107 protein-coding genes and 1 pseudogene (1 of these 108 cut by a window edge) are annotated in these 111,505 nt (G+C 72.0%); 57 read left to right on the forward strand and 51 right to left on the reverse strand.

Features of this window, described 5'->3' with window-relative positions:
• Positions 1-10: 10 nt before the first annotated feature.
• Positions 11-634: a dihydrofolate reductase family protein gene (locus ACZ69Q_RS16655; protein ID WP_471042076.1), complete on the reverse strand. Its 624-nt coding sequence runs from the start codon at positions 632-634 to the stop codon at positions 11-13.
• A 268-nt stretch (positions 635-902) separates the two neighbouring features.
• Here ACZ69Q_RS16655 and ACZ69Q_RS16660 point away from each other — a divergent pair, with 268 nt between their 5' ends.
• Genes ACZ69Q_RS16660 through ACZ69Q_RS16670 form a run of 3 tightly spaced genes read left to right on the forward strand, consistent with a single transcriptional unit; the run spans position 903 to position 3,903 of the window.
• Positions 903-1,676 (forward strand): methyltransferase domain-containing protein, encoded by a 774-nt coding sequence (locus ACZ69Q_RS16660; protein ID WP_471042077.1) that lies wholly within the window; start codon positions 903-905, stop codon positions 1,674-1,676.
• A gap of 44 nt (positions 1,677-1,720) precedes the next feature.
• Positions 1,721-2,611, forward strand: coding sequence for a menaquinone biosynthetic enzyme MqnA/MqnD family protein (locus ACZ69Q_RS16665; protein ID WP_471042078.1), 891 nt, complete (start codon positions 1,721-1,723; stop codon positions 2,609-2,611).
• Positions 2,608-3,903 carry a cytochrome P450 gene (locus tag ACZ69Q_RS16670; RefSeq protein ID WP_471042079.1) on the forward strand — a complete coding sequence of 432 codons (1,296 nt, stop codon included), beginning with the start codon at positions 2,608-2,610 and terminating at the stop codon, positions 3,901-3,903. Before ACZ69Q_RS16665 ends, ACZ69Q_RS16670 begins: the two co-directional genes overlap by 4 nt.
• Positions 3,904-4,090: 187 nt before the next feature.
• On the opposite strand, the gene ACZ69Q_RS16675 is transcribed toward ACZ69Q_RS16670, so the two are convergent.
• Complete coding sequence (locus ACZ69Q_RS16675; protein ID WP_471042081.1) at positions 4,091-5,350, reverse strand: beta-ketoacyl-[acyl-carrier-protein] synthase family protein; 1,260 nt, start codon at positions 5,348-5,350, stop codon at positions 4,091-4,093.
• Positions 5,351-5,535: 185 nt separating this feature from the next.
• Here ACZ69Q_RS16675 and ACZ69Q_RS16680 point away from each other — a divergent pair, with 185 nt between their 5' ends.
• Complete coding sequence (locus tag ACZ69Q_RS16680) at positions 5,536-6,336, forward strand: helix-turn-helix transcriptional regulator (RefSeq protein ID WP_471042082.1); 801 nt, start codon at positions 5,536-5,538, stop codon at positions 6,334-6,336.
• Positions 6,337-6,574: 238 nt separating this feature from the next.
• A complete protein-coding gene (locus tag ACZ69Q_RS16685; protein ID WP_471042084.1) occupies positions 6,575-7,261 on the forward strand; it encodes a helix-turn-helix transcriptional regulator in 687 nt (228 codons plus the stop codon).
• Between the two features lie 173 nt (positions 7,262-7,434).
• Here ACZ69Q_RS16685 and ACZ69Q_RS16690 read toward each other — a convergent pair whose 3' ends face one another.
• Positions 7,435-8,412, reverse strand: a complete 978-nt coding sequence (locus ACZ69Q_RS16690; RefSeq protein WP_471042086.1) for an aldo/keto reductase — start codon at positions 8,410-8,412, stop codon at positions 7,435-7,437.
• A gap of 238 nt (positions 8,413-8,650) precedes the next feature.
• Between ACZ69Q_RS16690 and ACZ69Q_RS16695 the strand changes: the two genes are divergently transcribed.
• From ACZ69Q_RS16695 to ACZ69Q_RS16740, 10 genes are all read left to right on the forward strand, one after another.
• A complete protein-coding gene (locus ACZ69Q_RS16695) occupies positions 8,651-9,142 on the forward strand; it encodes a hotdog fold thioesterase (RefSeq protein ID WP_471042633.1) in 492 nt (163 codons plus the stop codon).
• A complete protein-coding gene (locus tag ACZ69Q_RS16700) occupies positions 9,139-10,152 on the forward strand; it encodes an AvrD family protein (protein WP_471042087.1) in 1,014 nt (337 codons plus the stop codon). The genes ACZ69Q_RS16695 and ACZ69Q_RS16700 overlap by 4 nt, the downstream gene beginning before the upstream one ends.
• Positions 10,149-11,150, forward strand: coding sequence for a beta-ketoacyl-ACP synthase III (locus ACZ69Q_RS16705; RefSeq protein ID WP_471042088.1), 1,002 nt, complete (start codon positions 10,149-10,151; stop codon positions 11,148-11,150). Before ACZ69Q_RS16700 ends, ACZ69Q_RS16705 begins: the two co-directional genes overlap by 4 nt.
• A 68-nt stretch (positions 11,151-11,218) precedes the next feature.
• Complete coding sequence (locus ACZ69Q_RS16710; RefSeq protein WP_471042089.1) at positions 11,219-11,479, forward strand: phosphopantetheine-binding protein; 261 nt, start codon at positions 11,219-11,221, stop codon at positions 11,477-11,479.
• Positions 11,480-11,482: 3 nt separating this feature from the next.
• Positions 11,483-12,175 carry a histidine phosphatase family protein gene (locus ACZ69Q_RS16715; protein ID WP_471042091.1) on the forward strand — a complete coding sequence of 231 codons (693 nt, stop codon included), beginning with the start codon at positions 11,483-11,485 and terminating at the stop codon, positions 12,173-12,175.
• Positions 12,172-12,465, forward strand: a complete 294-nt coding sequence (locus tag ACZ69Q_RS16720; RefSeq protein ID WP_471042093.1) for a putative quinol monooxygenase — start codon at positions 12,172-12,174, stop codon at positions 12,463-12,465. The genes ACZ69Q_RS16715 and ACZ69Q_RS16720 overlap by 4 nt, the downstream gene beginning before the upstream one ends.
• Positions 12,466-12,480: 15 nt before the next feature.
• Positions 12,481-14,043 (forward strand): FAD-dependent oxidoreductase, encoded by a 1,563-nt coding sequence (locus tag ACZ69Q_RS16725; protein WP_471042095.1) that lies wholly within the window; start codon positions 12,481-12,483, stop codon positions 14,041-14,043.
• Between the two features lie 47 nt (positions 14,044-14,090).
• Positions 14,091-14,645, forward strand: a complete 555-nt coding sequence (locus ACZ69Q_RS16730; protein ID WP_471042097.1) for a carboxymuconolactone decarboxylase family protein — start codon at positions 14,091-14,093, stop codon at positions 14,643-14,645.
• Positions 14,646-14,654: 9 nt separating this feature from the next.
• Positions 14,655-15,635 carry an aldo/keto reductase gene (locus tag ACZ69Q_RS16735; protein WP_471042098.1) on the forward strand — a complete coding sequence of 327 codons (981 nt, stop codon included), beginning with the start codon at positions 14,655-14,657 and terminating at the stop codon, positions 15,633-15,635.
• An 18-nt stretch (positions 15,636-15,653) separates the two neighbouring features.
• Positions 15,654-16,610 carry a 3-oxoacyl-ACP synthase III family protein gene (locus tag ACZ69Q_RS16740; protein ID WP_471042100.1) on the forward strand — a complete coding sequence of 319 codons (957 nt, stop codon included), beginning with the start codon at positions 15,654-15,656 and terminating at the stop codon, positions 16,608-16,610.
• A 60-nt stretch (positions 16,611-16,670) separates the two neighbouring features.
• Here ACZ69Q_RS16740 and ACZ69Q_RS16745 read toward each other — a convergent pair whose 3' ends face one another.
• The 4 genes from ACZ69Q_RS16745 to ACZ69Q_RS16760 all read right to left on the reverse strand — a co-directional run bounded on the left by ACZ69Q_RS16745 (position 16,671) and on the right by ACZ69Q_RS16760 (position 23,256).
• Positions 16,671-17,519, reverse strand: coding sequence for a helix-turn-helix transcriptional regulator (locus ACZ69Q_RS16745; protein WP_471042101.1), 849 nt, complete (start codon positions 17,517-17,519; stop codon positions 16,671-16,673).
• 140 nt (positions 17,520-17,659) lie between these two features.
• Positions 17,660-19,099, reverse strand: coding sequence for an MFS transporter (locus ACZ69Q_RS16750; protein ID WP_471042103.1), 1,440 nt, complete (start codon positions 19,097-19,099; stop codon positions 17,660-17,662).
• A 96-nt stretch (positions 19,100-19,195) separates the two neighbouring features.
• The gene (locus ACZ69Q_RS16755) at positions 19,196-22,273 is read right to left on the reverse strand and encodes an FG-GAP-like repeat-containing protein (RefSeq protein WP_471042104.1); all 3,078 of its coding nucleotides are present in this window, start codon (positions 22,271-22,273) and stop codon (positions 19,196-19,198) included.
• Positions 22,274-22,485: 212 nt separating this feature from the next.
• Positions 22,486-23,256: an SDR family NAD(P)-dependent oxidoreductase gene (locus tag ACZ69Q_RS16760; protein ID WP_471042105.1), complete on the reverse strand. Its 771-nt coding sequence runs from the start codon at positions 23,254-23,256 to the stop codon at positions 22,486-22,488.
• A 118-nt stretch (positions 23,257-23,374) separates the two neighbouring features.
• On the opposite strand from ACZ69Q_RS16760, the gene ACZ69Q_RS16765 reads away from it, so the two are divergent.
• Positions 23,375-23,986 (forward strand): TetR/AcrR family transcriptional regulator, encoded by a 612-nt coding sequence (locus ACZ69Q_RS16765; RefSeq protein WP_471042634.1) that lies wholly within the window; start codon positions 23,375-23,377, stop codon positions 23,984-23,986.
• Positions 23,987-24,012: 26 nt separating this feature from the next.
• On the opposite strand, the gene ACZ69Q_RS16770 is transcribed toward ACZ69Q_RS16765, so the two are convergent.
• The 3 genes from ACZ69Q_RS16770 to ACZ69Q_RS16780 are packed head-to-tail and all read right to left on the reverse strand — an operon-like array spanning position 24,013 to position 25,866.
• Positions 24,013-24,567 (reverse strand): CGNR zinc finger domain-containing protein, encoded by a 555-nt coding sequence (locus ACZ69Q_RS16770; protein WP_471042106.1) that lies wholly within the window; start codon positions 24,565-24,567, stop codon positions 24,013-24,015.
• Between the two features lie 46 nt (positions 24,568-24,613).
• Positions 24,614-24,808: a hypothetical protein gene (locus ACZ69Q_RS16775; RefSeq protein ID WP_471042108.1), complete on the reverse strand. Its 195-nt coding sequence runs from the start codon at positions 24,806-24,808 to the stop codon at positions 24,614-24,616.
• A gap of 26 nt (positions 24,809-24,834) precedes the next feature.
• Complete coding sequence (locus ACZ69Q_RS16780) at positions 24,835-25,866, reverse strand: alpha/beta fold hydrolase (protein WP_471042110.1); 1,032 nt, start codon at positions 25,864-25,866, stop codon at positions 24,835-24,837.
• A 253-nt stretch (positions 25,867-26,119) separates the two neighbouring features.
• Here ACZ69Q_RS16780 and ACZ69Q_RS16785 point away from each other — a divergent pair, with 253 nt between their 5' ends.
• From ACZ69Q_RS16785 to ACZ69Q_RS16800, 4 genes are all read left to right on the forward strand, one after another.
• Entirely contained in the window at positions 26,120-26,545 is a 426-nt protein-coding gene (locus ACZ69Q_RS16785; RefSeq protein ID WP_471042111.1) for an organic hydroperoxide resistance protein, read from the forward strand.
• 103 nt (positions 26,546-26,648) lie between these two features.
• On the forward strand, positions 26,649-26,969 hold the full coding sequence (locus tag ACZ69Q_RS16790) for a GYD domain-containing protein (RefSeq protein ID WP_471042113.1): 321 nt from the start codon (positions 26,649-26,651) through the stop codon (positions 26,967-26,969).
• 180 nt (positions 26,970-27,149) lie between these two features.
• On the forward strand, positions 27,150-27,668 hold the full coding sequence (locus ACZ69Q_RS16795) for a signal peptide protein (RefSeq protein ID WP_471042114.1): 519 nt from the start codon (positions 27,150-27,152) through the stop codon (positions 27,666-27,668).
• A gap of 110 nt (positions 27,669-27,778) precedes the next feature.
• Positions 27,779-28,348 (forward strand): tellurite resistance TerB family protein, encoded by a 570-nt coding sequence (locus ACZ69Q_RS16800; RefSeq protein WP_471042636.1) that lies wholly within the window; start codon positions 27,779-27,781, stop codon positions 28,346-28,348.
• A 194-nt stretch (positions 28,349-28,542) separates the two neighbouring features.
• Here the strand turns inward: ACZ69Q_RS16800 and ACZ69Q_RS16805 are convergent, their stop codons facing one another.
• Positions 28,543-28,875, reverse strand: a complete 333-nt coding sequence (locus tag ACZ69Q_RS16805) for a hypothetical protein (protein ID WP_471042116.1) — start codon at positions 28,873-28,875, stop codon at positions 28,543-28,545.
• Positions 28,876-29,249: 374 nt separating this feature from the next.
• Here ACZ69Q_RS16805 and ACZ69Q_RS16810 point away from each other — a divergent pair, with 374 nt between their 5' ends.
• Both ACZ69Q_RS16810 and ACZ69Q_RS16815 read left to right on the forward strand, forming a co-directional pair.
• Positions 29,250-29,909 carry an RNA polymerase sigma factor gene (locus ACZ69Q_RS16810; RefSeq protein WP_471042118.1) on the forward strand — a complete coding sequence of 220 codons (660 nt, stop codon included), beginning with the start codon at positions 29,250-29,252 and terminating at the stop codon, positions 29,907-29,909.
• Positions 29,906-31,006 (forward strand): CU044_5270 family protein, encoded by a 1,101-nt coding sequence (locus ACZ69Q_RS16815; RefSeq protein ID WP_471042120.1) that lies wholly within the window; start codon positions 29,906-29,908, stop codon positions 31,004-31,006. The genes ACZ69Q_RS16810 and ACZ69Q_RS16815 overlap by 4 nt, the downstream gene beginning before the upstream one ends.
• 42 nt (positions 31,007-31,048) lie before the next feature.
• Here the strand turns inward: ACZ69Q_RS16815 and ACZ69Q_RS16820 are convergent, their stop codons facing one another.
• The 4 genes from ACZ69Q_RS16820 to ACZ69Q_RS16835 form a co-directional block, all read right to left on the reverse strand.
• Positions 31,049-31,540: a universal stress protein gene (locus tag ACZ69Q_RS16820; RefSeq protein WP_471042121.1), complete on the reverse strand. Its 492-nt coding sequence runs from the start codon at positions 31,538-31,540 to the stop codon at positions 31,049-31,051.
• Positions 31,541-31,544: 4 nt separating this feature from the next.
• Positions 31,545-32,804, reverse strand: coding sequence for an SLC13 family permease (locus ACZ69Q_RS16825; RefSeq protein WP_471042639.1), 1,260 nt, complete (start codon positions 32,802-32,804; stop codon positions 31,545-31,547).
• A 665-nt stretch (positions 32,805-33,469) separates the two neighbouring features.
• Positions 33,470-34,141, reverse strand: coding sequence for an LmeA family phospholipid-binding protein (locus tag ACZ69Q_RS16830; RefSeq protein WP_471042122.1), 672 nt, complete (start codon positions 34,139-34,141; stop codon positions 33,470-33,472).
• Complete coding sequence (locus tag ACZ69Q_RS16835; RefSeq protein ID WP_471042124.1) at positions 34,138-35,148, reverse strand: TetR/AcrR family transcriptional regulator; 1,011 nt, start codon at positions 35,146-35,148, stop codon at positions 34,138-34,140. The genes ACZ69Q_RS16830 and ACZ69Q_RS16835 overlap by 4 nt, the downstream gene beginning before the upstream one ends.
• 120 nt (positions 35,149-35,268) lie before the next feature.
• Here ACZ69Q_RS16835 and ACZ69Q_RS16840 point away from each other — a divergent pair, with 120 nt between their 5' ends.
• Positions 35,269-36,960 carry an MFS transporter gene (locus ACZ69Q_RS16840; protein WP_471042125.1) on the forward strand — a complete coding sequence of 564 codons (1,692 nt, stop codon included), beginning with the start codon at positions 35,269-35,271 and terminating at the stop codon, positions 36,958-36,960.
• Positions 36,961-37,339: 379 nt separating this feature from the next.
• Here ACZ69Q_RS16840 and ACZ69Q_RS16845 read toward each other — a convergent pair whose 3' ends face one another.
• The 10 genes from ACZ69Q_RS16845 to ACZ69Q_RS16890 all read right to left on the reverse strand — a co-directional run bounded on the left by ACZ69Q_RS16845 (position 37,340) and on the right by ACZ69Q_RS16890 (position 48,297).
• A complete protein-coding gene (locus tag ACZ69Q_RS16845) occupies positions 37,340-37,993 on the reverse strand; it encodes a TetR/AcrR family transcriptional regulator (RefSeq protein ID WP_471042126.1) in 654 nt (217 codons plus the stop codon).
• A 65-nt stretch (positions 37,994-38,058) separates the two neighbouring features.
• Entirely contained in the window at positions 38,059-39,306 is a 1,248-nt protein-coding gene (locus tag ACZ69Q_RS16850; protein WP_471042128.1) for a sensor histidine kinase, read from the reverse strand.
• A 112-nt stretch (positions 39,307-39,418) separates the two neighbouring features.
• Positions 39,419-41,623 carry an MMPL family transporter gene (locus tag ACZ69Q_RS16855; protein ID WP_471042129.1) on the reverse strand — a complete coding sequence of 735 codons (2,205 nt, stop codon included), beginning with the start codon at positions 41,621-41,623 and terminating at the stop codon, positions 39,419-39,421.
• Between the two features lie 161 nt (positions 41,624-41,784).
• Positions 41,785-43,254 (reverse strand): vWA domain-containing protein, encoded by a 1,470-nt coding sequence (locus ACZ69Q_RS16860; protein ID WP_471042130.1) that lies wholly within the window; start codon positions 43,252-43,254, stop codon positions 41,785-41,787.
• Complete coding sequence (locus tag ACZ69Q_RS16865) at positions 43,251-44,504, reverse strand: AAA family ATPase (protein ID WP_471042131.1); 1,254 nt, start codon at positions 44,502-44,504, stop codon at positions 43,251-43,253. The genes ACZ69Q_RS16860 and ACZ69Q_RS16865 overlap by 4 nt, the downstream gene beginning before the upstream one ends.
• Before the next feature lie 55 nt (positions 44,505-44,559).
• Complete coding sequence (locus tag ACZ69Q_RS16870; RefSeq protein WP_471042133.1) at positions 44,560-46,005, reverse strand: hypothetical protein; 1,446 nt, start codon at positions 46,003-46,005, stop codon at positions 44,560-44,562.
• A gap of 109 nt (positions 46,006-46,114) precedes the next feature.
• The gene (locus tag ACZ69Q_RS16875) at positions 46,115-46,639 is read right to left on the reverse strand and encodes a hypothetical protein (protein WP_471042134.1); all 525 of its coding nucleotides are present in this window, start codon (positions 46,637-46,639) and stop codon (positions 46,115-46,117) included.
• On the reverse strand, positions 46,623-47,114 hold the full coding sequence (locus ACZ69Q_RS16880) for an RNA polymerase sigma factor (protein WP_471042135.1): 492 nt from the start codon (positions 47,112-47,114) through the stop codon (positions 46,623-46,625). The genes ACZ69Q_RS16875 and ACZ69Q_RS16880 overlap by 17 nt, the downstream gene beginning before the upstream one ends.
• Positions 47,115-47,245: 131 nt before the next feature.
• Entirely contained in the window at positions 47,246-47,887 is a 642-nt protein-coding gene (locus ACZ69Q_RS16885; protein WP_471042137.1) for a class F sortase, read from the reverse strand.
• Positions 47,884-48,297 carry a sortase-dependent protein gene (locus ACZ69Q_RS16890; RefSeq protein WP_471042138.1) on the reverse strand — a complete coding sequence of 138 codons (414 nt, stop codon included), beginning with the start codon at positions 48,295-48,297 and terminating at the stop codon, positions 47,884-47,886. The genes ACZ69Q_RS16885 and ACZ69Q_RS16890 overlap by 4 nt, the downstream gene beginning before the upstream one ends.
• Positions 48,298-48,475: 178 nt before the next feature.
• Between ACZ69Q_RS16890 and ACZ69Q_RS16895 the strand changes: the two genes are divergently transcribed.
• Positions 48,476-48,898 (forward strand): DUF6153 family protein, encoded by a 423-nt coding sequence (locus tag ACZ69Q_RS16895; protein ID WP_471042139.1) that lies wholly within the window; start codon positions 48,476-48,478, stop codon positions 48,896-48,898.
• A 111-nt stretch (positions 48,899-49,009) separates the two neighbouring features.
• A complete protein-coding gene (locus ACZ69Q_RS16900; protein ID WP_471042140.1) occupies positions 49,010-49,648 on the forward strand; it encodes a DUF305 domain-containing protein in 639 nt (212 codons plus the stop codon).
• 57 nt (positions 49,649-49,705) lie between these two features.
• Here ACZ69Q_RS16900 and ACZ69Q_RS16905 read toward each other — a convergent pair whose 3' ends face one another.
• Positions 49,706-51,667, reverse strand: coding sequence for a right-handed parallel beta-helix repeat-containing protein (locus ACZ69Q_RS16905; RefSeq protein ID WP_471042141.1), 1,962 nt, complete (start codon positions 51,665-51,667; stop codon positions 49,706-49,708).
• A 151-nt stretch (positions 51,668-51,818) separates the two neighbouring features.
• Between ACZ69Q_RS16905 and ACZ69Q_RS16910 the strand changes: the two genes are divergently transcribed.
• From ACZ69Q_RS16910 to ACZ69Q_RS16925, 4 genes are all read left to right on the forward strand, one after another.
• Positions 51,819-52,622, forward strand: coding sequence for a class I SAM-dependent methyltransferase (locus ACZ69Q_RS16910; protein WP_471042142.1), 804 nt, complete (start codon positions 51,819-51,821; stop codon positions 52,620-52,622).
• Between the two features lie 87 nt (positions 52,623-52,709).
• Entirely contained in the window at positions 52,710-53,150 is a 441-nt protein-coding gene (locus ACZ69Q_RS16915; protein ID WP_471042144.1) for a VOC family protein, read from the forward strand.
• A 69-nt stretch (positions 53,151-53,219) separates the two neighbouring features.
• A complete protein-coding gene (locus ACZ69Q_RS16920; RefSeq protein ID WP_471042145.1) occupies positions 53,220-53,588 on the forward strand; it encodes a DUF6479 family protein in 369 nt (122 codons plus the stop codon).
• 79 nt (positions 53,589-53,667) lie between these two features.
• Complete coding sequence (locus ACZ69Q_RS16925; RefSeq protein WP_471042146.1) at positions 53,668-53,856, forward strand: hypothetical protein; 189 nt, start codon at positions 53,668-53,670, stop codon at positions 53,854-53,856.
• Here ACZ69Q_RS16925 and ACZ69Q_RS16930 read toward each other — a convergent pair.
• Positions 53,816-54,367 carry a DUF7144 family membrane protein gene (locus ACZ69Q_RS16930; protein ID WP_471042147.1) on the reverse strand — a complete coding sequence of 184 codons (552 nt, stop codon included), beginning with the start codon at positions 54,365-54,367 and terminating at the stop codon, positions 53,816-53,818. The two genes, ACZ69Q_RS16925 and ACZ69Q_RS16930, sit on opposite strands and share 41 nt — an antisense overlap.
• A gap of 176 nt (positions 54,368-54,543) precedes the next feature.
• Between ACZ69Q_RS16930 and ACZ69Q_RS16935 the strand changes: the two genes are divergently transcribed.
• Complete coding sequence (locus tag ACZ69Q_RS16935; protein ID WP_471042149.1) at positions 54,544-55,002, forward strand: FxLYD domain-containing protein; 459 nt, start codon at positions 54,544-54,546, stop codon at positions 55,000-55,002.
• Between the two features lie 88 nt (positions 55,003-55,090).
• Here ACZ69Q_RS16935 and ACZ69Q_RS16940 read toward each other — a convergent pair whose 3' ends face one another.
• The 8 genes from ACZ69Q_RS16940 to ACZ69Q_RS16975 all read right to left on the reverse strand — a co-directional run bounded on the left by ACZ69Q_RS16940 (position 55,091) and on the right by ACZ69Q_RS16975 (position 61,751).
• On the reverse strand, positions 55,091-55,837 hold the full coding sequence (locus ACZ69Q_RS16940) for a class I SAM-dependent methyltransferase (protein ID WP_471042151.1): 747 nt from the start codon (positions 55,835-55,837) through the stop codon (positions 55,091-55,093).
• Between the two features lie 170 nt (positions 55,838-56,007).
• Positions 56,008-56,790 carry an ABC transporter permease gene (locus ACZ69Q_RS16945; protein WP_471042152.1) on the reverse strand — a complete coding sequence of 261 codons (783 nt, stop codon included), beginning with the start codon at positions 56,788-56,790 and terminating at the stop codon, positions 56,008-56,010.
• Positions 56,787-57,779, reverse strand: a complete 993-nt coding sequence (locus ACZ69Q_RS16950; RefSeq protein ID WP_471042641.1) for an ATP-binding cassette domain-containing protein — start codon at positions 57,777-57,779, stop codon at positions 56,787-56,789. Before ACZ69Q_RS16950 ends, ACZ69Q_RS16945 begins: the two co-directional genes overlap by 4 nt.
• Positions 57,780-58,034: 255 nt before the next feature.
• On the reverse strand, positions 58,035-58,874 hold the full coding sequence (locus ACZ69Q_RS16955) for a DUF4097 family beta strand repeat-containing protein (RefSeq protein WP_471042153.1): 840 nt from the start codon (positions 58,872-58,874) through the stop codon (positions 58,035-58,037).
• A gap of 92 nt (positions 58,875-58,966) precedes the next feature.
• Positions 58,967-59,485, reverse strand: coding sequence for a hypothetical protein (locus ACZ69Q_RS16960; protein ID WP_471042154.1), 519 nt, complete (start codon positions 59,483-59,485; stop codon positions 58,967-58,969).
• 217 nt (positions 59,486-59,702) lie between these two features.
• Entirely contained in the window at positions 59,703-60,548 is an 846-nt protein-coding gene (locus ACZ69Q_RS16965) for a carboxypeptidase regulatory-like domain-containing protein (RefSeq protein WP_471042155.1), read from the reverse strand.
• A gap of 140 nt (positions 60,549-60,688) precedes the next feature.
• Entirely contained in the window at positions 60,689-60,973 is a 285-nt protein-coding gene (locus ACZ69Q_RS16970) for a hypothetical protein (protein ID WP_471042157.1), read from the reverse strand.
• A 79-nt stretch (positions 60,974-61,052) separates the two neighbouring features.
• Complete coding sequence (locus tag ACZ69Q_RS16975; protein WP_471042159.1) at positions 61,053-61,751, reverse strand: TetR/AcrR family transcriptional regulator; 699 nt, start codon at positions 61,749-61,751, stop codon at positions 61,053-61,055.
• A gap of 154 nt (positions 61,752-61,905) precedes the next feature.
• On the opposite strand from ACZ69Q_RS16975, the gene ACZ69Q_RS16980 reads away from it, so the two are divergent.
• The 3 genes from ACZ69Q_RS16980 to ACZ69Q_RS16990 all read left to right on the forward strand — a co-directional run bounded on the left by ACZ69Q_RS16980 (position 61,906) and on the right by ACZ69Q_RS16990 (position 64,530).
• Complete coding sequence (locus ACZ69Q_RS16980) at positions 61,906-62,841, forward strand: ATP-binding cassette domain-containing protein (RefSeq protein ID WP_471042160.1); 936 nt, start codon at positions 61,906-61,908, stop codon at positions 62,839-62,841.
• Between the two features lie 57 nt (positions 62,842-62,898).
• Complete coding sequence (locus ACZ69Q_RS16985) at positions 62,899-63,702, forward strand: ABC transporter permease (protein ID WP_471042162.1); 804 nt, start codon at positions 62,899-62,901, stop codon at positions 63,700-63,702.
• Positions 63,703-63,879: 177 nt separating this feature from the next.
• The gene (locus ACZ69Q_RS16990) at positions 63,880-64,530 is read left to right on the forward strand and encodes a DUF4142 domain-containing protein (RefSeq protein ID WP_471042643.1); all 651 of its coding nucleotides are present in this window, start codon (positions 63,880-63,882) and stop codon (positions 64,528-64,530) included.
• Between the two features lie 18 nt (positions 64,531-64,548).
• On the opposite strand, the gene ACZ69Q_RS16995 is transcribed toward ACZ69Q_RS16990, so the two are convergent.
• Positions 64,549-66,216: a glycoside hydrolase family 13 protein gene (locus ACZ69Q_RS16995; RefSeq protein ID WP_471042164.1), complete on the reverse strand. Its 1,668-nt coding sequence runs from the start codon at positions 66,214-66,216 to the stop codon at positions 64,549-64,551.
• Positions 66,217-66,489: 273 nt separating this feature from the next.
• On the opposite strand from ACZ69Q_RS16995, the gene ACZ69Q_RS17000 reads away from it, so the two are divergent.
• The gene (locus ACZ69Q_RS17000) at positions 66,490-67,422 is read left to right on the forward strand and encodes an LAETG motif-containing sortase-dependent surface protein (protein WP_471042165.1); all 933 of its coding nucleotides are present in this window, start codon (positions 66,490-66,492) and stop codon (positions 67,420-67,422) included.
• A gap of 42 nt (positions 67,423-67,464) precedes the next feature.
• Here ACZ69Q_RS17000 and ACZ69Q_RS17005 read toward each other — a convergent pair whose 3' ends face one another.
• The gene (locus ACZ69Q_RS17005) at positions 67,465-68,436 is read right to left on the reverse strand and encodes a nucleoside hydrolase (RefSeq protein ID WP_471042167.1); all 972 of its coding nucleotides are present in this window, start codon (positions 68,434-68,436) and stop codon (positions 67,465-67,467) included.
• Positions 68,437-68,561: 125 nt separating this feature from the next.
• Positions 68,562-69,812 carry a threonine--tRNA ligase gene (gene thrS, locus ACZ69Q_RS17010; protein ID WP_471042168.1) on the reverse strand — a complete coding sequence of 417 codons (1,251 nt, stop codon included), beginning with the start codon at positions 69,810-69,812 and terminating at the stop codon, positions 68,562-68,564.
• Positions 69,813-70,069: 257 nt separating this feature from the next.
• Between thrS and ACZ69Q_RS17015 the strand changes: the two genes are divergently transcribed.
• Together ACZ69Q_RS17015 and ACZ69Q_RS17020 are read left to right on the forward strand one after the other, a co-directional pair.
• Positions 70,070-70,918, forward strand: a complete 849-nt coding sequence (locus ACZ69Q_RS17015) for a helix-turn-helix domain-containing protein (protein ID WP_471042169.1) — start codon at positions 70,070-70,072, stop codon at positions 70,916-70,918.
• Positions 70,878-71,075: pseudogene (locus ACZ69Q_RS17020) on the forward strand (DUF397 domain-containing protein); the annotation flags it as partial. The gene ACZ69Q_RS17015 and the pseudogene ACZ69Q_RS17020, both read left to right, overlap by 41 nt.
• Here ACZ69Q_RS17020 and ACZ69Q_RS17025 read toward each other — a convergent pair.
• A complete protein-coding gene (locus tag ACZ69Q_RS17025; RefSeq protein ID WP_471042170.1) occupies positions 71,040-71,255 on the reverse strand; it encodes a hypothetical protein in 216 nt (71 codons plus the stop codon). The pseudogene ACZ69Q_RS17020 and the gene ACZ69Q_RS17025 overlap by 36 nt on opposite strands.
• Positions 71,256-71,353: 98 nt before the next feature.
• Between ACZ69Q_RS17025 and ACZ69Q_RS17030 the strand changes: the two genes are divergently transcribed.
• The 5 genes from ACZ69Q_RS17030 (at position 71,354) to ACZ69Q_RS17050 (ending at position 76,072) form a co-directional block, all read left to right on the forward strand.
• Positions 71,354-72,703: a helix-turn-helix domain-containing protein gene (locus ACZ69Q_RS17030; RefSeq protein ID WP_471042172.1), complete on the forward strand. Its 1,350-nt coding sequence runs from the start codon at positions 71,354-71,356 to the stop codon at positions 72,701-72,703.
• A 118-nt stretch (positions 72,704-72,821) separates the two neighbouring features.
• Entirely contained in the window at positions 72,822-73,841 is a 1,020-nt protein-coding gene (locus ACZ69Q_RS17035) for a permease (RefSeq protein ID WP_471042174.1), read from the forward strand.
• Positions 73,838-74,644: a TIGR03943 family putative permease subunit gene (locus tag ACZ69Q_RS17040; RefSeq protein ID WP_471042175.1), complete on the forward strand. Its 807-nt coding sequence runs from the start codon at positions 73,838-73,840 to the stop codon at positions 74,642-74,644. The genes ACZ69Q_RS17035 and ACZ69Q_RS17040 overlap by 4 nt, the downstream gene beginning before the upstream one ends.
• Before the next feature lie 274 nt (positions 74,645-74,918).
• On the forward strand, positions 74,919-75,671 hold the full coding sequence (locus tag ACZ69Q_RS17045; RefSeq protein WP_471042177.1) for a GAF and ANTAR domain-containing protein: 753 nt from the start codon (positions 74,919-74,921) through the stop codon (positions 75,669-75,671).
• A gap of 122 nt (positions 75,672-75,793) precedes the next feature.
• A complete protein-coding gene (locus tag ACZ69Q_RS17050; RefSeq protein WP_471042178.1) occupies positions 75,794-76,072 on the forward strand; it encodes a ribosomal protein L7/L12 in 279 nt (92 codons plus the stop codon).
• On the opposite strand, the gene ACZ69Q_RS17055 is transcribed toward ACZ69Q_RS17050, so the two are convergent.
• On the reverse strand, positions 76,069-76,842 hold the full coding sequence (locus ACZ69Q_RS17055) for a hypothetical protein (RefSeq protein ID WP_471042179.1): 774 nt from the start codon (positions 76,840-76,842) through the stop codon (positions 76,069-76,071). The two genes, ACZ69Q_RS17050 and ACZ69Q_RS17055, sit on opposite strands and share 4 nt — an antisense overlap.
• A 287-nt stretch (positions 76,843-77,129) precedes the next feature.
• Here ACZ69Q_RS17055 and ACZ69Q_RS17060 point away from each other — a divergent pair, with 287 nt between their 5' ends.
• Complete coding sequence (locus ACZ69Q_RS17060) at positions 77,130-79,127, forward strand: Ig-like domain repeat protein (RefSeq protein WP_471042181.1); 1,998 nt, start codon at positions 77,130-77,132, stop codon at positions 79,125-79,127.
• Between the two features lie 4 nt (positions 79,128-79,131).
• Here the strand turns inward: ACZ69Q_RS17060 and ACZ69Q_RS17065 are convergent, their stop codons facing one another.
• Complete coding sequence (locus tag ACZ69Q_RS17065) at positions 79,132-80,535, reverse strand: hypothetical protein (RefSeq protein WP_471042183.1); 1,404 nt, start codon at positions 80,533-80,535, stop codon at positions 79,132-79,134.
• A gap of 70 nt (positions 80,536-80,605) precedes the next feature.
• A complete protein-coding gene (locus tag ACZ69Q_RS17070; RefSeq protein WP_471042184.1) occupies positions 80,606-81,808 on the reverse strand; it encodes a PP2C family protein-serine/threonine phosphatase in 1,203 nt (400 codons plus the stop codon).
• A 144-nt stretch (positions 81,809-81,952) separates the two neighbouring features.
• Between ACZ69Q_RS17070 and ACZ69Q_RS17075 the strand changes: the two genes are divergently transcribed.
• The gene (locus ACZ69Q_RS17075) at positions 81,953-82,399 is read left to right on the forward strand and encodes a hypothetical protein (protein ID WP_471042185.1); all 447 of its coding nucleotides are present in this window, start codon (positions 81,953-81,955) and stop codon (positions 82,397-82,399) included.
• A 209-nt stretch (positions 82,400-82,608) separates the two neighbouring features.
• On the forward strand, positions 82,609-83,526 hold the full coding sequence (locus ACZ69Q_RS17080; RefSeq protein ID WP_471042186.1) for a hypothetical protein: 918 nt from the start codon (positions 82,609-82,611) through the stop codon (positions 83,524-83,526).
• Here the strand turns inward: ACZ69Q_RS17080 and ACZ69Q_RS17085 are convergent.
• On the reverse strand, positions 83,441-84,760 hold the full coding sequence (locus ACZ69Q_RS17085) for an aminotransferase-like domain-containing protein (protein WP_471042187.1): 1,320 nt from the start codon (positions 84,758-84,760) through the stop codon (positions 83,441-83,443). The two genes, ACZ69Q_RS17080 and ACZ69Q_RS17085, sit on opposite strands and share 86 nt — an antisense overlap.
• A 77-nt stretch (positions 84,761-84,837) precedes the next feature.
• On the opposite strand from ACZ69Q_RS17085, the gene ACZ69Q_RS17090 reads away from it, so the two are divergent.
• The 3 genes from ACZ69Q_RS17090 to ACZ69Q_RS17100 are packed head-to-tail and all read left to right on the forward strand — an operon-like array spanning position 84,838 to position 88,667.
• Complete coding sequence (locus ACZ69Q_RS17090) at positions 84,838-85,650, forward strand: alpha/beta fold hydrolase (RefSeq protein ID WP_471042188.1); 813 nt, start codon at positions 84,838-84,840, stop codon at positions 85,648-85,650.
• A 42-nt stretch (positions 85,651-85,692) separates the two neighbouring features.
• The gene (locus ACZ69Q_RS17095) at positions 85,693-86,694 is read left to right on the forward strand and encodes an endonuclease/exonuclease/phosphatase family protein (RefSeq protein ID WP_471042189.1); all 1,002 of its coding nucleotides are present in this window, start codon (positions 85,693-85,695) and stop codon (positions 86,692-86,694) included.
• Between the two features lie 29 nt (positions 86,695-86,723).
• On the forward strand, positions 86,724-88,667 hold the full coding sequence (locus ACZ69Q_RS17100) for an FUSC family protein (RefSeq protein WP_471042190.1): 1,944 nt from the start codon (positions 86,724-86,726) through the stop codon (positions 88,665-88,667).
• A gap of 167 nt (positions 88,668-88,834) precedes the next feature.
• Here ACZ69Q_RS17100 and snpA read toward each other — a convergent pair whose 3' ends face one another.
• Positions 88,835-89,488 (reverse strand): snapalysin, encoded by a 654-nt coding sequence (gene snpA / locus ACZ69Q_RS17105; RefSeq protein ID WP_471042645.1) that lies wholly within the window; start codon positions 89,486-89,488, stop codon positions 88,835-88,837.
• 178 nt (positions 89,489-89,666) lie between these two features.
• Here snpA and ACZ69Q_RS17110 point away from each other — a divergent pair, with 178 nt between their 5' ends.
• Complete coding sequence (locus ACZ69Q_RS17110; RefSeq protein ID WP_471042191.1) at positions 89,667-90,611, forward strand: LysR family transcriptional regulator; 945 nt, start codon at positions 89,667-89,669, stop codon at positions 90,609-90,611.
• A gap of 18 nt (positions 90,612-90,629) precedes the next feature.
• Here the strand turns inward: ACZ69Q_RS17110 and ACZ69Q_RS17115 are convergent, their stop codons facing one another.
• Entirely contained in the window at positions 90,630-92,711 is a 2,082-nt protein-coding gene (locus ACZ69Q_RS17115) for a PhoX family protein (RefSeq protein ID WP_471042192.1), read from the reverse strand.
• 276 nt (positions 92,712-92,987) lie between these two features.
• Here ACZ69Q_RS17115 and ACZ69Q_RS17120 point away from each other — a divergent pair, with 276 nt between their 5' ends.
• From ACZ69Q_RS17120 to ACZ69Q_RS17145, 6 genes are all read left to right on the forward strand, one after another.
• Positions 92,988-94,820: a VWA domain-containing protein gene (locus ACZ69Q_RS17120; RefSeq protein ID WP_471042193.1), complete on the forward strand. Its 1,833-nt coding sequence runs from the start codon at positions 92,988-92,990 to the stop codon at positions 94,818-94,820.
• Between the two features lie 130 nt (positions 94,821-94,950).
• Positions 94,951-96,669 carry a methionine--tRNA ligase gene (gene metG, locus ACZ69Q_RS17125; protein WP_471042195.1) on the forward strand — a complete coding sequence of 573 codons (1,719 nt, stop codon included), beginning with the start codon at positions 94,951-94,953 and terminating at the stop codon, positions 96,667-96,669.
• Positions 96,670-96,710: 41 nt separating this feature from the next.
• Positions 96,711-98,285 carry a methionine--tRNA ligase gene (metG, locus tag ACZ69Q_RS17130; RefSeq protein WP_471042196.1) on the forward strand — a complete coding sequence of 525 codons (1,575 nt, stop codon included), beginning with the start codon at positions 96,711-96,713 and terminating at the stop codon, positions 98,283-98,285.
• Between the two features lie 144 nt (positions 98,286-98,429).
• On the forward strand, positions 98,430-98,906 hold the full coding sequence (locus ACZ69Q_RS17135) for a hypothetical protein (RefSeq protein ID WP_471042198.1): 477 nt from the start codon (positions 98,430-98,432) through the stop codon (positions 98,904-98,906).
• Between the two features lie 85 nt (positions 98,907-98,991).
• Positions 98,992-99,357, forward strand: a complete 366-nt coding sequence (locus tag ACZ69Q_RS17140; protein WP_471042199.1) for a PH domain-containing protein — start codon at positions 98,992-98,994, stop codon at positions 99,355-99,357.
• A 61-nt stretch (positions 99,358-99,418) separates the two neighbouring features.
• Complete coding sequence (locus ACZ69Q_RS17145; RefSeq protein ID WP_471042200.1) at positions 99,419-100,111, forward strand: nucleotidyl transferase AbiEii/AbiGii toxin family protein; 693 nt, start codon at positions 99,419-99,421, stop codon at positions 100,109-100,111.
• 37 nt (positions 100,112-100,148) lie between these two features.
• On the opposite strand, the gene ACZ69Q_RS17150 is transcribed toward ACZ69Q_RS17145, so the two are convergent.
• Together ACZ69Q_RS17150 and aspS are read right to left on the reverse strand one after the other, a co-directional pair.
• On the reverse strand, positions 100,149-101,114 hold the full coding sequence (locus tag ACZ69Q_RS17150) for an intradiol ring-cleavage dioxygenase (RefSeq protein ID WP_471042202.1): 966 nt from the start codon (positions 101,112-101,114) through the stop codon (positions 100,149-100,151).
• A 129-nt stretch (positions 101,115-101,243) separates the two neighbouring features.
• A complete protein-coding gene (gene aspS / locus ACZ69Q_RS17155) occupies positions 101,244-103,007 on the reverse strand; it encodes an aspartate--tRNA ligase (RefSeq protein ID WP_471042203.1) in 1,764 nt (587 codons plus the stop codon).
• 199 nt (positions 103,008-103,206) lie between these two features.
• Between aspS and ACZ69Q_RS17160 the strand changes: the two genes are divergently transcribed.
• The gene (locus ACZ69Q_RS17160) at positions 103,207-105,408 is read left to right on the forward strand and encodes a SpoIIE family protein phosphatase (RefSeq protein WP_471042204.1); all 2,202 of its coding nucleotides are present in this window, start codon (positions 103,207-103,209) and stop codon (positions 105,406-105,408) included.
• On the opposite strand, the gene ACZ69Q_RS17165 is transcribed toward ACZ69Q_RS17160, so the two are convergent.
• From ACZ69Q_RS17165 to ACZ69Q_RS17175, 3 genes are all read right to left on the reverse strand, one after another.
• Complete coding sequence (locus tag ACZ69Q_RS17165) at positions 105,324-106,436, reverse strand: AI-2E family transporter (RefSeq protein ID WP_471042206.1); 1,113 nt, start codon at positions 106,434-106,436, stop codon at positions 105,324-105,326. The genes ACZ69Q_RS17160 and ACZ69Q_RS17165 overlap by 85 nt on opposite strands.
• Positions 106,437-106,561: 125 nt before the next feature.
• On the reverse strand, positions 106,562-107,542 hold the full coding sequence (locus ACZ69Q_RS17170) for a pirin family protein (protein ID WP_471042207.1): 981 nt from the start codon (positions 107,540-107,542) through the stop codon (positions 106,562-106,564).
• A gap of 190 nt (positions 107,543-107,732) precedes the next feature.
• The gene (locus ACZ69Q_RS17175) at positions 107,733-109,232 is read right to left on the reverse strand and encodes an MFS transporter (protein ID WP_471042209.1); all 1,500 of its coding nucleotides are present in this window, start codon (positions 109,230-109,232) and stop codon (positions 107,733-107,735) included.
• A gap of 132 nt (positions 109,233-109,364) precedes the next feature.
• Between ACZ69Q_RS17175 and ACZ69Q_RS17180 the strand changes: the two genes are divergently transcribed.
• Positions 109,365-110,111 (forward strand): TetR/AcrR family transcriptional regulator C-terminal domain-containing protein, encoded by a 747-nt coding sequence (locus tag ACZ69Q_RS17180; protein ID WP_471042210.1) that lies wholly within the window; start codon positions 109,365-109,367, stop codon positions 110,109-110,111.
• Positions 110,112-110,222: 111 nt separating this feature from the next.
• Here the strand turns inward: ACZ69Q_RS17180 and ACZ69Q_RS17185 are convergent, their stop codons facing one another.
• Complete coding sequence (locus ACZ69Q_RS17185) at positions 110,223-110,693, reverse strand: SseB family protein (RefSeq protein WP_471042211.1); 471 nt, start codon at positions 110,691-110,693, stop codon at positions 110,223-110,225.
• A 179-nt stretch (positions 110,694-110,872) separates the two neighbouring features.
• On the opposite strand from ACZ69Q_RS17185, the gene ACZ69Q_RS17190 reads away from it, so the two are divergent.
• Positions 110,873-111,505, forward strand: partial view of an intradiol ring-cleavage dioxygenase gene (locus tag ACZ69Q_RS17190; protein ID WP_471042212.1) — the 5' portion only. The gene runs 201 nt beyond the window's last position; the window shows 633 of its 834 coding nt (coding positions 1-633); its start codon is at positions 110,873-110,875; the stop codon falls past the right edge of the window.

Consider the following 111,505-nt stretch of genomic DNA (forward strand, 5'->3'; position numbering starts at 1 on the left):
GAGATCGGCTTCAGGGGCGCACGAAGCGGTACTTGAGGTGGGTGGCCAGGGGTGTCGCCACCATCCTGAGCGGCTCCAGGTCGCGCCGCCCGGGCCCGAGTCCCTCGAAGAGCCGCAGTCCCGCTCCGAGCAGCGCGGGCACGACGTGAAGCTGGAGCTCGTCGACGAGGTCCGCCGCGAGGTACTGCCGCACCGTGCCCGCGCCGCCCGCGATGTCGACGTTCCGGTCCCCGGCCGCGGCCTTCGCCCGGTCGAGGGCGTCGTGGATGCCGTCGGTGACGAAGGTGAAGGTGGTGCCGCCCTCCTTCACGAGGGTGGGGCGGGGGCGATGGGTGAGCACGAAGACCGGGGTGCGGAAGGGCGGGTTGTCGCCCCAGAACTCCTCGCCGGTGTCGTACATGGTCCGCCCCATCACCACCGCCCCGGTGGCGTCGAACCACTCACGCATCAACTCGGAGTCGGTGTTCTCCTCCCCGCCGGTCATGCCCTGGCGCTCACGCCAGCTCGCCAGGTTGTGGATCCACTCGAAGAGCGGCTCGGCGCCGTCGCCTCCCGGGTTGTCGACGGTGACGCCGGTGCCGGCGACGAAGCCGTCGAGGGAGATGGCCAGATCCGCGGTCACGGTGACGGTCACGATGGGTGCTCCTGAGTTCTTGTGGGCCCGTGAGCCCGTGAGCCCCTGTGCGCTCTGTGGGGCCGTGGGTTCTGTGGGTCCTGGGAGGTCCTGCCTTCACCCTCACGTCGATCGGGGTCCGCCACCTTCGACACTCCCGCCGACATTCGTCCCGGCCCGGCGACGTGGCAGCAACCTGTCAGTCCGGCCGCAGCACGGGGTACACCCGCTGGTCGCGTGTTTGGCTTCCCCGAGTTCCGAGGAATCCGACGCTCTCCGGAGGGCCCAGATGGAGAAGTACGGCGAGACGCTTTTCGCTCTCGACCAGGACGAGGAGATACGCCTCGGTCTGCTCGCCGAGGTGTTCGACCCGCTGTGCACCCGCACCCTCGACGCGCTCGGCGTGGCCCGTGACGCCCGCTGTCTGGAGGTGGGCGCGGGTTCCGGGTCCGTCGCACAGTGGCTGTGCGGGCAGGTCCCGGACGGCGAGGTGATCGCCACCGACCTGGATCTGCGGCTGCTCGACCGCGTACCGGAGCCGCGGCTGCGCAAACTGGTGCACGACGTCACCACCGACCCCTTCCCGGACGGCTCCTTCGACGTCATCCACGCCCGGCTGGTGCTCAGCCATCTCCCGCAGCGCGACGACGTCATGCGGCGGATGCTGAGCTGGTTGCGGCCGGGCGGGTTCGTGCTGATCGAGTCGTTCTGCTGGTTCCCCATCGACAGCGCGCCGCATCCGACGTACCGCAAGGTGATGCAGCGCTGGAGCAGCCTCATCTGCGGGACGCTGGGCACGGATAGCTGGTGGGCCCGCAGCCAGCCCGGGTCGTTCGTCGACTACGGCTACCGCGACGTCGGCGCGCACACCATCACCCAGAACCTGCGCGGCGGCTCCCGGCTCGCCGACTTCTGGCGGCTGACCGTGGACATGTCGCGCGAGCAGCTCATCGCGGGCGGCTATGTGACGCCGTACGAACTGGACGAGTTCAACGGCCTGTTGCGCGACGACTCGTTCTGGGACCTGGCACCCGCCCTGGTGCAGTCCTGGGGCCACAAATAGGGGTGCCGTCCATGCCGCAAACAGGGGTGCCGCCCATGCCACCCATGGCGTCCACCAAGGCCACCGCCACCCGCGCGGGCACCCTCGCCGAACGGCCGCCCCGCGTCGGTCTGCTGTCCTTCCTCGACTGCCGTCCGATCCTGTGGGGCCTGCGCAGGCAGGGCCTGCTGCCCGGCCTGGATCTGCGGTCGCTGTCCGCCGAAGCGGCCGGTGACCACCTGGTCGCGGGCGACCTCGACCTGGGCCCGATCAGCCTCGCCGAGTACCTGCGGCACACCGACGAACTGCTGCTGCTTCCAGGACCGGCCATCGCGGCCGACGGTCCCGTCATGTCGTGCCACATCGTCAGCCGGGCTCCGCTGCACGACTCCCCCGCCCCGCGCGTGGGCCTGACGTCCACCAGCCGGACGACGGTGCTGCTGGCCCGGATCCTGCTGGAGGAGCGTCTGGGACTGACGCCGCGTTACTTCACCGGACCGCCCGACCCGGTGGCCCTGCTGCGCCGGGCGGACGCGGCGGTCGTCATCGGTGACCCGGCCCTGCGGGTGCACTTCGACGGCGTGCCCGGCTTCGGCACCGCGCTCGTGCACGACACCGGGCAGTTGTGGACCGAGTGGACCGGGCTGCCGATGGTGTTCGCCGTGTGGGCGGTCCGGCGGGAGTACGCCGAGCGCCGGCCGGGGACGGTCGCGCGGGTGCACCGGGCGCTGCTGGCCGCCCGCGACCACGGGCTTGAGCATCTGCCGCAGGTCGCCGCCGAGGCGTCCGCCGGGTCGGGCTTCACCGAGGCGCAGTTGCTGTCGTACTACGAGACCCTGCGCTACGACCTCACGGCGGACGGCGAGCGCGCCGTGCGCCGCTTCGCCGGCCTCGCCGCCGACCGCGGGCTGGTCCCCGGGGACTGGGCCCTGCACCGCTTCGAGGGGGCACGGTGAGCGACGAGTCCGCAACTCCCGTGCGGCACGCGGCGGCGCTGCTGCCGCGGATCCTCGAACCCGCGTCGCGGCCCGATCCGTATCCCCTGTACGAGGAGATCCTCGCGGCGGAACCCGTGTGGGTGCCGGGTCGCCCGGTGGTGGTCTTCGCCTCCCACGAGGCGTGCGACGCCGTGCTGCGCGACCCCCGCGCCAGCAACGACCGGCGTCATGCCCTGATTCACGGGGCGACCGACCCGACCGACGAGGGGGCGCCGCGTCCGGCGGAGCTGCCGTCCTTCCTGTTCATGGACCCGCCGCGGCACGGCGTGCTGCGGCGCCTCGCCGCCCCCCGCTTCACCCCCCGGGCCGTGCGGGCGCTGGAGCCGATGATCAGGGAGCTGATCGACGACCTGCTGGACGAGGCGGCGGCCCGGGGACACCTGGACGGCGTCACGGACCTCGCGTCCCCGCTGCCGGTGACCGTCATCTGCCGGGTGCTGGGCATCGACACCGGTGAGCGGGAGTGGTACCGCACGCGCTCCTCCCTGCTCGGCCAGGCGGTCGACCCCTACCTGGCGTTCCTCGGAATCCCGGCGCCGGGCCTGGACCGGCGCCGGGAGGCGGAGGCCGAACTCACCGCGCTCTTCGGCCGGTTGGCCGCCGAGCGGCGGGCCGAGCCTCGCGACGACTTCGTCTCGGACCTGCTGGCGGCCGACATCGACGGCGAACCGCTCGCGCACGAGGAGATCGTCACGACCTGCCGGCTGCTGCTGAACGCCGGGCACGAGACGACGGTCAGCCTCATCGCCAACGGACTTCTGGCCCTGCTCGACCAGCCGGAGACGCTGGCCGCGCTGCGCGACGATCCGGCGGCCACGGCGCCCGTCGTGGTCGAGGAGCTGCTGCGGCTCCAGCCCCCGCTCCAGCTCGTCCACCGGCACGCCCGCGAGGACATGGACGTACGCGGCACCCGCGTGCCACGCGGCGCCACCATGGTGCTGCTGCTGGCGGGCGCGAACCGCGACGCCTCGGCCTTCGCCTGCCCCCACCGCTTCGACACCGCGCGCTCCGACAGCGCCCGGCACCTGTCCTTCGGCCTCGGCACGCACTACTGCCTCGGCGCCCCGCTGGGCAGGCTGGAGGCCGAACTGGCCTTCATCCGCTTCGCCCAACGCGTCGTCGCACCGCAACTCGCCGAGGGCGCCCCGCACTACCGCCCGCATGTCGTCCTGCGCGGCCCGGCGTCCCTCCCCCTGCACACCCGCACGATCCTCGACCGCACCACACCCTGGGACGCCGGCACACCATGAGCGACCGGACCGGCAGGGGACGGGGACGGACCGACAGGGCACGGGGCCGGGCGGACCGGGCACGGGGAAGGGCCGGCCGGCACGGTGACCGCACTGGCGCTGACCGCGACGCTGGAGCGGCGCGGGATGCAGGTGGCCCGGGATCCAGGCGGCCCCGGACGCAGGTGGCGCGAGCCGCGAGGCGGCTTCACCGGCGCCGCAATGCCAGGACCGCGTTGTGGCCGCCGAAACCGAAGGAGTTGCTCAGGGCCAGGTCGCCGCGGCCGGGCAGGGTGCGGGCGAAGTTGGTGACCACGTCGAGCGGGATCGCGTCGTCGAGGTCGTCGCAGCCCAGGGTCGGCGGGATGATCCCGCGGTGCAGGGTCAGCGCCGTGGCCACCGCCTCCACACCGCCCGCGCCGCCCTGAAGGTGCCCGAGGCTCCCCTTGAGGGCGGTGACCGGCACGGGGACGGTGCCGTCCGCGTCGCCGAAGACGGTGCTCAGGGCGGCCGCCTCCGCGAGATCGCCCTCGACGGTCGCCGTGGCGTGCGCGTTGATGTGCATCACGTCGCCGGTGCCGGCCCCGGCGTCGGCGAGCGCGCGGCGCAGTGCGGCCGCTATCCCCTTGCCCGTGGGGTCGGGGGCGGCCATGTGGTGCGCGTCGGCCGACAGACCCCAGCCGGCGGCCTCGCAGTAGATGCGGGCGCCGCGGGCCAGCGCGTGCTCCTCCGACTCCAGCACCAGCAGCCCGGCCCCCTCGCTGTTCACGAAGCCCTGCCTGTCCTTGGCGAAAGGCCGGGACGCGGCCTCGGGGTCGTCGTTGCGGGCGGACAGCGCGCGCATCGCGGAGAACGCGGCCATGACCTCGGGCGTCACGGCGGCCTCCGCCCCGCCGGCGAGCACGACGTCGACATGGCCGTACCGGATGCGGTCGATGGCCTGGCCAATGGCTTCGGTACCCGAGGCACAGGCGCTGACCACGGTGCGGGCCTCCCCGGTGATGCACAGGTCGAGCGATATCTGGGACGCCGCCTGGGAGGGCACGGTCATGGGCGCGGTGAGCGGCGGCACCGCCCGGGCGCCCCGGGCGCGCAGCTTGCGGTAGCCCTCCACGAGGACGCCGGCGCCGCCGATGATCGTGCCGACGCACACGCCGACCCGCTCCGGGTCCAGGCCGCTGTCCCGGGTGCCGCTCGCCGCGAATCCGGCGTCCCGCCACGCTTCCCGGGCCGCCGTGACGGCTAACAGGGCCGCCCGGTTCATGCGCCGCGCCTGCGGCTTGGGCAGCAGCCCGGCGGGGTCGACGGGGACGGTCCCGGCTATGCGTACCGGAAGGTCCGCGAACTCGGGCCCCGTAAGCGGCCGGATGCCCGAGCGGCCGGCGAGCAGCCCTTCCCACAGGGAGGAGTTGCCGACGCCGAGCGGGGTGATCGCGCCGAGTCCGGTGACCACGACTCGCCTCGACATGTACCTGACATTGCCCATGGTAAACGCTTTCCCTTCATTCTCCTGCGACTACTGCCAGTTCTTCCGATGGACTGACAAACCGTCCACGCGGCGGACGCGACTTGAGGCATGCTCACGTCTGAAGGGGTCGATGGCGCCTCCGGCTAGTGTTTGATCGTTCGAGGACCTGAACGAACGGGGGAGACATGACGGAGTCGCGCGATTCAGACATACCCGAACCACCGGAATTCCAGCTCGAATTCGCCGACCTTCCGCATCTGCTGCGCGCCTGGCGCTCCGAAGCGGGACTGAAGCTCGGGCGCGGCAAGGCGCTGCCGCAGAAGGAGGTCGCCCAGCGGATGGGAGTCAGCGAGCGCTGGTACCGGGCGCTGGAGAGCGGCGCTCAGGTCCCGCTCACGCTGGACACCTTGACGCTGCTCGCGGAGGCACTGGTCCTCGGCCCGGACGAACGTACGGCTTTGTACTGGTACCGGCTGACCGAGGTGTCGGACGAGAAGCAGTCGGCGGAGGACGGCGGCAGGTTCGGCCGGCTCAGGGAACTGGTCGACGCGCAGACAACGTTTCCCGCCTACCTCATCGACCACGCATGGAACGTCATCGCCTACAACGCGCTCATGGCCCGGTGGTTTCCCTGGGTCCGTGAGCCGGAAGCCAATCTGATGCGCTGGGTTCTGCAGAATCCGGAATCGCGTGAACAGATAGTGGAATGGCGTAAACAGGCCGCCCTGTATCTTGCGCAGTTGAGGTTCGCGCTTTTCCGTAGTCCGGACGATCCGACGCTCAACGGTTTACTGACGAGCGTGCAACACGAACCCGTGTGCCGAGAACTCTGGAACGCCGGGCCACGCATCATCGCGTTCCGGCAGGGCGGGAAATTCCGCCTGGCACTCCCCCATATTGCAAAGACCGAGTTGGTTGTCACCGCCCAGGTCCTCCTCCCCGCTTACCGTCCAGGCGCCCGCTTCGTGGCTCTGATGCCGGCGTAGCGGCGCCCGCCCCGCGGTCAACTCTACACAGAAAGAGACGGCTGCGAACCGGCAAGTTTTTGCCGCTTGACAAGCCTTGACGCCCCTTGCAACCTCGATCAGGCGCAACCTGTGATCCGTCCGGCTTTTTCTGCCGGGCGGGCAGTCGGGGTGTTTTACCTCTCACTGGGGATTGCGTCTGTGGCGCACGGGGGGTCCGTGCCAGGTCCGAGTATCTTTTTTGCTGCGGAATGGTGACATGGAAAGTCAGACGCTCGTCAGATCCGACACCACCCGGACGACGCTTCAACCACTGACCGGCTCCGAGTCCGTTGCGGCTCTGCTGGACGCCCTGCGGCTGCGTACGGTGCGGGAGTTGCGGCTCGCGCTCCCCCGTCGCCCCTACGACCGCCGGGTTCGGGAGCGGGCGGCACTGCTCAGCTCCGAACTCGTGCGCCGCGGGGCGCAGGTGCGCGTCCTGCATCTGGCGGATGTCGCCCGCGATCCCGCCCAGGCCGAGGACCTGCGGCGGATCGCCGCGTCCGGCGCGCAGGTGCGGGCGCTGCCGCACCTGCCGATCTGGATGGCCGTGGCCGACCGGGACCTGGCGATCGTGCCGTCGGACCCGGGGCGCGGCGACTCCCCGGCCACGCTGCTGCGCGGACGGTCCCTGGTGGCGGGCCACCAGGCCCTCTTCGACCAGGTGTGGGCGAGCGGCGCGCCGGCGGAAAGCCGTGCCGGTGCGGCCGAGGCCATCGGGCTGGACGAGCGGGAGCGGGAGGCGCTGGCGCTGCTCGCCCAGGGGCTGACCGACGAGGGCATCTCCCGACGAACCGGCCTGTCCGTCCGCACGGTCCGCCGGACCATAGCGGGCATGATGTCCAGAATGGGCGCCCAGAGCCGCTTCCAGGCGGGCGCGGAAGCGGCTCGACGTCAGTGGATCTGACGGGACTTCGGTCGGGCGGAGGCTCGGCCGGGTGGCCGGCGGGCCGATCCGGGGCGGTTGGGCGACGGCGGCAGGCGGGCGCCTGAAGCCGGCGTCACGGGCTCGAAGCCTGCGTCGGCTCCGGTCGACGCGGGCGCCGGACCCGAATCGGCGCCCGCCCCACCGCACCCGTCCTACAACCCCGTACGGGCCAGATCCTGCTCGGCGTAGCGTTCGCCCGCCGGCGGGGTGAGGGCGTCCAGGCGGGCCAGTTCCGCAGGCGGGAGAGGGACTTCGGCCGCTGCGGCGTTCTCCTCGACGCGGGTCACGCGCCGGGTGCCGGGGATGGGGACGATGTCGTCGCCCTGGGCCAGCAGCCAGGCCAGCGCGACCTGCGCGGGAGTGGCCCCGACGGCCTCGGCGACCGACTCCACCTCGTCGACGATCCGCAGGTTCCGCTCGAAGTTGCCCTCGGCGAACCGGGGTGTGGTCAGCCGGAAGTCGTCCGGGGCGAACTGCCCGGTCGAGCGGATCGCGCCGGTGAGGAACCCCCGGCCGAGCGGCGAGTAGGCGACGAGCCCGATCCCCAGGTCGCGCAGGAGCGGCAGCAGCGTCTCGGCGGGCTCGCGGGACCACAGGGAGTACTCCACCTGCAGCGCCGTGACCGGGTGCACGGCGTGCGCGCGCCGGATGGTCTCGGGGCCGGCCTCCGACAGCCCGACGTGGCGGACCTTGCCCTCGCGCACGAGCTCGGCCAGCGCGCCCATGGTGTCCTCGATCGGCGTGTCCGGGTCGACGCGGTGCTGGTAGTAGAGGTCGATGTGGTCGGTCCCCAGCCGCCTGAGCGAGCCCTCGACCGCCTTGCGCACATTGGCCGGTGAGCTGTCGATCACGTTGGGGCCGGCGCCGTCGTGCGAGACCAGTCCGAACTTGGTGGCGATCACCACCTCGTCGCGTCGTCCGGCGACCGCCCGCCCGACCAGTTCCTCGTTGACGAACGGGCCGTAGATCTCGGCGGTGTCGATGAGGTCGACACCGAGATCAAGCGCCCGGCGGATCGTGCGGACGGCTTCCTCCTCGTCGCTGCCCGCTCCCGTGTAGTAGTCGGACATCGACATGGCGCCCAGGCCGATGCCTGATACATCGAGGCCGCCGAGCGAAACGCGCTGCACTGAGACCGCGCTCCTTTCCTGTTTCACAACTCCGTGGTCACCCAAGCACAGTTGGGCGAGCGCACCGAAGCATTCCGAGATTTCCGTCGGGTTACTTGGCGAGAACAAGACTTCCCGGATTCGGTAAAAGCGCCAGCGACTTGGCAGCAAGAGGCCATGAGGCTGTTGTCGGCGGCACCGCGATGTTTGACTCGAATCGGCCCGCCGGTGCGGGCCCCGGAAACAGACGGAGACCGTGATGCCGAACATGATGCTGGGCCCGATGCGGGTCGACGGCGCATACGAAGGCGAACAACTCACCCGACGCATGGGCATTGAAATCATCACCTGTGAACCGGGACTTGTGGTGGGCACCATGCCCGTCTCCGGCAATCGCCAGCCGGTGGGAATTCTGCACGGCGGCGCGAACGCCGTGTTCGCCGAGACGCTGGGTTCCCTCGCCGCGTTCCTGCACGCCGGCCCCGGTGGCAACGCGGTGGGCGTCGACCTGTCCTGCACCCATCACCGCTGGGTCTCCTCGGGAACCGTGACCGGGGTGTGCCGGCCCCTGGGCGAACGGCAGGCCATGGCCAGCTACGAGATCGTCATCACCGATGACTCCGGCAACCGGACCTGCACGGCACGGCTGACCTGCGCCATCCGGCGCGGCGGCGGTCGCCGACCGGGCGCTCGCCCGGCGTCCGCCGCGAGGCCGGCAGGGGACCAACCCTCACGAACGGAGCACCGATGACCCCGACTTCAGAACGGACCGTGGTGGCGTCCGTCGACGATCACCTCGGCCCGGCGGAGCAGCGCTTCTTCGGCCGCGGCTTCCGCCGGGTCGGCTACGACATCGGCGAACTGCGCCTCACCCGCGCCGCCGACGGGACCGTGCGGGCCGCCTCCTCGGTGGGTGTCAGCTATCCGGCCGACTGGTCGAAGAAGGCCGCCGGCACCGATCTGCGGCCCCACTTCAGCACCGTCGACGGTCTGGTCGTCGCCGCCCAGCTCGCCGAGGCGTGCCTCACCGGAGCGGTCGCGGACCTGCGCGACGCCTGGCTGCGCAAGGTGCGGATGACGGCCGGCAGCAGCCCGCAGGAGGACCTCGAACAACTGCCGGCCCAGGCCACGTTGCGCCGCACCGACCCCCTCGCCGGGGAACCCGGGCGCGCCGTGTCCCTGGTCGACTGCTCGGTCGGCAGCATGCGGATGCGCTGCGAGGTCGTCCACGCCGTACCGACGGGGACGGCGCGGGTCGATCGCACCTACTCCGGCCTCGACGCCCTCCTCGGCCCGGCGGCGGACCGCTATTTCGGCACCGGCTTCACCACCCGTCGCCAGTTGGTCCGCGAGGTGGCGGTGGACCGGCGGGCCCTGCGTGCGGACGCCGCGCTGAGCGTCGTCCACGAGGACGGCGCGACGGTACCCGCCGCCGGTCTGGAAGGGGCGCACCAGCCGTCCGTGTCGATGATCGACGCCTTCGTCACGGCCCTCCAGCTCGCCCAGATCATGCTCTACGACCTCGACGGCATGCGCCGCCAGGACAGCAACACCCTGTGGATGCGGCAGACCACGCTGACCGCCTCCCGCCCCGACCGCCCCACGACGGCGATTCCGGTGACGACCAGGCTGGAGGAGCCCGGACTGCTGCACATGGGCGGCGGCACCTGGCGCACGCTCGACGTGGTGGCCGAACTCGCCGGGCTCCAGGTGCGCTCGGCGGTCGCCCACCGGCTCCCGGAAGGGAACGTGGCGGCATGACCCGAGCGGCCGTGCTCGCCGGCGTCGGCGGCTTCGTGCCCCCGCGCGTGGTGACCAACGACGAGTTGTCCCGGCGGCTGGACACCTCCGACGACTGGATCCGCACCCGGACCGGGATCTCCCGGCGCCATGTCGTCGACCCGGGCACCAGCACCGGTGACCTGGCCGTCGAGGCCGGACGGCGGGCGCTGAAGAACGCCGGAGCGGACGGCGCCGACCTGGTGATCGTCGCCACCACCACCCCGGACCGCCCGTGCCCGGCGACGGCTCCGGCCGTGGCCGCCCGACTAGGGCTGACCGACGTACCGGCGTACGACGTGGCGGCCGTGTGTTCCGGTTTCCTCTACGGCCTCCAGTCCGGCGCCGCCGCCGTGACCGCCGGGTTCGCCGAGTCGGTGCTGGTCATCGGCGCCGAGTCGTTCAGCACCATCCTGGACCCGCAGGACCGCACCACGTCCGTGATCTTCGGTGACGGAGCGGGTGCGGTGCTGCTGCGGGCCGGGGAGCGCGCCGAGCCGGGTGCCGTGCTCGACGTCCACCTGGGCAGCGACGGCTCGATGGCGGACCTGATCACGGTGCGCGGCGGCGGGTCCGAGGAACGGTCCCGCGGCGGGGCTGCGCGCCCGGAGGACCGGTACTTCCGCATGGACGGCAAGTCCGTGTTCTTCGCCGCCGTGCGCCGGATGGCGGAGTCCTCGCGCACCGTGCTGGCCCGCACCGACTGGGAGGTCGCCGACGTCGACCGGCTCGTCGGCCACCAGGCCAACACCCGCATCATCCACGCCGTCGCCGAACAGCTCGGGCTGCCGCCGGAGCGCGCGCTGCTCAACATCGAGCGCGTCGGCAACACCTCCGCCGCCTCCATCCCGCTCGCCCTCGCCGACGGCCTGGCCGACGGCACCCTCAGCGCGGGCGACCGGGTGCTGCTGACCGCCTTCGGCGGCGGCGCCACCTGGGGCTCGGCCACCCTCGTCTGGCCCGACCTCCCGATCGGCTGAACCCGGCGGGCCGCAGCGTCGCGGCCTGTCCGGCTCCCCTTGCACCGACCACGTTTTCGAGGTGACCCATGACCGGTTCCGTGTCCACGATGATCATCGAGATCCTCACCGGCAAGTTCGACATACCGCAGGAGGACGTCGCCCAGAGCACCGTCTTCGAGGACCTGGCGGTCGACTCCCTGGCCCTGCTGGAGATGTCGCTGCTGCTGGAGAAGCGGCTCGGCGTCTCCATCGCCGAGGGTGTGCTGACCGCCGAGCAGTCCGTCGACGAGGCCGCTCGCGCCGTGGAGGCCCTGCGCGCCCCGGCGCCCGCCGGCAGCGGCGTCTGACCCGTGCGCGTCGTCCTGCTCCGGCACGGAGAGACCGACCGCAACGCGGCCGACCGCTTCCAGGGCCAGGCCGACATCCCGCTCAACGACGACGGGGTGCGGCAGGCCCAGCGGGCCGCGCGCTCGCTGCCGGCCGGCGGCTGGTCGGCGGTCTACTCCTCGCCGCTGGCCCGCGCGGCCCAGACGGCCGCGTATGCCGCGGGCCGGCTCGACGTGCCCCACCACCGCGTCGAGGCCCTGCGCGAACGCCATCTCGGCGGCCTCGACGGGCTGCCGCGCGCCGAGTTCGCCCGCAGCGATCCACAGACCATGCGCAGGCTGCTGACCGACCCCGGATACGCCCCGCCGGGCGGCGAGAGCGGCCACGGCGCGCGGGCCCGCTTCTGTACGGCGCTGCACGGCGTGCTCGCCGCGGAGCGGACCGCTGAACGGGTCCTCGTGGTGGCGCACGGCGGAGTGCTGAACCTGCTGGCCACGGCGCTCGTCACCGCCCGCGACGACGAGCCCCGGCCGATGGTCGGCACCTGCCGCGCGCTCTGCCTGGACGCCGAGTGGAACGCGCAGGGGCGCGCCCGGATCGCGCTGCGCCGGTGGAACGCCGATCCGCGGGAGTGCGCCGGCACCGACCGGCCCTCCGCACCCGTGACCTTCGTCGACCTCGACGACCTCACCGCCAAGGAAGTGACCCGCACATGAGCATCGAGATCACCGTTCTCTTCGACGTCGTACCGGACCGCATGGACTCGGTCACAGCCGCGTTCCGTGACCTGTGCGAGGCGACCCGGCAGGAGGAGGGCGCGCTGCGCTTCGACGCCTTCCGGTCCGCGGAGCACGCGGACGTCGTCGTGCTGGTGGAGGACTGGGCCGACCAGGACGCCATCGACCTGCACATGAAGGAGCCGTACGTCGCCGAGTTCCTGGCCCGTACCGAGGGCGCGTTCGTCCGCCCGCCGTACGTCCACCGCCTGCGCGCGCTCGACGCCTGAGCCGTGATGAGCGACATGCAGCGACCGCGCGTCCTCGTCGTCGGGGCCGGTCCCGTGGGGATGGTGCTCGCCGCCGAGCTGCTGCGCCACGGGGTGCGGGCCGACGTCATCTCCAAGCTCCGCAGGCAGAGCCCGCACTCGCGGGCCACCATCCTGTGGCCGCGCATCCTGGAACTGCTGGACCGGGTGGGCGTGGGCCGGAAACTGGTCGAAGGCGGTCACTACTTCGACCAGATGAACTACTACTCGAACAAGAAAATGATCGGCCTGGTCCGCTTCGACAGGCTGCGCGGCGTCGGCTATCCCTTCGCCATCACCATCCCGCAGTGGCGCACCGAGGCGATCCTCGAAGAGCACCTGACGGCGCTCGGCGGGGGCATCGACTACGACACCACGTTCCTCGCCGGCACCCGGCACCCGCACGCGGTCAACTGCCGGCTCCGCCTGCCCGACGGCACCGAGGAGACCCGGGCCTACGACTACGTGGTGGGCGCCGACGGCTACAACAGCGTCGTGCGCGAGGCGTTCGGCTTCCGGTTCGCCGGCCGCACCCTGAAGACCCGGCTGGCCATCACCGACGCCGAGATCCTCGGCGAGACGACCAGCAGCGAGGCGGCGTACTACCTGACCCGCACCGGCAACATGGTGCTGGCGCCGCTCGGCGACGGGGTCTTCCGGGTCGGCGCGAGCGTGCCCGACGACTACACCGGCGACACCCCCGACCGGGCCTTCTTCGAGCGGCTGCTCGCCGAACGCGTCCCCGGCGCGCGGCGGCTCGGCGAGATGCGGTTCAGCGGCGTCTTCACCGCGCACGTGCGCTCCGCGAGCACCTACGGCGCCGACCGGGTCTTCCTCGTCGGCGACTCCGCGCACGCCATGAGCCCGTCCGGCGCGCAGGGCCTGAACACCGGCATCCAGGACGCGGTCAACCTGGGCTGGAAGCTGGCCGGCGTGGTGCGCGGCGACTACCGCCCCGAACTGCTGGACAGCTACGACACCGAGCGCCGGCCGGCCGTCGACGAGGTGGCCGCGCTGTCCACCCGGCTCGCCCGGATCGGGCTGTACTCCACCCGGCACCAAACCCTGGCCCGCGACGCCGTCTACCGGCTGGGCACCGCGACCCAGACCCTGGAGAGGGTTCTCGCGCCCCGGCTCGCCCAGATCGACACCCACTACGGGCCCCGGCCGAGGCGGCGCGCCCTGGTGCCGGGGGAGCGGCTGCCGCTGGGCTGGCGCGAGTCCAGCACCGAGCCCGTGCTCGCCGTGGACCGCTTCACGGTCCTGCTGTGGCCGGGGCTCCAGTACCGCCACGAGCACTGGATGGAGGTCGTCGACGCGCTGCGCGCCAAGGTGTCCGGCGCCGCGCTCGCCGATCTCGGCGGGCGGCCGCCCGGCCCGCTGCTCGGCAAACTCCCGCGCGAGGCCCATGCGTTGGTCGTCCGTCCGGACGGCCACCTGGACGTCCTCGTCCCGCTGGACGCCCGCTCCCCAGAAGCCTGCGCGCACACGGTCACCCGGGCCCTCGCCCGCCATGTGCGCGACACGGCACCGGCGGCCCTCACCGCCGTACCCGCATGACCCTTCGCCCCACCCGTCCCAACCCCTTCCGTCACAAGGAGCTCCCCATGTCCCCCCGCGTCACCCTCACCGAAGTCGCCGACATGACGCCCGAACAGCGCGCGGTCTACGAGAAGTTCGAGTCGAACCTGACCCGTGCGCTGCTGCTGACCAAGAACTCCGCCGCCGCCCACCTCGCGCTCGGCGCCACCTTCACGGTCGGCCTGCTGAGCCTGCTGGACCGCGAGGTGATCGTGCTGCGGGTGGCCAAGCTGCGCGACAGCGAGTTCGAGCGCCTGCTGCACTACCCGCTGGCGCGCAAGGCCGGTCTGGACGACACCGAGATCAAGGCGATCGAGGACGCCCTGTACGACGAACTGCCCGCCGGCCGTGCCGCGCTGGTCCGCTATGTCACCGACTGCATGGTCGACCACAAGGCGAGCGAGGAGGCGTACTCGGAGCTGCGCAAGCACTACTCGCAGAACGAGATCGCCGAGGTCACGCACCTCGCCGGCCACAGCGCCATGACCGCCATGTACCTGGCCAGCCTGGACATCCCGCTCGACGAGGGCATCGCCTCATGGGGCCGGCTGACCGAGGTCCAGGACGAGGTCAAGGGCTGAGGCAGCGACGTGCAGTATGTGCGACTGGGCTCGTCCGGCCTGAAGGTGTCCCGCCTCGCGCTGGGTTGTATGAGCTACGGCGAGCCGGGCCTGGGCACCCACCCCTGGTCGCTGCCCGAGGACGAGAGCCTGCCGTTCCTCGCGCAGGCCCTCGACCTCGGCATCAACTTCTTCGACACCGCGAACATCTACTCCCTCGGCACCAGCGAGGAGTTCCTCGGCCGGGCGCTGCGGAAGCTGACCCGCCGTGAGGACGTCGTCGTCGCGACCAAGGTGTACGAGAAGCTCGACGCGAACCCGCTGTCGGGCGGCTTGTCCCGCTCGGCGATCATGCGCGAACTCGACGCCAGCCTGCGCCGGCTGGACACCGACTACATCGACCTCTACATCGTCCACCGGTGGGACCACGAGACACCGGTCGAGGAGACGATGCAGGCGCTGCACGACGTGGTGCGCGCCGGGAAGGTCCGCTACATCGGCGCCTCGTCCATGCACACCTGGCAGTTCGTCAAGGCGCAGTACGTCGCCGACCTGCACGGGTGGACACGGTTCGTGAGCATGCAGAACCACTACAACCTCATCAACCGCGAGGAAGAGCGGGAGATGCTGCCGTACTGCCTCGCCGAGGGCGTCGGCGTCACCCCGTGGAGCCCGCTGGCCCGCGGCCTGCTGGCCCGCCCCTGGGACACGGAGTCGGCGCGCACGGCGGGCGACCCGATCCAGGAGCGGTTCTACGGGCCCACCGAGCGGGCCGACCGCGCGGTCGCCGCGGTGGTCGCCGAGATCGCCGCCGAGCGGGGCGTGCCCATGGCACGGATCGCGCTGGCCTGGCTGCTGCGGCAGCCGGCCGTCACCGCGCCCGTCGTCGGCGCGACGAGGCCGCATCACCTCCAGGACGCGGTGGCCGCGCTGGAACTGGAGCTGGACGACACCGAAGTGGCCCGGCTTCAGGCGCCCTATGTGCCGCACGCCGTCGTGGAATACGTCTGACAGGCAGGTGGAGAAACCATGGGAATAGCCGACTACGCCCTGGCGATGCCCAGCGGCAAACGCAGCGTCGACGAGGTGAGCCGGGAGTCGGGCCACGGCCCGCAGAAGCTCGCTCAGGTCCTGCCGTCGGGGAAGTTCTCGGTCCTGGCCGAGGGCGAGACCGCCTGGGGCCTGGGCCGGGACGCCGCGGCCCGGCTGCTGCAGCGCAGCCCGGTGCCGCTGGACGAGATCGGACTCGTCCTCTACGCGGGCTCCAGTGAATGGGGTACGCCGTTCTGGTCGCCCGCGGCGAAGATCGCCGGCGAGCTGGGGATCACGCAGGCCCACTGCTACGAGGTCTCGAACTTCTGCAACGCCGGCATGGTGGCCGTGCAGTTGGCCGATGACCAGGTGCGGGCGGGTACGCACAGGTACGCCCTGGTGGTCATCGCGGACCGGCTCAGCGAGCTCGTCGAGTACGGCACGGGCTACATCGAGCTGTTCAACTTCGCGGACGGTGCGGCGGCCGTGCTGCTGACCGCGCAGGCCGCGACCACCCGGTACGAGGTGCTGGGCGGGGCGCACCACACCGACCCGCAGTGGGTGGACTCCTACTACGGCGAGATCAAGAACGGCGAGGTCAAGGTCGAGCGGGGCGAGAAGCTGGACGGCCTCGGCGAGGCCTTCCTGGACAACTTCACCACCCTGACGCACAAGGTCCTCGCCGGAATCGGCGCCGAGGTGGCCGATGTGGCGTACTTCCTCGTCACCCACGGCAACCAGGACACCCACCGCAAGTACCTGGCCGCGCTCGGTGTGGACGCCTCCCGCAGCGTCTTCCAGTACGAGCGCGACGGCCACCTGGGCGGTGCCGATCCGTTCCAGGCGCTGGAGGAGCTGGAGCAGGAGGACCGCGTCGGGCCCGGCGACCTGGTGATCGTCGCGACGGCCGGATCGGGCTTCACCTGGGGGGTCACGGCGCTGCGCCGGACGTGACGTCCCCTCAGCCGACGGCACCCCGGTCCGAAAGGGCCGGGGTGCCGTCGTATCCGCAGGTCAGCGGGGGTGTACCGAGTTCAGGTCCACCGTCAGGAGCTGGAGCGCCGCCTCGTGCGGGGAGTCCGGTTCCGCGTGGTAGAACTTCAGGATGTTGCCGTCCTGAAGATCCGCGGACTGGTACATCAACTCCAGCTCGCCGACGACCGGATGGTCGAAGAGCTTGGTGCCCTCGATGCAGTTGGACACCCGCTGGCGGCACCACAGCGCGGCGAACTCCTCGCTCTGGATGGTCAGTTCACCGATCAGCTCGGCCAGCAGCGGGTCGTGCCGGTGGCTTCCGGAGATGAACCGCAGATACGTCACGTTCGACTCCGACTCGGTCGCCCAGTCCGCGTACAGCGAGCGGACGTCGTCGTCGAGGAAGTTCATCTTGATGATGTTCGGCCGCTGCTCGGCCTGTTCGGGGGCCTCGAAGTCGAGGTGCGGCGCGAACAGCCGGTGGTAGAGGTCGTTCCAGCTCAGGATGTCGCAGCGGTAGTTGAGCACGGCCGCCGCCACGTTCCCGAGCGATTCCACCAGCATCCGTGTGTACGGGCTCACCTGGTCGCCGCGCGGCGCCGGCTCGTGCGGGTTCTGTACCGGCGTACCGATCTTGAGCAGGTAGTCCCGCTCGTCGGGGCCCAGTTGCAGGGCGCGGGCGATGGAGAGCAGGACCTGCGGCGAGGCGTGCGCGGTCTGCGACTGCTCCAGCCGCGTGTAGTAGGTCTGGCTGACCCCCGCGAGCGCGGCCACCTCCTCGCGCCGCAGCCCCGGAACCCGCCGCGAGCCGCTGGAGCGCAGCCCCATCTGCTCGGGCCGGACACGTTCGCGCATCTGTCGCAGGTAGCTGCCGAGATCCGTGTTCACGATGTGCTCCACCCTTTCGATTATGAAGTGCGCTACGGGATCGGCAATGCCGCCCGGAACGGCGTGACCGATGCCACTGCGGCCGGGAAGACGGGACGGGGGAGGAACCGTCTTCCCGGCCGCGGGCCACTGCCCGGGCCTCAGCCCGACAGGGCCGTCCTGCGGCGCAGCGCCACCCACAGCAGCAGGCCGATCACGACCTGGCAGCCGCCGGCGACGCCGATCGCGGTGTGGATGCCGTTCAGTTCCTCGGCGGCGGTCACCGTGCCGTTCCCGATGACGCCCGCGAACACCGCGCTGATCAGCGGGATGCCGATGGCGATGCCGATCTGCTGGCTCTGGGTGGCCATGCCGGTCGCCATGCCCTGCATGTCGGAGTCGACGGAGGAGGTGGCGATGACCATGAAGGACAGTGCCGCCGTCATGGAGAAGAAGGCGTTGACGAACTGGGTGGCGATCAGCGGGATCAGCCAGCGGGAGTCGGAGGTCGCCCACAGCGCGGGCAGCATGAACGCGCCCTGCAGGAACAGGGAGACGCCGAGCAGGGTGCGCGGCTGGACGCGCTGGAGGATGCGCGGGCCGACGGTGCCGGCGATGATCTGGCCCACGCCGATGCCGAGCAGCACCAGACCGGCGACGAGGGACGACAGGCCGAGCACGTCCTGGACGTACAGGCCGGTGAAGAAGATGAGCGCGGTCTCGCCGCCGAAGATGAACAGGGCGGCCAGGTTGCCGAACGCGATGTCGGGCTTCTTCAGCACCCGCACCGGCACCAGGGCGTCGGCGGTGCGGCTCTCCACCGCCCAGAACACGCCCAGCAGGACGGCGGAGGCGATCAGGCAGCCACCGGCGACGAGGTCGAGGCCCTCCTCGCCGACGCGGGTGACGCCGTAGATCCCGGAGAACAGGCCGAGGGTGATGAGCAGGGCGCCGGGCAGGTCGATCCGGGTGCGCTGCGCGGCGCGGCTCTCGTCGACGACCAGCGGCACGACGAGGATCGCCGCGATGGCCACGGGGATGTTGATGAAGAACGCCCAGCGCCAGGAGAACACGTCCGTGAGGAAGCCGCCGAGGATGGCGCCGACGCTGAAGCCGGAGCTCATCATCACGCTGTTCAGGCCGAGTGCGCGGGTACGCAGGGCCGGCTCGGTGAAGGCGGTGGTGAGCAGGGCCAGCGCGGCCGGGGTGACGGCGGCCGTGGCCAGGCCCTGGAGGGTGCGGGCGATCAGCAGCATCGTGGGCGAGTCCGCGATACCGCCGACGAGGGAGGAGACCGCGAGGACGGCCATGCCGACGGTGAAGATGCGCCGGCGCCCCACGTAGTCGCCGACACGTCCGAGGACCAGGGTGCAGCCGGCGGCGCACAGGGCGAACGTCGTGGTGATCCACTGGAGGCTGCCGGTGGAGAACCCGAGGGCGGTGCCCACCTCGGGCAGCGCGACGTTCAGCACGGAGAAGTCGGCGGCCATCATGAACTGCGAGGCCAGGAGCACCACCAGGGCGGCGACCTGGCGTCCGGTCATCCGGACGGGGGTTGACTGCGCGGGGGGCGCGCTCGTGGTGGTATCTGCTGTGGTCATGCCCCCAGCCTCGGGGGCGCGGCCCGGGCCAGCCAGATCCTCCTTGACGGCAGCACTGCCAGGACTGTCACTGGCAGTGCCACCTTCGCGGTCCGCTCAGAACAGGCCCTTGTAGCCCTGCCAGCCGGTGGTGATTCTCGTACGGGCGCCGAAGGAGCCCTTGCCGTCGCCGTTGTTGCGCCACATCGCGCCGGAGGTGTCGCGGGAGACGAGGTCGGCCTTGCCGTCGCCGGTGAGGTCGCCGGCGCCCAGGACGGTGTCGTACGTCGAGCCCCAGTCGTCGAAGACCTTCACCCGGCTCTTGAACGTGCCGGTCCCGGTGCCGTCGTAGCGCCAGAGCTCGTTCGACCGGTCCTGCGCGAGCAGGTCGCCGTGGCCGTCGCCGTTGAGGTCGCCGGCGCCCACGATCTTCTTGTAGCCCGTCCACGCGGACGCGATCTTCACCCGGGCCGCGAGCTTGCCCGTGCTCGTCGCCTTGAGGAGGTAGACGTCCCCGGTCGACGACTTGCGGGCGATCAGGTCGGCCCGGCCGTCGCCGCTGATGTCCCCGGGCGAGGTCAGTACGTCGTACTGGTCGAAGCCCGTGCCCAGCGAGGTGTACCCGGTCGACGGGGTGAGCGCCGCGCCGCAGGCGGGCCGGTAGGCGCGCAGCGTGCCGTTGGAGAAGCGGACGAGCACGTCGTTGCAGCGGTCGCCGCTCAGGTCGCCGAAGGGCACCGCCTTCACCGTCGTCGCCCAGCCGGAGCCCGTGCGCTTGCCGGTGAAGGTGCCGGTGCCGGTGCCGTACTGGTATGTGAGCTGGCCCGAGCCGTTCAGCGTCAGCACCTCGCCGAAGCCGTCCGCGGTGACGAAGTCCCGCCGCACCGGGGTGGCGCCGGTGAGGCCGAGGGTGCCGGTCCTCGTCAGTGCCGTGCCCTGTCCGTCGGCCGGCGCGGCGGTCAGCGTCCAGGTGTACGCGCCGTTGGCGACGAGCTTTGCGGCCGTGTCCTTGCCGTTCCACGAGGTCGCGATCACGCCGCGGGCCGTGCCGCCGGTGAGGGTGCGCACGGTCGCGCCGGTGGCCTTGCGCTTGATCACGAGCTTCCAGGAGGCGGCCGGCTTGGACAGCCACCACCTGGGGTTCCACGACGTGGCGCCGCCCTTGACGTCCGCCGTGGCGGCGACGGACGAGTCGAGCTGGGTCATCGCCGGGACGGGGACGCCACTGGACACCAGGTGGGTGTTGTTCCTGGCGTCGACGTAGGCGATCAGACCGGTGTACGGGTCCACGTCCCACGCCTGCCAGGAGCGCTCGGCCGGCACGGTGTGCGTGACGGGCGTGCCGGTGCGTACGTCGGTCACCTTCAGGCCGCCGTCGCCGGCGGTGACGACGAATCCGTCGCCGAGCCTGGCGGTGTCCCAGGCGCCCTCGGTGAGCGTCAACGTGGTCCGCTTGACGGTGTCGTAGACGCCCTGCGCCTCCTTCGAGCCCACGCACGACCACAGCAGCCGGCGCCCGACGGCCTGGAGGTCCTCCAGCAGACACCCGGCGCCGAACCACACCGGCTCGCCCCGCTCGCCGGTGCGGACATCGACCGGCACGGCGCTGTCGTTGCCGTCGCGCACCCACAGGGTGGTGCCCCACAGCGCGCTGCCGTGCTGGGGCGAGTTGAGCACGGTGCGGCCGGTGTCGAGGTCGACCACCCTCGTCTGGGAGCCGGCCTCGTCGGTGTACTCGGTGGCCATCGCGACGTGGCGGCCCTTGGCGTCCCACACGCGGACGTAGTTGTGCTGGGCGTCGACGGGAGTGCCGGGCACCTGTCCGGTCGGCTGCACGACCCGCGGCACGGGGTCGCCGCCCGAACTCCACGTGTTCCAGAGCACCGTGCGGCCGTCGCCGCTGTTCACGAGCGACGGGTCGGTGCCGGCGGGGTTGGTCGTGATGCCGTGGTTCGTGCGTGCGCCGACGGTGACGGTGGATCCGCTCACGTCGACCGGCCGGCTGTTCAGATACGTACGGCCCTGCTCCAGGTCCCGTTGCAGCACGGTCAGCCGGCCGCCCCGCAGGGTGAGCGTCGGCACCGGATCGGCCACGGGCGGCACCTCGGCGGCGGCGACCCGCCGGGCCACCGGCTTGCCGTCGGCGCCCGCCCGGATGAGCTGCACTCCCCATTCGGCGACGTCGGCGCCGCTGCCGGGCACGAGCAGCCCGCCGTCGGGCGTCGGCACGGCCAGGGACAGACTCTCCGAACGGGCCAGCACCGTCCCCTTGGTCGAGCCGTCGGTGGCGAGCGCGTCGACCCGCCACACCGGCAGACCGCCGTCCTTCTCACCGAGTTGGGCGTCGTAACGGGAGACCAGGAGGGTGTCGCCGACCATGCCCAGCAGGTGGGTCGCGTAGTCGTTCTCCAGCGGCACGGTGCGCACCGGGGTGGTCAGGTCGTCCCGGGAGTAGACGGAGACGGTGCCGGTGCCGTCCCAGGACACCAGGTGGGTGGCGGTGAGAACGACACGTCCGGTGGTGGTGACGGTCGGGTTGTACGGCAGCTCGGTCATCCGGCCGGCCTCGGCGTCGAGCCAGGCGCTCCTGCGCGTACTGCCGAACCAGTGCTGGACCACCATGCCGTGCGCGTCGCCCACGGGTGAGTCGCCGTCGCTGACCGAGCTGATGCCCTCCGGTACGCCCGTCACCGTGCGGTCGCGCACCGTGCCGTCGTCCTGGAGGTCGAGCAGATGCCAGCTCCACCCGCCCGACGACGAGGTGGTCACCACGGTCCGGCCGAGCGTCCCGCGATAGGTGTGGCCGTCGGGCACGGCGATCGTCGTGACCGCCCCCGCGTCCGCCATGTCCCGCAGCGTCACGGTCCGGCTGCCGCTGTCGTACCGGGCGACGACGTCCGAACCGGCGCCGAACTCGGGCATGCCCCAGACCTCGCCGGCCGAGGAGTCCACCACGGTGTCCGTGCCCGCGTAGGTGGTCCACAGATGGCCGCGTCCGGGTTCGTAACGCAGGAACCCCGACGGGCCCGCGCTGAACAGCGCGGTGCGCGGCAGCCGGGACGTCTCGGCGGGGATGACCACCTCCGACGCGGCGGTGTCCGCGTGGGCCTGGAGGGCCAGCGGTCCGAGGCCCATGGCCAGCGTCAGAGATGTGGCGGCGGCGACACCGCGACGTATGAGGGCAGGTCTGCCCACTCGGTTCCTCCACAGGATCCAAGGAGGACGGCACGCGACCGTGACGGAGACCCGACCGACGGATGGCCACGGAGACCGGCCGACACGTCGTCACCGCACGTCAGTGCCATCGGAGATGGCCGGATCGTAGCAGTGGTCCGACGCAGTCATGACACATGATTCCCGCGTCTCGTCCACATCGCCGGCACACCGGCCACGCCACGGTCCTCGCGCTACGCCGCGATGACGGCGACCCCGGTCCTGCCCCCGTCCACATCCACCACGGTCCCGTGCACGAAGGCCGACTCGTCGCCGGCCAGCCAGACCGCGGCGTGCGCGACGGCGGCCGGGGTGCCGACGCCGCCGGCCGGGGTGCCCTTCATCATGACCTCGCCCGGGTGGGGGTCGCTGCCCTCGGGGGCCGGGGGCAGGATCACGCCCGGCGAGATGGCGTTCACGCGCACGCCGAGCGGGCCGAACTCCGCGGCCCAGGCCCGGGTGAGCGTCTCCATGGCCCCCTTGGTCGAGCTGTACAGCGCACCCAGCGGCACGCCCAGACGCGCGATCCACGAGCCGAGGTTGATGATCACCCCGCCGCCCGCCTCCGTCATGGCCGGGACGACGGCGGCGGTGAGGAAGAAGGGCGCCTTGACGTTCACGCCGTAGACCCGGTCGAAGGTGTCCTCGTCGGTGGCGGTGGTGCCCGGGGCCGGGTAGACGCCCGCGTTGTTGACCAGGACGTCGATGCGTCCGCCCAGGACCGCGCGGGCCCGCTCGGCCAGCTCCCGGGAGGCCGCCGCGCTGCCGTCGAGGTCCGCCGCGACGAAGTCGGCCCGGCCGCCGGAGGCCCGGATCCCCTCGACGACCCGCGCGCCCCGCAGCTCGTTGCGGCCGGACACGACGACATGGGCGCCCTCGGCGGCGAACGCCTCGGCGATCGCCTGCCCGATGTTGCTGGTCGACCCCGTGACCAGGGCCGTCTTGTTCCGCAGTCGTTCACTCATGGCGAGCTCTCCCTTGCCTGGCGGTGTACGTGCGGACCAACAGTGCGTCGTGGAAAATGGACCGGCAAGTCCAGAAAGAGGAGGTGGCCGGATGACGGACGTGACCGAGGAGGGCCGGATGACGGACGCGCTGACCGCGAAGGGCCGGGCCACACGCGCCCGTCTCGTCGAGGGGGCGGCCGAGGTGCTGCGCGAGCAGGGGGTCGCCTTCACCACGCTCGACGACATCCGCGACCGCACCGGCACGAGCAAGAGCCAGCTCTTCCACTACTTCCCCGACGGCAAGGACCAACTGCTGCTGGCCGTCGCCCGGTTCGAGGCGGACCGCGTCCTTCACGACCAGCAGCCGCACCTCGGACAGCTCGACTCGTGGGAGTCCTGGCAGCGATGGCGGGACGTGGTCGTGGAGCGCTACGAACTCCAGGGCGACCACTGCCCGTTGGGCTCGCTCTTCCTCCAGGTCGGACGCTCCCGCCCGGGTGCGCGGGCGATCGTGACGGAGCTGATGCGGCAGTGGCAGCGGCAGCTCGCGGACGGCATCCGCGCGCTGCGGGCGAAGGGCCTGGTGTCACCGGCCCTCGACGTGGACCGCACGGCCGGGGCGTTGCTCGCGGGCATCCAGGGAGGCGTGACGATCATGATGTCCACCGGCGACTCGACCCACCTCAAGGCGGCGCTGGACAACGCCATCGCACAGTTGAGGGCGAGTGCGGCGACGGGGTGCCAGTAGGCGACCGGGAGTCGCCCGGCCTCGGGTCAGGGTGCCGTCACGGTCTTCTTGCGGGCGCGGTACGCCGCCGCCTTGATCTTGTTGCCGCAGGACTCCATCCCGCACCACTGCCGGCGCATGCCGCGCGAGCGGTCGATGTAGGTGCGGGTGCACTCCGGGTTGCCGCACTCCTTGAGCAGGGGCACGTCCGGGCCGCTCAGGAGCTCGACGGCGTGCCGCGCCACCATCGACAGGGCCTCCTCCGGCGTCGCCTGCGTCCATCGCCCGGAAGGGGTGAGCTGGGGAACCGCGGGCGGCGTGCGGGCCGCGTTGTTCACGACGGTCAGCGCGGCACCGTCGTACTCCTCACCCAGCCGGCGGGCGGTGATCAGCCGGTAGACGGCTTCCCGTACGGTCGTCGCCTGCTCCACATCGGCCTCCCGGCCCGGGGAGACCGCGTCGACGAGGCCCGACTCCACGTACCATGCGTTCAGCCTTTCCGGCGTCACGAACATCTCGAAACGCACCGTACGGCGCGCTCTGAGCGTCGCGGCGAAGTCGAGTGCCGGGTTGCCGCATACGAAGACATGGTCGAGGTTCACATCACCATTCTGACCGGTGACCATCCTCTCGGGCAACCACTGCCGCTCACAGGCCCAGATCGACGGCGAGGCAGGAGTAGAACCTCCAGGACCCTTCCGGGTCGTGCGTGTACCGCGCCGGGTCGTCCGGCGTGGCCTCCTTCTCCTCGACCATGTCCTCGTAGCGGATCCGCTCGGGCAGCGCGCCGAACCGCGCCCGGCGTGCCGCCGATGCGTTGTCCGTGCCGTTCGGGTTCTCCATGATCTGACTCCCTCCCTGTTCCGGAATCACTTGCCCAGCAGGTGATCCGCGTCGATGACGGCTTGAGCGAAGGCGGCGGGCGCCTCCTGGGGCACGTTGTGGCCGATGCCCGCGAGGGTGCGGTGCTCGTACGCGCCGGTGAACCGGTCCCGGTACGAGGCTCCGTCGCCCGGGGCGGTGAAGGGGTCGCGCTCGGCGTCGAGGGTGATCGTGGGCACCCCGATGACCGGCCGGGCGGCGAGCCGCTTCTCCAGTGCGTCGTAGCGGCGCTCGCCGTCGGCGAGGCTCAGCCGCCAGCGGTAGTTGTGGATGACGATCGCCGCGTAGTCGGGGTTGTCGAAGGCCGCGGCGGTGCGCTCGAAGGTGGCGTCGTCGAAGTCCCACGTCGGGGAGACGGTGTCCCAGACGAGCCGGGTCAGGTCGCGGCGCAGGTCCTTGTCCTGCATGGCGAGCCGGCCGCGCTCGGTGGCGAAGTAGTACTGGTACCACCAGGCGTACTCGGCCTTCGGCGCCAGCGGCTTCAGGTTCGCCTCCCGGTTGGTGACGAGGTACCCGCTCACCGACACCAGCGCCTTGCAGCGTTCGGGCCACAGCGCGGCCACGATGTCGGCGGTGCGCGAGCCCCAGTCGAAGCCGGCCAGTACGGCCTTCTCGATCTTCAGGGCGTCCATCAGGGCGATGACGTCGAGGGCGATGGCCGACTGCTGGGCGTTGCGGAACGTCCGGCCGGAGCGGAACCGCGTCGTGCCGTGGCCGCGCAGATACGGGACGATCACCCGATACCCCCGGTCGGCCAGCAGCGGGGCCACGTCCACATAGCTGTGGATGTCGTACGGCCACCCGTGCAGACAGATGACGGCGGGACCGTGGGCGGGGCCCGACTCGGCATAGCCGACGTCCAGCAGACCGGCGCGGATCTGCTTCAGCCGGGGGAAGCCGGTGTGCCCGCCGGGAGCGCCGTCGGAGGCGGCCCGCGCACTTCCCAGCCCGGTCAGCGAAACGGCGACCGCGCCGGAACCGAACCCGAGTGCCTTGCTGAAGACACGCCTGCTGATCATGCGGATCCCTCCATGGGGTGCGTGTACCGGCTGGTGCGATGACTGACTTTCACACGCGGACTCGTCACCAGTCAAGCAGGTGACGAGACTTGGAGATCTCGTCAGCCGTGCACCAGGGCAGCGCTATTCAGCCTCAGAGCTCCCCCTATCATCACCGTCTTGACTAGTAACGAAGAGACTGCCAACATCCAGTCACCACCTGAACCGGTGACGCACGAAACCGACTCACAGCATCACGAGAGGGAGATCAGTCATGGCCGTCAGCTACACAGCCGTGGTGAACGTCGACGGAGAGGGCCGCAACGGGGGCCGTGTCCGTTCCGAGGACGGGATTCTCGAGACCACGCTGGCCATACCGAAGGAGTTCGGCGGCGCCGGCAACGCCACCAATCCGGAGCAGCTCTTCGCGGCGGGCTGGGCGGCCTGTTTCCTGGGCGCCGTGCGCCGCGCCGCCGCCGAGCGCAAGGTGCGGCTGTCGAGCACCGCCATCACCGCCGAGGTCACCCTTCACCACGGCGACGACGGCGAGTTCGGCCTGGCCGCCGTACTGAACGTCGAACTCGGCGGCGTGGACCGGGAGACCGCCACGCAACTGGGCGCGGCGGCCCACCAGATCTGCCCCTACTCCAAGGCCACGCGCGGGAACATCCCGGTCACGATCAACGCCACGGCTGTCTGACCGGCTGCCAACGGGTGAACCTGCCGTGCGGCGGGTGGCGGCCGGGCCGGCAGCGGGAAGGCCCTTGCGCATACCGGACCAGCGACGGGCAGGGAGCGTCCCGATGCCGAAGTTCCTCATCCAGGCGAGCTACACGTCCGAGGGCACCAAGGGGCTGCTCAAGGAGGGCGCGAGCGGCCGCCGCGCTGCCGTCGACCAGGTCGTCAGCAGCCTCGGCGGCAAGGTCGAAGCCATGTACTTCGCGTTCGGGCAGGACGACCTCGTCATCATCGTCGACTTCCCCGACCCGGTCTCCATGGCCGCCGTCAGCCTCACCGTCAAGGCCAGCGGCGCCCTCCACACCCGGGCCACGCCCCTGCTCACCGTCGACGAGATCGACGAGGCGTCCCGCCGGCAGGTCGCCTTCCGCGCGCCGGGATCGTAGACCCGCCCCCTGGAGAGGGCGGCCGTCCGGCAGCCGCCTTCGCGTTCGCACTCGAACAGGTTTCCTTCGACGGGCGGCGCCCGGCGCCCAAGGTTCCCTGCGTAACCTTGAAGAGGCTCGCGGTCGACAGCCTTGCCGGCCGGGCTGGTTCACCCGAGCGAATGCGAAGGATCCGCGAACGTGTCGTTGCACAACAGTCGTCTCAGGCTCGCTGCCGTCGCCCTCGTGGTGACGCTGTCCGCCCTGGCCATGGCGGGCCCGGCCATGGCGACCCCGGCCGTCGCGACCCCGGCCGTCGCGGCCCCGCGGGAGCAGGCCCGCACGGCCGCCCCGGCGCCCACCGGCTTCGTCGACCTGCCCACCGGTCCCCTCCGGGCCGATGGCCGGCGGCACGAGGTCACCCTCACCCACCGCAACGACGCAAAGGCGGACCGGACCGTCGCCCCGCAGCTCCTGGTGCTGTCGCCGGACGCGGGCCCCTTCCTCGACCCGGCGGACATCAGGGTGGAACGACGCACCGCACACGGCGGCTGGGTGCCCGTGCCGGTCCGCTCCCAGGCCGGCACGCTCTTCACCGACCTGCCGGCCGCCCGGCGCACCCTGCACCCGGGCGAGACCCTCACGCAGGTCTACCGGCTCACCGTCGTCGACCCACGGGCGAAGGGCACGGTGGCCCCGAGGGTGGCCCTCTACGGCTGAACCGCCTCGGGAAGCCGTGGAACTCCTGGGGCGGGGCGGACGTTGGCTGGATGGCACACGAAGCGCACGAGGACTACCGGAACGACCGGGCTGAAGCCGAGGTGGCACGGATGGCGATGTGGGATCGGATCAAGGACCAGGCCAAGGGGTTGCAGCAGCAGGCCCAGGGCGCGCGGGGGGCCGGTGGACACGGGCAACCCGGGGCGGGGTCCGGTGGCCGCGGGCGATCGGGCGGGGGATCCAAGGCGCAGCTCGTCGGCGCGCTGAAGTCCCAGCTCACCTCGCTCAAGACGGAGCTGAAGAGCGGTGCCTACCGGGACGCCAGCATGGCGATGTGCGCTCTGGTCGCCGCCGCGGACGGGAATGTCGACCCCGCCGAGCGCCAGCACGTGGAGTCGCTGATCCTCAACAACGACGTCCTTCAGAACTTCCCGTCCGAGCAGCTCCGCCAGCGGTTCAACAAGCACGTCGACCAGATGTCGTTCAACTTCCAGCAGGGCAAGGCCGAGGCCCTTCAGGAGATCGCCAAGGCCGCGAAGAAGCCCACGGAGGCCCGGGCGGTCGTGCAGACCGGTTTCGTGGTTGCGGGTGCGGACGGATACATCGCACCGGCCGAGGAGCAGGTCCTGCGCGAGGCATGCCAGGCACTGGGGCTGCCCGCCCAGGAGTTCGGCCTCTGACGGACTGCGGTGGGGCCGCGTCAGCCGACGTCCGCGATGAAGCAGACGAGCGGGGCCGGTCCCCTCACGGGCTGGCCCGAGGGGCGGCGGCCGTACTCCTGAGAGCGTCCGGACTCCTGTCAGCACCGGACTCCTGAGAGCACCGGACTCCTGAGAGCATCCGGCCGCCGCCCCTTCCCCCGTTCGACCGGGTGTTACGCGATGGTCCAGCCGACGCTGCCGACACCCGTGCTGTACCAGGCACAGGTGGCGGAGGACTGGCCGTACTGGCCCGGGTTCAGGGTCACCCAGTCGCCGGAGACGTCGGGGGCCCGGCCGCAGACGACCTCGGCGCGGAACCGGATGGTGCGGTCGCTGTTGTTCGTGCAGCTAGCGATGCCCCGGTCCGTGTCGACACCGTGGACCGCGCCACGGCAGTCGACCGAGCCCGCGGCCGACGCCGGGGCGGCCATGGCGCCGACGGACAGGGCCACCGCCGAGACGGTGGTGGCCAGACCTGCGGCGAACATCTTCCTACTGCGGATCATTCGTGCCCCTGAGAGGTTGCGGTTTGCATGTGCTGACCTCAGTGAAGGGCGCGGGGACGACCCCGGGTACCTGACATCTGTCAGGGTGCCCGGCCGTTCCTGTGGATCCCGCGTATCCCCAGGCCCGACCTGACCAGGATGGGGCCCTGGGGCGGGAGTCAGCGGCGCCGGGCACTGACGCAAGTGGCGTGGACGCGGCCCGTATTGACGGCGCCGTCGGAAGGACCGGCTTGGTCTGACGGCGCTGTGCGCCGGGTCCGAGACCCCGGCCCCGGAACTCCGGATCGATCGGCCGGGATAGATTCCCGGCATGTGGCGCAGCTCACGGGAAGCAAGTACGCCGTGCCGGACAGCTCATTGAAGTGAGCACTCATATGCGAACCCGGGTACGGGCCGGGGAATCGAGCGCGTTCGCGGAGCTCTTCGACAGCTACGCCCGCGCGGTCTACAACCACGCCTTCCGGCTGACCGCCGACTGGTCCGTGGCCGAGGACGTGATGGCCGCGACCTTCCTGGAGGCCTGGCGGCTGCGCGGCAAGGTGGACCCCGAAGGCGGCTCGCTGCGGCCGTGGCTGCTGGGCATCGCCACCAACACGGCCCGCAACCAGTACCGCAGCAACCGCCGTTACCGGGCCGCCGCCAACGCCGCCGCCGCTGCCGAGCTGTCGGTGCCCGACCACGCCGACGAGGTCGCCGACCGGGTCGACGACCGGCACCGGCTGACGCTGGCCCTGTCCGCGCTCGCCAAGCTGCGCAGAGCCGAACGCGAGGTCGTCACGCTCTGCCTGGGCGAGGGCCTGGACTACGAGGCCGCCGCGCAGGCGTTGGGAATCCCGGCCGGCACGGTGGCCTCCCGGCTGTCCCGGGCCCGCAAGAAGCTGCGCGCGAGCGCCGAGGACGCCTCGGCCGCCCGCCCCTCGGTCAGGACGCCGTACGAAAAAGTTCGCGGAAATCGGGAAGCCGGCCGGCCCGCCCGACAGACAAGAGGTGATCACACGAGCGTGATCCGGCCCGCACAGGAGGGAAACCGATGAACGCGAACACGCCCCGGCCACACCCGGCCGACTGGGACCAGAGCACCTCCGAGCTGCTCTCGGAAACGGCGCGTGACCTGCCGTCGGGCCGCCACGAGTTCCACAAGGAGCGTCTGATGGCCCAGATCCACGACATGCGGCGCGACGAGCGCACCGAGACGCCGGCGCCCGAGCACAAGCGCCGCCTGCGCCTCCCGCGACCGGCGATCACGCTGCCCCTGACGGCGGTCGCCGTGGCGGCCGCGGTCGTCGCCGGGGTGTGGCAGACCGGCGGTGGCGGGGTCCGCGAGAGCGGCGTCGCCACCGGACCGGCGCTGACCACGCGGATCGGCGAGGCGACCACCAAGGGCATGCCCCAGCTCCTCGACCGGATCTCGCTGGCGGCGGCCGACACGTCCCACCCGGACGTCAAGCCGGGGCAGTTCATCTACGTCGAGTCCAAGACCGCCGACAGCTTCGTGAAGACCGTCGGCGACAAGTCCAGCCTCGCCAGTCACGCGCTGCACACCCGTCAGGTGTGGGAGTCGCCCGACGGCACCGAGGGCTGGCTGATCGACCCCTCGGTCAACGACGGCCCCGAGGGCGAGACCCTGAGCCTGCCCGACGAGCAGGGCAACACCCCGAAGGCGACGCTCAACGCACCCTCGTACGACTACCTCGCCCGGCTCACCACCGACCCGGACCAACTGCTCGCCAAGATCTACAAGGAGACCGAGGGGATGGGCAACACCCCCGACCAGCAGGCGTTCACCACCATCGGCGACCTGCTCGGCGAGAGCTACCCGCCGGCGGAGCTTTACCCGGCGCTGTTCAAGGCCGCCGCGAAGATCCCCGGTGTCGTCGTGGTCGACGACGCGGTGGACGCCGCCGGACGGCACGGGATCGCGGTGGCCCGGCTCGACGAGACCAGCGGGCAGCGCGAGGAGTGGATCTTCGACCGGAAGACGAACGTCTTCCTCGGCGAGCGCACCGTCCAGGTCCGCAAGGGCACCGGCACGGACGCCCTGATCACACCCGGCACGGTCACCTACACCAGCGCGATCATGCAGCGGGCCGTCGTCGACGAGATGAAGCAGACCCCGTCGCAGTCGGGCTGACACGCAACGCCCGCACTCCTGCCGCCTCTTCCTCGCGCATCCTCACCGGTGATGCGGCGGCGGGGGCGGCATGGTCGTCAGGTCGGGAGCGGGCTCGGGCCAGACCAGCAGCAGCGGGCAGGGGGCGTGGTCGACGACGAACCGGCTCGCCGGGCCGAGGCTGTGCGGGCCGAGGCGGGCGCGGTCGCCGTCGCGGGCCAGGACCAGCAGATCGGCGCCGTCCGTCGCGGCGACGACCTCGCGCTCGACACGGCCGGTGCGCTCGGTGCGGGTGCAGGGCCGGCCGAGGCGCTCGGCGGCCGCTTGCAGGAGGCTCTCGGCGGAGGCCGCGGCGAGGCTTTCGACGCGCGTGCCGGGGTCGCGCTCCGGGTGGCCGCGGCCGAGCAGCCCGGCGAACGCGCCGTGCGCGGCGTCCGCGACATCGTGCCCGGTGACGTGCAGCAGGACGATCTCGGCATCCTCGGGGGCGTGCGCACGCGCGGCGTCCACGCAGGCGGGCCAGGTGCCCTCGACGATCCAGACGAACACGGCCATGGGATCAGCCTCCTCCGATCACGGTCAACGAGGCCCACAGTGCGAGCACCGCGGCGCACAGGCTCGCGGGTACCGCGTACAGGCCGAGCCGCGTGAACTCCCGCAGCTCCACCTCCGCGTCATGGGCGTGGACGATACGCCGCCACAGCAGGGTCGCCAGCGATCCGGCGTAGGTCAGGTTGGGGCCGATGTTCACGCCGAGCAGCACGGCGAGGACGGCGCCGGGGCCGGAGCCGGAGGCCAGCGGCAGCAGCACCAGGACGGCCGGCAGGTTGTTGATGACGTTGGCCAGTACGGCGGCCAGCGCGGCGATCCCGAACAGCGCCGCGAGCCCGGTGCCGTCGGGGATCAGCCGCCCGAGGGCCGTGTCGAGCCCGTTGTCCACGACCGCGCGGACCACGATTCCGAGCGCCAGCACGAAGGCCAGGAACGGCACGGACGCGGAACTCACCAGCGCCTTCGGCGTCGTACGGCGGCGTAGCAGCGCCCGCACGGCGAGCACCGTCGCGCCGGCCAGGGCCGCCCAGGCCGGGTCGACGCCGAGGGCCGAGGTCAGCACGAACCCGGCCAGCGTGCCCGCCACCGTGAGCAGGGCGAACAGCGGCAGTTCGGGGGCGTCGCCGGTCGACGGGGCCTGCGCGCCGGCGTCCAGGTCGGTGGCGAAGAAGCGCCGGAAGACCACGTACTCGACGGCGATGGCGGCCACCCACGGCAGCGCCATCAGCGCGGCGAACCGGGTGAAGCTCAGCCCGCTGGCGGCGAACGCCAGCAGATTCGTCAGATTGGACACCGGCAGGAGCAGGGAGGCCGTGTTCGACAGATGGGTGCAGGCGTAGACGTGCGGTTTGGGGCGGGCCCCGATCCGGGCCGCGGTGGCGAACACGACCGGGGTGAGCAGCACGACCGTGGCGTCCAGGCTCAGTACGGCCGTGATCGCCGACGCGGCCAGGAACACCTGCGCCAGCAGCCGTCGCGGCCGGCCCGCCGCCGTCCGCGCCATCCAGGCCCCGCACGCCTGGAACAGTCCCTCGTCGTCACAGAGTTGGGCGAGGACGAGTACGGCGGCGAGGAAGCCGATCACCGGCCCGAGCCGTTCGGCCTCGTCCAGCGCGTCGCCCACCGAGATCGCCCCGGTGGCCACCACGAGCGCGGCGGCCGGTACGGCGACCACTGCCTCGGGCCAGTTGAAGGGCCGGACGACGGCGCAGACCAGCACGAGCACGAGCATGGCCACGGACAGGGTCTCCGCGAGCGGGGTGTTCAGCGTCGGGTCCTTCCGGGCATTGCGGGCCTTGCGAGCGGAGGCGGACGCCCCGCCGACGGCTCTCGCCGCAGGGTACTCCGAGGAGGTAAGCGCCCCCACGCCACGCGCGGCGCCCCCCGGTCGGCGGCCACCCCAGCGCCCGTACCCCGTGGGGGTCAACGGGCACTCGACGCACGGTGCCCACCCCAGCGCCCGTACCCCGTGGACGCGAGCGCGCCCTCGACCCGCGCGGCGCCCCACCCCCGGCCGACGGCTACCCCAGCGCCCGTACCCCGTGGACACGAGCGCGCCCTCGCCCCGCGCGGCGCCCCACCCCCGGCCGACGGCTACCCCAGCGCCCGTACCCCGTGGACACGAGCGCGCCCTCGACCCGCGCGGCGCCCCACCCCCGGCCGGCGGCTACCCCAGCGCCCGGGCCCCGTGGACGCGAGCGCGCCCTCGACCCGCGCGGCGCCCCACCCCCGGCCGACGGCTACCCCAGCGCCCGGGCCCCGGCGAGGTTGTCGTCGAGGGTGCGGCGGCAGTAGGCGAGATGGTCGGGGCCGTAGCCGCGCGGGCCGCACTCCACGACGAGGAGCAGGCCCAGGTACAGGTGGTACAGGGCCAGTCGGTGCCTGAGGGCGGGGGTGAAGTCGACTGAGTGGAACGCCGAGCGGTCGGGCCGCTCACGTCTCCTGGGGCCGGAAGGTGACCGAGCGGCCGGTGAATTCGGCGTCGAGGCCGTCGGGTGTGGTGGTGACCGAGCGCAGGTGCAGGCCGTCGGGGATGTTCCGCAACCGGATCGGCCGCTCGAAGATCTTGTCGAGGATCGCGCTCCCGGCGGCGGGCAGCGAACCGGCCGTGACCGCGAAGTCCTTGAAGGCGATGCGGTTTCCGGAGAGGGCCGAGACGGTCGTGGTCACTGTGGCCTCCTGCCCCAGCGGCAGGAGGACGACCGCGCTCACCCGACCCGGGCGGTCGCCCTGCGAGATCTCCAGGCCGAGTGCGTCGGACAGGGCCGGGTACGACAGGAAGGCGCTCGCCCGCGCGCTGCGGGCCCGGGCCTCGCTGTCGTCGTCGGACTTCGTCAACCCGTCGAGCCGGAGGGAGAGTTCGGACACCGGCAGCGGGCCGGTGCTGCCGCGAGCCGGTATGTCGTGGGCGGTGACGTCGACATGGCGCAGGGTGCCGGAGGCGGCCTGCGTCACGACCGGGAAGCCGCGCACCTCGACCTCCGGCGGCTCGGGCGTGCCCATGCCCTGCTGGAACGCCTTCGCCGTACGGGACTCGATGCGCGCGGCGACGGCACGGTCGACAGCGACGGGGACGAGGGCCAGCGCGATGAGGGCGGCGGTCACCAGGGCGAGTGATCGTCGCCGGCGACCGGGGCGGGGCCCGGGGACGTACGGCTCGGCGGGCTCTTCGCGCGCGGAATCGTACTCGTACTCGTACCCGTACTCGTATCCGCGTTCCTGGGCGTGAGCGTGGTCATGGTCGTATGCGTAGTCGTCGTGTCCGTGCTGGATGCGGCGCATGGGGTGCCCTCCTCGGTGGGTCGGTCCTCTGGTCGTGGTGTCGGTGGGGCCGTGGTCAGTGGTGTCGGTGGGGCCGTGGTCAGTGGTGTCGGTGGGGCCGTGGTCAGTGGTGTCGGTGGGGCCGTGGTCAGTGGTGTCGGCGGGGACGTGGTCAGTGGTGTCAGTGAGGCCGTGTGGGCGCCGGGAGGCGGCCGGGGTCGTGCAGGCGGCGCACCGTTGCGGCGGCGGCGGAGCTGTCGAGCCCGGCGGCGATCAGCGCGGAGGTGGCGGCGCCCGAACCGTCGTCGGTCCCAGATCCCGGCGTTGACGGTGCCGAGGAGCGCGAGCAGATGGGCCTCGATGGCGACGCTGAGGGGGCCGGGCGGGACGACGGTGTGGAAGACGCCCCGGCGCTGACCCTCGGCGAGGATGCCGGCGACGGTCTCGCGGGCCGGGGCGAGGAGTTCGCTCACCTGGCCGGGGCCCAGGTCCTGGCGGGCGAGGCCGATCAGCGTGCGATAGGCCTCACCGACCGGCCAGAGGGTTAGGACGAAGCGGGCCAGGGCACTCGCGGGGCCTGAGCCGGTGCCGGGGCCGAGTGCGCCCGCGTCGGCCACCGCCTGCCGTACCGCCCGCACCGCCTCCTCGGCGAGGCCCTTCACCAGTGCCGCGCGCCCCGCGAAGTGGGTGTACAGGGTGCGCCGCGCGACGCCGGCGGCCGCGGCGATGTCGCCGAGGCTGCTGTCGGGGTTGCGGCCCAGTTCCCGCAGGGCCGCGTCCAGGATGCGGGCGCGCGTGGCACGCGTCCTGCGGCGCTGTAGTGCGGGTGGCCGGTCGGTCGGGCTGCTCACGGCGACACCTCGGTGCGAAGGGGGGTTCAAGGGGGCTGGCCGAGATATTTGCACATTGACGAGCAAGAAACTAGTCTGCTCATCGATGTGCAATTAACTCGCAGCCCCCTGGGAGTCCCCGTGCCCTTCCTTGCCAACACACCCGTCGAGAAGATGACCGGGCCGTACACCCGGCGCTGGTGGGCGCTGCTCGTGCTGTGCCTGAGCCTGCTGATCGTCGTCATGGCGAACACGTCGCTGATCGTGGCCGCGCCCGACATGACCCGCGATCTGGACCTGAGCAGCAGCGACCTCCAGTGGGTCATCGACGGCTACACCGTCCCCTACGCCGCGCTGATGCTCGTCCTGGGCGCGATCGGCGACAAGTACAGCCGCCGCGGCGCGCTCGTCACCGGCCTGCTGGTCTTCGCGGGCGGTGCTGTGATGGGCAGCCTCGTCGACGAGACCGCCCTGGTCATCACCGCCCGCGCGGTCATGGGCGTCGGCGCCGCCGTCGTCATGCCGGCCACCCTGTCCCTGCTGGTCGCGACGTTCCCGCGGGCCGAGCGCGCCAAGGCCATCACCGCCTGGAGCGCCACGTCCGGCCTCGCCATCGCGGTCGGCCCGCTGGTCGCCGGCTGGCTGCTGGAGGACCACGCCTGGGGCTCGACCTTCCTGATCAACGTGCCGATCGCGATCGTCGCCGTCGTCGGCGCGCTGGTCCTGGTCCCGCCGTCGAGGGCTGAGGGCATGGGCCGGATCGACTACGTCGGCGGCCTGCTGTCGATCGTCTCGATCGGCTCCCTGGTCTACGCGACCATCGAGGGCCCGCACTTCGGCTGGGGCACCGGCGCGATCGCCGCGGCCGTCGTCGCCGGGGTCGGTCTCGTCGCCTTCGTGGCCTGGGAGCTGCGGCACCCGAACCCGATGCTGGACGTGCGCAAGTTCCTGCTGCGCCCCTTCACCGGCTCGATGATCGCGGTGCTGTTCTTCTTCTTCGGCACCTTCGGCGCGATCTACTACTCCACCCAGTACCTCCAGTTCATCCTGGGCTACGACGCGCTGGAGACCGGCGTACGGCTGCTGCCGCTGGCGGGCGCGGTGTTCCTCGGCGCCGCCGTCACCGGCAGGCTGACCCCGAAGCTCGGCGTGAAGGCGATGGTGGTGACCGGCATGGCCGTCGGCACCGCCGGTGTCCTGCTGCTGACGCAGATCGACAAGGGCTCGGTGTACACGGACTTCCTGGCCCCGATGATGATGCTGGGGTTCGCGATCGGCCTGAGCGTCTCCCCCGCCACCGACACCGTCATGGGCTCCTTCCCCGAGTCCGAACTGGGCGTCGGCGGCGGCGCCAACGACACCTCCATGGAGCTGGGCGGCTCCCTCGGCATCGCGCTGCTGGGCTCCCTGCTCGGCACGGCCTACCGGGACGAGCTGACCGACCTGGTCGGCGGGCACCTGCCGGCGGCGGCGCTGGACACGGCCAAGGACTCGGTGGGCGCCGGACTGGCGGTGGCCCAGGAGGTCGCGAAGAACCCGGCCGGCGGGGCCCAGCAGGCCCAGGCCCTGGTCGACGCCGTCCACGAGGCCTTCGCCCACAGCGTCGCCCAGACCAGCCTGATCGGCGGGATCATCATGGCCGCCGGCACGCTGATCGTCCTCGCGGTCCTGCCGGGCCGCCGGGCGGCACAGTCGCAGGAGACCGGGTCCGGTACGACCGATGAGTCCGGGTCCGGCACGACCGATGAGTCCGGGGAGTTGCGGGAGTCAGAGCAAGTGGCGGAGCCGACCGAGCCGACCGAGCCGCAGGAGGCACGCTCGGGCACCGCCTGAGCGGCAGCCGCCCCGGAACGGGCCGTGCCTTGAGCGGCGCACGGCCCCGGACGGTGCCGGGAGGGGACGCCCGGCACCGTCCTTCCTCCGTCCGGCCCGGTCCGCCCCCGCACCCCAATCAGCCCTCGGCGACCAGCGCTGCCCCCGTTCACCTCTGCGCCCCACTCAGCCCTCGGCGACCAGCGCCACCCCGGTCCGCCCCCGCACCCCAATCAGCCCTCGGCGACCAGCGCTGCCCCGGTTCACCTCTGCGCCCCACTCAGCCCCCGGCGACCCGCACCACCCCGGTCCGCCCCCGCACCCCAATCAGCCCTCGGCGACCAGCGCCACCCCGGTCCGCCCCGGCACCCCGCTCACTCGTCGGCGGCCTGCGCCCCGCTCAGCCCTCGGCGCCGTGCGCCGCCTCCGCGGGCGGTGTGACCGCCTCGACCACGGACTTCGCCCGCTCCTCCGGCACGCCGGTCGCGATCAGCGTGGCGACGGCGGCCCGTGTCCCGTCGTCCTCCAGCAGCCCGGCGTTGACCGACTCCAGCAGCGCGACCGTCATCGCCTCGAGGCCCGCGCTCATCGCCTCGGCCGGCAGATGCGTGTGGAAGACGCCGTCACGCTGCCCGCGCTCCAGGATCGCCGTGGCCGTCGCGCGGGCCGGGGCCAGCACCTCGGCCACCCGCTGCACGCCCAGGTCCCGCTTGGCCAGCGACAGCAGCAGGCGGTAGCGATCGCCGACCGGCCACAGCGAGAGCACGAACCCGGCGAACGCCCGCTCGGCCGGTTCGGTCTCCGCGAACGCCGCACCCTCCGTCAGCGCGCTGCGCAACGCCTCGGACGCCTCCTCCGCGAGGGCTTCGAGCAGCGCCTCACGGCCCGGGAAGTGGCCGAACAGGGTGCGTCGTACGACACCCGCGGCCCGCGCCAGCTCCTCCAGCGTGACGTCCGGGTTCCGGCCGAGCTCCCGGCGGGCCGTGGCCAGGATGCGCTCCCGGTTGGCCCGCGAATTGCGCCGCAACGGCTCGCGGGCGACGGGCTTGGTCACGGGAACCTCGATGGATCGGATGCGGATGGGCGTACGCGGATTCTCGCACGCGGGTCCCGCACCCCTCATGCGGTCGACTCCTCCTGCCCGGCGCCGTGCGGCTGCAACGGCAGGGCGGTCATGACCTCGAAGCCTCCCTCGGGGCGGGGGCCCGCGTGGAGCTCGCCGCCGATGGACTGGGCGCGCTCACGCATGCCCATGACGCCGAAGCCGTGACCGTCCGCCGTCGCGGAGAGGACGGCCCGGGTGGTGGCGGGGCCGTCGTCGGTGACGGTGATCTGGAGGCGGGAGCCGGAGTAGGCGAGCCGTACGCAGGCGGCTTCCGTGGTGGCGTGCTTGGTGACGTTGGTCAGGGCCTCCTGCACGATGCGGAACGCGGTCAGGTCCACGCCGGGGGACAGCGGCTGCGGCTCCCCTTCCGTGGCGACGGTGACGATGACGCCCGCGGACGCGCAGGCCGACACCAGCTCGGGCAGCCGGGCCAGTCCGGGCGACGGTTCCAGCGGCGCGGAGTCGGGGTCGCCGTTCTGCCGCAGCAGACCCAGCGTCGCCTTCAGCTCGCGCAGCGCCGAGGAGGTGGTGCCGGTGAGGTCGGTGAGAATCATCTGCGTCTGCTCCGGGTTGGTCAGCGCCAGGTGGGCGGCCGTGCCGGCCTGGGCGTTGGCCAGGGCCATGTGGTGGGCGACGACGTCGTGCAGCTCACGGGCGATGCGCATGCGCTCCTCGGTGACCCGCAGCCTGGCCTCCTCCTCGCGGGTGCGTTCGGCGTGCTCGGCACGGGCCTGCACCGCCGCCAGGTAGGCACGCCGCAGCCGGGTCATGTTGCCGGCGGCCAGGGGCAGCAGCAGCCAGAACAGCGGACCGATCGTCCTGAGCAGCAGCGACACATGCTCCATGGAGTCGGAGATCGCCGCCGCGACGATCACCGCGACCAAGGTGGCGATGCCGTAGGCGCGGGTGGTCCTGCGGTCCGTGAGGACGGCCAGCCAGTACAGCGCCGCCATGACGGGGGCCAGCAGGAGCGGGGTGAGCAGGTAGCCGAACGCGACCACGACCGCCGCGCAGAGCGCGGACACGACGACCGCGAAGCGTGGGTGTGTGCGGTGCTTCAACAGCGCGAGGCAGGCCACACCGAGGAGGACGGTGGCGGTCCGGTCCTGACCCGGCGGCGCGGCGCCGGGCAGGGTGAGCATGCTGCCGAGGGTCGCGCAGCCCATCAGGGCCATGACCAGCACCGCGTCGACGACGAGGGAGTGGCGGTCCGCGAAGTCCTCGACGCGGTGGGCGTAGCGCCGCTCCGGGCTGGTGCTCATGGTGCTCTCCGGTCGGTGGGCTGGGTCCATGGTGTCCGCGCCGGCCGGGAACGACCGGCGGGACCGCCCGTGTCCTTCGTCACGGACGGTCCCTGTGGGGTGGACGAGCCGGTCAGGTACGCGCCACTTCCAGGTCGGCCGGTGCGGGATCCGGTGCTTCGGACCGGCGGCTGAGCGCCTCGCCCTCCACGTCGACGCGCGGCACGATCCGGTCCAGCCACTTCGGCAGCCACCAGGCCTTGTCGCCGAGCAGGGCGAGCACGGCGGGCACGATCGCCATCCGTACGACGAACGCGTCCAGCAGCACGGCGGTGGCGAGCCCGAACCCGATCATCTTGATCATCGAGTCGCTCTCCCCGATGAACCCGGCGAACACCGCGATCATGATCAGCGCGGCGGCCACGACCACGCGGGCACTGTGCCGGAAGCCGGACGTCACCGCCTGAGCGGCCGGTTCACCGTGGACGTACGCCTCCCGCATCCGCGAGACGAGGAAGACCTCGTAGTCCATGGCGAGCCCGAAGACGATGCCCACCAGGAAGATCGGCATCAGGCTCATGATCGGCCCGGTCTGCTCCACGCCCAGCAGTTCGGCGCCGTGCCCCTGCTGGAAGACCACGACGACCGCTCCGAGGGAGGCAAGCACCGACAGCAGGAATCCGGCGGCCGCCTTCAGCGGGACGAGCAGCGAACGGAAGACCACCAGCAGCAGCACGACCGCGAGGCCCACCACGACGCTCAGATACGGCACCAGCGCGGCCTGCACCTTGTCGGCGATGTCGATGTTCATTGCGGTGGTGCCGGTGACCTCGAAGGTCGCCCCGGTCTGGGCCTCCGTCGCAGGGCGCTCGTCCCGGATGGTGGTGACCAGGTCCTTGGTCTTCTCGTCGGTCGGCGCGGTGGAGGGCACGACGGAGAAGACGGCGGTGTCGCCGGCCTCGTTGAAGCGGGCGGGGGAGACGGACACGACCCCCTCGGTGCCGGCGATCTTCTCGGAGACCGTGGTGACGGCGCCCTTGGCGTCGCTGTCGCCCTTGGCGTCCACGACGACGGTCAGCGGCCCGTTGAAGCCCGGCCCGAACGCCTCGGCGAGCGCGTCGTAGGCCCGCCGCTCGGTGGTGGACGTCGACTTGGCCTCGTCACCGGGCATGCCTAGCTGGAGCTGGGTCATCGGCACGGCGAGCGCGCCTAGGCCCACGACGCCGAGGAGCAGCACCGGTATGGGCCGGCGCAGCACGAACCGCGCCCACCGGGTGCCGCCGTTGCTCTCGGCGCCCTCCTCGATACGGCCGCTCTTGCGGGCCCGCCTCGGCAGTACGGCGTTGGGCCAGAAGCCGAGGACCGCGGGGACCAGCGTCAGCGCGATGAGCACCGCGACGACGACCGCGCCCGCCGCGGCCAGGCCCATCTTGGTGAGCATCGGGATGCCGACGACCGACAGGCCGGCGAGCGCGATGACGACGGTGAGCCCCGCGAAGACGACCGCGGAACCGGCCGTACCGGCGGCGAGTCCGGCCGCCTCCTGGGGGGTGCGGCCCTTGGCGCGTTCCTCGCGGTAGCGCGAGACGACGAACAGGGCGTAGTCGATGCCGACCGCGAGGCCCAGCATCATCGCGAGGGTGCCGGTCGTGGTGGACAGGCCGAGCGCCTCGGACAGGACGAGGATGGTGGCCATGCTGACGCCGACGCCGACGACGGCGGTCAGCAGCGGCAGCCCGGCGGCGGCCAGCGAACCGAACGTGACGAGCAGGACGACGGCGGCGATCGCCATGCCGATCACCTCGGCGGCCCCGCCCGCGCCGCCGCCGTCGTCCATCGCGCTCCCGCCGGCCTCGACGGTCAGTCCGCTGTCGCGGGCGTCGTCGAGCGCCTTCTCCAGATGGCTGCGGCTGGCGTCGGTGAGGTCGTTGGAGGCGACCTTGTAGGTGACGGTCGCGTACGCGGTCGTGCCGTCCTTGCTGACGGCCTTCGCCCGGAACGGATCGACGGCGGCGGCCACTTGCGAGCCGTCGCCCAGCTCGGCCACGGCCTCCTCGACGGCCTTCTTGTTGGCGGCGGCGGTGACCTTCTCGCCGCCCGGCGCGACGAAGACGACCCGCGCGGTCGCGCTGTCGGCCGTCGCCCCCGGGAAGCGCTCCTCCATCAGGTCGAACGCCTTCTGGGACTCGATCCCCGGCATGGAGAAGCCCTCGTCGGCGGCTCCCGGGGCCTTCAGCGCGCCCAGGCCGACGGCGGCCAGGACGGCCGCCCAGACCAGGGCGACGTACCAGCGCCGCCGGAAGGCCAGACGGCCCAGTCGATACAGGAAAGTTGCCACGGCAGGGGGTCTCCACATCTGGGACTCGAACGTGTGCCCAGGCTCTCGGGGAGGGGGGTGCCGTGTCGTCGTGCGGCTGCCGACAATCGCCGGTACTGAGAATGCAGTACGCGCGGGGCGCGGGTCCGCCGGGAGTACGACGGCCCGATGGGCCCCTGGTCTCACCTGCCCGTGGCACCCGCCCCGATCTCGACCACCCGCGCCCAGGCCGGCGGGCCGTCCGGCACGTAGTCGGAGCCGTCGCCGCCCCTTGAGCCGCCGCGCGAGCGCGGGAAGCGGGGGAAGAGCCCCACCACCGTCCGGCACGGCGGCCGGCTGCTCGGCCACGGGGTCTGACCGTCCGTCAGGGCGACGACGACATCGGGCCGGGGCCGGGACCGCAGCGCCGTCGCGAAGCCCTCCCGCAGATCCGTGCCGCCGCCCCCGACCAGCGGAATTCCCTCGGCGCGGCACACCCGGTGCACACCCCCGGCCGCCGCGTCGCACGACACCACGCTGACCAGGTCGGGGCGCCCGCCCACGGCACGGGAGATCGCGGCGACCTCCAGCAGCGCGCTGCCCAGTTCGGCGTCGCTGACCGAGCCGGAGGTGTCGATGACGACACACACGTGCGGCGGCCGGCGTCGCAGGCTCGGCAGCACGGCGCCGGGTACCGAGGCCGAACGGCGCGAGAGACGGCCGTAGGTGTAGTCCTCGCCCGCGCCGGGGCCGGAGGCGGCCGACCGTACCGCCGCGCCGAGCAGCTCCCGCCATGGCTGCGGCGGGTGGAAGACCTCCTCCGCCCAGCGCTGCCAGCCGTCGGGGGCGTTCCCGGGGCGGCCGGTGATGCCCTGCGCCACCCGGAACCGGACGGCGTCCCGTTCCTGGGAGCTCAGCCCGTGCGCGCCGTCCGGCCCCAGATCCCACGCCCGCTCCAGGCCGTCGGCGCCGCTGCCGCAGTCCAGCCAGGCCAGGTCCTGCGTCCGCGGGCCCAGCCGGAACTGGCGCAGATAGTCCTCCATCAGCTCGCCGTCGCGCAGCATCAACGTCGCCGGGTCGACGGCGCCCTCGGGCCGGGCCAGCCCGTCGCCGTACACGTCGTCGTTGATCTCGCAGTCCGCGGCGATGTTCATCCGCAGCCGCTCCCCCGGCCCGGTCAGCCCGCGCTCACGCGCCACCCGGTCGCTGCGCGCGTGATGGTCGCGCAGCAGATGCGACACCTCGTGCACCCACACCCCGGCCAGCTCCTCCACCGGCGTCCGCTCCACGAACACCGGCGACACATAACACCGCCAGTGCCGGTCGACGGCCATCGTCGGCACCCACCGCGACTCGACGACATGCAGGGCGAACAGAGCGGTCGCCAGATAGGGCCGCACCCGGGCGGCGTGCAGCCGCGCGGAGAAGAGTTTGTCCCGGTCGAGGGGCGACGGCGTGTCGCGGCCCGGGTGCCTCGCTCCGTCACGGTCCGGACGCCCCGCTCCCTCACCGGCGAGGCCAGGGAGCTCGTCACCGGTGGGGGGCGAGCCCCCGCCTCGGTCCGGGCCGGACGATCTGTCGGAATCGAGGCGCCGGGCTCCACCTCGGCCTCCGGGCACCGCCTTGGCCCGGTCCTGCGGCGAGGCTTCCTCGCTGCGTCGGTCGTCGCTCATCGGCGGCCCGCCCTCGTCTTCTCCTCGATCGCGGCCGTTCTGGCCGCCGCCCGGTCCGCTCGTCGGGACAGGGTCACGACGCCGGAGAGCCGATCGATCGACGGCGGGATGTCCCAGTCCTCCTGGCGCAGTGAGGCGAGGGTGCTCGCGGGGACGACGACCAGGTCCGGGGCGCCGGTCTCCAGGGCCCTCACCAGCAGGGCCCAGGCCGCGTCCCAGCGGGACCTGTCGGGGCGGGACCGTACCGCCTCCACGACCGCGTCCAGCGCGGCCTGCCGCAGATCCCCCCGCTCGGGCAGCTCGGCACGCGCGGGGTCGGCGAGCAGCAGCTCCGGGTCGGGCAGGTCCATCCGGTCCACGCAGGCCAGCAGTTCCAGCCCCGGCCCGTCCCCCACGGTGCCCCGCACCAGCATCGACAGCACCTCCCGCGAGGACCCGGCGGCGGTGGCGAAGGCGACCAGGCACTGGGTCATCTCCCAGCTTCGCGGCGACGGCCAGGCACCGCCCCGCCGCGCCTCCCCGCTCGGCAGCCGGTGCACGAGCGCCGGCCGCCCGGACAGCAGCCCGCACACCGCGCGCCGCGCGAAGTCCACGGCCTCGGCCAGCTTTTCGGGGTCGAGCCGGGGCAGGGTCGCCCGGGGCCAGGTCCCGCCGAGTCCGCGTACGACGACCTCGTGGTCGTGGGCCCATTGCAGATGCACGAACCGGTTGGCCAGCGGCGCACTCAGCTCCCAGCCGTCGGCGGCCGAGGAGCGCGGGTTGGCCGCGGCCACGATCCGCACCCCGGGCGGCAGCCGCAGCGCCCCGACCCTGCGCTCCAGCACCAGCCGCAGCAGCGCGGCCTGCACGGCGGGCGGCGCGGTCGACAACTCGTCCAGGAACAGCAGCCCCCGCCCGGCCTTCACCAGCCGTACGGCCCAGTCCGGCGGCGCCATCGGCACGCCCTGCTCGGCGGGGTCGTCGCCGACGACGGGCAGCCCGGAGAAGTCGGACGGTTCATGGACGCTGGCGATCACCGTGGTCAGCGGCAGGTCGAGTTCGACGGCGAGCTGGGTGAGCGCGGCGGTCTTGCCGATCCCCGGCTCGCCCCAGAGCAGCACGGGCAGATCGGCGGCCACGGCCAGCGTGAGGGCTTCGAGCTGGGGGTCGGGGCGAGGTTCGGTCGTGGTGTCCCGCAGCAGCGTCAACAGGTCGGCTGCGACGTCGAGTTGGGAGGCGGAGGAAGCGGAGGGCAGGGTGCATGTGGGCATGTGTCATCACCGTGGGTCTCGTGAGGGGTCTGAGGAAGGAGGTGGGTGGCGCGGCTCAGGAGAAGGCCGCGTGCCGCGGGCGCGTGCGACGGCCACCGGGACGGCGGGGGACGCGTTCGTCGAAGCGGACCGGTCCCGGCCGGGGTTCGGCGAGCCCGGACCGGAAGAGTCCGTAGGCGACCCGCCGTCGCGCGATGGCCTCCAGCTCGTCACGCAACGCACCGTCACGCAGCACCGCGCCCGGGCCCAACAGCCCCTCGACGACGGCCAACGCGCCGGCGATGTCGCCGTGCCAGAGGCGTTCACGGACGTCGGGCAGGCACTCGGGGCGGCGGTGCGCGTCGTCGACGGCCTGGAGACAGGGCAGCGGAGTGCCGGTCAGCGCGGCGAGGAGTTCCTCGCGCCGGATCTCCTCGGGTGCGTGGTCGAGGGGAGCCAGCACCCCGTCGACCAGGCCGATCCGATGCCTCTCGCCCCGGCACCGCACGAACCGCACCGGCCCAAAACGCTCCGCGGGCCGGGCACCTGCCGCACCGGAACGTTCCGGTACGAGCGCGGAGGCGACCAGCGGATGCAGCCGACCGGCGTCGATCGCACCGGCCCGCAGCAACTCCAGGTCGGGCAGGATCCAGGTCGCGGCGTCGGGCAGCACGCAGAGGTCGGGCGACGCGGAGGCACGGCGTCCGGCGGACTCCGCGATCCGCAGCCCGCCCGCTCCACCGCGACCGTCACCGCTCATGTCCGCGGACACCTCCAGCAGGAGCCGCTGCCGGTCCCCCAACCGCACGACGACGGCACCGGAGGACCGCCCCTCGGCACGCAGCAGCAGCGACGCCTCGTCGGCCCATCGGTCGACGGCGCACAGGGACCCGTACGCAACACCGCTGCCCGGCAGCTCCGCCCCCGCTCCGGACAGACCGCCGGCCCCGGCACCGCGCCCCGCCCGACCGCGCAGCTCGCCGGCCCGGCGGGCGTCCCAGAGATGCCGGTGCAGATCGAGCCGGAACCGCCGACTCGGCCGGGGATGGGGATGGGAAGGTGGGTCCGGCTGGGCACCGGCCCCGCCCTGCCCCCGTGCCCCGTCCCACAACGCCAGGCTGATCCGCTGGCCGGCGTCCGCCCACGCGGGCGGTGTCCGCACCACGAGGTGCAGCGGCCGCCGGCGCCCGCGTCCCGTGCCGCCGTACCGAGCGAGCGCGAGGGTCAACCCCGGGCGCAGCAGCCCGTCGGGAGCGATCCGGGGCATGTGCCAGCGCAGCAGATCGGGAGCCAGAGCGCGCAGATCGTCACGGACTTCGGCGGCGACTTCCCGCCCGTGAGCCCGTGCGAGGGAGCGCAGATTGAGATCGACGTCGATTCCCGCGGCGGCACATGCCCCCGCCCAGTCCCCGGCGAGCCGGCGGGCGGTCGCGGTCTCGATCATGGAGGCCGGCACGGCGAACTCGCGCACGCGCGGCCAGAAAGAAACCCGGGATTCCCCGTTCGCGTTCGAAGTGCCCATCAGCACTCACCTTGCGCGGACGGGACCCCCGATCTGTCATCAGAGTGAGTCATCATCGCGGCGAGGGTAACGCCCCGCGCCCAGGCGCCGCGAGGGGTTTTTCCGCGCGCTAGGGAGCCGTCGGCGAGGCGGTGGCACCCTGCGTCGGCTCCGCCGGCGGTCGGGCCGTGGGGGTCGTCCTCGCGTCCGGCGTTGCGGAATCCGCGGCCTGTGGATCGCGGGTGGGCACCGGCGTCGGCGCCTCGGACGGCACGGTCGGCGTCTGTGACGCCGACCGGCCCGGGGACGAGGCGCCGTCCGGGGACTTCGAGGGAGCCGGGGTGGACGGCGAAGGGGTGGGCGGTGTCGTGCGGTCGCTCGCGGGCGGGGGTGCGAGCGGAGGCGCGGGGGAGGTCGGCGCGTCCGAGCCGCGCGTGGCGAACGGCAACGCGACCAGCAGCGCCACCGCGCAGGTCACGCCCACCCCGGTCGCCGTACGCACCAGGCGCCGGCGGGACGCCTTGCGGCGGAGTCTCTCGTAGTGGCCGGGGGGTGGGGCGAGGTGGTCCGTGGGCGTGCGGAGGATGACCGCCAGAGGGTCGTCGGGAGCGAACTGCGGGCCGTCCACGTCGTCCTCGTCAAAGCGTGTGGTCAAGGCTTCTCCTCAGGTGGACGCGGAGCAGTTCGCGGGCCGCGTGCAGGTCGGCCTTGACGGTCCCTTCCTTGCGTCCGGTCAGCACGGACACCTCCCGGATCGGCATGTCAGCGTAGTAGTGGAGGAGGATCGGGGTGCGCAGTCGTTCCGGGAGGGACTGGACCAGCAGGCGCACCGACGGGTCCGCCTGTTCCGTGTGCGCGTTGACGGCCGCTTCCGTCGTGACCCTGCGCATCGCCTTGCGCTCGCGCTCCAGTTTGCGCCAGTGGTCGCGGACGAGGTTCGCGGCGGTCACGTAGAGGAAGCCGCGCGGTTCCTCCACGCGGTGCCAGCGGGCCCACAGCCTGGTGAAGGCCTCGGAGGCGATCTCGTGGGCCGTCTCGTCGTCGTCGACGAGACGGCGGCACCAGCCGGCCAGGCGCGGGTACAGGGCAGCGAACAGCTCGGACGCTGCCTTGTCTCGGGACCGTTTCAACGCTCTCCATGGTCGGGACGGCGGAACGACCTGCCTGGGGCCGGGCTCCTGTGGGCTCACAGGGGAGGATGCCGGGCCGTCGGCTCGCGTTCCCCGGCCGCCCGGCCCGGATCCGGATCCCCCTTGTCCGCTCAAGGAGCCGCCGAGCTCAGTGACGCGAACACGATCACGTTGTCGCGGTACTCGTCACCCTCGCGCGGGCCCCCGCAGGTGATCAGACGCAGCTCCGGGCGGTCCACGTCCCCGTAGACCTGCTCCGCCGGGAAGTCCGCCTTGGCCACCGTCCGTACGGCACTGACCGTGAACTCCGCCGAGGAGCCGTCCTGTCTGCGCGCCACGATCCGGTCGCCGCGCCGCAGTTCCCCGAGGCGGCGGAAGACCCCGTCGCCATAGGCGCCGACCGTGACGTGGCCGAGGATCACGGACGGGCCGACCTGGCCCGGCGTCGGCGAGTGCCGGTACCAGCCCGCCCGGTCGTCGGCGGTGATCGGCGGCACCTGCACGCTGCCGTCCCGCGCCAGGCCGAGCCGGATGAGGGGGGTGTCGACGCCGATCGCCGGGATCCGCAGCCGGACCGGGGCCGAACGGCCCAGTGCGCGCGTGGAGTTCGCCGATGCCGAGGAGCCGGAGGACGGACCGTCGTCCGCCCCCTCCCGCCCCCTGGTCCTTCTGGCACTCGCGCTCGCGTCCTGCTCCGTGGCCTGCCCGGCGCAGCCCACCAGCAGCGACGCCACAGCCGCCGTGGTGAACGCGCGCCTGGAGAGCCCCGTCATGCCCCGTGCGCCCTCCGACGCCGTACGACGAACGTCGTCGCACCGCCGGCGAGGAGCAGCGCGGCCGCGCCGGCGCCGATCAGCCCGCCCTTGTCGCTGCCGGTGTCCGAGGTCGGCGTCACGCCGGTGTCGGGCGCCCCGGACGGCCGGACGGAGACCTGGCCGCCGCCCGGCGCCCGGGTCGGCTCGGCCGACGGTGCCGTGGGGACGGGGGACGGGGCGCTGGTCGGATCCTCGGAGGGGACCGGCGAGGCCGTGGCCGAGGGGACCTTGGTCGGGCTGGGGACCGGCGAGGCCGAGGTCTCGCTGGGGACCTGGCTCGGGGCGGCCGAGTCGGCGAACGCGGGCGTGCCGGCGGCCAGGAGGGCGGTGCAGGTGAGGGCCAGGGCGCTGAACGTGGTGCGGCGCATGGACTCGCTCTCTTTCGTCGGTCCGCCGGTACTGCCGTACGCGGCGGGCTGGGTGACGGTCGAGCGGAGAGACGAGGCAGCGGCGGGGCGGGTTGTAAAGAGATGGCAAAGTCATCCGGCGGCCGAACGGTCGGCGGCCCGATGAGTCGCTCGCGCGCGGCATACGTACGATGAGGGCGTGACAGCCCGTGCACAGCATCACCGTGCGCCGCGGCTCCCGATCCCGGGACCGTGGCGCCTGCTTGTGCTGCTCGGGCTGCTCTCCGGGCTGTTCGCGATGCACGGCCTCGGGCCCGGCGGCACGGTCGCCTCGCACTCCGCACCGGGGCACGGGCACACCCGCCCCATGAGCGCCCATACGACGGCCATGACCGACGAGGCCGTCTGCCACGGCGGCGGCACGACCGGCGGACACGCCCAGCACGCCGACCCGACCTGCGCCTCCGGCGCCGTCGGCACCGGCCCCGCACTCCCGGCCCTGATGCCCGACCCGGCCGGGACCGGCGTCACAGGCGGCCTCGACCGCCGCTCCCCGGCCGCGGTGCCGGACGGCGAACGCGCGCCTCCCTCACTGGCCGAACTGCAGATCCTGCGGACCTAGGACAAGGCCGAGCCGTCCCCCCTCACCACCGGGGCGTACGGCACCCAGCCATGTCCGTGCCACGCCCCCGCCCGGGGCTCGGCAGCTCACGCACACGCAGGAGTTCACAGCATGAACAGCACGCGTACCCTCGTCCGCCGAACCGCCCTGGCCGCGACGGCCGTCGCCGCCGCCCTCGTCCTCGCCGCGTGCGGCGGCGACGGCGGCAGCTCGGACGCCGCAGCCGACGCGCCCACCTCGTCCGCCGCCGGCGCCGACGCCGCCGCGCACAACGCCCAGGACGTCACCTTCGCGCAGGGCATGATCCCGCACCACCAGCAGGCGCTGCAGATGGCCGAGATGGCCGCCGACCGCGCCTCGTCCGCCGAGGTGAAAGACCTCGCCGAGCGCATCCGCAAGGCCCAGGACCCCGAGATCCGGACCATGTCCGGCTGGCTGAAGTCCTGGGGTGAGGACGTGCCGTCGGCCGCGCCCGGCATGGACCACTCCGCTCACTCCGGTGGCTCCAAGATGGCCGGGATGATGGACGCGAAGGACATGGACAAGCTGATGAAGGCGTCCGGCAAGGCCTTCGACACCCTGTTCCTCACCCTCATGGTCGAACACCACGAGGGCGCCGTGGAGATGGCCGGGACCGAGAAGGCCGAGGGCCGCTACGGCCCGGCGACCAAGCTGGCCGACGCCGTCGTGACCGCCCAGACGGCCGAGATCGAGGAGATGAACAAGCTTCTCGGCAAGAGCGGTAGCTGACGCTCCGGCGGGCGGCGGCCCTCACCCCCGGTCACGGGGCCGCCGCCCGCCGCCCCCTCACCGCAGCCCCAACCCCCGCCGGTACGACTCCCCGGGCCCCGCCCGGTCCACGATCGCCGCGCACGCCGGACGCGCCGCGCAGTCCGCGCCGGGGCCGGCCGGGGTCAGCACGGTGTTGCCCCTGAACTCCAGGTCCTTGGGGTCACCGCAGTCCGGTGCGGGCGGCCAGCCGCCGGGGTAGTCGCGGCGGGGCAGCCAGTCGGGCACGGCGTCGTCCCAGAAGTTGCCGTGGAAGCGGACGTTGCGGACCGGCCGGTCGCCCCAGTCCTCGCTGCATCCGCCGATCGAGGCCCGGTAGCCGTGCACGGCGTTGTCGCGCACGCTGATCCACCTGCTGCTGTCGTCGGTGTAGATGCCGACGTTCCAGGCGCCGTAGGCGCTGTCCGAGACCGCGTTGCCGCTGACGAGCGCGCCGTCCGCGTACGACGTGCCCTGTTCGCCGCGCAGATAGATGCCGCCGCCGTCGGCCAGCAGCCGGTTGGTCGCGAAGACCCGGTTGCCGAGGATGCGGTTGCCGCTCATCAGGCCGCGCACGTCCTCGGCGGGGCCGGAGAGGACGCCGGTGTAGGGCAGGTGGTCGAGCTGGTTGTGCGCGATGGTCGTCTGCCGGCTGCCGCCGTCCCAGATGCCGGAGGAGGCGCTGTAGTCGGCGCCGGTGCGGTGGATCCAGTTGTTGCTGACCCGGTTGCCGCGGCTCGCGCCCCTCGTCTCCGGCGGCAGGACGCCGAGGGCGATACCGCCGTCGGCGATGTCGGTGAAGACGTTGCCGTCCACCGTGTTGTGCGAGCTGTTCCCGGAGAACCTGAGCCCTTGGGCGCCGAGATGGACGAACCGGTTGCCCTGGAAGGTGATCCGTTCGGCGCTGTGGAAGGAGACGTTCCCCGGCACGGTGAGCAGCCTGAACTCATCGCCCTTGCCGGGCCGCAGGTACATGCTCCACGCGGCGGCGAATCCGGCGGGCTCGCTGGGTGCCGTCCAGCCGGCGTGCGCGAACGTCAGCCCCTTGAAGGCGATGTCGTGCACCGGCCCACCCGCGCTGCCGCTCCCGCCGACCAGCGTCTGGAGGACGGGCGCCGTCACGGCCGCACGCCGCATGTCCTCGCCCGGCCTCGGCCGGTACAGCAGCCTGTGGTGTCCGGGGCGGGAGCGGTCGAGGTACCAGCTCCCGGGCCGGTCCAGGAAGTCGAGGGAGTTCTCGACGTCGGACGGCAGGGCGAGCAGCTCGGGCCCGTACAGGTCGCGGGCCATCCGCCAGCACGGCTGGTCCATGGTGATCGTCGACCCGCCGCCGGGGCCGCGCGAGATGTCCGCGATGCCGCAGCGGCCCTCCAGGTACTCGAAGCGGAATCGCAGCTCCATGTCGCGGGGCGTCCGCCAGGTGCGGGGGACGGCGCTGGTCGTGGTCAGGCCGGTGTCGGTCACCTTCAGCCTGCCGGGGATCCCGTCGCCGAGCCTCGCCCGGTCGGCCCGCCTGCCGGCAACGTACAACTGCCGGGTGTCGAGGGCGCCGACGTCCGCCCGCCACACGCCCCGTCGCAGCGGATCGGGCCGCCAGCCCCCGATCTCCCGGCCGCCGCTGAGGGTCACCCGCTCCTGCCGCGCCGTGCCGTGGCCGTACGCCTGGTAGACCACCCGGTGACCGCCACGGCCGGAGTCGCCGGCCACCTCCGACATCCGCAGCGGAGCCGTCAGCCGGTACGTCCCGCCCCTCAGGTTCACCACGATGTCCGAGGTCATCCCGGCCGTGCGGGCCCGCACCGCCTGCTGGGCACGCCCCGGCGTCGCGAACGGACGCTCGTACGTGCCCGGCCATCCGTCGTTCCCCCAGGGCGCCACGTACATCTGCGCCGCGGCCGCCCGCCCGTTCTCCGCCGGCACCGCGGGCGAGGCCGCCCAGGTCCCACCGGACAGCGTCACCACCATCGCCGACACGACCGCCCCGACCCGCAGGTCCGCCATGTTCCCGCTCCTCCCGTCCGCTGGACGTGTCCATGGTCGGGCGGGGGCGATGGCGCGCGCGTCGGCCGATCGTCGCTCGTGGTGCCTCTTTGGTCGCTGCCGCGGCCTACGGAGGTTTCGGTCGCCGGCGGCACGGAGGATCGTTACGGACATGGCAGAGCAGCATTTCGACGTGTGGTCGTCGGGAGCCGCCTACGAGCGGTACATGGGCCGGTGGAGCCGGGCCGTCGCACGCGAGTTCCTGACCTGGCTCGACCGCCCGGACAGCCTGCGCTGGCTGGACGTCGGGTGCGGCACGGGTGCGCTGTCGGCACTGGTGACAAAGGCGCACGACCCACGCCGGGTGCTGGGCTGCGACCGCTCCGAGGGGTTCGTGACGGCGGCCGCCGGTACGCCGGTCCGCGCGGCCGGCTTCGTCGTGGGGGACGCCATGGCGCTGCCCGTCCGCGACGGCGTGTTCGACGTGGCGGTCAGCGGCCTGACGCTCAACTTCCTGCCCGAACAAGCCGTCGCGGTAAGGGAGTTGGCGCGAGCCGTCCGCCCCGGCGGCCTGGTCGCGGCGTACGTCTGGGACTACGGCGAAGGCATGGGTTTCCTGCATGCCTTCTGGACGGCGGCCGCGGCGACCGACCCGGCCGCAGCAGAGCTGGACGAGGCCCGCCGTTTCTCCGACTGCGGCCCGGAACATCTCCACAGCCTGTGGACCGACGCGGGACTCGTCGAGGTCGCGACGACGTCGGTCGAGGTGCCCACGGTCTTCGCGGACTTCACCGACCTGTGGGACCCCTTCCTCGCCGGCCAGGGCCCCGCCCCGGGCTATGCCGCCACCCTCGCCCCGGCCGCCCGCGACCGACTGCGCGACGCCCTGCACGCACTGGTGCCCGTCGCACCGGACGGCTCCGTCCCGCTCACGGCACGGGCCTGGGCGGTACGGGGTGTACGGCCCCGGCCCTGAGGCCGGCCGGCGGGAATCACCCGCCTCGGTGCCCGGGTTGACCGAACACGACCGTCGAAGAGTCGAAACACCGCAGAGGAGCCGCTCATGTCCGAGTCCGTAAGCCCGGCCGAACACCCCGCCCGCGTCCACGAGCTCCGCCTGGTGGTCACGGCGGCCGACTACGACGAGGCGCTGCGCTTCTACCGGGACGAGCTCGGCCTCCCGGAGCGCGCCGCGTTCTCCTCCCCCGACGGCCGGGTCACCATCCTGGAGGCGGGTCGGGCCACCCTGGAGCTGACCGACCCCAACCACGCCGGCTTCATCGACGAGGTGGAGGTCGGCCGCCGGGTGGCCGGCCACATCAGGGTCGCCTTCCAGGTGGACGACTCCACGGCCACCACCGCGAGGCTGGCGGCGGCCGGAGCCGAGGTCCTGGCGGAGCCGACCCGTACGCCGTGGAACTCCCTCAATTCACGCCTCGAAGCGCCCGGCGCCCTTCAGCTCACGCTGTTCACGGAGCTGGGGGAGCCGGAGGAACGCGCGTAGACCCGCTGGGGCGGCGGAACGGTTCACTCCCGGAGGAGCTTATTCGTCCGTTTCGGTGATAATTGGGGCATGAGTACGGCGACGTTTGAACTAGCGGCCACGTCGAGCGAAGTACTCAACGTGATCGCCGCCTTCGTGGGGGGAATGATCATCGCCGGCGCACTGGTCTGGGCGGTGCAGTTCGGCATGCGGGTCCGTGACCGAGAGCTGCCACGGCCCACTCCGGATGAACAGACGCACCTGCCCGACACCGGCGCGGTCCATGAGCTCCGGGAGATGCGCGAACCCGACGAGGTCCCGCACGCGGAAGGCAGAGAACGCCTGCTGCCGCACGACTTGCACCATGCGGGCAGCAAACGCAGCGAGGACCAGCACCGCAAACGCTGGCTGCCCGGCAAGAGCGGGTCCTTCGGCGGGGGCGGAATAGGGCACGCCTGAAAAAATTCGGGGCGCCCGGGCCACGTCGCGATGCCACCCTGTCCGCACAGGACAGGGTGGCATCGGGCTGGGGGTTCGGTTGAGCAGGCGACGTTACGTGGCCAGGGGTGTGCCCGGCGGCTATCGCATCTGGGACAACCACGGCCGCCGTTTCTGGGGCGACCTCTACGAACTCTGCCCCGACGACCTGCTGACCGAGCTGAACGGCCGCAAGGACCCGGCCAGGATCAGCGAGCTGCTGAGGCGTTACCGCGCCTTGAAGCGCTAGCCGTGTCCGAGGGGGCGGAGGCGTCCGGGGCCAGGGCGAGCGCGAGGATCACGAAGAAGTCGATGCCCACCATGATCACCGACCAGACCGGCGTGTACGGCAGGAACAGGAAGTGGGCGACCATGCTCAGGGAAGCCAGGAAGATACCGGTGATCCGCGCCCACCAGGCTCCCTGGAGGATGCCGTAGCCGACCGCGAGGGCGACGACGCCGAGGCCGAGCAGGATCCAGCCCCATGCGGTGAGGTTGGCCTTGAAGACGTAGTCGCCGATACGGGCGTACACGTCGTCCTCGGCGATGGCGGAGATGCCCTGGAGGATGGCCAGCAGCCCGTTCACCAGCATCAGCACACCGGCGAAGACGAGTCCGCCGGTGACCCAGCCGGAGCCGGGGGCACTGCCGGGGCCGGGCGCGCTGCCGGGGTCGGCGCCGGTTCCGGCGGAGGGCCAGGTCGCCTGGGTTCCCGGACGGCTATGGGCGGCATCGCTCGCATGCGACTGCTGCTGGCTCATGGCTGCCGTACCCCACTTCTCGCGTGTTCCGCGGTCAGGTTCTGCGGTCGGTACGACGATCGGCCCGCCAGGGGGTGCCCACCACGGGGGAGGCGCCGATCGGGTGACGTCCGGAGTGCGAACGGGGCGGTGCGGACCTTCACTGAAGGGACCGGAACGCACGCTTGGAGCCCCGCATGCCCGCTCACCGCCCCCGCCGTCGAACGGCCACGGCCCTCCTGGCGACCGCCGCCCTCGCCGTCACCGTCCTGACCTCCTGCTCGGACGACGACACGCCCTCCTCGGTGGCCAGCAAGGCGGCGTCGGCCTACACCTCGGCGACAGCGGAGGCGGGCCGCCAGCTCGACAACATCAAGGGCGGCATCGACGCCAAGAGCTCGGTGACGCTGGACGACCCCACGACCGACTCCGGCGGCCGCGCGTCGGTGGAGGTCACGGCCGAGAACACGACCGACTCGACGAAGTCCTTCGCCGTCCAGGTCAACTTCAAGGACGAGAACGGCAATCTGCTCGACGCGTCCGTGGTGACGGTGTCGGACGTCGCCGCCGACAAGTCCGGCAAGGGCACCGCCCACAGCACCCGCGACCTGAGCGGGGATGTGCGGGCGGAGGTGGAGCGGGCGGTGCGCTACTAGCAGTTGACCGGCAGTCGCGGATCGACCGGACCGGCTGCCGGTCCACGTCGGGTGCGTCCGCGCTCCCGGAGCGCCGCCGGCCCCGGCGTCAGGCTCGGCAGCGCAGCATCTCCAGGGGCGGGTTGGCGATGACGTCCGCCCAGAAGTCCGCGCCGAACTCGCGCAGGCCGGCCTCGGACACCTGAAGCGGTACCCAGGTCAGGTCGCCGAATCCGGCTGCCCGCAGGCACGTTTCGTAGACCTCGCGGCGCGGGCAGGTGGTGACGAACGAGATCGGCCGCGGGTCGAGCAGGGCCGTGAGCCGCACGCGCGGCCCGGTCTCGGCCTCCTCGCCGGTCAGCTCGGTGCGGAAGCCGTACCGGTCCAGGGGCGGTGCGTCGAAGCGGTAGTCGGGTGTCTGGTTGAGCAGGAAGAACTCGGCGCCGGGCGTCAGGCTGCGGTGCACGGCGCGGCACATCCGCTCCGTGGCGGCGATGTCCTCGGCGTAGTTGAGGAGCTGGACCGCCGTGGCGATGTCGTAGCGCCGCTCCAGGGGGCGCAGTTCCGACACGTCGCCCACCTCGTAGCGCACGCCCAGCGGATCGCGCTCCTCCAGCTTCTGTGCCGCGGCGACCATTTCACCGGAGATGTCGATGCCGAGCACCTCCGCCGCACCCCGCCGCGCGAACTCCCTGCTGTAGAAGCCGGTGCCGGAGGCCAGGTCGAGGACCGCCTTGCCGCGCACGTCCCCGACCATCGCCAGGAACGCGGGCACCTCCGCGTACCGCGCCAGCGGCAGGGACTTGAAGCCCTCGAACGCCTCACCGATCTCGTCGTACTGCTGTCGCACGCTCATCGTGGTGTCCTCCCCGTTGCTCCGTCAGGTCCTCGGCCACGGCGCACCGCGGCCCTGGCGGGCAGTCTTCCGGCGCCCCGGCGCGAGGCCGTACTGGCAGAAGCCACGAAGATCCGGGCACAGGTCCGGCTCCGGGTACGAACCCGGAGCCGGACCTGTGGGTACGTCGCTCAGCGCTTGGTGGTGCTGCCGAACAGCGAGCGCGACCAGACGTAGCCGACGAGGGCGATGCCGGCGCACCAGGCGAGCGAGATCCAGCCGCTGTCGCCGATCTCAGAGCCGGAGAGCAGACCACGCAGCGTCTCGGTCATCGGCGTGAACGGCTGGTTCTCGGCGAACCAGCGCAGGCCCGGGGCCATCGAGCCGGCCGGCACGAAGGCGGAGCCGAGGAACGGCAGGAACTGGATGAGCAGCGGCTTGTTGCTCGCGGACTCGACGGTCTTGGAGATCAGGCCCAGCGCCGCCGACAGCCAGGCCACCGCGAACGCGATGGCGGTGACCAGGCCCGCCGCGGCGAGCCACTCGACGGGGTTCGCGTCCGGGCGGAAGCCGAGCGCGAGCGCCACGCCCACCACCAGGACCAGGCTCACCACCGTCGTCAGGACGCTGCCGACGACATGGCCCGTCATGAACGAGGAGCGCGTGATGTTCATGGTGCGGAAGCGGTTGATGATGCCTTCGGTCATGTCCTGGCAGACCGCGATCGAGGTCGACATGGCGCCGGCCGCGACGCCCATGATGATGATGCCCGGCGTCAGATACTCCAGATACGCGTCCCGGCCGCCGCCCATACCGGCGCCGATCGAGTCCCCGAAGGCGTACACGAACAGCAGCAGCATCAGCAGGGGCATCATGACCGGGCCCAGGGACACGGCGGGATAGCGCAGCGCGTGCTTGAGGTTGCGCCGCAGCATCGTCCTGGAGTCGTGCACGGCGTGGGCGAGGGTGCTCATCGCAGGGTCTCCTTCATGTGGAGCGGGGTGCCGGAGGTGCCGTCGCCGGTCAGGGCGAGGAACACGTCGTCCAGGTCGGGGGTGTGCACGGAGAAGTCGGCGGCCCGGATGCCGGCGGCGTCCAGCCGGTCGAGCAGGGCGCGCAGCGCGTCGAGGCCGCCGTCGCCTGCCACGCGCAGGGCGAGGTTCTCGTCGTCGCGGGCCGCGCCGGGGAAGGCGGCGCCCGCGCGCTCGTACTCGTCGGGCTCGGTGAACCGCAGCCGTACGTGGCTGCCGGGGATCTGCGCCTTGAGTTCGTCGGCGGTGCCCTCGGCGACGATCCGGCCGCCGTCGAGGACGGCGATCCGGTCGGCCAACTGGTCGGCCTCCTCCAGGTACTGCGTGGTGAGGAAGACCGTGACACCGCCCGCGACCAGCGAGCGCACCGTGTCCCACATGGTGCGGCGGCTGCGCGGGTCGAGCCCGGTCGTCGGCTCGTCCAGGAAGATCACCTTCGGATCGCCGACCAGCGTCATGGCGAGGTCGAGGCGGCGCCGCATGCCGCCGGAGAAGGTCGCGGCGCGGCTCTTCGCGACGTCCGCGATCTCGAACCGCTCCAGCAACTCCTGTGTACGGGCCCTGCCTTCACGCTTGCCGAGGCGCAGCAGGTCGGCCATGAGGAGGAGGTTCTCCTCGGCGGTGAGCAGGTCGTCGAGCGCGGCGAACTGCCCGGTGACACCGATCGCGGCCCGTACGCCGTCCGGTGACGTGGCGACGTCGTGCCCGGCCACCTGGGCCTGGCCGCCGTCGGCCGCGATGAGCGTGGACAGGATCTGCACGGTGGTGGTCTTGCCGGCGCCGTTGGGGCCGAGCAGCGCGAACACGGAACCGGCCGGGATGCGCAGGTCGATGCCGTCGAGGACGGTCTTGTCGCCGTACGACTTGCGCAGGCCGATGGTGGAGACGGCGACGGGCGGCGGCGGACCGTCACCTCGGCGCGGACCGGGCATGGACATGGGCATGACAGAAGAAGGCATGGCGGCCTCCGTTCGAAGGCTTGAGTGGATGGGGGCGTTCGAGGTGGAGCCGATGACAGATGGGGCGCTCAGGCCCTGGTGGAACCGGGAGATCGGGCGCTCAGGCCCTGGTGGAGCCGACGGATCGGGCGCTCAGGCCCTGGTGGAGCCGACGGATCGGGCGCTCAGGCCCTGGTGGAGCCGACGGATCGGGCGCTCAGGCCTTGGTGGAGCCGACGGATCGGGCGCTCAGGCCTTGGCGCGGAGGATGTCGATGTTGCCCCAGTTGGTCCGCGCGCGGACCTTGACGGTGCCCTCGGTCTGCTCCGGGGCCTCGGCCGCGGCCAGCGTGTTGCGCACCTGTCCACGGGTGGAGTGGACGTCGAGCCAGGCGGCGGTGCCCTTGCGGATGCCGATCTCGATCGGACCGTTGGCGGTCTCCAACTGGACCTCGCCACTGCCGACTTCGCCGACCCGGAGGGAGCCGTTGGTCGTGGTTCCGGTGACCGAGGCATCGGCGCGCGCGATGTCGATGGCACCGTTGGCGCCGCTCACCCGCAGTTCGCCGGTCACGGCGCCGACGGTGATGGTGCCGTGCGAGTTCTTCAGGACGGCGGGGCCGTCGACGGTGCCGACGCGCACATTGCCCGTGCTGCTGGTGATCTCGGCAGCGCCCTGGACCCGGTCCACGGTAACCGTGCCGTGCGACGCGGTCAGCGTCAACGGGCCGGTGCTGTCGAGGCGGATGTCGCCGACCGAGGCCTTCACGCGGACCTCGCCGAGCCGGCCCTCGCTGAGTACGGCCCAGGAGTCGGTCACCTCGACGCGTGAGCCGGTGGGCAGTTCGACCGTCACGTCGACGACGCCGCTGGGTCCGATCAGGCGGCGCTCCTTGGTCCTGACGGTCAGGACGCCGCTCGCCCAGGTGACCTCGGTCTGCTCGGCGGCCCGCACGTCTTTGTCCCGCTTCGGGTCACGGGGCCGTACGTCCACGACGGTGTCGACGCGGTCGCCCGCGGTGAATCGGATGGAGCCGGCCGCCACGTGCGCGGTGACCGAAATCGGTTCGGGAGAGTCGAAAGAAGGCATGGCTGTACCGTCCTCATGGGTCCTTGGGGCGTCCCCGCAGGTGGGACGTGGTGTGGGTGAAGTGGCTGTTATTGGCGGCAGGCGGGCGCGGCTCAGCGCACCCAGCCCGTGAAGCTCTGTCCGACGGTGCGGGTCCGCTGCGCGGCAGGGGGCTGTGCGCCGCCGTCGACCGCCGCCGACACGGCCCGCACCAGCCAGGCGTTGACCGACAGGCCCTCGCGGCCGGCGGCCTCCTCGGCGCGTGCCTTGAGGTTGGCCGGCAGACGCAGATTGACGCGGGCGGTGCCGCCCTCGTCGCCGTCGGCCGGGGCCGGGTGGGCGAGGGCTTCGGCGGGCGCGGTCGGCTCCACGGGGGCGGCGCTGTCGGTGGGCGGCAGCGTCACCACGAAGTCGGGGTCGAGCCCGCGCAGCCGTACGTCGACCGAGCCTGGGGCGAGCTCGCGGGTGATCTCGTCCATAGCGGCGGAGAGCACGTTGAGCATGGTCAGCCGGGTCGCCGACTCCAGGGGAGCGGTGAGCCGCTCGGCCAGCTCTCGGGCGTCGTCCCCGCCGGCCTCGGCGGCCACCGCGAGTTCACGGCGGAGGGTGTCGACATACGGGGTGAGGTCCATGACGCCATCATGGCACCACAATGGCGCCATCCGCAAGCCTGCCTGGCACCAACACCGGGCCACTCCCTCTCCACGAGCCTCTGACCTGCGGAAAGACGGGGAAATTAGTCGGCACCATCACGGCACCACGCGCACCCCAACGCCACGGAACGCTCTACGTGACACCGCAATGGCACCAGATGGCACCACCTGACGCCACATCGGCGCCACATCGGCATCACTCGACGCCACCCGGCGCCACAAGGCCGCCCTGGAACCGCCCGCCCCCACTGTCCGACACCGTGTCGTGCTGTTCCTGCGCCGACCCGGCCACCGTGATGTCGATCTGCTCGCTCATGGCGCTGACCCCGTTCAAAGTGGCCGTCGCCTGGAGGCGGCCCGTGCCGGCCGGGAGGGCGAGGCCGGGTACGCAGGACCAGGTGCCGTCCGGTGCCGCCGTCGTCGCGCAGACCTCTTTCTCCAGCGCGTCGCGGACCGTGACCTGGGCGCCCGGGTAGGCAATGCCCGCCGCCTCCGGCAACGCGCTCAGCGGTACGCCCGACGCCGGGCGGGACAGGGTCGGGGCGGGCAGTCCGACGGTCACGGAGCAGGTGCCGCGCTGCCGCACGGTGCCCTTGGGGTCTCTCAGGGCGAGGGTGCAGTCGGGGAGGCGGGTGCCGGGTTCGGCGTCCGGGGGGAGGGACAGGACGAAGGGGAACGGGTGCCCCTTCCACGTCGACACCGCCGCCCCCACGAAGGTGTACGTCCCGCTGTTCCCGCCGAGTGCCACCGCGCCCCGGTACCCGAGCCCGGCGAACGGCACACCCGTCACCCGCGCGCCCGCCGGCGCCGTCAGCGTCAGCACCGATCCCTCGCCAAGCGGCTCCCCGTCATAGCCTCCGACCTCGAGGACGCCCTCCCGCCCGGGCTCGATGGTCGCGGAGGCCCACAGACCCTCACCGCCCGGTCCAACCGGTCCGGCCGGCCCGTCACCGCCGTACGCCGTGCCCGGCACCACCATCGCGCCCGCCAGCGCGAGCGACCCGAGCACCGTCGTCTTCCAAGACCTGCGGGACCAGCTCATCGCGGCGGAGCTCCTCACACACCTCGGCGGCACCCCACCCTCACCAGGGATTCTCCCGGCCGCGCTCATGGATGACACGCGCTGTCCGGCAGGAGGAGCCGACGGAGCGACACGCACCACCCGTCCGGGCGCGGACGGGGTCACCCGCCCGCCGCGGCATCCGGATGCCGGGCCGCCGCCTTCACGTCCGCTTCGATCTGGCTGCGGGCGGCGCCCTGTTCCGCCGCGTGTTCGGTGATGGCCGACTGGACGGCTCGGGCGAGGTCGCGCCAGGCCTGCCAGGCGCTTTCGTACGCCTCGGTCCAGGGCGGGGACCACGGAGTGCGGGTGGGAGGGCCGTACTCGTCCCGCAGTTCCTCCACCCGGCCGTGGGCCTGGTCCGCCGCCCGCTGCATCGCGACCAGTTCGTCGAAGGTGCGTGCCACGCGTCCGGATCCTCGGGCAGCGGGACGACGCCGTCCGGTTTGCCACGCCCGCAGTCCGTGCCGCGCGGCCGGATCTCACTCAGACGGCGTCGGACCGCGCCGCCAGCCGGGCCGCCAGCCCGTCGAGGATCGTCTCGACGCCGAACGCGAAGACCTCGTCGACCTGCTCCGCGAAGCCCTGCCCCCGCTGTGCCTGCGCCTCCATGCTGGCGCTCAGCCGCGGGTACTTCGCCGCGAGGGCGTTGATCTGCGCGAAGGCCTCGGCCTCCTTCTCCGGCTGCGCGGCCGATTCCTGCTCCGCCCGCTCCTTGATCCCGGCGACCTCGCTTCCGCTCATGAACGCCAGCCCCGTCACGAACATGAACGGGGTGCTCACCGCCCAGTCGAGGTCCGCGTCCCGGAAGCCGGCGGCGTCGAAGGTCTCGTAGGCGCACTCCTGGAAGCGGGCCATGCCCTCGCCGGCGGCGTAGTACGTGGTGATCACCCGCACGAGCCAGCGGTGCCCGTCGCACAGCCCGCGCACGGCGTACATCAGCTCGCGCGCCGCCGTCCGCCACCCCACCGCCGGGACGTCCGGCAGCGTGATCTCGCTCCACACCTCGTCGGCCGCGAGGATCAGCAGGTTCTCCTTGTTGCCGACGTGCCAGTACATCGCCGTCGCCGCCGAGCCCAGCTTCTGGCCCAGCTTGCGCATGCTCAGGCCGTCGATGCCCTCTTCGTCCAGCAGCTCGATCGCCGCCCGGACGATCTGTTCTCGGTTCAAGGTCTCTCGCGCCATGGGACCAGCCTAACCGCCACTTGCACACCGTAAAAGTTCTTCGGCGAAAGGACTTGCACACCGTGCAAGTCTGGTTTTACGGTGTTCAAGTCTTCGAGTTGCACACCGTTCAAGTCACCGATCCGCACCACCACTCACGTCACCGGGGAGAGTCATGACCGCCATCCACGCAGAGGGCCTGCGCAAGTCGTACGGGGAGAAGCTGGTGCTCGACGGCATCGATCTGCGGATCCCCGAGGCGTCGGTCTTCGCCCTGCTCGGCCCCAACGGCGCCGGCAAGACCACCACCGTCCAGATCCTGTCCACGCTGATCGGCGCCGACGGCGGCGAGGCCCGCGTCGCCGGGCACGACCTCACCCGGCAGGCCGACGACGTACGCCGGTCGATCGGCGTCACCGGCCAGTTCGCCGCGGTCGACGGGCTGCTGACCGCCGAGGAGAACCTCCTGCTGATGGCGGACCTGCACCACCTCGGCCGCGCCGAGGGCCGCCGCCGGGCCGCGGACCTGCTGGAGCGGTTCGACCTGGCGGCGGAGGCGAAGAAGACCGCCGCCACCTTCTCCGGCGGTATGCGCCGCAAGCTCGACCTCGCGATGACGCTGGTCGGCGACCCGCGCGTCATCTTCCTCGACGAGCCGACGACCGGCCTGGACCCGCGCAGCCGCCGCATGCTGTGGGAGCTGATCCGGGGCCTGGTCGAGGACCGGGGCATCACGATCTTCCTCACCACGCAGTACCTGGAGGAGGCCGATCAGCTCGCCGACCGTATCGCCGTGCTCAACGGCGGCCGGATCGTGGCCGAGGGCACCGCCGAGGAGCTCAAGCGCCGCATCCCCGGCAGCCACATCCGCCTCCGCTTCGCCGCCGAGCGTCAACTGGACGCCGCAGCCGCCGTGTTCGACGTCGCCCAGAGCGACCCCGAGAACCTCGCCCTGAACATCCCGGGTGACGGCGCCCCCGCCACCGTGCGGGCCGTCCTGGACCTGCTGGAGTCGGCGGGCGTCGAGGCCGAGTCGCTCACCGTGCACACGCCCGACCTGGACGACGTGTTCCTCGCCCTGACCGAGACCCACCGGACCGCCGCCGTCTGACCCCGCCCCGCCACACGCCACCCGACCTGCCCCGCCCTGCCCCGAGAGGACCCCTCGATGGCCACCACCGCTACCGCCCCCGCCCGCTCCTACGCCTTCCGCGACTCCATGACGATGCTGCGGCGCAGCCTCAAGCACATGCAGCGCTACCCGTCCCTGACGGTCCAGATCGTCACGCTGCCCGTGCTGATGCTGCTGCTGTTCGTGTACGTCTTCGGCGGCGCGATCGGCGAGGGAATCGGCGTCGGTGACCGCGACGCCTACATCAACTACCTGGTCCCCGGCATCATCGTGATGGCGGTGACCTCCGGCACGATCACCACCGCCATCTCCGTGTGCACCGACATGACCGAGGGCATCATCAACCGCTTCCGCACCATGGCGATCTCGCGCAGTTCGGTCCTCACCGGGCATGTGCTGGGCAACATGGTCCAGGTCGTGGCCATCCTCGCCCTGGTCACCGGGGTGGCGTACGCCATCGGCTTCCGCCCCGACGCGACGGCCGTCGAGTGGGCCGCCGCCCTCGGCCTGATGATGCTCCTGGCCTTCGGCCTGAGCTGGCTGTCGGCCGCGATGGGCCTGAACTCCAAGACCGTCGAGGCCGCGAGCAACGCCCCGATGCCGCTGATCTACCTGCCGTTCCTCAGCAGCGCCTTCGTCACCCCCGACTCGATGCCCACCGGACTGCGCTGGTTCGCCGAGTACCAGCCCTTCTCCCCCATCAACGAGACCCTGCGCGGCCTGCTCCTCGGCACCGAAATCGGCAACGACGCCTGGATCGCCCTCGCGTGGTGCACGGGCCTCGCCCTGATCGGCTACCTGTGGGCCCGGGCGACCTTCCGCAAGGGCGCCGAGCGCTGAGCCGCCCGGCATGGCTTTACGGAGCCGATGCCAAGCCAAAAGGTTTCCCAGGACACGGACATCCGTACCCCGGTACGACGAACCCGGCCCGCCCCCGCATCAGGGGGCGGGCCCTCGGCCTATCGGGCAGGAGGCAGCACCGTGCGTATCTCGCGGCGCGTGATCGGATCTCTCTTCGTGGGCGGCGCCCTGAGCCTCACGCTCGCCGCGCTCGCCTATCCCTCGATGCTCGGCTTCAGCACCGTCTCCAGTTCCGCGGACCATGTCATCGCCCAGACCGCGACGGGGCCGTTGACGGAGGCCGACCGGGACTTCGTGGTGAAGGTGCGGGCGGCCGGGCTGTGGGAGTACCCGGTGGGGAAGCTGGCCCTGCAGAAAGGGACGACCCAGGCGGTGCGCACGGCCGGGCAGCATCTGGTCGACGGACACGCCGCGCTGGACGCCACCGACCGCCAGATCGCCGCGCGGCTGAACATCACCGTGCCCAACCAGGCCAGCCCCCAGCAGCAGGGGTTCGTCGCGACGCTCGAAGGGGACACCGGCAAGCAGTTCGACAGCGACATGGCGAACATCCTGCGCACCACGCACGGCCAGATCTTCACCACGGTCGCGAAGATCCGGGCCACGACCAGGAACACCCTGGTCCGCCGGCTCGCCGACCAGGCCAACGACACCGTGCTCGACCACATCGCGGTCATGGAGAAGACGGGGCTGGTCGACTTCGACCAGGTCCTGTTCCAGGAGACGACCCCGCCCAGGCTCCCGGCCGACCAGGTGACCCCGCCCCCTCCGGCGGCGGGCGAACCGCAGGTGACGCTGACGCCCTGAGGGCCCGCGGCTCGGGGTCTACGTCAGCCAGACCGTCGTGTCCGGGCCCAGCAGCCCGCCTTCGAGCGGCCCGCTGGCGAGCAGCACCTCCCCCGGCGGCAACTCCACCGCCGTACCGGAGAGGTTGGCCACGCAGCGCCAGCCGTCCGAGCGTGCGAAGTGCAGAACGCCGGGCGGCCCGTCCTGCGCCCACGTCAGCTCCTCGCCCGCCAGCAGCTTGCGGCGCAGCCGCAGGGCCCGGCGGTAGAGCTCCAGCGTGGAGCCCTCCACACCGTCCTGGGCCTGGACCGCGTACGCCGCGAAGCCCGCCGGCTGCGGCAGCCAGGAACCGCTCGCGCCGAAGCCGTACGACGGTCCGGTCGTCGTCCACGGCAGCGGCACCCGGCAGCCGTCGCGGCCCTTGCGCACCCGCCCGGTCTGTTCCCAGATCGGGTCCTGGAGGACCGCGAAAGGCAGGTCGGCGACCTCGGGCAGGCCGAGTTCCTCGCCCTGGTAGACGTACGACGAACCGGGCAACGCCAGCATGAGGAGGGTCGCGGCGCGGGCGCGGCGCAGTCCTGCGGCCTCGTCGACGGCCGGTGCGTGGCCGCCGGACAGCAGCCAGGCGTTGTCGTCGGTGCCGGGCGGGAGCATCAGGCGTGAGGTGTGGCGTACGACGTCGTGGTTGGACAGGACCCAGGTGGCGGAGGCGCCCGCCGCCCGGGCCGTGGCGAGCGAGTCGGTGATGATCTGCTTGAGTTCGTCGGCGTCCCAGCCCGCTTGCAGGTACTCGAAGTTGAATGCCTGGCCCAGTTCGTCGGGGCGGGCGTACAGCGCGCGGCGGGAGCTCGGGTTCACCCAGGCCTCGGCGACGGCCATGCGGGGCGGGCGGTAGGAGTCGAGGATCTTGCGCCAGTCGCGGTAGATCTCGTGGACCTCGTCGCGGTCGTAGAAGGGGTGGGTGCCGGGCGGGAGGTCCGGGAGGGCGTCCTCGCGGCTCAGGCCGGGCGTGCCCAGGTCGCGCAGCGGTTCGCTCAGGTCCTTGGCGAGGGCGTGGGCCACGTCGACGCGGAAGCCGTCGACGCCCCGGTCGGACCAGAAGCGCAGGGTGGTGCGGAAGTCGGCGCGCACCTCCTCGTGCGCCCAGTTGAGGTCGGGCTGCTGCGGGGTGAACAGGTGGAGGTACCACTGGCCGTCGGGGACGCGGCGCCAGGCGCTGCCGCCGAAGACCGACTGCCAGTCGGTGGGCGGGAGTTCGCCGTGCGGGCCGCGGCCGTCACGGAAGACGTAGCGCTCGCGGGCGGCGGAGCCGGGGGCGGACCTCAGCGCCTCCTGGAACCAGACGTGCTGGTGGGAGGTGTGGTTGGGGACCAGGTCGACGATCACCTTCAGGCCGAGGTGGTGGGCCTCGGCGACCAGGGCGTCGAAGTCCTCGAGGGTGCCCAGGCGCGGGTCGACGTCGCGGTAGTCGGCGACGTCGTAGCCGCCGTCGGCCAGCTCGGAGGGGTAGAAGGGGCTGAGCCACAGCGCGTCCACGCCGAGGGCGGCCAGGTGGTGCAGCCGCTGGGCGACGCCCTTCAGGTCGCCGAGGCCGTCGCCGTCGCCGTCGGCGAAACTGCGGGGGTAGACCTGGTAGATGACGGCCTGGCGCCACCAGTTGGGGTCGTTGGACGAGAGGTCGGGCGTCGTGGTGGTGCGGACGGTCACGCGGTCTCCTCGTGGCGGTGTACGGGCGACATCGAGAACTCTGTCCACTTGGCCGGAAAAGCGAACACAGCGTAGAGCGGATCGGATCATTCCCGACGTGACGAAATTGTGATTGCCGCTTGAACTACCCTTGTGTTCCCGCAGGTTGACAGGGGTGTCCCGTCACCCGACGATGTCCTCACGCTGTGGCGCATGCGACCAATGAGCCCAGTGTTTCTTCGACCGTGGGGTGTCCTCTCCCCCCACCCATGCACACGCCAAGATGGGAAACGCATGTCCATAGCGAGACGTGTCATCGCGCGACGCCTGCTGGGGACGGGCGCCGCGTCGCTCGCCCTGTGCGCGGCCACCGTCGCCTCCGCCTCCGGCGCCTGGGCCCACGGAACGCCCGGCGGTGACGGCTGGAAGTCCGGCGGCACCTACCAGCCCGGCACCGGTGCGGGGACGGAAACGGCCACCGACCGTTGCCAGTTCTCGCTGGACGGCACGAACTTCTACGACTCGGTCAAGGTCGACGACCAGAACCTGAAGGTCACCGACGACGGCAAGGCGCACATCAAGGTGCGTGCCGCCGCCGACGCGACGACCTGCACGGCCTCGCTCGCCTCCTACCTCGCCCACGGGGCGACCTTCGCGACCTCCGGCGAGCAGGTCTTCGTCGACTTCGACACGGTCACGGTCAAGCCGGGCGGGACCGACTCGCTGGACATCGCCGTCCCGGACGCGGGCTGCTTCGGGCAGATCGACCTGTACCGCGGTGCGGTGAAGTTCGACGGCAAGCTCGACGCGAACGACGGCTTCGAGCACGGTGACCTGCCCAAGGGCCCGGACCGCCCGGTCATCAAGGACAAGCTGATCGCGGCCTGGAACGGCGGCTCGAAGGACTGCACGTCCGAGCCTCCGGCGACCGAGGAGCCCCCGACGACGCCGCCGGCCGAGCCGTCGGAGCCGGCGACCGACGAGCCGTCGACCCCGGCCGAGGAGACGACGCCGCCGGCCTCGCAGACCCCCTCGACCGAGACCCCGACCCCGGAGCCCTCCGAGTCGACGTCCGCCCCCGCCCCGTCCCCCAGCGGCGACGACGACCTCGCCCAGACGGGCGGCAGCAGCGCGACCGGCCCGATCGCCATCGGCGCGGTCGTCCTGGTCGCGGGCGGCGCGGCCTTCGTGGTGGCTTCGAAGCGACGCCGCACGGCCCGTTCCTGACCCGCTGTCATCTGACGGCCCGGGGTGAGCGACCCCGGGCCGTCAGGTGCGTTCGACCGTCGACAGATACAGCTTGGCGAAGCGTTCGACGTCCACGTCCAGAGCTACGTCCACCAGGGCCTGTTCGCGGGTTCCGGTGTGGAGTTCGGATTCGCCGGGGCGGGGGCGGCGGTCGACGATGGTCTGGCCTCGGGTGGGGCCGGGGGCGAGGGAGACCTCGACGGGCAGGAGGCGGGTGGTGATGCCCGCCGGGTCCACGACCGCGCAGACCGCGCCCGCGTCGCCGATGCCGCCCGCCTCGGGGTCGGCGGTGACGTCCGGCGCGGACGGGCGGTGGGCCAGCAGTTCGCCGGCGAGCCTGGTGCCTGGCTCGACGTTCTCCCGCAGGCGCCGTACGTCCGCCCCCGGGACCACGACCCGCTGGAAGACGTCCAGGCCGTACATGGTGATCGGCACCCCGGCGGTGAGCAGGATCGAGGCCGCCTCCGGGTCGTGCCACACGTTGAACTCCGCGACCGGCGTGGCGTTTCCGCAGGCCACCGCGCCGCCCATGAAGACGATCCGCTCGATGTTGCGGGTGACCTCGGGGTGGGTGCGCAGCAGCAGGGCGATGTTGGTCAGGGGCGCGGTGGGGATCAGCGTGACCGGGCGCGGGGACGCGAGGATCTCGCGGCGCAGCAGCGTCACCGCGTCCACGTCGGCCGCGCGGCGCCGCGGGACGGGCAGGCCGAGGTCGCCCATGCCGTCCTCGCCGTGCACGTGCCGCGCCGAGCGCGAGGGCTCGATCAGCGGGCGGTCGGCGCCCCTGGCCACGGGGATCTCGGGGGCACCGGCCTGCTCCAGCACGGTCAGGGTGTTGTACACGACGCCGTCCACGTCCGTGTTGCCCGCCACGCAGGTGACCGCGCGCAGGTCCAGCCCCGGATGGCGTACCGCGAACAACAGCGCCAGGGCGTCGTCCACGCCCGTGTCACAGTCGATGATCACCGGAATCGGCCGGCCGTCTTCGGTCACGGATGGCTCCCCTCGTCACGGGTGCGGTGGCGACGCTACGGCAGCGACCTTACGGTGTCGTACAGGTGGAGTGCGTCGTCGTATGGCGCCGCCGCACGGGCATGTGCGCGCGGCGCCATACGGCGTCATCCATCGCCCTGCGGCACCTCCCACAGCTCGGCGCCGCGTGCCGCCACCCGGGCGGCGATCCGGGCGATCAGTTCCCCGGCCGGTACGGCCCCCGGCCTGCGCCCGTCCCGCAGCCGTACGGCGGCCACGAGGTCGCCGTCCGCCGCCGCCCGCGCCTCCCGCTCACCGATGACCGCCTGGTACGGCACGAGGCGTGCCGCGCGCACGCGGGCGCCCAGGGTGCCCTGCTCGGGCCCGGCGAGTTCCGCGCGCAGACCCTTTTGGCGGGCCCGGTCCAGAATTTCTCGCGCCTGCCCGGTCTGCTCCTGCGCCACCGGCAGGACCAGGAGCTGCACGGGCGCGAGCCAGGCCGGGAACGCGCCGCCGTGCTGTTCCACCAAGTGGGCCACGGCCCGCTCGACGCTCCCGATGATGCTGCGGTGGACCATGACCGGACGGTGCTTGGCGCCGTCGGGGCCGATGTAGTGCAGGTCGAAGCGCTCGGGCTGGTGGAAGTCGATCTGAACGGTCGACAGGGTCGCCTCGCGGCCCGCCGGATCGGCGATCTGGACGTCGATCTTGGGGCCGTAGAACGCGGCCTCGCCCTCGACGGCCTCGTAGGGGATCCCGGAGCCGTCGAGAACCTCCCTGAGCAGGGCGGTGGCCCGCCGCCACAGCTCGGGGTCGGCGACGTACTTGCCACCCTCGCCCGGCAGGGACAGACGGTGACGGACGGCTCTGATCCCCAGATCGGCGTAAGCGCGGGCGATGAGTTTCAGGGCGGCCCCGGCCTCCTGCGCCGCCTGGTCCAGGGTGCAGAAGACATGGGCGTCGTTGAGCTGGATCGCGCGTACGCGGGTGAGGCCGCCGAGGACTCCGGACAGCTCCGAGCGGTACATGCCGCCCAACTCGGCCATTCGGAGGGGCAGTTCACGGTAACTGTGGGACCGGGACCGGTAGATCAGGGCGTGGTGCGGGCACAGGCTGGGACGCAGGACGACCTGTTCGGCGCCGCCCAGGTCCATCGGCGGGAACATGTCGTCGCTGTAGTGGTCCCAGTGCCCGGAGATCTCGTACAGCTCGCGTTTGCCGAGCACCGGCGAGTACACGTGCCGGTAGCCGGCCTCGCGCTCCACCTCCCGGATGTACTCCTCCAGCTCGTGGCGGAGGGTGGCCCCGTCGGGCAGCCAGTAGGGCAGGCCTGCGCCCATCAGGGGGTCGGTGTCGAAGAGGCCGAGCTCTCGGCCGAGACGGCGGTGGTCGTGCATGACTGCTCCTCCGGATGAAGGGACGAGCACCCACGACAAAGCCCCGGGGCACTCGCCCCGGGGCTTGGATCTTCGCTCAGGTGTCAGCGCGCCGGGACGGGGTCCGGCGTCGTCGTGAGAGACAGATGGGCACGCTGCATGCGGCGACCGTAACAGCGGGCGGGTGCGGGTGTCGCGGCGATTTTCACGATTCACATCACCACTGCGAAGTTGCCCGGTTACGCTCAGCAACAGACCGGACTTGGGGGTGGTACGCCTTGGTTCACATCCGTCAACTCGATCCCACGGCTTCTCCGTTGGACTACTTCGGCTACGAGCTGCGCCGGAAACGGGAGGAGGCGGGGCTGACACTGAAGCAGTTGGGCTCGGTGCTGTTCTGCTCCGGCTCGCTGATCGGCCAGATCGAGACGACGCTGAAGGTGCCGACGAGGGAGTTCGCCGAGCGGGTGGACGCGGCGCTGGTGACGGACGGGATGTTCTCGCGGCTGGTGGGGCTGGTGCTGCGCAGCCAGTTGCCGACGTGGTTCCAGCCGTACGCCGACATGGAGGCGAAGGCGACTTACATCTCCACCTATCAATGCCAGTTGGTGTACGGGCTGCTTCAGACGAAGGCGTACGCCCGCGCGGTGCTGGCCACGGGTCAGCCGGACAAGCTCGACAAGCTGCTCGCCGCCCGCATGGAACGACAGCGCATCCTCCAGCGGGAACAGCCACCCCTGACGCTGGTGGTGCTCGACGAGGCGGTGCTGCACCGTCCGATCGGCGGCCCGGAGGTCATGCGCGGCCAACTCCAGCACCTGTTGAGCCTCCAGGACGAGCGCTGGGTCCGCCTCCAGGTGCTGCCCTTCGAGGTTGGTGAACACGTCAGCCTGGCCGGGTCGTTCACCAAGCTTCGCTTTGACGACGACCCCGACCTCGTCTACACGGAGGACTTGATCTCCGGCCACATGACGGCCAATCCGGAGACCATCCGCGAAGCCGCCCTTCGTTACGCTGGCTTGCAGGGAGCCGCCCTGTCCGTGGAGGATTCGGCGGAACTGATCAAGGGCGTACTGGAGGAGCGTTATGGACAGCACAGCGGAACTGGCCAACGTCCTGTGGCGTAAGTCCAGTTACAGCGGAAGCACCGGCGGTGATTGTGTCGAGTGCGCCGTGCTCGGCTCGGCTACCTGGCGCAAGTCCTCGTACAGCGGCAACACCGGCGGCGAATGCGTGGAGGTCGCCGACCTAACCCCCTGCATAGCCGTCCGTGACTCCAAGAACCCCGAGGTCGGCAACCTCACCCTCACTCCGGAGGCATACGCCTCCTTCGTGGCGTTCGTCGCCGAAGGCTGACGCTCGGGCCGGGCCCGCGTTGGCCGCCAGGATCAGGGTTGCCACGGCGACCAGCGCGGCCGCCACGCCCCGGGTGTAGCGCTCGGTGGTGCTGGTGCGTTCCTGCACGGCGACCTCGCAACAGCTTTGGGTTAACCACGTTTAATACGCGGTTTAACCTATGGTCGTCAGACTCGAACGGCAAGGGGTGCAGGGAGAGTTGAGCCATGTCGGACCGTGACGACCCGGGGACCATCGGGCGAAGAGTGCAGCAGTTGCGGGCCGACCGCGGGCTGACGCAGAAGCAACTGGCGGAGCCGGCGTACACCCCCGCGTACATCTCCACCCTGGAGGCCGGCCGGGTGCGCGCCTCCGACGATGCGCTGCGGCACATCGCCGAGCGGCTCGGCGTCGCCTTCGAGGAGCTGGCCACCGGCCGTGCCGCGCATCTCGTGACGGACCTGCGCCTGAGGCTGACCGAGGCGCAGCGGATACTCGCCACGGGTGACACCGAGGCCGCGGCCGAGCAGTACACCGCGCTGCTCGCGGAGGCGGAGGGCAACGGCTTCACCGAGGAGCGGGCGGCGGCGCTGCTCGGGCTCGGCGAGTGCGGTATCGACGCCGGTGAACTCACCTCCGCACGGCATCACTTCGAGCAGGCCGAGCAGGTGCTCGCGGAGGCCGCCGCACCCCTGCCGGCCCGTGTCCCGGCGCTTCGCGGACGGGCCGTGTCGCACTACCTCACCGGTGAACTGCGCTACGCGGTCTACCTGTTGGAGTCCACCCTCGACGAGCTGAACCGCGGCGGACTGCACGACCCCGACGCCCTGCTCCTGCTCTACGCCAGCGTCATCGGCCCGTACATGGACATGGGCGCCCACGCGAGAGCCGCCCAGGCCGCCGAGTACGCCCTCGCGCTCGCCCCGCAGGCCGGCGACCCGGCACTGGTCGCGCGAATGCACCGGTCCGTCGCCCGCACCCTGCTCGCCGAGGGGCGCGTCGCCGAGGCCGACGCCTCGCTGGCCAAGGCCGCCGAGCTGTACCGGCAGCTCCAGATCCGTACCGAGCTCGCCAACTGCCACTGGATGCGCGGCTACGTCTACGCCCAGAACGGCGACCTGGAGCGCGCCGAGGCAGAGCTGCGCGAGGCACAGACGATGCTCACCGCCAAGCGGGCCGCGCTGTACACCAGCCAGGTCGCCGTCGAGCTCGCCGACGTACTGCACCGGCGCGGCAAGTCGGAGGAGGCCGCCGCCCACCTGCACGAGGTGCTCAGCGACCTCAGCCCCGAGCGCGGCGCCCTGCACGCGGCCGCCGCCCACCGCCTGCTCGGCATCATCGCCGAGGACTCCCGGGACACCGAGACCGCCGAGGAGCACTACGTCCGTGCCCTGAGCCTGCTGGAGCGCGCGGGCGCGGCCGGTGACCTGGCCGACCTGTGCAGGCTGCTCGGCGACCTGCTGCGCCGCACCGGCCGGGTGGAGGCGGCGCTGGACGCGTACCGCACGGGGCTGGGCCACCGAACGGCCCCCGGCACCACCACCCTCGGCCCGGCCCCCGCCCAGCCCCCGCTCTAGACACGGCCCGCCGCGGGGGAACCCCTGCCTTTCCACGCGCCCCACAGCCCCCTCCGCGGAGAACCCCAGCCTGCCCACAGCTCCCACCGGTTAGCCTTCGCTGAGCTATTTCGAACAGGTGGGGACGGGCACGGTGGAGAACCAGCGGACCGCGGTCGACGGGCTGCGGCTCGTCGTACGCGCGCTCGTGTACGCCGTGCTCGGCGGCGCCGCGCTCATCGTCATCGCCACGGTCGCCTCGGTCCTCGGGCCGCTGCTCGCCCTCGACCTGTACACCCCGCCCGTCGCCGCCTGGTGGACCGTCTTCACGGCCATCGCGGTGCAGGGCGTGCCGTTCCTGCTGCTCGGCACGGTCGTCTCGGCGGCGATCGGGGCCTTCGTGCCGGAAAAGGTGTTCAGCAGGCTGCTGCCGCGCAACCAGGCCCTCGCCGTGCCCGTCGCCGGAGCCGCCGGTGTCGTGCTGCCGGGGTGCGAGTGCGCGTCCGTGCCGGTGGCCGGGAGCCTCATGCGACGCGGGGTGGCCCCGGCCGCCGCCCTCGCGTTCCTCCTCTCCGCCCCCGCCATCAACCCGGTCGTGCTCGTCGCCACGTCCGTCGCCTTTCCCGGGCAGCCGGAGATGGTGCTCGGGCGACTGGTCGCCTCGCTGGCCACGGCGGTGGTGATGGGCTGGCTGTGGGCCCGGTTCGGCCGCGAGGAGTGGCTGCGGCTGCCGAAGGGGCACTCCGACCCGGCCGCCACCGGCCTGCGCGCGTTCACCGCCGGGCTCCAGCACGACTTCCTGCACGCGGGCGGCTTCCTCGTCCTCGGCGCGGCGGCCGCGGCGACGTTCAACATCGCGGTGCCGCGTTCCGTTCTGGACCTCTTCACCGAGTCGGTGTGGGCGTCGGTGCTGCTCCTCGCGCTGCTCGCGGTCGTGCTGTGCGTGTGCAGCGAGGCGGACGCGTTCGTCGCCGCGTCGCTGAGCGGCTTCTCGCCGACCGCGCGGCTGGCGTTCATGGTGGTCGGCCCGATGGTGGACCTGAAGCTGATCGCCCTCCAGGCGGGCACCTTCGGACGGTCCTTCGCGCTGCGGTTCTCGTCCGCGACCTGGGTGGTGGCCGTGGTGACCAGCGCGCTGGTGGGGTGGTGGCTGCTGTGAGGCGCTACGGACCGGCGGTGCTGCTGCTTCTGACGGGGGCGGCGATCCTGCGGATATCGCTGTTCAGCGAGCTGTATCTGCGGTACGTGCAGGCGGGACTACGGCCATACCTTGTCGTGTCCGGGTTTCTGCTGGTGCTGCTGGCGGCGGCCGCGGCGGTCGGCGGGCGACCGGAACAGGAACCGCACGCCGAGCAGGGCCAGCACACAGAGCACGGCGAACACGCCGGCCGCGATCAGCAACGCGAGCACGGCGAGCACGACGAATACGGCGACGATTCCCACGCCCACGATCAGCACGGCGGCCACCATAGCCCCCGCGTCGCGTGGCTCCTCACCCTCCCCGCCCTCGCCCTCCTCCTCTTCCCGCCCCCGGCCCTCGGTTCCTACATCGCCGAGCGCGAGGCGGCGGGGCGTGCGGCCCAGGGGGTCGGGCACTTCCCGGCGCTGCCGGCCGGGAACCCGGTGGAGCTGACGGTCGCCGAGTTCAGTTCCCGGGCGATCTACGACAGCGGGCACTCGCTCGCGGGCCGCACGGTCCGGCTGACCGGCTTCGTCACCCGTGACGACGACGGCACCTGGTACGTCACGCGGCTTCTGGTGGCCTGCTGTGCCGCCGACGCGACCACCAGCAAGGTCGAGGTCCGGGGCGGGGAGGCTCCGCCGGTCGACGCGTGGGTGACGGTCACCGGGACGTGGCATCCCGAGGGGCGGCTCGGCACGGACGCGGCGTGGCCGCCTGTGGTGGATGCCGGGTCGGTGCGGCGGGTCGGGGAGCCGGCGGATCCTTACGAGAAGCGGTGAGTGCCGGGATGGGTCGTCGGTCGTCCGCGGGGCGGTGGGGGGTGTTCGCGCAGTTCCCCGCGCCCCTTCAGGGCGTGGCCGGCGGGCGGTACTGGAAGCTGTGAGTGCGGGGATGGGTCGTTGGTCGTCCGCGGGGCGGTGGGGGTTGATCGCGCAGTTCCCCGCGCCCCTTCAGGGCTGGCCGGCGGGCGGGTTTCGTGGGGGGCGGGGCGGGTAGTCGGGCGAGGTCGGAAGGCGAGACCAGCAGGCCGCGCTCGGGAACGAGGAGGCAGCCGTGCGGCCCAGAGACGAACATCGTGGACGGCGTGAGCGAGGCCGGGAAGGCGTGGGCGCCGCGGACGCGATAGCCGAGGGCGTACGCGGCGCGGGGCCGGGCGACATACCGGGGCGGCTGTGCGACGTGGCCGTGGAACTGCTGCCCGTGAGCGGCGCGAGCGTGTCGCTGCACAGCGAGGGCCTGCCCGTACAGCTCGGCGCGAGCAGCGCGCAGGCGGCGTATGTGACCGAGATCCAGGCCACGTTGGGCGACGGTCCCTGCCAGTCGGCCGCCCGGAGCGGCGCTCCCGTGCTGGCCCGCGACCTGACGGCCGGGCAGGACGTGCAGCGCTGGCCGGTCTTCGCCCAGCAGGCCACGGCCGCCGGGGTCCGGGCGGTGTACTCGATGCCGCTCGGCAACGACACGGTGTGCGTGGGCACGCTCGACCTCTACCGCGAGTCCCCCGGCGACCTCACCGAGCGGGAGTTGCGCACGGCACGCACGGTGGCCGGGATGATGACCGTGGCGCTGGCGGCGCTGCCGCACGCGGAGGACGCCGGCGAGCCGGGCAACGAGCGGTGGCTGAGCGGCCTTACCACCGACCACGACCAGGTCTACCAGGCCACCGGCATGATCATGGCCCAGCTTCACGTCGGCACGGAGGAGGCGCTGGCCCGGCTGCGGGCGCACGCCTTCTCGCACGGGCGTACGGCGCTGGACACGGCACGGGACGTGGTGGACCACCGGCTGCAGTTCGACGACGAGGGCTAGGCCGAGGCGAGGACCAGGCCGACGCGAGGACCAGGCCGACGCGAGGACCAGGCCGACGCGAGGACCAGGCCGACGCGAGGACGGCCCTGGCGGCCCTGACGGCCCGCCTAGGATCGTCGACCATGGAAATAGCAGGTCTCTTCTTCGTACTGATCGGTGTCCTGGCCGTCATGGGTGTGCAGAGCCGGATCTCCCAGGCCGACAAGCGAGTTGCCCGGGTCGAGCGCAAACTCGACCTGATCATGGACCACTTGGGGCTGCGCGAGGCCGTCGACCCGCGCATGGCCGAGGTCGTCGCGCTGCTGCGGGACGACAAGAAGATCCAGGCGATCAAGGTCTACCGGGAGATCACCGGGACCGGCCTGAAGGAGGCCAAGGACGCGGTCGAGCGCATGGCCTAGACGTTCTGCCGGCCCTTTTTCCTGACCTCCTCCAGACGGTGGGCGCCGAGTTCGACGGCCGCCCAGGTCGCGTCGGCCGGTACGTCGGCGAGGCCGCCGTTGGTGACGGTGATCGCGTCGTCGCCGACCCTGACGGCGGCGAGGTGCAGAGTGAGCGTGGGCGCGTCGCCGGAGTCGGAGACGCCGCGCAGGACGATCCGCAGACCCTGGCGGGCGTCCCCGACCTGCGGCATCTCGGCCTCACCGACCTCCACCTCCAGTTCCCCGCCGCGCGCGGTCGCCGTGAACTGTCCGCACTCCTCCGGAAGGCTGCCGAGCCACGCCAGCGTCGCGTCGACGTCCTCGGGCCGGTGGGCCACGATCTGATAGCGGAGCTGGGCACCGTCCCACGGGTCGTCCAGCCCGGTCGAGGCGCGCGTGCGGGCGTCCGGCCCGAAGAGGTCCTCCGCGTACAGGACGTCGAGCAGCCGCCGGCACTCGGCCGAGTCGGTGGTCGCCTTCAGCATGGTGTCCCGCCAGGTGGCGAACCCCTCGGTGGGCCCCCACGGTTCGCCGAGATCGGCCTCGGTGATCAGTGCCGACCTCGCCTGCGCCTCGGTGAGCGTCTGGGCGGCCACCGGGGTCCGCGTCCCGCCGCTCGGTGCCGCGGGGGAGGCGGGCCCGGCCGAGGCGGCCCTGTCCGGCCATGAGACGGAGCACGCGGACGCGGTCAGCAACGCGCCTGCAAAGAGCGCCGAGGCGATGACGGCACGGACCGGGGGACGGGGCATCGCGGGCCTCCTGGCTGGTGTCGAGGACGCGCCCAAGATCGGCACGTCTTCATAAGGCATCACCCCGGGAGTACGACCACCAGCGCGCCGGGCCGTCCGGGTGACGCCCCGGCGATCTCCCCCCGTCCCCGCCGGGGGCTTTCGGCCGTTCTCACCGGCCTCTTACGGCTCCCTTGACCCGACTGTCGGTGCCATGACCTAGCCTTCGATCACTCAGGCGCACGCGTGCCGTCTTCCCGCCGCGTCCGCCCTCCCTTTCTTTTTCGTTCCGGGGGGTTCGAAAAACCGTGCGCAGACGCACTCTCCCTGCCGCGACGGCACTCGCGGTCCTGTTCAGCTCGGTCGCGCTGGTCGCGACCGGTGCCGGGTCGGCCGCGGCCGACTCCGCCGTCTCCCTGCCCCTGAAGTCGACCGGCGACATCGTCGTCGACGGGGCCCACCAGCGGGTCTTCATCAGCGACCCGACCGCCGGCCAGGTCGTCGTCACGAACTACGCCGGCAGCGTCGTCGGCACCGTCGGCTCGCTGCCCGGCGTCCGCGGCCTGGAGCTGTCGCCCGACTCGGGCACCGTGTACGCGGCCGTCGGCGACGCCGACGCGATCGTCGCCATCGACACCGCGACCGCGACGGAGGCCCACCGCTGGTCCACCGGCACGGCCGCACCCAAGTACGTGGCCCTCACCGGCGGCAAGGTCTGGTTCAGCTACGGCTCCGGCGGCGACGGCAACATCGGCTCGCTCGACCTGAGCGGCACCGACCCGGTCCTCGCCCTCGGCCAGGACACCGGCCGCACCTTCTACGACGCCCCGATCCTGGACGCCTCCGCGGGCGCCCCCGGCACGCTGGTCGCGGGCGCGCCGAGCCAGAGCCCGGTCGTCCTCGCCGTGTACGACGTCTCGTCGGGCACCGCGAGCCGCAGCGCGTACGCCTTCGACCCGGGCAACACCGGCGGCGGCAACCTCGCCGACCTCGCGGTCACGCCCGACGGCAAGGACGTGATCACCGCCAGCGGCGCCCCGTACTACCAGGCGGTCTACAAGCTGTCCGACCTGTCGGCGGACGGCAAGTACGTCACCAACACCTACCCGAACGCGGTGGACGTCGCCCCGAACGGCGATGTCGCGGCGGGCACCTTCTCCTGGTACGACCCGGACGTGCACGTCTTCAAGCAGGGTGTGTCGACGCCGCTGAAGCAGTACGACCTCCCCAACACCGGCACCAGCAGCGGCTCCGACACCCTCGCCGCGCGCGGCCTGGCCTGGGCGCCGGACGAGAGCAAGCTGTTCGCGGTGTCGACGAACGACAGCGACGCGTACTCGCTGCGGATCTTCGACGCCCCGACCAAGACGCCGACCACCCTCACGGCGAACGCCCCCGCGACCGCGCCGCGCGCCCAGGCCCTCACCGTCACCGGCTCGCTGACCTCGTCCTCGGCGTTCCCGGCCGGCACCGAGGTCTCGGTCACCCGCACCGACGACGAGTCCCCCGCCGGCAAGTCACTGGGCACGGCGACGGTCGCGGCCGACGGCTCGTACTCCTTCGCGGACACCCCGCAGGCCGGCGGCAAGGTGACGTACACCGTCTCCTACGCGGGGGACGCGGACCACGCCGGCGCCACCGCCACCCGCTCGGTGACGGTCGCCAAGTCGACGGCCACCGTGACGCTGAACAACAACCTCAAGGTGTACGGCTACAACAGCAGCGTCACCTTCACGGCCCACCTCGGCACCACGTACAAGAACCGCACGGTGGAGATCTGGGCCGACCCCTACGGCTCCGACAAGCCCAACGCCCTGGTGAAGAAGGGCACGGTCGACGCCAACGGCAACCTCACGGCGACGGTCCGTCTGACCCGGGACGCCAAGGTGAGCGCGAAGTTCACGGGTGACACGCGGTACGCGGCGAAGACGACGACCAACACCGTCTACACCAAGGTGAGCGTCTCGTCGTCGCTGAGCGGCGCCTACAAGACGGCCACCGCCTGGAACGCGACGTACGCCTACTTCCACCAGTCCAAGGACCCCGTGTACAACACGGCGATGACGATGTACCCGGGCCGCAAGTACCAGTTCCAGATCGAGCAGTTCTACAGCGGCGCCTGGCACACGACGGCCACGGAGTACTTCGGCCTCGACAGCTACGGCAAGGACTCGGTCCTGCTGGACGACAACCCGCCCACGGGCGTCCGCTTCCGGATCCGCTCGTCCTACATCGACACGAAGTCGGGCGACAACGTCAACGCGACGACGTACGGCGCCTGGAAGTACTTCACCTTCACCCGCTGAACCGTCATCCGCTGACCTGAAGCTCCTTCAGCCGCCGATGGACGTTCTCCAGGGCGCCCCTGCGGCGCCCTGGCACCCTGCTCCGCAACTCGGCGAGGGCGGACCCCAGTTCGCGCGCGAGCATCGCGTCGCGGATCTGGCCCCACTGGTGGTGGGCCCGGTCCACCGCGGCCTCCACCGCGGGCGTGTCCGGGGTCTGCCCCGCGCCGAGCCGGGCCGAGGCGACCGTCAGCCAGGTACGGCAGCTACGCGCCGGGTCCCCCGCCAGCATCGCCAGGTCGGCCCGCACCTCACTCCAGTGCAGGGCCTCCTGGGAGGCGGGCCCGTGCGCGCGCATCGCCCCGTGCTCCTCCAGCGCGGCCAACGCATCCGCGTCACCGTGCTGCCCGGACTGCACGGCGGCGGTGATCGCGGCGTGCGGGTCGACGGGGGCGGGACTGTACGCGGGGCGGGGCGGCGCACTCGGCACGGGGGTCAACACGAGCGTCGGCGGGGCACTCGGCACGGGGGCCGGTAGTGCGGGGCTCGGCGCAGAAGCCAGCGCGGGGACCGATGCAGGGGCCGGGGCGGGGACCGACGCAGAGGCCGGGGCGGAGACCGGCGCGGAGGCCGGTGTGGGGCTCGGCGCGGAGGCCGGTACGGCGCCCGGCGCGGAGGCCGGTGCGGGGCTCGGCGCGGAGGCCGGTACGGCGCCCGGCGCGGAGGCCGGTGCGGGGCTCGGCGCAGAGGCCGGTGCGGGGCCTGGGATGTAGGGCGGTCTGGGCGCCTGCGCGGGGCCCTGGGCCGTCAGCACGATGTCCGTGCCCGCGCCGCCCTCCGAAGAGATGCGGGCGAGGGCCTGCTGGTGCAGTTGGTCCAGGGGCGGGCGGTGTCCGCTGCGCAGGAGTGTCGCGACCGCCTTCATGTACGCCGGACCCGCCACCGTTCGGCGGCTCTTCGGCGGGGCGATACGGCCGTACACGGCGCTGGTGCGCCCCGAGTCGAGGGGGTTGGCCAGCAGCCACTCCCAGGTCTCCGCGTCGGCGTGCAGGTCGACCACGAGTGAGGTCGAACCCGGTGCGCGCAGGCGCAGTTCCTCACGGAACCAGTGCCAGGGGAACCCGGTGTAGCGGACGCTCGCCGGGGTCGAGCGGGCCAACGCCAGGTGCGGCAGGTGCTGGCGCCGGTCGAGCTGGAGCTGCCCGGCGACGAAGACGGTGAGCGGCCCGGGCGCGGTCGCGGCGGCACGCAGCCGGGTGAGGACGGCCTGCGGCTCCAGCGGGTCGGCGAGCTCGACGACGTTCGCGGTGTCGGTGCCCGCCAGCACCGGGGGCGGCACCGCGGCGAGGACGGGAAGCACGGAGGCGGCGTCCACCAGACAGCCCTTGCCAGCCGGTGAGGCGGCGAGCAGCAGCACGGTTCCGGGCATCGGTCCCTCCCCATCCCCCGTCGATCACGTACGGCAGCACCGTAACCGCTGCGGGTGCAAAGAAGGGATCTCAGCCCTGCAAACGTCCATTTCCGTCCCCATTCCCCCCAACCTTCCCGGTGCCCGCACTGCGTCGGACCGCGAACACCGTGGTGTCGTCGGCGAGATGCCCGCCGCAGTGCCGCAGCGTGCGCTCACGCACGAAGGCGACCAGCTTCCGGGGCCGCGCGATGCCCGGGTCCGCGGCGACGGCCTCGGTGACGTCGGCGGTGAGCGTGTAGAAGACGCCGTCACGGTCCCGGGCCTCGGTCACACCGTCCGTGGTCAGCAGCAGGGTCTCGCCGGGGCGCAGCAGCACGTGGAGCACGGGCGGCGCCTCGCCGCGGGGGTCGAGTTCGGCCATGCCGAGGGGGAGGCCGTGGCCGGGCGGCAGGTGCCGTACGCCGTCGGGGCCGACGACGAGCGGGCAGTCGTGGCCGAGAACGACCGCGTCCACGGCCTCCGGCTCGTGGTCGGGGAAGCCGATCAGCACGGCGGTGGCGAACCGGTCGCCGTCCTCCCGGCCGGTCGCCTCCCGCATGAGGATGTGCCGCTGGAGCCGCTCCTCCAGGCGCGCGGCGACCGTGGCCAGGTCCGGCTCGTGGAACCCGGCCTCCCGGAACGTGCCGAGCAGCGCGGCCGCCGCCTCCACCGCGCCCAGGCCCTTGCCCTGGACGTCGCCGAGGATCACGCGGGTGCCGTGCAGGCCGATCTGGATGTCGTAGAAGTCGCCGCCGACCCTGGCCTCGCTGTCGGCGGCGAGATAGACGGCCGCGTGCTCCAGGCCGCCCCAGCCCGGCGGCAACGGGCGCAGCACGGTGCGGCGGATGGTGGCGGCGACGTCCTGTATGTGCACCATGCGCCGCTCGCCGCGCACCCGGACCACACAGGCCGCCGTGGCGAGGACACCGCCCATGCCGGCGAGGACGAGGTCGGGCAGCCCGGCCTGGTACTCGTGCGGCAGGACGGCGTCCGCGGCGAGGTATGTGGCGGGCGCGAGGACCGCGAAGGCGGCCGTCCCCCCGACCCCGCAGATCGCGGCGGCGATACCGGGCACGAGCACGATCCAGGACAGGATCCGGAACTGGCTGCTGGTGTGGAAGTCGACCACCACGATGCCGATGAGCAGCAGCAGCGGCGGCACCCAGGCGACGCTGCGGCCCCGCACGCGCAGCAGACCCTGCCGGCGCGCGTCGCCCTTGAGGCCGGATGCACCGTCGCTGACGGCCCTCATGCGCCTCAGACAAGCACGACGTTCGGCGCGCCGCATCCGGGTACCCGGACCTGCGCAACCGAGGCCGGCACGCACGCCGACTTGCCGTCCGACCGCTCCCGGGTGTGCCCTTGATGGCGGGGGCGAGGAGAGAGGAGTGCTCTCATGGCTCACGCGGCACCCGCGCCCGGCGCACGGACCCCGGCGGCGATCACCCCGCTGCCCGACGTCTTCAGCACACGGACACACCGCATCGCGGGCATCGTGACACCGGTGGTCCTCGGGCTCATCTACGGCTACTGGGCCGCGGCGAACCGGCGCTCCGGCGGCGAGATCACCGGCTGGAACCTGCTCTTCGGCTTCGTCACCGCGGCCGCGTTCATGATCCTCTACGTCGGCGTGCGCGCCCTCGCCCCGCACATGCGGCGCGAGCTGCACGCCGTCGTGTGGGCGTCCTTCGTGGGCGTCGCCTTCGGGTTCCTGTACAGCCAGACCGGCGCGGCCATCATCAGGTCCTGCGGGATGGGGGCGGTGATCGGCGCGGTCACGTTCGTCGTGATGTTCTACCGCTACTACACGCACGAGGACGCCGCCGGCCACCGCATCCGCTGAGGAGCGCACGGGTCGGCCCCGGCCGCTCACCGACGGCGCGGCCGGGGCCGGGGCCGACCCGTTTCCCCTTCATCCACCCACGAACCCGGTCCTCTCCCCTGCTCCATGAGACACCCGTTCGGGTGAACCCTCCACCGGAGAGCGGTGCCGTGCGGCCGTATGCAGGCACCGAACTGGCGCGCCCGGCCCTGTGACCCTTGCCTGAAGGGGTGCCCACCCGTGTGCGGAACGCCCTGTCGGCAGCGCTGATCGCCCTGTCGTGCCTGCTCGTGCCGTTCGGCGCACTGGCGGCCTGGGTGACGTACGGGCTGGCCGACACCGGCCGGTACGTCACGGCGATGGCGCCGCTCGCCGCGGACCCGGCCGTGCAGGGCGCGGTCGCGGACACCGTCGAGGCCGGGATCATGGACGAGGTCGACGACCGGCTGGAGGCGTCACCGGCGCCGCGCGAGCCCGGCGGCGTGCGGCCCTTCGTGGACGACGCGGTGCGCTCGTTCACCCGGACCGCGGCCTTCCACACGGCGTGGGACGCGGGCAACAGAGCGGTCCACGACGCCGTGCTGAAGGCCCTTCGGGGCGATGGCGAGCAGGCGGTCACCGTCGACCTGGCCCCGATCACCGCCCAGGTCAAGCGCCGTCTCACCGACGATCACATCCCTTTCGCCCATCGCATCCCGGTCGAGCACACCGAGGTCGCCGTGCTCCCGGCGGACGACCTCGCCCGGCTCAGGAAGGGGTACGACGTGCTCGAAGTCGCCGGATTCTGGCTGCCCGTCTCGGCCGCCGTCCTCGCCGCGGCCGGTATCGCCGTCGCCGCGTGCCGCCGCCGCGCGGTCACCGCGACCGCCCTGGGCACGGCGCTGGGCGGCGCGTTCCTCGCCCTCGCGGTGGCCATCGGCCGCCGGCTCACCCTGGCCGACGTCGCCGAGGCGGCACACCGCCCGGCCGCGGGCGCGGTCTACGACGCCCTGACGCAGACCCTGCGCACGGTGTCCTGGCTGCTGGTGGTCCTCGGTCTGACGGTGGCCCTGGTGTGCCGGCTCACGGGGTACCTCGCGCGACGCCGGCGAGCGTCCGCAGCGCCCGCCGCAGATCCGGCTCAGGAGCCGACGCGAGCCCGAGTCTGACGGCGTCCGGGGTGCGATGCGGGTCGACGGCGAACGCGGGGCCCGGCGTCACCGCGATGCCGTGCGCGGCCGCGGCGGCCGTGAAGGTGTCCGCCCGCCACGGCGCGGGCAGCTCCCACCAGGCGAAATAGGCGCGCGGATCGGACCGTACGGTGAAGTCCCGCAGCTCCTGGGCCACCACCCGCTGTCTGCGCGCCGCGTCCGCCCGCTTCGCCGCGACCAGCCGCCGCACGGTGCCCTCCTCGATCCACCGCACGGCGGCCTCCAGCGCGAACCGGCCCGCGCTCCAGCCCCCGGACCGCACGGCCGCCGCCACCGCCTCGACGCGCCCGAGCGGTACGGCGACGAAGCCGACGGTGAGCCCGGGGGCGACGCGCTTGGAGAGGCCGTCGACGACATGCGTGAGGCCGGGCGCGTCGCCGGCGAGGGGGTCGTCGTCCGCGAGGAAGGACCAGATCCGGTCCTCGACGACGGGGATGCCCAGGTCGGTCACGGTGCGGGCGAGCAGGCGCCGGCGCTCGGGGCCGGTCGTCAGCGAGGTCGGGTTGTGCAGGGTGGGCTGGAGGTAGAGCGCGGCCAGGGGAGCGGAGCGGTGGGCGGCGGCGACGGACTCGGGGCGCGGGCCCTGCTCGTCCGTGGCCAACGGCACCAGCGTGATGCCGAGCCGGGCGGCGATGTCCTTGACCACGGGGTACGTCAGCGCCTCGACGCCGACCCGGCCGCCGGGCCGGACCAAGGAGGCGAGGGTGGCGGCGACGGCCTGGCGGGCGTTGCCGGTGAACAGGAGCTGCTCGGGGGCGGGGTTCCAGTCGGGGGTGGCGAGCAGCGCGGCCGCCGCCCTGCGGGCCGCGGGGGTGCCGGTGGCGGGGGACGGGCGCAGTGCCTCGGTAAGGACGTCGGGGCGCTGCAGCGGTGCGAGGGCCGGGGCGAGCAGCTCCGACTGGCCGGGCGCGGAGGGGTAGTTGAGCTCCAGGTTGACCGGCGCCCCGGTCGCGGCCTCGACGAGGGCCCTGCCGGTGGCCGCGGGGGCGGCCCGTACGAAGGTGCCGCGGCCGACCTCGCCGACGACCAGTCCGCGCCGCACGAGTTCGGCGTACACCCGCCCCGCCGTCGACGCGGCGATCCCGCGCCGGCGCGCGAACGCCCGCTGCGGGGGCAGTTGTTCGCCGGGCGCGAGCCGTCCGGCGGTGATGTCGTCGGCCATGCGGTCGGCGATGCGCCGGTAGTCGCTCACGCGCCCTCCTCCTGACATTGCACCGAGAGCAAAGATCTTATTGCACCGAGGAGTTGAGGCGATCTAGGGTCGTTCACATGACCCCTTTCCTCGCATACGAGGACAAAGGCGCCGATAGTTCTTCGGTTCCCCTTGTCCTCGTCCACGGCCACCCCTTCGACCGCACGATGTGGGCCCCGCAGATCGAGACGTTCTCCGCCGCCCGCCGGGTCGTCGCCCCCGACCTGCGCGGCTACGGCGCCTCCCCCGTCGTCCCCGGCATCACCGCGCTGTCCGCGTTCGCCGCGGACATCGAGGCCCTGCTGGACGACCTGAAGGTGGAGACCTTCGTGCTCGGGGGCCTGTCGATGGGCGGCCAGATCGTCATGGAGTGCTACGCCCGCTTCCCCGAACGCATCCGGGGACTGGTCCTCGCCGACACCTTCCCGGCGGCCGAGACCGAGGAGGGCAAACGGGGCCGCGGCGCCATGGCGGACCGACTGCTGCGCGAGGGCATGCGCGGATACGCCGACGAGGTGCTGGAGAAGATGGTCGCGCCGTACGCGTCCGCCGAGGTGAAGGCCCACGTCCACGGCATGATGACGGCGACACCGCCCGAGGGCGCCGCGGCGGCCCTGCGCGGCCGCGCCGAACGCCCCGACTACCGCGAGCTGCTGACCCGCGTCACCGTCCCCGCCCTGGTCGTCGTGGGCGCCGACGACACCTACACCCCGGTGCCGGACGCCGAGGCCATGAACGCGGCACTCCCGCACTCGACACTGAGGGTGATCGAGGGAGCGGCACACATGCCGAACCTGGAACGGCCACAAGAGTTCGACGAGGCGCTGGCGGAGTTCCTGCAGCACGTCGACGGCTCATCGCAACCTTCGCCCCACGAGCCCCGTCTTTGAGGGAGGATTCGGGCATCGCACCCGCGAGCGGAAGGCCGGGACTTGGACACTGCGGCTGCCGAGTGGACGGCACGACCCGACCGCACGCCCGCGCGGCGGGGCGGGCGGCGGTTCGGCGCCTGGGTGGCCGGCCTGCTGTTCCTGGCCGTCAGCGTGGTCGTCGGCTGCCGGATCGCCGACACCGACGGCGTCACGCCCGTACCGCAGTTCCTCGCGTTCCTGCCGTGGCTGCTCGTGCCGGCTGGCTTCGGGCTGCTGCTCGCCGTGCTGGCGCGCTGGTGGTTCGGCGTCGTGTGGGCCCTCGCGCTGCTCGGCGCGCTGGCCTGGTTCATCGAGCCGTACGGCAAGACGTCCCAGGCGGGCGGGCCCCCGCTCGCCTCCTTCCGGGTGCTGACCTCGAACGTCGAGTTCGGGCAGGCGACCGATGCCCTCGTCGCCGCCGTCCGCCGCGAGAAACCCGACGTCGTGTTCGTCCAGGAATGCGAGTTCACCTGCGACGACACCCTCAAGAAGGAGCTGGGCACCGACTATCCGCACCGGGCCGCACAGGTGGCCGGCGGTTCCGAGGGCTCCGTCGTCCTCAGCCGCTTCCCGCTGAACCCCGCCGACGGCGTCGGCGGCACCATGGCCATGCCCGGCGCCGTCGCCGACGTACGCGGGCACGCCGTACGGCTCCAGCTCGCGCACCCCATGCCGCCGCTGCCCGGGCGGACCGACCTGTGGCGGCGGGAGCTCGGCGAGCTGCGGGACTTCGCCGCCGAGGACCAGCGCACGCCCCTCGTCGTCGCCGGGGACTTCAACGCCTCCCAGGACCACGCCGCCTTCCGCCGCATCCTGGACGCCGGCCTGCACGACGCCGCCCGGCTCGACGGCCACGACCGCACGCCGAGCTGGCCGGCCCGCACGACGCCCGCGTTCGGCGTGCAGATCGACCATGTGCTGCTCTCCGGCGACTTCTCCGTGCGCGCCGCCCACTTCCTCGACCTGGCCGACACCGACCATCGCGCACTTGTCGCCGACCTCACGCTTCACCAGCGACGATGAGCTGAACAACGGTGCCCATAATGGGCCGCATGCCCCGCGAGCTCCCCATCGGCCTCACACCCCCCGACTGGCTCGTGCGGAACCTGCGGGCCCAGCCGGCCCCCGTCAACCGGGCGGCCGTCGTCCGGGCGGCCGTCGCGATCACCCTGCCCCTGGCCATCGGCCTCGCCGTCGACCGCCCCTTCTACGGAGCCCTCGCCTCCATGGGCGCCCTCAACGGCGTCATCAGCGACACCGCGGCCGCCTACCGCGTCCGCATCCCCACCATCGCCATCCCGCAGCTCTTCGGCGCCGTCGGCATCACCCTGGGCGCCCTGGTGTACGGCCGCGGCTGGATCGCCGTCGCCGCCGTCACCGGCGTCGCGCTGGTCTCCGGGATGATCTCGACGATCGGCGCGGTCGCCTCCGCCTCGGGCCTGGTACTGCTGCTGACCTGCGTGATCGGCGCGGGGCTGCCGATGCCGGGCGAGTGGTGGCTGGCGCCGCTGCTGATGTCCGGCGGCGGACTGCTCGTCCTGGCCCTCGCCCTGCTCGCCTGGCCGCTCAGATCGGGGGTGCCGGAACGGGGCGCGGTCGCGGACACCTACCGCAAGGTCGCCGAACTGCTGACGGCCGTCGGCGGCGGCACCGAACGTTACGACGACGCCCGGCACGCCGTCACCCAGTCGCTGAACCAGTCGTACGACATCGTCCTCGCCCATCGCGCCCGCCACCACGGCCGCAGCCCCGAACTCGTCCGGTTGCTGGCCCAGTTGAACGCCATCACCCCGGTCGTCGAGGCCGCCCCGGCCGCACATCTCAGCGGCACCCCGCTGCCGCCCGGGATCCCGCAGGCGGTACGGCATCTCGCATCCGCCGTCGAGACCGGGTACACGGGACCGACAGGGCTGAAGCTCCCCATCCCCACCACCGAGACCGCCCGGGCCGTCGACCACGCGCTGCGCCACGCCGCCGAGGTCGTCGCCACCCCGGACGTCGACCCCCGCGGCATCGACGACCGCCTGGGCCGGCCGGCCGCGCTGAGCATCCGGACCGCGCGTGCCGCCCGCAACGTCGCGCTGTCCGCCGCCTCCTGGCGCTACGGCCTGCGCCTGGCCCTGTGCATCGGCATCGCCCAGGTGCTGGTGTCGATCATCGCCGTCCCCCGCTCCTACTGGGTCGCGCTGACGATCACCTTCGTCCTCAAGCCCGACTTCGGCTCCGTCTTCTCCCGGGCGCTGCTGCGGGCCCTGGGCACGGTCGCCGGGCTGGTGATCGCGGCGGCGGTGCTGGCGGAGGTGCCCCGCGGGTGGTGGGACGTACCGGTGCTGCTGCTTCTCGCGCCGCTGATCCCGGCGCTCACCCCGCGCGGCTACGGCTATCAGACGGCCGCCATCACGCCGGTGATCCTGCTGCTGTCGGACGTCCTGAACCGCCAGGGCACCGGGCTGCTGCTGCCGCGCCTGGTCGACTCCCTGATGGGGTGCGCGATCGCCCTGGTCGCCGGGTATCTGCTGTGGCCGGAGAGCTGGCACACCCGCGTCGGCGACCGGCTCGCCGGCGCGGTGGAGGACACGGCTCGCTATGTGGAGGCCGCCTTCGGGCCGGGCGCCGTCGACCCGCCGGCCCGCGCCCGCATGCGCCGCCGCCTCTACCGCGACCTCTCCGCCGTCCGCACGGAGTTCCAGCGCGCCCTGACCGAACCGCCGCCCACCGGACGCCGGGCCGCCGCGTGGTGGCCGCTGGTCGTGGCCGTGGAGCGGATCGTGGACGCGACGACGGCGGCACGGGTACGGGTGCGCCACGGGGCCGCCCCGCCGTCCACCGCCGAGGTGACCCAGGTGGCCCGCCAGCTACGGGAGCTGGCGCAGGGAGTGCGGGAGGCCGAGACCCTGTACGAGGTCCGCACAGACCTCACGGGCCCGGCCGGCAGCGTCCTTGAGCCCCTACGCCAAGAGGTGGCAGCGGCACGCGCGATCACATCCCCCCGCTGAACCCGACCCGTCCTGGGGGCGCGGGGAACTGCGCGACCAGCCACAAGAAACCCGCACCCGCCGGCAAATAGAAAACCCCCCGGGCTATTGGGCGAACCAAAAGACCGGCGCGGCCGCCCCGTGCAGGAGGGCGACCGCGCCATTTGTGGGGGGTGGGTCAGGCGTTACTAGCGGTTGGCCTTGTGCAGGGCCTTGTCCATCGCGGCAGCGAACCCGTTGGCCCAGAGCTGATCGACCTTGGCCCGCTCGGCCGAGTCGGGCTGGGAGTTCGTGCAGGACGGGCCGGGGCCGCCGCCCGACATCAGCTCACTGCACGGACCCTCGTAGTGGTCCGGCAGACCGAGGACGTGCCCCGTCTCGTGCGCCGTGACGCGGGTGGAGTCGTATTCCTGGTTCTGCTGGTAGTCCAGGAAGATGTAGCCCTTGCCGTGACCGTCGGTCGAGGCGTACGAGCCGCGCGGGTCGTTGCCCTCGCGGTAGGTGAAGTCGGCGTTGGAGCCTTCCTGGAGCTTCACGTTCGACACCGAGCCGTTCCATATCTCGGTGCTGCGGGCTATCTGCGCGCTGAACTGGGGCGCTGCGGAGGCGTCGTAGGTGACGGTGACGGCCGCGGCGCTCGGGTTCTCGGCACGCTTCTCGGCGACCGACTTCAGGACGGCCTGGAAGAAGGCCCGACTGGCGTCGGAATCCGAGGACTTGGCGACGTAGCCGGCGGTGTCGGGGGCCGGAGCAGCCGTCGCCGGAGCGATGGTGCCGAAGCCGAGGGCCGCGACACCGAGACCGACTGCCACCGCCGAACGGGCGGACAGGGAAAAGGACATGCGCATCGATGACTCCTAGGTGGGGGGTGAGTCGTCAAGGCGAGTGTCTGCTTCTGTGTGGCCGCTGTGATGATGGCAATCGGTGATAGCGCTGCCCTATCGGGGCCCCGATTAGCAAGGATCGGAGGGGGTTTGTGCGGCTGGTGAAAGCTTTGATTCCGTTTTAATGTCCCAGGGCATGGAGCTCGAGGTGAGACACCTCCGCGCGCTGTGCGCCATAGCCGACACCGGCAGTCTGCACCGGGCCGCCCGCCAGCTCGGCGTCGCCCAGCCGTCGCTCAGCACACAACTGCGCCGGATCGAGCAGGAGCTGGGCGGGACCCTGTTCCTGCGCGCGAGGACCGGCTGCCGCCCCACGCCGCTCGGCCGGCTGGTGCTCAGCCGCGCCCGGCCGCTGGTGGCCGATATGCGCGCCCTGGTCGCCGAGGCACGGGCGGCCGCGGTGGGCGGTCCGGAGCTGCGGGTCGGCTCCACCGCGAGCAAGGCCTTGGCGGGCTGGCTGCGCCGGCTACGCGGCCAGGGCCAGGACCCCACGCTGCACATGAACGTCTCCCCGAACGCCCTGCTGCGCATGGTCGCCGAGGGCCAGCTCGACGTCGCCTTCGTGCACGAGGTGGAGGGCTCCCCGCTGCGCATGCCGCCCGAGCTGCGGCTGCGCGTGCTGATGGAGCGTGAGCCGCAGTTCGTCTCGCTGCCGACCGACCACCCGGCCACCGCGAAGTCCGAGGTCAGCCTGCGTGACCTGGCCGACGACCGGTGGATGGTCGACCCGACGGTCGACGGGGAGTGGGACGCCGTGCAGCGGATGTTCCGCGCGGCCGGCGTCAACCCGCACGTCCTGCACGGCGACTACTACACGGCCGACGCCCTGGTCGCCACCGGCGAGGTCGTCGCCATCTGCCAGCCCACCCACGCCGACAGCCCCACGATGGCGGTACGCCGCCTGCGCGGGGACCCGCTCGGCGTACGCCTGCTGCTCGCGGCCCGTACGGAGACGGACCTCGACGGGGTCTATCCGGCGCTGGAGGAGGCGTACTGGGAGGCGGCGCGGCAGGCGCCGGCGTACCGGGAGTGGCTGGAACACGACGGCGAACGGCAGCCGCCGGTCCCAGCACTCCCGTAGAGCGGTGTCCGCCCGGGGTCAGACGCCGATGTCGCAGCCGTCCTTGCGGAAGACCGCCACGACGGCCGGCCGGTTGATCTTCCCTTCCCCGTCGGGCCAGGCGCTCAGCGGCTTCTCGGCCGTCGCGCCGTCGATCTCGCCCGGGTGCTGCACGGCGACGAGAACGCGACGGTCCTGGACGAGCGGACCGCAGGTCTCGGCGCCCTTCGGCACCGTCAGGAACTGCTTCAGCTCACCGCGCTTGTCACCGCGCGTGGCGACGCCGAAGAGGCCGTCGTGCGAGCCGAGCTGGTTGCCGTCGGTGGAGATCCACAGGTTGCCGTGCGAGTCGAAGGCGACGTTGTCCGGGCAGGAGATCGGGGAGACGTCGTCCTTCGGGAAGCCGGCGAAGTAGGTGGCCGGGTCGTTCGGGTCACCCGCCACCAGGAACAGCGTCCAGGCGAACTTCTTGCTGTCGGCGCAGTTCCAGCGCTCGGTCAGCTCAAGGATCTGGCCGTGCTTGTTGGCGTTGCGCGGGTTGGCCTCGTCGGGGCCGGCCTTCCCCGCCGCGCCGCGGTCCTTGTTGTTGGTGAGGGCGACGTACACCTTGCCGGTGCGCGGGTTGGGCTCGATGTCCTCGGGCCGGTCCATCTTGGTGGCGCCGACCTTGTCACCGGCGAGGCGCGTGAAGACGAAGACCTCTTCCGCGGTCATCCCCTCGACGTGCGATTCGGCACCCTTCGCCGTCGCCGTGGCCAGCGGGATCCACTCGCCGCTGCCGTCGAACTCACCGTCGGCCGGCAGCTTGCCGGTGCCGTCGATCTCGATGGCGGGGGAGTCGCCGGTGAGCTTGGCGACGTAGAGCGTGCCCTCGTCGAGCAGCGAGAGGTTGTGCTCCCGCACCGCCCGGGACGACCCCTTCTTCATCCGCTTGCTGCCGATGAACTTGTAGAAGTAGTCGAAGCGCTCGTCGTCACCGGAGTAGACGACCGGACGCCCGTCGTCGGTCAGCCGCACGGTCGCGCCCTCGTGCTTGAAGCGGCCGAGCGCGGTGTGCTTGCGCGGCTTGGAGGTGGGGTCGTACGGGTCGAGCTCGACGACGTAACCGAAGCGGTGCGGCTCGTTCGGCTCCTGGGCCACGTCGAACCGCTTGTCGAAGCGCTCCCACTTGCGCTCGGTCTCGGCAGCCCCGATCCCGTACCGCTTGTCCGTCGCACGGGTGGCGTTGGCGAAGTACTGGTTGAAGTTCTCCTCGCCGTGCAGCGTGGTGCCCCACGGGGTGACCCCGCCGGAGCAGTTGTTCAGCGTGCCGAGGACCTTGGTGCCGGTCGGGTCGGCGGAGGTCTTCAGCAGGTCGGAGCCGGCCGCCGGGCCGGTGACCTTGAACTCGGAGGTGGCGGTCACACGCCGGTTGAGCGGGTGCCGGGGGACGGGCGTGAGCTTGCCGCTCCTGTGGTCCCCCTCGACGACGACGGCGGACAGACCGTGCGCGGCCCACGCGACCTCGACCTGCTGCTTGGTCGGGTTGGCGGCGTCGTAACCACGGAACATGAGCACCTCGTCGGTGTACTCGTGGTTGGCGACGAGGACCTGCCGGTTGTGCTCGCCCGGGAGGGGGAGCAGGGCGAGGAAGTCGTTGTTGTAGCCGAACTGCTTCGACTGCGACTCGGCGGTCTGGTTCTCCGGGTCGAACGCGGGCGCGCCGCGCAGGATGGGCTCGCCCCAGCGGATGACGATGTTCTGCGCGTAGCCGTCCGGGATGGTCACGGTGTCGGCGGTGTTCGGCGCGACGGGCTCGAAGCGCAGGCCGCGCGCGCCGCGGGAGGCGTGGCGGGTGCTGGTGGCGGCGGTGTCGGCGGCGGACTCGGCGGCGCTCGCCTTCGGGGCGGCGACGGTGGCGGAGGCGCCCACCGCGGTGGCCGCGGTGACGACGGCCGCGGCGCGCATCACGGTACGGCGGCTGAGGGCGTCGGCGATCACATCACCGACGTACGGGTTCGTGGTGGTGTTGGGCACCTCGTGGAAACAGGCGTCACCACACCGGAAACGGCAGGTCAGGGCCGCTCTGCCACCATGATGCGAGTCGTTGTTGACGCTGACTATCGGCAACTGAATACGCATGGCTCTTGGTACTCCCCTTGCTTCCCCTTGAATGCAGCGTGGGGGACGGTAGGGGCACGTTTGTGCGGGAGCGGGGCGTTTGAATGAACGAAGGGTGAACCAGGGGTGGATGTACGGCAGTTGGTGCGCCGCCGTTGATCGACCTGAAGGTGCCCTTGACTCCTGAGGACCTCAGGTGTCCGCCCCTCCCCAAGATCGCCATCCGGGGCCGCTAACCTTACGTGTCCGTCCTGGCCAGGGATCTACGGGCATCAACTCACGCGAAGGGTTGCGCACATGGGCATTCTCACTCTCCTGCGGAACGCGTTCGGCCGGTCACGCAAGGGGCGTACCGCCGAAGCAGAGGGTGCGACGACGCCTTCGCCGGAACCCCAGCCGACGGTTCCGTCCCCGTCCCCGGAACCCCAGCCGACCCCGGCTGCCCAGGTCCCGGAGCCGCGGAGCGCGGAACGTCCCGCGCCGAAGGCCACCGAGCCGCAGAACAAGCAGAACATCCAGACCGAAGAGGACAACGACGACGAAGAGCACGAGCTGGTCTCAGCCGCCTTCGACAACGTAACGGTCCCGAAGCCGACGGAGGCCACGGAGCCGACGGAGGCCGCCGAACCGACGCCGGCCGAGAAGCCGGCGGCCGAGGAGGCTGCCGCGGAGACGCCGGCGGCGGAAGAGCCGGTGGCGGAAGAGCCGGTGGCCGAGGAGGCGCCGGCCGCTGAGGCCCCGGCCGCCGAAGGGGCCGTCGCAGAAACGTCGGCTGCCGAAGAGCCGGTTGCGGCAAAGGCTCCCGCCGCTGAGGAGACCGTCGCGGAGACGCCGGCGATCGAAGAGCCGGTGGCCGCGGAACCGGTGGTGGCTGAGGCTCCGGCCGCTGAAGAAGCCGTCGCGGAGACGCCGACCGCCGAAGAGCCGGCCACCGAGGAGGCGCCGGCCGCTGAGGCCCCGGCCGCCGAAGGGGCCGTCGTAGAGACACCGGCTGCCGAAGAGCCGGCCACGGCAGAGGCTCCGGTCGCTGAAGAGGCCGTCGAGGAGACGCCTGCCGCTGAAGAGGCGGCGGCTCAGGAGCCGGTTGCCGAGACGCCCGCCGTCGAAGAGCCGGCCACGGCGGAGGCCGTAGCCGAAGAGACGCCCGCCGTCGAAGAGCCGGCCACGGCGGAGGCCGTAGCCGAAGAGACGCCTGCCGCCGACGAGCCGGCCACCGCGGAGCCCGTCGCCGAAGAGGCGCCGGTCTCCGAAGAGCCCGTGGCCGGGGAATCGGCGCCGGAGGTGTCCGACGAGGTCGCGGCCGATGTCGAGCCGGAGCCCGTCGCGGCTTCGGAGGAGACCGAGCCGTCCCCGGCCGAGGCGCCCGAGGACGAAGCCGCGGCCGCCGACGGCGAGGACGCCGCACAGGGGCCACTCGCAGCCGACGACGAGAGCCGCACGGGTGGTGCGGGTGGGAACACCAGCGCCGAAGGCGAAGCCGAGGCCGTGCCGGCCCCCGCCGCACCGGCCCCCGCCACACCGGCCGCCACCGCCCTCGCAAAGGCCGGCCTCACCACCGCCCGCGCCAAGGTCTACCTCGTCCTCGACCGCTCCGCGAGCATGCGCCCGTACTACAAGGACGGCTCCGCCCAGGCCCTCGCCGACCAGACCCTCGCCCTCGCCGAGCACCTGGACCCCGACGCCCCGAACACCTCCGTACACGTCGTCTTCTTCTCCACCGAGGTCGACGGCACCACCGACCTCACCCCGGCCTCCTCCGAGACCGCGATCGACGACGCACACGCCGGCCTCGGCCGCATGGGCCGTACCAGCTACCACGCCGCCGTGGAAGCCGTCCTCGCCCACTACGACAAGAACGCCACCCCCGGCGCCCCCGCCCTCGTCGTCTTCCAGACCGACGGCGCCCCCGACGCCAAGACCCCGGCCACCCACTCCCTCACCGAAGCCGCGAAGAGCCACCCCTCGGTGTTCTTCTCCTTCGTCGCGTTCGGCGACCACGACAACAAGGCCTTCGACTACCTCCGCAAACTGAAGACCGACAACACGGCCTTCTTCCACGCGGGCCCGACCCCCCTGGAACTCACGGACGCGGAGCTCTACGACGGCGTACTGATCGACTGGCGCCCCTGACCCGCACCCCCCGAGGCCGCCCCCTTCCCACCCCGTAAAACGGGAAGCGGGCGGCCCACCCATGTCGGCTACGATTTCAAGGTTCGCAAAGAACCAAGAACCCCGAATTCCGACCTGGGAGCAGCCCCCGATGGCTCGACACCTCATCACCAGCGCCCTTCCGTACATCAACGGAATCAAGCACCTGGGCAACATGGTGGGGTCCATGCTCCCGGCGGACGTGTACTCCAGGTACCTCCGCCAGCGCGGCCACGACGTCCTGTACATCTGCGCCACCGACGAGCACGGCACCCCCGCCGAGCTCGCCGCGAAGGAGCAGGGCCTCCCGGTGGCGGAATTCTGCGCGCAGGCGCACGACGCGCAGAAGGCGGTCTACGACGGCTTCGCGCTGGCCTTCGACTACTTCGGCCGCAGCTCCAGCCCGCAGAACGTCGAGATCACTCAGCACTTCGCCCGCAAGCTGCACGAGAACGGCTTCATCGAAGAGCGCGCCATCCGCCAGGTCTACAGCCCCGCCGACGGCCGCTTCCTCCCGGACCGCTACGTCGAGGGCACCTGCCCCCACTGCGGCTACGACAAGGCCCGCGGCGACCAGTGCGAGAACTGCACCCGCGTGCTGGACCCGACCGACCTGATCAACCCGCGCTCCGCGATCTCCGGCTCCACGGACCTGGAGGTCCGCGAGACCAAGCACCTCTTCCTCCTCCAGTCCAAGCTCCAGAACGAGGTCCAGGAGTGGGTCGCCCGCCACGACGGCGTCTGGCCGCACCTGGCCTCCTCCATCGCCCACAAGTGGCTGACCGAGGGCCTGCACGACCGCGCGATCACCCGTGACCTGGACTGGGGCGTGCCCGTCCCGGCGGACACCTGGCCGGAGCTGGCGGCCGAGGGCAAGGTGTTCTACGTCTGGTTCGACGCCCCGATCGAGTACATCGGCGCGACGAAGGAGTGGTCGGACCAGGACCCGGAGAACCGCGACTGGAAGTCGTGGTGGTACGAGGCCGACGACACCGTCCGCTACACCGAGTTCATGGCGAAGGACAACGTCCCCTTCCACACCGTGATGTTCCCGGCCACCGAGCTCGGCATCCGCGAGCCGTGGAAGAAGGTCGACTTCGTCAAGGCCTTCAACTGGCTGACGTACTACGGCGGAAAGTTCTCCACGTCCCAGAAGCGCGGTGTCTTCACCGACCAGGCCCTGGAGATCCTGCCCGCCGACTACTGGCGCTACTTCCTGATCGCCAACGCCCCCGAGTCGGACGACTCGTCGTTCACCTGGGAGCACTTCACGGCCACGGTGAACAAGGACCTGGCCGACACCCTCGGCAACTTCGTCAACCGCGTCCTGTCCTTCTCCAAGAAGCGCTTCGGCGAAGAGGTCCCGGCGGGCGGCGAGCCCGGTGAGGCGGAGGCGAAGCTCGGCGAGCAGATCGCCGAACTCCTCGCCGAGTACGAGTCGCAGATGGAGGCGCTCCAGTTCCGCAAGGCGGCCGCCGCCCTGCGCGCCCTGTGGTCGGCCGGCAACTCCTACCTGGAGGAGAAGGCCCCCTGGCTGGAGATCAAGACCGACAAGGACGGCGCGGCCCTCACCCTGCGCACGGCGATGAACCTGATCCACCTCTACGCGGTGGTCTCGGAGCCCTTCATCCCGGCGACGTCGTCCGCCATGCGCCAGGCCTTCGCCCTGACCGACGACACGGCGACCTGGGTGACCCCGGACGAGGCGAAGTCCCTGACCGCCGTCCCCGTCGGCACCCCCTTCACCGTCCCCCCGGTCCTCTTCGCCAAGCTCACGGAGGAAGACCTGGAGGCCTACAAGGAGCGCTTCGGCGGCGAAGCGGCGGCGTAATGCAGATGAGGGCCCTCCACGGAGTGTGATGGAGTGAGGTCATGACGTACTACGTCACGACCCCCATCTACTACGTCAACGACGCCCCGCACCTGGGCCACGCGTACACCACGGTGGCGGCGGACGTCCTCGCCCGCTGGCACCGTGGGCGCGGCGAGGACGTCTGGTTCCTCACGGGGACCGACGAGCACGGCCAGAAGATCCTGCGGACGGCCGAGGCGAACGGCGTGCCGCCGCAGGTCTGGGCCGACCGGCTGACCGAGGAGTCCTGGAAGCCGCTCTGGCAGCACCTCGACATCTCGAACGACGACTTCCTCCGTACGACGGAGAAGCGGCACACGGACCGGGTGCGGGAGTTCTACCAGGATCTGTACGACAACGGCCATATCCGCAAGGGGAGTTACGAGGGCCCGTACTGCGTCGCCTGCGAGGAGTACAAGCTCCCCGGCGAGCTGATCGAGGCGGCGGACGGCACCCTTCTCTGCGCGATCCACAAGCGCCCGGTGGACCTCCTCAAGGAGGAGAACTACTTCTTCAAGCTCAGCGAATTCGGTGACCGCCTCCTCGCCCACTACGAGGCCGACCCCGGCTTCATCCAGCCGGAGTCGGCCCGCAACGAGGTGGTGAACTTCGTCCGCGGCGGCCTGCAGGACCTCTCCATCTCCCGCTCGACGTTCGACTGGGGTGTCAAGGTCCCCTGGGACGACGACCACGTCATCTACGTCTGGGCGGACGCCCTCCTCAACTACGCCACAGCCGTCGGCTACAACGAGAACCCCGCGAAGTTCGAGTCGACCTTCCCGGCCGACGTCCACCTCGTCGGCAAGGACATCCTCCGCTTCCACGCGGTCATCTGGCCGGCCATGCTGATGGCGAACGGCCTGCCGCTGCCCGGCCGGATCGCGGCCAACGGCTGGCTGCTGGTCGGCGGCGAGAAGATGAGCAAGTCCAACCTGACCGGCATCAAGCCGCAGGACCTGACCTCGCACTTCGGCGTGGACGCGTACCGCTGGTACTTCCTGCGCGCCATCGCCTTCGGCCAGGACGGCTCGTTCTCCTGGGAGGACTTCTCCGCCCGCTACACCAGCGAGCTGGCGAACGACTACGGCAACCTGGCCTCCCGCGTCACCGCGATGGTCGGCAGGTACTTCGGCGGCGAGCTGCCGGCCGCGACGGCCGACGGCGAGGCCGAGCGGGCGATCCACGACGGCCTGACCAGGGCGGTCGCGGAGGCCGACCGCCGGATCGGCGAGGAGCTGGACTTCCAGGGCGGCATCCTGGCGGTCTTCGACTTCGTCAGGCAGGTCAACGGCTACCTCACGGAGCAGCAGCCGTGGAAGGTCGCCAAGGACACGTCCGACGAAGGGCGAGCCCGCCTCGCGAGCATCCTCTACACCGCCGCGGAGTCCCTCCGCGCCATCGCGGTCCTGCTGAACCCGGTCATGCCGGAGACCTCCCAGAAGCTCTGGGACTCGCTCGGCGCGGAGGCGTCCCTGGGCCGTCTGCCGGACCAGAGGATCCAGGAGACGGCCCGCTGGGGCAGGCTCCCCGCCGGTTCGAAGGTCACCAAGGGCGCGGTGCTGTTTCCCCGTCTTGAGGAGAGGCCGGCGTCGTAGGCGCGAAGATCTGAAAGGTTGCCGTGGATTTCTTGACCGATCGGTGCCCAAGTCGGGGACATCACGGGGATGTTGCCCAACTGGTTGGCATCGATCGCACCCCGGCGCCACCATGTCCCCCCGCACGACCGTATGGTTTCCGCCATGGCAGTCCCTGAGGTCATCCCGATCGCGTACGAGCCGCACGGCCGCACCGAGGCGATCGGCTTTTACGAGGACGGGCAGTTCATGGGGTCGGTGACCTACGCCTTCCCCAAGGGCTTCGAACTCGACAACGGCTGGGAAGAGCACAAACGCCTCTACGCGGTCCTGCACACCTTCGACCCCGAGGGCAGGTACCGCGACTCGGAGATCTGGTGTGCCGGCACCTGGGCCGAGCAGCAGCGCGCCCCACACGGCCACGACTCGCCCCTGGCCCGTGCCCGCGCCCATCTCGCGACCCTGCTGCGCCGCCTGCCCCGGCGCACGTACACGGACATCGCGATACGCCCCTTCCAACTCACCGTCGACGGCGTGCTGTTCGGCCTCGTCGCCGGAGAGGACGAGGAGGAGGCGTGGGCCGAGCTGCTTCCCGACAACCTGGGCTTCGGCGCGCCCTGGGACGGTTCGTACGACACCTGATCGTTTACACCTCTATGCCTGGCCCCCTCCGAGGCGCTATACATTGCGAAGATCATGTAGAGCCATCACGTGGGGGGATCCATTCATGGCGCTCTTCGGTAACGCGCACACCATCGACCCGGGGCAGGCACAGCAGGACTTCGCCCGGCTGCTGGGTCACGGTGAGCAGGTGCACGCCGCCTACCTGCTGATACGCGACACCATCCTGTTCACCGACCGCCGTCTGATCCTGGTCGACAAGCAGGGCATCACCGGCAAGAAGGTGGAGTACCACTCCATCCCGTACCGCAGCATCACGCACTTCGCCGTCGAGACCGCCGGCACCTTCGACCTGGACGCCGAGCTGAAGATCTGGGTCTCGGGAACGCCGGCCCCGATCGAGAAGACGTTCACCAAGGGCGTCGACATCTACGAGGTGCAGGCGATCCTTACGCAGTTCGTGGCGAAGTAGCCCGGCCGTCCGGCCCCGCCGAGTCCGGCCGGCTCGGCGGGGCCGCCATAATCGGCGCACGATGATCCCGCTCCGCCACCACCTGCTGACCGACGTCCTCACGATCGGCGCCCCCTACCCGCTCGTGCTGGCCGGCGGGTACGCGGTCCGAGCCCATGGCCTGATGCCGCGGCTTTCGCCGGAGTCCTCGGTGGAAGGGCCGCTGGAAGTGGCCACCGAGACCCCCGAACCGATGGACCGGGTCGCGGCAGCGGTCCGCGCGGGCCTGACGGAGCGTGGCTGGCTGGTGCGCCCCCTGGAGGTCGACCCGCTGTCCGCCCGCCTCCTGGTCACCGGCGTGGAAGGAGCGGAGGAACACCCGGTCGATCTGCTCAAGGAAACCCTCTGGCACCGGCCCGTGACGACCGGCCTGGGCCCGGCCCTCTCCCTCGAGGACCTCATCGGCACCGAGGTCCGCGCGCTGGCCGACCGGGGCACCGCCCGCGACCTGACCGACGTCTATGCCGCCGCGGCCCACTGGAGCTTCCCCGACCTGGAGGAACAGGGCCGCCGTCACGCCTGGGACGAGTTCGACCCGGCCGACCTCCAGTCCCGTCTGGAGGCCACGGAACTGCTGGACGACCGGGAGTTCACCGCCCGGGGCGTGGACGCGGAGTCGGTCCCGGCCCTGCGCCGGTGGGTGCGGGCCTGGGCGGACGACATCGCGGAGCGCCTGCTGGAGCAGGAGGCACTGCGGCCGCCCACGGAGGAATGACGCCCGCCTCCCGCTCCTCCAGGCCCTCAGGTACGCGTCAGCTCGCCGACGCCGACGCTCCGGGCTGGACCGCGTCGTCCGTGCCGTCGTGCGTGGCCTCGGGATCGACGCCCATCGTGATCGTCGCGACGACGCCCTTCGCGATGTCGTTCTTCCGGTACCTCAGCTTCAGCAGGCCGCCCTCGGTCCCGTTGTCCGGGTAGATGGTGTCCTCGTCGAGCGTGGTGCGGGTGGTGGTGTTCGTGGAGTACGGCGCCACCTCCGCGGAGGCGAGCACGCTCTCCTCGTCGAAGAAGAACTGACCGGTGTGGCAGGTGTTGCCGCCCTCGTACCCGGCGTCCGTCCAGGTGCCGCTCACATGGACCTTGGTGTGGATGTGGACGCACCGGCCCTGGTACCAGCCGGGGAAGACCGTCCGGAACTCCACCAGGCCGCTACGGTCCGTCCTCCAGGTGCCGCGCAGATAGCGCTCGTCGTCCGTCGGCTCCTGGTGGACGCCGCCTCCGCCACCGGGCCCACCCGAGGGCTCACCGGACGGGGGCTCGCCCGTCGGCTCACCGGACGGCGGGGTGCCGCCCCCGCCGCCACCGCCGCTGCCCATGTCCTCGTATCCGGAGTACACGCCCAGCGCGTTGCAGTGCCAGATGTCGACGGCGGCGTTCCTGATGGGCTTGCAGGTCTCGGCGTCGATCACCTTGAGGCGGAGGGTGAGCGGGATGCCCTCCTGGTCCTCGGTGATGTCCCGGCGGAGCTTGTCGGCGTCGATGTAGTAGGGGCCCTCGGTGGTCTCCGAGGTGAGCTTGTAACAGGCCTCGGCACCGGTGGAGGTGCTGCTCGCCGATGCCTTCGCGCCCGTCGCACCGGACTCACCCGCGAAGGCGCCCGCCGCGAGGGTGCCGCCGACGCCCACCGCGACCGCCGCGCCCGCGCCGGCCGCGACGACCTTGCGACGCGTGAGGTCCCGCTTGTGTTTCGGCCCTTCGGCCGTCTGGTTTCCCGTCATGTGCAGGGAAGGTAGGGACCGCGCCTGTCAGAGGCTTAGGTAAGGGCTGGGTGAGAGCCCTGCATGTGCCGCACAAAGAGAAGTGGCTCGGAACCTGCGTCGGTTCCGAGCCACCTCACGACATGCCGCCTACTTCGGCTGCGGCTTGCGCACCGAGAGGTGCAGCTCCTTCAGCCGGGCCTCCTCCAGCTCCGTCGGCGCGCCCATCATCAGGTCCTGGGCGTTGCCGTTGAGCGGGAAGGCGATGGTCTCGCGGATGTTGGGCTCGTCCGCGAGAAGCATGACGATGCGGTCGACGCCGGGGGCGATGCCGCCGTGCGGCGGGGCGCCGAAGCGGAACGCGCGCAGCATGCCGGCGAACTTCTCCTCGACGGTCTCACGGTCGTAGCCCGCGATCTCGAACGCCTTCAGCATGATCTCCGGCTCGTGGTTCCGGATCGCGCCGGAGGACAGCTCGACGCCGTTGCAGACGATGTCGTACTGCCAGCCCAGGATGTCCAGCGGGTCCTGGGTCTGAAGGGCCTCAAGGCCGCCCTGCGGCATGGAGAACGGGTTGTGCGAGAAGTCGATCGCGCCGGTCTCCTCGTCCTTCTCGTACATCGGGAAGTCGACGATCCAGCAGAACCGGAAGACGCCCTCCTCGAAATGCCCGGCCCGCTTGGCGGCCTCGACCCGCACCGCACCCATGATCTTCGAGACCTCGTCGAACTCGCCCGCGCCGAAGAACACGGCGTGACCGGCGGCCAGCGACAGGCGCTTGGTCAGCTCGGCGACGTTCTCCTCGGTGAGGAACTTGGCGATCGGGCCGGACAGCGAGCCGTCCTCGGCGACGCGGACCCAGGCCAGACCCTTGGCGCCCTGCGAGACCGCGAAGTCACCGAGCTGGTCGAAGAACTTCCGGGGCTGGGCGGAGACGTCCGGTACCGGCAGCGCGCGCACGTGCTTGCCGGCGAACGCCTTGAACTCCGAGCCCTCGAAGATGTCGGTGATGTCGACGAGTTCGAGCTGGGCGCGCAGGTCCGGCTTGTCGGAGCCGTACTTCAGCATCGCCTCGCGGAACGGGATCCGCGGGAACGGCGAGGTGACGTGACGGCCGCCGCCGAACTCCTCGAACAGCTCGGTCATGAGCTGCTCGATCGGCTGGAAGACATCCTCCTGCTCGACGAAGCTCATCTCGACGTCGAGCTGGTAGAACTCGCCGGGCGAGCGGTCCGCACGCGCGTCCTCGTCGCGGAAGCAAGGCGCGATCTGGAAGTAGCGGTCGAAGCCGGAGATCATCAGAAGCTGCTTGAACTGCTGCGGGGCCTGCGGCAGGGCGTAGAACTTGCCCGGGTTCAGGCGGGAGGGGACGACGAAGTCGCGGGCGCCCTCGGGGGAGGTGGCGGACAGGATCGGCGTCGCCATCTCGTTGAAGCCCAGCGCCGTCATCTTGTGGCGGATCGCCGAGATGACCGACGTACGCAGCAGGATGTTGCGGTGCATGCGCTCGCGGCGCAGGTCCAGGAAGCGGTACTCCAGGCGCCGCTCCTCGTTGACCCCGTCCTCGGTGTTGATCGTGAAGGGCAGCGGGGCGGCCGCGCCGAGCAGCTCGACCTCGCCGACCTCGACCTCGATCTCGCCGGTGGGCAGCTCGGAGTTGATGTTCTCGGCGCCACGGGAGACGACCTTGCCGTCGATCCGGACCGTGGACTCCTTGGACAGCTTGTCCAGGGCCTCGTACGCGGGCGTGCCGGGACGGGCCACGAGCTGCGTGATGCCGTAGTGATCGCGCAGATCGATGAAGAGGATGCCGCCCAGGTCGCGCCGATTGTGCAGCCAGCCACTCAGCCGGACGTCGGTACCGACGTCAGAGGAGCGGAGCTCGCCGCAGGTGTGGGACCTGTACCGATGCATCGTCGTTCATCCAGCCTTCGCGGATCGGGGGCTTGGTTCCCTTGAATCAGGGGTTTTGTTTCACGTGAAACTCCCCCAAGCCTACCGGGCAGCCCAAGATCGCCTCCCCACCATTTCGCCGTACCCCCGGGGCCCCAGGACCGGATGCCCTCTACAGCTTCGGTGGCAGCGTTCGATCACCTCTTCTTAGAGTGGGGCAATGCGCACTGGTGAGCCCCTGCCCGCCGTGGGGGAGGTTCTGGCCGCCCTCGCGACCGGACTGTGGCACTGGAACACCGCCACGGGACTGGTGACCGTCGACGCGGAGGCGGCACGACTGCTGGGGTTGCCCTCCGAACGGGCCACGCTCAGCCAGGCCCAGGTACGGGCCCGACTGCACCCGGTGGACTGGAACGAGATCAGCGGGGTGATCCAGCTCGCCGTCGCCGAGGGCACGCTCGGCGAGGTGCGGGTGCGGATCATGGACGAACTGGGCCGGGTCGTCCGGGTCGGCCGCAGCCGCTTCCACGCGTCCTTCGACCGCGAGAAGCGGTCGTACGAGGTCACCGGCTCCCTCCAGGAGGTCACCGAGCCGGTGCCGGGCACCTCCGCCGGGCGTACGGCCGTCACCGGCGACTGGCGGCGCTCGCGGGAGGCGTTCCTGCTGGACGCGGGCCGGGCGCTGGCCGAGGCGAGATCGACGGCCGAGGTGCTGCGGGTCGCGGCCGGTCTGTCGATGCCGGGCTTCTCACCGGACGGGCTCGCGGTCTTCGGGGTGACGGGCGATCGCCTGACGATCATCGGGCACCACGGCCACAAGCCCGGTGACGAGGACCCCTTCACGCATATGGCCCTGGACACGGACTACCCGGCCGCCGAGGTGGTCCGCACCGGCCGTGCCGTCTACCTGTCCTCGCCCGAGAAGTACAAGGACCGCTACCCGGTCACCTGGCCGCTCGCCGCGCACTTCGACCGGCAGTCCTGGGCGTTCCTGCCGCTCACCGTGGCCGGACGCACGATGGGCGCCTGGATGGCGGCGTTCACCTATCCGGTCGCCTTCACGCCGGACGAACGCTCCGTGCTGACGACGGTGGCCCGCATGCTCGCCCAGGCCCTCACGCGCGCCGAGGCCGCCGAGTCCGCACGGGAGCTGACGGACGGTCTCCAGCGCTCGATGCTGCCCAAGCTGGGCCCCGAGATACCGGGCATGGACGTCGCCGCGCGCTATGTCCCGACCGGCGGGGGACTCCAGGTCGGCGGCGACTGGTACGACATGATCCCGCTGCCCGGGGGCACCTCCCGAACCGAGTTCGGGGGAGGCCGCTTCGCGCTCGTCATCGGCGATGTCCAGGGCCATGACGTGCGGGCGGCGGGCCTGATGGGCCAGCTCCGTATCGCCCTGCGCGCCTACGCCTCCGAGGGCCACCGCCCCGATGCCGTCCTGTCCCGCGCCTCCCGCTTCCTGCACGGGATGACCTTCGGCTCCCCCGACGAGGACCCGTCCGACCTGCGCTTCGCCACCTGCCTGTACGTCGAGGTCGACCCTTCGTCCGGCCTGCTGGACATCGCCCGCGCCGGGCACCCGGACCCGGCGATCCGGATGACCGACGGCACGGTGCTGGCCCGCCCCACGGCCGGCGGTCTGCCGCTGGGCATCGATCCGGACGCCGACTATCCGACGACCAGGATCACCCTGGAACCCGGCGAGACCATGCTGATCTGCACGGACGGCCTGATCGAGACCGGCGGCCACGACCTGGAGACCGGCTGGAAGCGCATCCGCTCGATCCTGGAGGAGCACGACGGCGACCTGGAGGGGCTCGCCGACGCCCTGGTCCAGGCCGTCCACGGCCCGTCCTCCCACCACACCACCGGCCCGCTTGCCGACCGGCGCGAGGACGACATAGCGGTACTGCTGCTGCGCCGGCAGGGGGACGGCGACACCGCGACCCTGCGGCCGACGATCCGGCGCACCGTGCTGTCGGTCGCGCAGGCCGAGCCGGAGCGGGTCGGGGTGGCCCGGCAGCAGTTGCGGGAGCTGCTGCACGACTGGTCCTCGGAGGACCAGGTCGACTCCGCGGTCCTGCTGGTGTCGGAGACGCTGACGAACGTCCTCGTGCACACCGACGCCGACGCGCTGCTGCTGGCGGAGGTACGGGGCGAGCCGGGCGAGCGCCGGGTGCGCGTCGAGGTCACCGACACCAGCGACGACCTGCCGCACCGGCGCAGTCCCGGGGAGCTGGCCTCGTCCGGGCGGGGCCTGATGCTGATCGAGCTGCTGGCCCAGGAATGGGGCGTCGACCCTCGCGGCGAGGGCAAGAGCATCTGGTTCGAGTTCTACGAGTCCGAGGGCTCCGACGCCTCCGCAGGCGGCTCGGGCCCGGTCGAGGTCATGGTTGACGTCGACGTGGAGCTGCCGTAACGCTCCCTCAGCTCATGTGCGACGCCGAACGCGGCGGCGGTGAGCGGGACGGCGAGCAGCATGCCGAGGATCCCGGCCACGGAGGCGCCCGCGGTGATCGTCAGCATGACGACGGCCGGGTGCATCTGCACGGTCCGGCTCTGGATCGCGGGCTGGAGCACATGTCCCTCCAGCACCTGCACGGCGAGCACGACCCCCAGCACCCACAGCGCGATGACGAACCCCCGGTCGGCGAGGGCGACGAGCACGGCCACGGCGCCGGAGACGAACGCGCCGAGGTAGGGGATGTAGGCGCCGACGAAGACGAGCGCGCCGAGCCCGACCGCGCCGGGCACGTCGAGGATCACCAGCCCGACCGTGATGCAGACGGCGTCGATGAGGGCGATGAGGGTGGTGCCCCGCATGAACCCCTCCACCGCCTGGAAGGCGCGCCGGGCCATGGCCTCCACGACGTCCGCGCTCCCGTGCGGAACGACGGACCGCAGGGCGCCCGCGGCCCGGTCGGAGTCCCGCAGGAAGAAGAAGACCAGCAGCAGCGCGAGCACGGCGATGGCGATGGTCTCGCCCACGACGCTCACCCCGCTGATGACCCCGGAGGCGGCCGTCCCGCCGAACTTGGTGAGCAGCTCCCTGGCGTTGGTGGCGATGTCGTCCAGCGAGGTCCCGGCGGCCCCGAAGTGGTCCGCGAGATCCCGGCCCGCCTGTTTGAGCGAGGCGACGATCTCGTCGCCGCTGTCCACGATCGCGGCGACGACGATGTACACGGCCCCGCCGACGACGGCGACCACGGCGACGCAGGTGAGCGCGGCGGCGACCGACCGGTTGACCTTGGCCTTCACCAGCCGCCGGTGCAGCGGCCCGAGCAGCGCCGTCCCCAGCAGCGCGAGCAGCACGGGCACCACGGCCGTACTGAATTCCACGGCCAGCCGGATCCCGACGTAGACCACCCCGGCGACGAGCAGCACGACCGCACACCAGGAGGCGAGCCGCCGTACGGGATCGGGGAGCAGCGGGGTGGGGGCCTGCACGGTTCCAGCGGATCACGCGCGGAGCGGGGCTGTCGTCCGCGGACGGACCGGGCGGGTGACGAAAGGCCCGGAGCCACACCGAGGGGTGCGGCTGCGGGCCTCGTCGTACCGGGTACCGGGCGGGGTCAGGCCTCGGACGGACCCTCGCCGTTCATTCCGTGGACCGCCGGGACGGTGCCGAGCCGGCCCTTCTGGAAGTCCTCGAAGGCCTGCATGAGTTCGTCCTTGGTGTTCATGACGAACGGGCCGTAGTGGGCCATCGGCTCACGGATCGGCTGCCCGCCGAGGAGGACGACCTCCAGGTCCGGCGTGTGCGAGTCCTGCTTCTCGTCGGCGCGGACGGTCAGCGAACCGCCCTCGCCGAACACCGCCGTCTGGCCCATGTGGATCGCACGGCGCTCGGCGCCCACGGCACCGCGGCCCGCGAGGACGTACGCGAGGCCGTTGAAGTCCTCGCGCCACGGCAGGGTGATCTCCGCGCCCGGGGCGAGGGTCGCGTGGATCATCGTGATCGGGGTGTGGGTGATGCCGGGACCCTGGTGGCCGTCCAGCTCGCCGGCGATGACACGCAGCAGCGCGCCGCCGTCGGGGGAGGTGAGGAGCTGGACGTTGCCACCGCGGATGTCCTGGTAGCGCGGCGCCATCATCTTGTCCTTGGCCGGGAGGTTCACCCAGAGCTGCAGGCCGTGGAAGAGACCGCCGGACATGACCAGCGACTCCGGCGGGGCCTCGATGTGCAGCAGACCCGAGCCGGCCGTCATCCACTGGGTGTCCCCGTTGGTGATGGTGCCACCACCGCCGTTGGAGTCCTGGTGGTCGAAGATCCCGTCGATGATGTAGGTGACGGTCTCGAAGCCGCGGTGCGGGTGCCAGGGGGTGCCCTTGGGCTCACCCGGCGCGTACTCCACCTCGCCCATCTGGTCCATCATGATGAACGGGTCCAGGTGGCGGTAGTTGATCCCGGCGAACGCACGGCGCACCGGGAAGCCCTCACCCTCGAACCCGCTCGGCGCGGTCGTGACGGTGAGCACGGGACGGGCCACCGCATCCGCGGGCGCGGCGACGCGGGGCAGCGTCAGCGGGTTCTCGACGGTCACTGCAGGCATGTCGGTACCTCCTTGTGCGGCCAGTTTAGTTGAGCATTGAACTTCTTGCCACCTCTAACGGGAAAGGCGCGGCAACCATTCCCGCCGGGCACGCCGAAGGCCGACACCCGGGGCGGGCGCCGGCCTTCGTCACGAGGATCCGGTGCTTCGACGGCGGCTCAGTGTGTCAGGAAGAGCCGGTCCGATGGGGTCAGCCGACCAGTTCGGGCTGCTCCTCGGGGGCGCCGGCCGGCTCCTGCGGCGCCCGCCGGTCGTCGCGCATGACCAGGGTCGCCAGCAGCGCCGCGGCGAGCACACCGATCGCGCTGACCGTGAAGGTGGTGGACATCGAGGCGGTGAAGGCCTCGCGGGCCGCCGCGATCAGACCGGCGTCGCCGCCGGCGACCGCACCGGCGATCGAGTGCTTCGCCTCCTCGGGCACCCCCTCGGGCATCCGGTCCGCGAAGCCGCTCGACAGCAGCGAGCCGAGGATCGCGATGCCGAGGGCGGTGCCGGACTGCTGGACGGTGTCGTTCAGGGCGGAGCCGACGCCCGCCTTGTCCTCGGGGATCGTGCCCATCAGCGCGCCCACCGCGGCCGGCATCGCCAGGCCCGCGCCGAGGCCGAGCAGACCGAGCGCCACCGCCGGGACAGTGAAGCCGGAGTCCGCCGAGACCGTGGTCAGCAGCGCGAAGCAGGCGACCATCACCAGCATCCCCGCGAGGATCACCCACCGGTTGCCGTACTTCGCGGCGAGCTTGACCCCGACGCCGTTGCCGACGAGGGCCGTGATCGCCAGCGGCAGGAAGGCGAGGCCCGCCTTGATCGGCGAGTAGCCGAGCACGAACTGGAGGTACTGGGTCAGGACCAGCAGCAGACCGCCGTTGCCGATCTGGACGAGCGCCAGGGAGAGCGAACCGCCGCTGAAGTTGCGGTGCTTGAAGAGGACCAGCGGGACCATCGGGGACTTGGTGACGTTCTCCCAGACCACGAAGCCGGCCAGGGACACCAGGGCCACGGGCAGGGCGGCGGTCCACACCGCGTGCTGCGGGAGCTCGATGATCCACCAGACCAGGGCCGTCATCCCGACCGCCGACAGCACCGCGCCGAGCGGGTCCGGCTTCTGCCAGGGTGCCCTGGACTCCGGCATCAGCGTCAGACCGGCGACGACGGCGAGCGCCACGATCGGCACGTTGACGAAGAAGATCGACTGCCAGGAGAAGTGCTCGATCAGGACACCGCCGAGCACCGGGCTGCCGACCAGTCCGAGCATCGACACCGAGCTCCAGGCCGCCATCGCCTTGCCACGCTCCTCCTCGTCGAAGACGGTGATGAGGATCGACAGGGTGGACGGCATGATCAGCGCCCCGCCGACACCCATCGCGACGCGAACGGCGATCACCTCACCGGGGTTCGCGCACCAGGTCGCGGCCAGTGACGCCGCCCCGAAGAGCAGGAGCCCGATCAGCATCACCTTGCGGCGTCCGAACCGGTCGCCCAGGCTGCCGGCGGTGAGCAGCAGACCCGCGAACACCAGGATGTAGGAGTCCAGGATCCACTGGGTCTCCTGCGCGCTCGCCCCGAGCTCCCCGGTCATCACCGGCACCGCGACGGTCAGCGCCATGCTGTCGACGACCAGCACCAGCGTGCTCAGGCAGAGCACGATCAGGATCCACCAGCGGTGCGGATCACGCGTTCCCTTGACGTCCATGACGTTCCCCTCCGGTTCGTGAACACCGTTCCTTCGTTGCGAACACTGTACGCACAGCGGAACAGTGTTCGCAACACCTCATTCCTGTACGCTCGATGCGAACGATGTACGCAGGGATGCGAAGGAGTGCCGATGGCCGCCAGGACGACGAAGCAGAGCTCCATCCCCTCCGTGTGGGCCCGCCCCCAGCGCGAGTCCGACCAGCCCACGCTCAGCCGGGCCACGATCGTGCGCGAGGCGATCGTCATGCTGGACGCGGAGGGCGTGGAGGCGCTGAGCATGCGCAAGCTCGCCACCAGGCTGAACGCCGGCGCGGCCTCCCTCTACCGGCACGTCGCGACCAAGGACGAGCTGATGGAGCTGGCCGTCGACGAGGTCGCCGCCGAGATCCACGTACCACCGGCGGACAGCCCCGACTGGCGCGCGGCCGTGGCGCAGGCCGCGCACTCCTTCCGTACGACGGCGCTACGGCACCCGTGGCTGTCCTCGGTCCTCGGCCAGGCGGGCCTCGCCTACCTCGGCCCCAACCTCATGTCGTACTCGGAGCGCTTGGCCGCCCTGTTCACGGCCGCCGGGTTCCCGGACCCTAGCGGGGCGATCGACGCCGTCCTGTCGTACGTCATCGGGATGAGCACCACCGAGGGCGCCTGGCTCATCACGGTCGCCCGTTCCGGCGAGACGGAGGCCGAGTTCATCGCACGCCTGATGCCCGCGGCCCAGCAGGCGGTGGCGGAGCACGAACACCTGGCGAAGGGCTACGCCGAGACGGAGCAGGTCGCCACCACCGACCCGGCAACCATGCGGGACGCAAAGTTCGCGGCGGCCCTGGACATCGTCCTCGACGGCCTGGCGCTGCGCCTCAAAACACCGGGCTCCTGAACGCCCCCAGGGGCGCGGGGCTGTATCAATATGCGGCTCCGCCGCGTGGGCGCGACCGGCCACAACGAACCCGCAGACGCCACTCAACCCGGCGCGGCACCCCGCGAGGCGCTACCCGTACATCCGCCGCATCGCGAACTCCACCATCTGCTCCACGGCCTTCGCGTCGAAGACCATGCGGTGCTCGCCCTCCATGTCGACGACGAAGCCGTAGCCGGTCGGCAGCAGGTCGATCACCTCGGCGCCGGTGATGACGAAGTACTTGGACTCCTTGCCCGCGTACCTGCGCAGCTCCTTCAGCGAGGTGAACATCGGGATCACCGGCTGCTGGGTGTTGTGCAGGGCGAGGAAGCCCGGGTTGTCGCCGCGCGGGCAGTAGACCTTGGACGTCGCGAAGACCTGCTGGAAGTCCTCGGCGGACATCTGCCCGGTGGTGAAGGCGCGCACCGCGTCCGCGAGCGAGGGCGGGGACGGCTCGGGGTAGAGCGGCGGCTGCTGGCCGTACCCGCCGACGCCACCGGCCATGGGCTGCTGCGGCGGGGCGTACTGCTGCTGTGCACCGTTCTGGTCGTAGCCGTACATGGGCGCAAGCGTACCGAGAGCCGCCGGGGCGGCGGACCGGGACGGGGCCTCGGGCAAACCGACAGCGACTTGACAGCGACTCGACAGTCACCGCGCTGGTTTCGCACCGCGACCGCTCATAGCGTCGGCCGCAACGCGAGAAGTGCCGCGCACGGCACCGCACCGGCAAGGGGACAGCCATGCACCCACACGACGACGCCGAGGTCCACGAGCACGACCGGGGGCTCTCCTACGACCTCCCCGTCCTCGCCCGCCGCCGCATGATCCGGCTGATGGCGGGGGCGGGCCTGATCCCGCTGGTGGGCTGCACGTCCGAGGACGAGACCTCGGCCGGCGCCTCCCCCAAGGGCTCCGGCGACCCCGCCTCCTCGTCGTCCGCCGAGTGCGCGACCATCCCGGAGGAGACCGCGGGGCCGTTCCCCGGCGACGGCTCGAACGGCGTGAACGTGCTGAAGGAGAGCGGTGTCGTGCGCAGCGACATCACCAGCAGCTTCGGCGAGTCCGCGGGCGGCACCGCCGAGGGCGTGCCCCTGACCGTCACGCTCACCGTCGTGGACGCCGCCTCGGGCTGCGGGACGCCGAAGAAGGGCGCCGCCGTCTACATCTGGCACTGCGACCGGGACGGCAACTACTCCCTGTACTCGGACGACGTCACCGAGGAGAACTACCTGCGCGGTGTGCAGGAGACCGACGACGAGGGCCGGGTCACCTTCAGGAGCGTCTTCCCCGGCTGTTACGCGGGCCGCTGGCCGCACATCCACTTCGAGGTGTACGGCAGCCTCGCGGACGCCACCGCGGCGACGTCCGTCACG

Source organism: Streptomyces sp. NPDC036764 (assembly GCF_055609385.1).

What these genes read in the sequence shown, in the direction of transcription:
- ACZ69Q_RS16660 (WP_471042077.1), top strand. Translation starts at nt 903, where the DNA reads ATGGAGAAGTACGGCGAGACGCTTTTCGCTCTCGACCAGGACGAGGAG.
- ACZ69Q_RS16665 (WP_471042078.1), top strand. Translation starts at nt 1,721, where the DNA reads ATGGCGTCCACCAAGGCCACCGCCACCCGCGCGGGCACCCTCGCCGAA.
- ACZ69Q_RS16675 (WP_471042081.1), bottom strand. Translation starts at nt 5,350, where the DNA reads ATGTCGAGGCGAGTCGTGGTCACCGGACTCGGCGCGATCACCCCGCTC.
- ACZ69Q_RS16680 (WP_471042082.1), top strand. Translation starts at nt 5,536, where the DNA reads ATGACGGAGTCGCGCGATTCAGACATACCCGAACCACCGGAATTCCAG.
- ACZ69Q_RS16685 (WP_471042084.1), top strand. Translation starts at nt 6,575, where the DNA reads ATGGAAAGTCAGACGCTCGTCAGATCCGACACCACCCGGACGACGCTT.
- ACZ69Q_RS16695 (WP_471042633.1), top strand. Translation starts at nt 8,651, where the DNA reads ATGCCGAACATGATGCTGGGCCCGATGCGGGTCGACGGCGCATACGAA.
- ACZ69Q_RS16700 (WP_471042087.1), top strand. Translation starts at nt 9,139, where the DNA reads ATGACCCCGACTTCAGAACGGACCGTGGTGGCGTCCGTCGACGATCAC.
- ACZ69Q_RS16705 (WP_471042088.1), top strand. Translation starts at nt 10,149, where the DNA reads ATGACCCGAGCGGCCGTGCTCGCCGGCGTCGGCGGCTTCGTGCCCCCG.
- ACZ69Q_RS16710 (WP_471042089.1), top strand. Translation starts at nt 11,219, where the DNA reads ATGACCGGTTCCGTGTCCACGATGATCATCGAGATCCTCACCGGCAAG.
- ACZ69Q_RS16720 (WP_471042093.1), top strand. Translation starts at nt 12,172, where the DNA reads ATGAGCATCGAGATCACCGTTCTCTTCGACGTCGTACCGGACCGCATG.
- ACZ69Q_RS16725 (WP_471042095.1), top strand. Translation starts at nt 12,481, where the DNA reads ATGCAGCGACCGCGCGTCCTCGTCGTCGGGGCCGGTCCCGTGGGGATG.
- ACZ69Q_RS16730 (WP_471042097.1), top strand. Translation starts at nt 14,091, where the DNA reads ATGTCCCCCCGCGTCACCCTCACCGAAGTCGCCGACATGACGCCCGAA.
- ACZ69Q_RS16740 (WP_471042100.1), top strand. Translation starts at nt 15,654, where the DNA reads ATGGGAATAGCCGACTACGCCCTGGCGATGCCCAGCGGCAAACGCAGC.
- ACZ69Q_RS16750 (WP_471042103.1), bottom strand. Translation starts at nt 19,099, where the DNA reads ATGACCACAGCAGATACCACCACGAGCGCGCCCCCCGCGCAGTCAACC.
- ACZ69Q_RS16760 (WP_471042105.1), bottom strand. Translation starts at nt 23,256, where the DNA reads ATGAGTGAACGACTGCGGAACAAGACGGCCCTGGTCACGGGGTCGACC.
- ACZ69Q_RS16765 (WP_471042634.1), top strand. Translation starts at nt 23,375, where the DNA reads ATGACGGACGCGCTGACCGCGAAGGGCCGGGCCACACGCGCCCGTCTC.
- ACZ69Q_RS16775 (WP_471042108.1), bottom strand. Translation starts at nt 24,808, where the DNA reads ATGGAGAACCCGAACGGCACGGACAACGCATCGGCGGCACGCCGGGCG.
- ACZ69Q_RS16780 (WP_471042110.1), bottom strand. Translation starts at nt 25,866, where the DNA reads ATGATCAGCAGGCGTGTCTTCAGCAAGGCACTCGGGTTCGGTTCCGGC.
- ACZ69Q_RS16785 (WP_471042111.1), top strand. Translation starts at nt 26,120, where the DNA reads ATGGCCGTCAGCTACACAGCCGTGGTGAACGTCGACGGAGAGGGCCGC.
- ACZ69Q_RS16790 (WP_471042113.1), top strand. Translation starts at nt 26,649, where the DNA reads ATGCCGAAGTTCCTCATCCAGGCGAGCTACACGTCCGAGGGCACCAAG.
- ACZ69Q_RS16800 (WP_471042636.1), top strand. Translation starts at nt 27,779, where the DNA reads ATGGCGATGTGGGATCGGATCAAGGACCAGGCCAAGGGGTTGCAGCAG.
- ACZ69Q_RS16805 (WP_471042116.1), bottom strand. Translation starts at nt 28,875, where the DNA reads ATGATCCGCAGTAGGAAGATGTTCGCCGCAGGTCTGGCCACCACCGTC.
- ACZ69Q_RS16810 (WP_471042118.1), top strand. Translation starts at nt 29,250, where the DNA reads ATGCGAACCCGGGTACGGGCCGGGGAATCGAGCGCGTTCGCGGAGCTC.
- ACZ69Q_RS16815 (WP_471042120.1), top strand. Translation starts at nt 29,906, where the DNA reads ATGAACGCGAACACGCCCCGGCCACACCCGGCCGACTGGGACCAGAGC.
- ACZ69Q_RS16820 (WP_471042121.1), bottom strand. Translation starts at nt 31,540, where the DNA reads ATGGCCGTGTTCGTCTGGATCGTCGAGGGCACCTGGCCCGCCTGCGTG.
- ACZ69Q_RS16850 (WP_471042128.1), bottom strand. Translation starts at nt 39,306, where the DNA reads ATGAGCACCAGCCCGGAGCGGCGCTACGCCCACCGCGTCGAGGACTTC.
- ACZ69Q_RS16860 (WP_471042130.1), bottom strand. Translation starts at nt 43,254, where the DNA reads ATGAGCGACGACCGACGCAGCGAGGAAGCCTCGCCGCAGGACCGGGCC.
- ACZ69Q_RS16865 (WP_471042131.1), bottom strand. Translation starts at nt 44,504, where the DNA reads ATGCCCACATGCACCCTGCCCTCCGCTTCCTCCGCCTCCCAACTCGAC.
- ACZ69Q_RS16870 (WP_471042133.1), bottom strand. Translation starts at nt 46,005, where the DNA reads ATGGGCACTTCGAACGCGAACGGGGAATCCCGGGTTTCTTTCTGGCCG.
- ACZ69Q_RS16885 (WP_471042137.1), bottom strand. Translation starts at nt 47,887, where the DNA reads ATGACGGGGCTCTCCAGGCGCGCGTTCACCACGGCGGCTGTGGCGTCG.
- ACZ69Q_RS16890 (WP_471042138.1), bottom strand. Translation starts at nt 48,297, where the DNA reads ATGCGCCGCACCACGTTCAGCGCCCTGGCCCTCACCTGCACCGCCCTC.
- ACZ69Q_RS16900 (WP_471042140.1), top strand. Translation starts at nt 49,010, where the DNA reads ATGAACAGCACGCGTACCCTCGTCCGCCGAACCGCCCTGGCCGCGACG.
- ACZ69Q_RS16905 (WP_471042141.1), bottom strand. Translation starts at nt 51,667, where the DNA reads ATGGCGGACCTGCGGGTCGGGGCGGTCGTGTCGGCGATGGTGGTGACG.
- ACZ69Q_RS16910 (WP_471042142.1), top strand. Translation starts at nt 51,819, where the DNA reads ATGGCAGAGCAGCATTTCGACGTGTGGTCGTCGGGAGCCGCCTACGAG.
- ACZ69Q_RS16915 (WP_471042144.1), top strand. Translation starts at nt 52,710, where the DNA reads ATGTCCGAGTCCGTAAGCCCGGCCGAACACCCCGCCCGCGTCCACGAG.
- ACZ69Q_RS16920 (WP_471042145.1), top strand. Translation starts at nt 53,220, where the DNA reads ATGAGTACGGCGACGTTTGAACTAGCGGCCACGTCGAGCGAAGTACTC.
- ACZ69Q_RS16930 (WP_471042147.1), bottom strand. Translation starts at nt 54,367, where the DNA reads ATGAGCCAGCAGCAGTCGCATGCGAGCGATGCCGCCCATAGCCGTCCG.
- ACZ69Q_RS16935 (WP_471042149.1), top strand. Translation starts at nt 54,544, where the DNA reads ATGCCCGCTCACCGCCCCCGCCGTCGAACGGCCACGGCCCTCCTGGCG.
- ACZ69Q_RS16940 (WP_471042151.1), bottom strand. Translation starts at nt 55,837, where the DNA reads ATGAGCGTGCGACAGCAGTACGACGAGATCGGTGAGGCGTTCGAGGGC.
- ACZ69Q_RS16945 (WP_471042152.1), bottom strand. Translation starts at nt 56,790, where the DNA reads ATGAGCACCCTCGCCCACGCCGTGCACGACTCCAGGACGATGCTGCGG.
- ACZ69Q_RS16950 (WP_471042641.1), bottom strand. Translation starts at nt 57,779, where the DNA reads ATGCCCGGTCCGCGCCGAGGTGACGGTCCGCCGCCGCCCGTCGCCGTC.
- ACZ69Q_RS16955 (WP_471042153.1), bottom strand. Translation starts at nt 58,874, where the DNA reads ATGCCTTCTTTCGACTCTCCCGAACCGATTTCGGTCACCGCGCACGTG.
- ACZ69Q_RS16960 (WP_471042154.1), bottom strand. Translation starts at nt 59,485, where the DNA reads ATGGACCTCACCCCGTATGTCGACACCCTCCGCCGTGAACTCGCGGTG.
- ACZ69Q_RS16965 (WP_471042155.1), bottom strand. Translation starts at nt 60,548, where the DNA reads ATGAGCTGGTCCCGCAGGTCTTGGAAGACGACGGTGCTCGGGTCGCTC.
- ACZ69Q_RS16975 (WP_471042159.1), bottom strand. Translation starts at nt 61,751, where the DNA reads ATGGCGCGAGAGACCTTGAACCGAGAACAGATCGTCCGGGCGGCGATC.
- ACZ69Q_RS16980 (WP_471042160.1), top strand. Translation starts at nt 61,906, where the DNA reads ATGACCGCCATCCACGCAGAGGGCCTGCGCAAGTCGTACGGGGAGAAG.
- ACZ69Q_RS16985 (WP_471042162.1), top strand. Translation starts at nt 62,899, where the DNA reads ATGGCCACCACCGCTACCGCCCCCGCCCGCTCCTACGCCTTCCGCGAC.
- ACZ69Q_RS17000 (WP_471042165.1), top strand. Translation starts at nt 66,490, where the DNA reads ATGTCCATAGCGAGACGTGTCATCGCGCGACGCCTGCTGGGGACGGGC.
- thrS (WP_471042168.1), bottom strand. Translation starts at nt 69,812, where the DNA reads ATGCACGACCACCGCCGTCTCGGCCGAGAGCTCGGCCTCTTCGACACC.
- ACZ69Q_RS17030 (WP_471042172.1), top strand. Translation starts at nt 71,354, where the DNA reads ATGTCGGACCGTGACGACCCGGGGACCATCGGGCGAAGAGTGCAGCAG.
- ACZ69Q_RS17050 (WP_471042178.1), top strand. Translation starts at nt 75,794, where the DNA reads ATGGAAATAGCAGGTCTCTTCTTCGTACTGATCGGTGTCCTGGCCGTC.
- ACZ69Q_RS17055 (WP_471042179.1), bottom strand. Translation starts at nt 76,842, where the DNA reads ATGCCCCGTCCCCCGGTCCGTGCCGTCATCGCCTCGGCGCTCTTTGCA.
- ACZ69Q_RS17065 (WP_471042183.1), bottom strand. Translation starts at nt 80,535, where the DNA reads ATGCCCGGAACCGTGCTGCTGCTCGCCGCCTCACCGGCTGGCAAGGGC.
- ACZ69Q_RS17070 (WP_471042184.1), bottom strand. Translation starts at nt 81,808, where the DNA reads ATGAGGGCCGTCAGCGACGGTGCATCCGGCCTCAAGGGCGACGCGCGC.
- ACZ69Q_RS17075 (WP_471042185.1), top strand. Translation starts at nt 81,953, where the DNA reads ATGGCTCACGCGGCACCCGCGCCCGGCGCACGGACCCCGGCGGCGATC.
- ACZ69Q_RS17090 (WP_471042188.1), top strand. Translation starts at nt 84,838, where the DNA reads ATGACCCCTTTCCTCGCATACGAGGACAAAGGCGCCGATAGTTCTTCG.
- ACZ69Q_RS17100 (WP_471042190.1), top strand. Translation starts at nt 86,724, where the DNA reads ATGCCCCGCGAGCTCCCCATCGGCCTCACACCCCCCGACTGGCTCGTG.
- snpA (WP_471042645.1), bottom strand. Translation starts at nt 89,488, where the DNA reads ATGTCCTTTTCCCTGTCCGCCCGTTCGGCGGTGGCAGTCGGTCTCGGT.
- ACZ69Q_RS17110 (WP_471042191.1), top strand. Translation starts at nt 89,667, where the DNA reads ATGGAGCTCGAGGTGAGACACCTCCGCGCGCTGTGCGCCATAGCCGAC.
- ACZ69Q_RS17115 (WP_471042192.1), bottom strand. Translation starts at nt 92,711, where the DNA reads ATGCGTATTCAGTTGCCGATAGTCAGCGTCAACAACGACTCGCATCAT.
- ACZ69Q_RS17120 (WP_471042193.1), top strand. Translation starts at nt 92,988, where the DNA reads ATGGGCATTCTCACTCTCCTGCGGAACGCGTTCGGCCGGTCACGCAAG.
- metG (WP_471042195.1), top strand. Translation starts at nt 94,951, where the DNA reads ATGGCTCGACACCTCATCACCAGCGCCCTTCCGTACATCAACGGAATC.
- metG (WP_471042196.1), top strand. Translation starts at nt 96,711, where the DNA reads ATGACGTACTACGTCACGACCCCCATCTACTACGTCAACGACGCCCCG.
- ACZ69Q_RS17135 (WP_471042198.1), top strand. Translation starts at nt 98,430, where the DNA reads ATGGCAGTCCCTGAGGTCATCCCGATCGCGTACGAGCCGCACGGCCGC.
- ACZ69Q_RS17140 (WP_471042199.1), top strand. Translation starts at nt 98,992, where the DNA reads ATGGCGCTCTTCGGTAACGCGCACACCATCGACCCGGGGCAGGCACAG.
- ACZ69Q_RS17145 (WP_471042200.1), top strand. Translation starts at nt 99,419, where the DNA reads ATGATCCCGCTCCGCCACCACCTGCTGACCGACGTCCTCACGATCGGC.
- ACZ69Q_RS17150 (WP_471042202.1), bottom strand. Translation starts at nt 101,114, where the DNA reads ATGACGGGAAACCAGACGGCCGAAGGGCCGAAACACAAGCGGGACCTC.
- aspS (WP_471042203.1), bottom strand. Translation starts at nt 103,007, where the DNA reads ATGCATCGGTACAGGTCCCACACCTGCGGCGAGCTCCGCTCCTCTGAC.
- ACZ69Q_RS17160 (WP_471042204.1), top strand. Translation starts at nt 103,207, where the DNA reads ATGCGCACTGGTGAGCCCCTGCCCGCCGTGGGGGAGGTTCTGGCCGCC.
- ACZ69Q_RS17170 (WP_471042207.1), bottom strand. Translation starts at nt 107,542, where the DNA reads ATGCCTGCAGTGACCGTCGAGAACCCGCTGACGCTGCCCCGCGTCGCC.
- ACZ69Q_RS17175 (WP_471042209.1), bottom strand. Translation starts at nt 109,232, where the DNA reads ATGGACGTCAAGGGAACGCGTGATCCGCACCGCTGGTGGATCCTGATC.
- ACZ69Q_RS17180 (WP_471042210.1), top strand. Translation starts at nt 109,365, where the DNA reads ATGGCCGCCAGGACGACGAAGCAGAGCTCCATCCCCTCCGTGTGGGCC.
- ACZ69Q_RS17185 (WP_471042211.1), bottom strand. Translation starts at nt 110,693, where the DNA reads ATGTACGGCTACGACCAGAACGGTGCACAGCAGCAGTACGCCCCGCCG.